Annotated in this window: 110 protein-coding genes, 2 tRNA genes, 1 pseudogene and 1 other annotated feature (2 of these 114 only partly in view); of the genes and pseudogenes, 93 read left to right on the top strand and 20 right to left on the bottom strand. The window is 47.5% G+C overall.

Going from position 1 to position 115343, the window contains the following annotated elements:
• Both EL173_RS09125 and EL173_RS09120 read right to left on the bottom strand, forming a co-directional pair.
• Positions 1–117, bottom strand: partial view of a hypothetical protein gene (locus tag EL173_RS09125; RefSeq protein ID WP_005689820.1) — the 5' portion only. Its footprint begins 66 nt before the window's first position; only the first 117 of its 183 coding nucleotides appear in the window; its start codon is at positions 115–117; its stop codon lies off the left edge, out of view.
• A 12-nt stretch (positions 118–129) separates the two neighbouring features.
• Positions 130–516 (bottom strand): hypothetical protein, encoded by a 387-nt coding sequence (locus EL173_RS09120; RefSeq protein ID WP_005689817.1) that lies wholly within the window; start codon positions 514–516, stop codon positions 130–132.
• 167 nt (positions 517–683) lie between these two features.
• Between EL173_RS09120 and EL173_RS09115 the strand changes: the two genes are divergently transcribed.
• The 3 genes from EL173_RS09115 (at position 684) to EL173_RS09105 (ending at position 3325) form a co-directional block, all read left to right on the top strand.
• A tRNA-Gly gene (locus EL173_RS09115) sits at positions 684–754 on the top strand.
• A 217-nt stretch (positions 755–971) separates the two neighbouring features.
• Entirely contained in the window at positions 972–2654 is a 1683-nt protein-coding gene (argS, locus tag EL173_RS09110; RefSeq protein ID WP_005689815.1) for an arginine--tRNA ligase, read from the top strand.
• Between the two features lie 215 nt (positions 2655–2869).
• Positions 2870–3325, top strand: coding sequence for an arginine repressor (locus EL173_RS09105; protein ID WP_005689813.1), 456 nt, complete (start codon positions 2870–2872; stop codon positions 3323–3325).
• 127 nt (positions 3326–3452) lie between these two features.
• On the opposite strand, the gene EL173_RS09100 is transcribed toward EL173_RS09105, so the two are convergent.
• Positions 3453–4289, bottom strand: a complete 837-nt coding sequence (locus EL173_RS09100) for an RluA family pseudouridine synthase (protein ID WP_014571397.1) — start codon at positions 4287–4289, stop codon at positions 3453–3455.
• Between the two features lie 111 nt (positions 4290–4400).
• On the opposite strand from EL173_RS09100, the gene EL173_RS09095 reads away from it, so the two are divergent.
• The 3 genes from EL173_RS09095 to EL173_RS09085 all read left to right on the top strand — a co-directional run bounded on the left by EL173_RS09095 (position 4401) and on the right by EL173_RS09085 (position 8094).
• Positions 4401–6443 carry a PBP1A family penicillin-binding protein gene (locus tag EL173_RS09095; protein WP_005685469.1) on the top strand — a complete coding sequence of 681 codons (2043 nt, stop codon included), beginning with the start codon at positions 4401–4403 and terminating at the stop codon, positions 6441–6443.
• Positions 6444–6464: 21 nt separating this feature from the next.
• A complete protein-coding gene (locus tag EL173_RS09090; RefSeq protein WP_005685470.1) occupies positions 6465–6812 on the top strand; it encodes a YlbF family regulator in 348 nt (115 codons plus the stop codon).
• Between the two features lie 313 nt (positions 6813–7125).
• Entirely contained in the window at positions 7126–8094 is a 969-nt protein-coding gene (locus tag EL173_RS09085; protein WP_014571396.1) for a 3'-5' exoribonuclease YhaM family protein, read from the top strand.
• 474 nt (positions 8095–8568) lie between these two features.
• Here EL173_RS09085 and EL173_RS09075 read toward each other — a convergent pair whose 3' ends face one another.
• The 3 genes from EL173_RS09075 to EL173_RS09065 form a co-directional block, all read right to left on the bottom strand.
• Positions 8569–9471 (bottom strand): peptidylprolyl isomerase, encoded by a 903-nt coding sequence (locus tag EL173_RS09075; RefSeq protein WP_005689802.1) that lies wholly within the window; start codon positions 9469–9471, stop codon positions 8569–8571.
• 147 nt (positions 9472–9618) lie between these two features.
• The gene (locus EL173_RS09070) at positions 9619–9978 is read right to left on the bottom strand and encodes a YtxH domain-containing protein (protein ID WP_005687820.1); all 360 of its coding nucleotides are present in this window, start codon (positions 9976–9978) and stop codon (positions 9619–9621) included.
• A gap of 2 nt (positions 9979–9980) precedes the next feature.
• Positions 9981–10409: an HIT family protein gene (locus tag EL173_RS09065; protein ID WP_005689800.1), complete on the bottom strand. Its 429-nt coding sequence runs from the start codon at positions 10407–10409 to the stop codon at positions 9981–9983.
• A 97-nt stretch (positions 10410–10506) separates the two neighbouring features.
• On the opposite strand from EL173_RS09065, the gene EL173_RS09060 reads away from it, so the two are divergent.
• The 4 genes from EL173_RS09060 (at position 10507) to trmB (ending at position 14487) form a co-directional block, all read left to right on the top strand.
• Entirely contained in the window at positions 10507–11238 is a 732-nt protein-coding gene (locus EL173_RS09060) for an ABC transporter ATP-binding protein (RefSeq protein WP_005689798.1), read from the top strand.
• Positions 11235–12449, top strand: a complete 1215-nt coding sequence (locus tag EL173_RS09055) for an ABC transporter permease (RefSeq protein WP_005689796.1) — start codon at positions 11235–11237, stop codon at positions 12447–12449. The genes EL173_RS09060 and EL173_RS09055 overlap by 4 nt, the downstream gene beginning before the upstream one ends.
• A 488-nt stretch (positions 12450–12937) precedes the next feature.
• A complete protein-coding gene (locus EL173_RS09040) occupies positions 12938–13711 on the top strand; it encodes a phosphotransferase family protein (protein ID WP_005687826.1) in 774 nt (257 codons plus the stop codon).
• 131 nt (positions 13712–13842) lie between these two features.
• On the top strand, positions 13843–14487 hold the full coding sequence (gene trmB, locus EL173_RS09035) for a tRNA (guanosine(46)-N7)-methyltransferase TrmB (RefSeq protein ID WP_005687828.1): 645 nt from the start codon (positions 13843–13845) through the stop codon (positions 14485–14487).
• Between the two features lie 69 nt (positions 14488–14556).
• On the opposite strand, the gene EL173_RS09030 is transcribed toward trmB, so the two are convergent.
• Positions 14557–14895: a hypothetical protein gene (locus EL173_RS09030; RefSeq protein ID WP_014571393.1), complete on the bottom strand. Its 339-nt coding sequence runs from the start codon at positions 14893–14895 to the stop codon at positions 14557–14559.
• 282 nt (positions 14896–15177) lie between these two features.
• On the opposite strand from EL173_RS09030, the gene EL173_RS09025 reads away from it, so the two are divergent.
• The 26 genes and pseudogenes from EL173_RS09025 (at position 15178) to rplT (ending at position 47697) form a co-directional block, all read left to right on the top strand.
• A complete protein-coding gene (locus EL173_RS09025; protein ID WP_005687831.1) occupies positions 15178–15495 on the top strand; it encodes a thioredoxin family protein in 318 nt (105 codons plus the stop codon).
• 14 nt (positions 15496–15509) lie between these two features.
• Complete coding sequence (gene ytpR, locus EL173_RS09020; protein WP_005689786.1) at positions 15510–16148, top strand: YtpR family tRNA-binding protein; 639 nt, start codon at positions 15510–15512, stop codon at positions 16146–16148.
• Between the two features lie 1363 nt (positions 16149–17511).
• A pseudogene (locus EL173_RS09010) lies at positions 17512–19232 on the top strand (DNA translocase FtsK); the annotation flags it as partial.
• Positions 19232–20542: a UDP-N-acetylmuramate--L-alanine ligase gene (gene murC, locus EL173_RS09005; protein ID WP_126298228.1), complete on the top strand. Its 1311-nt coding sequence runs from the start codon at positions 19232–19234 to the stop codon at positions 20540–20542. The pseudogene EL173_RS09010 and the gene murC, both read left to right, overlap by 1 nt.
• A gap of 340 nt (positions 20543–20882) precedes the next feature.
• Positions 20883–22388: an AcpB/EbpR/MafR family transcriptional regulator gene (locus EL173_RS09000; RefSeq protein WP_005689776.1), complete on the top strand. Its 1506-nt coding sequence runs from the start codon at positions 20883–20885 to the stop codon at positions 22386–22388.
• A 414-nt stretch (positions 22389–22802) separates the two neighbouring features.
• On the top strand, positions 22803–26333 hold the full coding sequence (locus tag EL173_RS08995) for a WxL domain-containing protein (protein WP_014571391.1): 3531 nt from the start codon (positions 22803–22805) through the stop codon (positions 26331–26333).
• A gap of 31 nt (positions 26334–26364) precedes the next feature.
• Positions 26365–27153 (top strand): WxL domain-containing protein, encoded by a 789-nt coding sequence (locus tag EL173_RS08990; protein ID WP_005689772.1) that lies wholly within the window; start codon positions 26365–26367, stop codon positions 27151–27153.
• Positions 27154–27159: 6 nt separating this feature from the next.
• Complete coding sequence (locus EL173_RS08985; RefSeq protein WP_005689770.1) at positions 27160–27525, top strand: hypothetical protein; 366 nt, start codon at positions 27160–27162, stop codon at positions 27523–27525.
• A gap of 14 nt (positions 27526–27539) precedes the next feature.
• The gene (locus tag EL173_RS08980) at positions 27540–28595 is read left to right on the top strand and encodes a WxLIP family cell surface protein (RefSeq protein WP_019728455.1); all 1056 of its coding nucleotides are present in this window, start codon (positions 27540–27542) and stop codon (positions 28593–28595) included.
• 841 nt (positions 28596–29436) lie between these two features.
• Positions 29437–30147, top strand: a complete 711-nt coding sequence (locus EL173_RS08970; RefSeq protein WP_005689767.1) for a Bax inhibitor-1/YccA family protein — start codon at positions 29437–29439, stop codon at positions 30145–30147.
• Positions 30148–30713: 566 nt separating this feature from the next.
• Positions 30714–33359, top strand: a complete 2646-nt coding sequence (gene polA, locus EL173_RS08960) for a DNA polymerase I (RefSeq protein ID WP_005689766.1) — start codon at positions 30714–30716, stop codon at positions 33357–33359.
• Positions 33360–33368: 9 nt separating this feature from the next.
• A complete protein-coding gene (mutM, locus tag EL173_RS08955; RefSeq protein ID WP_019728305.1) occupies positions 33369–34217 on the top strand; it encodes a DNA-formamidopyrimidine glycosylase in 849 nt (282 codons plus the stop codon).
• Positions 34214–34816: a dephospho-CoA kinase gene (gene coaE, locus EL173_RS08950; protein ID WP_005689764.1), complete on the top strand. Its 603-nt coding sequence runs from the start codon at positions 34214–34216 to the stop codon at positions 34814–34816. Before mutM ends, coaE begins: the two co-directional genes overlap by 4 nt.
• A gap of 54 nt (positions 34817–34870) precedes the next feature.
• Positions 34871–35338 (top strand): transcriptional regulator NrdR, encoded by a 468-nt coding sequence (nrdR, locus tag EL173_RS08945; protein ID WP_005687991.1) that lies wholly within the window; start codon positions 34871–34873, stop codon positions 35336–35338.
• 75 nt (positions 35339–35413) lie between these two features.
• Positions 35414–36760: a replication initiation and membrane attachment family protein gene (locus tag EL173_RS08940; protein ID WP_005689762.1), complete on the top strand. Its 1347-nt coding sequence runs from the start codon at positions 35414–35416 to the stop codon at positions 36758–36760.
• Positions 36760–37695 (top strand): primosomal protein DnaI, encoded by a 936-nt coding sequence (gene dnaI, locus EL173_RS08935; RefSeq protein ID WP_005689761.1) that lies wholly within the window; start codon positions 36760–36762, stop codon positions 37693–37695. The genes EL173_RS08940 and dnaI overlap by 1 nt, the downstream gene beginning before the upstream one ends.
• A 536-nt stretch (positions 37696–38231) precedes the next feature.
• Positions 38232–40205 carry a threonine--tRNA ligase gene (thrS, locus tag EL173_RS08925; protein ID WP_005689759.1) on the top strand — a complete coding sequence of 658 codons (1974 nt, stop codon included), beginning with the start codon at positions 38232–38234 and terminating at the stop codon, positions 40203–40205.
• 167 nt (positions 40206–40372) lie between these two features.
• The gene (locus EL173_RS08920) at positions 40373–40762 is read left to right on the top strand and encodes a hypothetical protein (protein ID WP_005689758.1); all 390 of its coding nucleotides are present in this window, start codon (positions 40373–40375) and stop codon (positions 40760–40762) included.
• Positions 40755–41450 carry an enhanced serine sensitivity protein SseB C-terminal domain-containing protein gene (locus EL173_RS08915; RefSeq protein ID WP_014571388.1) on the top strand — a complete coding sequence of 232 codons (696 nt, stop codon included), beginning with the start codon at positions 40755–40757 and terminating at the stop codon, positions 41448–41450. Before EL173_RS08920 ends, EL173_RS08915 begins: the two co-directional genes overlap by 8 nt.
• A gap of 194 nt (positions 41451–41644) precedes the next feature.
• On the top strand, positions 41645–41785 hold the full coding sequence (locus EL173_RS15125) for a hypothetical protein (RefSeq protein ID WP_014571387.1): 141 nt from the start codon (positions 41645–41647) through the stop codon (positions 41783–41785).
• A 68-nt stretch (positions 41786–41853) separates the two neighbouring features.
• Complete coding sequence (locus EL173_RS08910; RefSeq protein ID WP_005689752.1) at positions 41854–42591, top strand: helix-turn-helix transcriptional regulator; 738 nt, start codon at positions 41854–41856, stop codon at positions 42589–42591.
• 247 nt (positions 42592–42838) lie between these two features.
• On the top strand, positions 42839–43396 hold the full coding sequence (locus EL173_RS08905; RefSeq protein ID WP_005689750.1) for a hypothetical protein: 558 nt from the start codon (positions 42839–42841) through the stop codon (positions 43394–43396).
• 72 nt (positions 43397–43468) lie between these two features.
• The gene (locus tag EL173_RS08900) at positions 43469–46027 is read left to right on the top strand and encodes an AAA family ATPase (protein WP_014571386.1); all 2559 of its coding nucleotides are present in this window, start codon (positions 43469–43471) and stop codon (positions 46025–46027) included.
• Positions 46028–46523: 496 nt separating this feature from the next.
• On the top strand, positions 46524–47024 hold the full coding sequence (gene infC / locus EL173_RS08895) for a translation initiation factor IF-3 (protein WP_024305638.1): 501 nt from the start codon (positions 46524–46526) through the stop codon (positions 47022–47024).
• 81 nt (positions 47025–47105) lie between these two features.
• Positions 47106–47306: a 50S ribosomal protein L35 gene (gene rpmI / locus EL173_RS08890; RefSeq protein ID WP_003565872.1), complete on the top strand. Its 201-nt coding sequence runs from the start codon at positions 47106–47108 to the stop codon at positions 47304–47306.
• Positions 47307–47340: 34 nt separating this feature from the next.
• Entirely contained in the window at positions 47341–47697 is a 357-nt protein-coding gene (gene rplT, locus EL173_RS08885) for a 50S ribosomal protein L20 (protein ID WP_005684470.1), read from the top strand.
• Between the two features lie 87 nt (positions 47698–47784).
• Here the strand turns inward: rplT and EL173_RS08880 are convergent, their stop codons facing one another.
• The 5 genes from EL173_RS08880 to EL173_RS08860 all read right to left on the bottom strand — a co-directional run bounded on the left by EL173_RS08880 (position 47785) and on the right by EL173_RS08860 (position 51915).
• Positions 47785–48348, bottom strand: a complete 564-nt coding sequence (locus EL173_RS08880; protein ID WP_005689744.1) for an LOG family protein — start codon at positions 48346–48348, stop codon at positions 47785–47787.
• A gap of 75 nt (positions 48349–48423) precedes the next feature.
• Positions 48424–49392 carry an NADP-dependent oxidoreductase gene (locus tag EL173_RS08875; protein ID WP_014571385.1) on the bottom strand — a complete coding sequence of 323 codons (969 nt, stop codon included), beginning with the start codon at positions 49390–49392 and terminating at the stop codon, positions 48424–48426.
• A gap of 5 nt (positions 49393–49397) precedes the next feature.
• The gene (locus tag EL173_RS08870) at positions 49398–50039 is read right to left on the bottom strand and encodes an alpha/beta hydrolase (protein ID WP_005684467.1); all 642 of its coding nucleotides are present in this window, start codon (positions 50037–50039) and stop codon (positions 49398–49400) included.
• Positions 50040–50054: 15 nt separating this feature from the next.
• Positions 50055–51023 carry a ring-cleaving dioxygenase gene (locus EL173_RS08865; RefSeq protein ID WP_005689738.1) on the bottom strand — a complete coding sequence of 323 codons (969 nt, stop codon included), beginning with the start codon at positions 51021–51023 and terminating at the stop codon, positions 50055–50057.
• Positions 51016–51915, bottom strand: a complete 900-nt coding sequence (locus tag EL173_RS08860) for a VOC family protein (protein ID WP_005689736.1) — start codon at positions 51913–51915, stop codon at positions 51016–51018. Before EL173_RS08860 ends, EL173_RS08865 begins: the two co-directional genes overlap by 8 nt.
• Positions 51916–52424: 509 nt before the next feature.
• On the opposite strand from EL173_RS08860, the gene EL173_RS08855 reads away from it, so the two are divergent.
• The 12 genes from EL173_RS08855 (at position 52425) to EL173_RS08800 (ending at position 62875) form a co-directional block, all read left to right on the top strand.
• Positions 52425–52958, top strand: a complete 534-nt coding sequence (locus tag EL173_RS08855; RefSeq protein ID WP_005684464.1) for a YqeG family HAD IIIA-type phosphatase — start codon at positions 52425–52427, stop codon at positions 52956–52958.
• On the top strand, positions 52942–54066 hold the full coding sequence (gene yqeH, locus EL173_RS08850; RefSeq protein WP_005689734.1) for a ribosome biogenesis GTPase YqeH: 1125 nt from the start codon (positions 52942–52944) through the stop codon (positions 54064–54066). The genes EL173_RS08855 and yqeH overlap by 17 nt, the downstream gene beginning before the upstream one ends.
• Before the next feature lie 85 nt (positions 54067–54151).
• Complete coding sequence (locus EL173_RS08845) at positions 54152–54463, top strand: YhbY family RNA-binding protein (protein ID WP_014571384.1); 312 nt, start codon at positions 54152–54154, stop codon at positions 54461–54463.
• Between the two features lie 8 nt (positions 54464–54471).
• The gene (locus tag EL173_RS08840; protein ID WP_005684461.1) at positions 54472–55122 is read left to right on the top strand and encodes a nicotinate-nucleotide adenylyltransferase; all 651 of its coding nucleotides are present in this window, start codon (positions 54472–54474) and stop codon (positions 55120–55122) included.
• Entirely contained in the window at positions 55115–55714 is a 600-nt protein-coding gene (gene yqeK / locus EL173_RS08835) for a bis(5'-nucleosyl)-tetraphosphatase (symmetrical) YqeK (protein ID WP_005684460.1), read from the top strand. The genes EL173_RS08840 and yqeK overlap by 8 nt, the downstream gene beginning before the upstream one ends.
• 3 nt (positions 55715–55717) lie before the next feature.
• Positions 55718–56077, top strand: coding sequence for a ribosome silencing factor (rsfS, locus tag EL173_RS08830; RefSeq protein ID WP_005684459.1), 360 nt, complete (start codon positions 55718–55720; stop codon positions 56075–56077).
• Complete coding sequence (locus EL173_RS08825) at positions 56074–56811, top strand: class I SAM-dependent DNA methyltransferase (RefSeq protein WP_014571383.1); 738 nt, start codon at positions 56074–56076, stop codon at positions 56809–56811. Before rsfS ends, EL173_RS08825 begins: the two co-directional genes overlap by 4 nt.
• A gap of 44 nt (positions 56812–56855) precedes the next feature.
• Positions 56856–57992: a nucleotidyltransferase gene (locus EL173_RS08820; RefSeq protein WP_005689728.1), complete on the top strand. Its 1137-nt coding sequence runs from the start codon at positions 56856–56858 to the stop codon at positions 57990–57992.
• A gap of 58 nt (positions 57993–58050) precedes the next feature.
• Positions 58051–58599, top strand: a complete 549-nt coding sequence (locus EL173_RS08815) for a YceD family protein (RefSeq protein WP_005689726.1) — start codon at positions 58051–58053, stop codon at positions 58597–58599.
• A gap of 239 nt (positions 58600–58838) precedes the next feature.
• Positions 58839–60257, top strand: a complete 1419-nt coding sequence (gene gndA / locus EL173_RS08810) for an NADP-dependent phosphogluconate dehydrogenase (protein WP_005684446.1) — start codon at positions 58839–58841, stop codon at positions 60255–60257.
• Between the two features lie 348 nt (positions 60258–60605).
• Positions 60606–61292, top strand: coding sequence for a response regulator transcription factor (locus tag EL173_RS08805; RefSeq protein WP_003565833.1), 687 nt, complete (start codon positions 60606–60608; stop codon positions 61290–61292).
• Entirely contained in the window at positions 61289–62875 is a 1587-nt protein-coding gene (locus EL173_RS08800; protein ID WP_025014070.1) for a HAMP domain-containing sensor histidine kinase, read from the top strand. The genes EL173_RS08805 and EL173_RS08800 overlap by 4 nt, the downstream gene beginning before the upstream one ends.
• 217 nt (positions 62876–63092) lie before the next feature.
• Here the strand turns inward: EL173_RS08800 and yidC are convergent, their stop codons facing one another.
• Both yidC and EL173_RS08790 read right to left on the bottom strand, forming a co-directional pair.
• The gene (gene yidC, locus EL173_RS08795) at positions 63093–64085 is read right to left on the bottom strand and encodes a membrane protein insertase YidC (protein WP_005684441.1); all 993 of its coding nucleotides are present in this window, start codon (positions 64083–64085) and stop codon (positions 63093–63095) included.
• A gap of 58 nt (positions 64086–64143) precedes the next feature.
• Entirely contained in the window at positions 64144–64425 is a 282-nt protein-coding gene (locus tag EL173_RS08790; protein ID WP_005689719.1) for an acylphosphatase, read from the bottom strand.
• 318 nt (positions 64426–64743) lie between these two features.
• Here EL173_RS08790 and EL173_RS08780 point away from each other — a divergent pair, with 318 nt between their 5' ends.
• The 12 genes from EL173_RS08780 to EL173_RS08720 all read left to right on the top strand — a co-directional run bounded on the left by EL173_RS08780 (position 64744) and on the right by EL173_RS08720 (position 76432).
• Positions 64744–65505 (top strand): TrmH family RNA methyltransferase, encoded by a 762-nt coding sequence (locus tag EL173_RS08780; protein ID WP_005689715.1) that lies wholly within the window; start codon positions 64744–64746, stop codon positions 65503–65505.
• Positions 65506–65588: 83 nt separating this feature from the next.
• The gene (locus EL173_RS08775; RefSeq protein WP_005684434.1) at positions 65589–66092 is read left to right on the top strand and encodes an HD domain-containing protein; all 504 of its coding nucleotides are present in this window, start codon (positions 65589–65591) and stop codon (positions 66090–66092) included.
• Between the two features lie 299 nt (positions 66093–66391).
• Entirely contained in the window at positions 66392–66778 is a 387-nt protein-coding gene (locus tag EL173_RS08770; protein WP_019728312.1) for a winged helix-turn-helix transcriptional regulator, read from the top strand.
• Between the two features lie 440 nt (positions 66779–67218).
• Positions 67219–68265 carry a phenylalanine--tRNA ligase subunit alpha gene (gene pheS / locus EL173_RS08765; protein ID WP_005684432.1) on the top strand — a complete coding sequence of 349 codons (1047 nt, stop codon included), beginning with the start codon at positions 67219–67221 and terminating at the stop codon, positions 68263–68265.
• Position 68266: 1 nt separating this feature from the next.
• Positions 68267–70678, top strand: coding sequence for a phenylalanine--tRNA ligase subunit beta (gene pheT / locus EL173_RS08760; protein WP_005689712.1), 2412 nt, complete (start codon positions 68267–68269; stop codon positions 70676–70678).
• A 223-nt stretch (positions 70679–70901) separates the two neighbouring features.
• The gene (mltG, locus tag EL173_RS08750; RefSeq protein WP_005689711.1) at positions 70902–72053 is read left to right on the top strand and encodes an endolytic transglycosylase MltG; all 1152 of its coding nucleotides are present in this window, start codon (positions 70902–70904) and stop codon (positions 72051–72053) included.
• A gap of 223 nt (positions 72054–72276) precedes the next feature.
• Positions 72277–72915, top strand: a complete 639-nt coding sequence (udk, locus tag EL173_RS08745; RefSeq protein WP_005689710.1) for a uridine kinase — start codon at positions 72277–72279, stop codon at positions 72913–72915.
• A 66-nt stretch (positions 72916–72981) separates the two neighbouring features.
• Entirely contained in the window at positions 72982–73452 is a 471-nt protein-coding gene (greA, locus tag EL173_RS08740; protein ID WP_005684427.1) for a transcription elongation factor GreA, read from the top strand.
• A gap of 276 nt (positions 73453–73728) precedes the next feature.
• The gene (liaF, locus tag EL173_RS08735) at positions 73729–74433 is read left to right on the top strand and encodes a cell wall-active antibiotics response protein LiaF (protein WP_005689709.1); all 705 of its coding nucleotides are present in this window, start codon (positions 73729–73731) and stop codon (positions 74431–74433) included.
• The gene (locus tag EL173_RS08730) at positions 74430–75494 is read left to right on the top strand and encodes a sensor histidine kinase (RefSeq protein ID WP_005689708.1); all 1065 of its coding nucleotides are present in this window, start codon (positions 74430–74432) and stop codon (positions 75492–75494) included. Before liaF ends, EL173_RS08730 begins: the two co-directional genes overlap by 4 nt.
• Positions 75487–76152: a response regulator gene (locus EL173_RS08725; protein WP_005711596.1), complete on the top strand. Its 666-nt coding sequence runs from the start codon at positions 75487–75489 to the stop codon at positions 76150–76152. The genes EL173_RS08730 and EL173_RS08725 overlap by 8 nt, the downstream gene beginning before the upstream one ends.
• Positions 76133–76432, top strand: a complete 300-nt coding sequence (locus EL173_RS08720; RefSeq protein WP_014571380.1) for a HesB/YadR/YfhF family protein — start codon at positions 76133–76135, stop codon at positions 76430–76432. The genes EL173_RS08725 and EL173_RS08720 overlap by 20 nt, the downstream gene beginning before the upstream one ends.
• Positions 76433–76517: 85 nt before the next feature.
• On the opposite strand, the gene EL173_RS08715 is transcribed toward EL173_RS08720, so the two are convergent.
• Positions 76518–79142, bottom strand: a complete 2625-nt coding sequence (locus EL173_RS08715; RefSeq protein ID WP_005689704.1) for a YfhO family protein — start codon at positions 79140–79142, stop codon at positions 76518–76520.
• A gap of 146 nt (positions 79143–79288) precedes the next feature.
• Between EL173_RS08715 and EL173_RS08710 the strand changes: the two genes are divergently transcribed.
• From EL173_RS08710 to EL173_RS08690, 5 genes are all read left to right on the top strand, one after another.
• Complete coding sequence (locus tag EL173_RS08710; protein WP_005684420.1) at positions 79289–81415, top strand: peptidoglycan D,D-transpeptidase FtsI family protein; 2127 nt, start codon at positions 79289–79291, stop codon at positions 81413–81415.
• A gap of 183 nt (positions 81416–81598) precedes the next feature.
• Positions 81599–82288 (top strand): rhomboid family intramembrane serine protease, encoded by a 690-nt coding sequence (locus EL173_RS08705; protein WP_005689703.1) that lies wholly within the window; start codon positions 81599–81601, stop codon positions 82286–82288.
• On the top strand, positions 82285–82539 hold the full coding sequence (locus EL173_RS08700) for a YqgQ family protein (RefSeq protein ID WP_005684417.1): 255 nt from the start codon (positions 82285–82287) through the stop codon (positions 82537–82539). Before EL173_RS08705 ends, EL173_RS08700 begins: the two co-directional genes overlap by 4 nt.
• Positions 82532–83494 carry an ROK family glucokinase gene (locus EL173_RS08695; protein WP_005713983.1) on the top strand — a complete coding sequence of 321 codons (963 nt, stop codon included), beginning with the start codon at positions 82532–82534 and terminating at the stop codon, positions 83492–83494. Before EL173_RS08700 ends, EL173_RS08695 begins: the two co-directional genes overlap by 8 nt.
• 21 nt (positions 83495–83515) lie before the next feature.
• A complete protein-coding gene (locus tag EL173_RS08690; RefSeq protein WP_005684415.1) occupies positions 83516–83923 on the top strand; it encodes a rhodanese-like domain-containing protein in 408 nt (135 codons plus the stop codon).
• A 73-nt stretch (positions 83924–83996) separates the two neighbouring features.
• Here EL173_RS08690 and EL173_RS08685 read toward each other — a convergent pair whose 3' ends face one another.
• Positions 83997–84176, bottom strand: coding sequence for a DUF3042 family protein (locus tag EL173_RS08685; RefSeq protein WP_005689699.1), 180 nt, complete (start codon positions 84174–84176; stop codon positions 83997–83999).
• A gap of 68 nt (positions 84177–84244) precedes the next feature.
• Between EL173_RS08685 and miaA the strand changes: the two genes are divergently transcribed.
• Together miaA and EL173_RS08675 are read left to right on the top strand one after the other, a co-directional pair.
• Positions 84245–85204 carry a tRNA (adenosine(37)-N6)-dimethylallyltransferase MiaA gene (gene miaA / locus EL173_RS08680; protein WP_015764504.1) on the top strand — a complete coding sequence of 320 codons (960 nt, stop codon included), beginning with the start codon at positions 84245–84247 and terminating at the stop codon, positions 85202–85204.
• Complete coding sequence (locus EL173_RS08675; RefSeq protein WP_015764503.1) at positions 85188–86450, top strand: methionine gamma-lyase family protein; 1263 nt, start codon at positions 85188–85190, stop codon at positions 86448–86450. The genes miaA and EL173_RS08675 overlap by 17 nt, the downstream gene beginning before the upstream one ends.
• Before the next feature lie 113 nt (positions 86451–86563).
• Here the strand turns inward: EL173_RS08675 and EL173_RS08670 are convergent, their stop codons facing one another.
• Positions 86564–88657 carry an Orn/Lys/Arg family decarboxylase gene (locus EL173_RS08670; protein ID WP_005689694.1) on the bottom strand — a complete coding sequence of 698 codons (2094 nt, stop codon included), beginning with the start codon at positions 88655–88657 and terminating at the stop codon, positions 86564–86566.
• 309 nt (positions 88658–88966) lie between these two features.
• Here EL173_RS08670 and EL173_RS08665 point away from each other — a divergent pair, with 309 nt between their 5' ends.
• The 4 genes from EL173_RS08665 (at position 88967) to EL173_RS08650 (ending at position 95205) form a co-directional block, all read left to right on the top strand.
• Complete coding sequence (locus EL173_RS08665) at positions 88967–89329, top strand: MerR family transcriptional regulator (protein WP_005684410.1); 363 nt, start codon at positions 88967–88969, stop codon at positions 89327–89329.
• A gap of 18 nt (positions 89330–89347) precedes the next feature.
• On the top strand, positions 89348–90688 hold the full coding sequence (gene glnA, locus EL173_RS08660) for a type I glutamate--ammonia ligase (RefSeq protein WP_005684408.1): 1341 nt from the start codon (positions 89348–89350) through the stop codon (positions 90686–90688).
• Positions 90689–91113: 425 nt separating this feature from the next.
• A complete protein-coding gene (locus EL173_RS08655) occupies positions 91114–93507 on the top strand; it encodes a Xaa-Pro dipeptidyl-peptidase (protein WP_005689690.1) in 2394 nt (797 codons plus the stop codon).
• A 63-nt stretch (positions 93508–93570) separates the two neighbouring features.
• Complete coding sequence (locus EL173_RS08650; protein ID WP_005689687.1) at positions 93571–95205, top strand: ATP-binding cassette domain-containing protein; 1635 nt, start codon at positions 93571–93573, stop codon at positions 95203–95205.
• A 205-nt stretch (positions 95206–95410) separates the two neighbouring features.
• Here the strand turns inward: EL173_RS08650 and EL173_RS08645 are convergent.
• A tRNA-Arg gene (locus tag EL173_RS08645) sits at positions 95411–95484 on the bottom strand.
• Between the two features lie 85 nt (positions 95485–95569).
• Entirely contained in the window at positions 95570–96793 is a 1224-nt protein-coding gene (locus EL173_RS08640) for a hypothetical protein (RefSeq protein ID WP_024305630.1), read from the bottom strand.
• Between the two features lie 282 nt (positions 96794–97075).
• Between EL173_RS08640 and EL173_RS15350 the strand changes: the two genes are divergently transcribed.
• The 16 genes from EL173_RS15350 (at position 97076) to recN (ending at position 108344) form a co-directional block, all read left to right on the top strand.
• Complete coding sequence (locus EL173_RS15350) at positions 97076–97198, top strand: hypothetical protein (protein ID WP_005684404.1); 123 nt, start codon at positions 97076–97078, stop codon at positions 97196–97198.
• Between the two features lie 326 nt (positions 97199–97524).
• The gene (locus tag EL173_RS08630; protein WP_005684403.1) at positions 97525–97764 is read left to right on the top strand and encodes a hypothetical protein; all 240 of its coding nucleotides are present in this window, start codon (positions 97525–97527) and stop codon (positions 97762–97764) included.
• A 151-nt stretch (positions 97765–97915) separates the two neighbouring features.
• Positions 97916–97984 (top strand) — a sequence feature (ribosomal protein L21 leader region).
• 30 nt (positions 97985–98014) lie between these two features.
• Entirely contained in the window at positions 98015–98326 is a 312-nt protein-coding gene (gene rplU / locus EL173_RS08625) for a 50S ribosomal protein L21 (RefSeq protein ID WP_005684402.1), read from the top strand.
• An 11-nt stretch (positions 98327–98337) separates the two neighbouring features.
• Positions 98338–98688 carry a ribosomal-processing cysteine protease Prp gene (locus EL173_RS08620; protein WP_005689682.1) on the top strand — a complete coding sequence of 117 codons (351 nt, stop codon included), beginning with the start codon at positions 98338–98340 and terminating at the stop codon, positions 98686–98688.
• 18 nt (positions 98689–98706) lie between these two features.
• A complete protein-coding gene (rpmA, locus tag EL173_RS08615) occupies positions 98707–98997 on the top strand; it encodes a 50S ribosomal protein L27 (RefSeq protein WP_003564659.1) in 291 nt (96 codons plus the stop codon).
• A gap of 75 nt (positions 98998–99072) precedes the next feature.
• Complete coding sequence (locus EL173_RS08610; RefSeq protein ID WP_005689680.1) at positions 99073–100140, top strand: M24 family metallopeptidase; 1068 nt, start codon at positions 99073–99075, stop codon at positions 100138–100140.
• Between the two features lie 272 nt (positions 100141–100412).
• The gene (gene efp, locus EL173_RS08605; protein ID WP_005684398.1) at positions 100413–100976 is read left to right on the top strand and encodes an elongation factor P; all 564 of its coding nucleotides are present in this window, start codon (positions 100413–100415) and stop codon (positions 100974–100976) included.
• An 18-nt stretch (positions 100977–100994) separates the two neighbouring features.
• A complete protein-coding gene (locus EL173_RS08600; protein ID WP_005689677.1) occupies positions 100995–101459 on the top strand; it encodes an Asp23/Gls24 family envelope stress response protein in 465 nt (154 codons plus the stop codon).
• A gap of 1 nt (position 101460) precedes the next feature.
• Positions 101461–101868: a transcription antitermination factor NusB gene (nusB, locus tag EL173_RS08595; protein WP_005684396.1), complete on the top strand. Its 408-nt coding sequence runs from the start codon at positions 101461–101463 to the stop codon at positions 101866–101868.
• A gap of 123 nt (positions 101869–101991) precedes the next feature.
• A complete protein-coding gene (gene folD / locus EL173_RS08590) occupies positions 101992–102843 on the top strand; it encodes a bifunctional methylenetetrahydrofolate dehydrogenase/methenyltetrahydrofolate cyclohydrolase FolD (RefSeq protein WP_005684395.1) in 852 nt (283 codons plus the stop codon).
• A complete protein-coding gene (gene xseA / locus EL173_RS08585; protein WP_015764495.1) occupies positions 102836–104185 on the top strand; it encodes an exodeoxyribonuclease VII large subunit in 1350 nt (449 codons plus the stop codon). The genes folD and xseA overlap by 8 nt, the downstream gene beginning before the upstream one ends.
• Positions 104178–104405 carry an exodeoxyribonuclease VII small subunit gene (locus tag EL173_RS08580; RefSeq protein WP_005684391.1) on the top strand — a complete coding sequence of 76 codons (228 nt, stop codon included), beginning with the start codon at positions 104178–104180 and terminating at the stop codon, positions 104403–104405. Before xseA ends, EL173_RS08580 begins: the two co-directional genes overlap by 8 nt.
• Positions 104402–105253: a polyprenyl synthetase family protein gene (locus tag EL173_RS08575; protein WP_005689670.1), complete on the top strand. Its 852-nt coding sequence runs from the start codon at positions 104402–104404 to the stop codon at positions 105251–105253. Before EL173_RS08580 ends, EL173_RS08575 begins: the two co-directional genes overlap by 4 nt.
• Positions 105250–106080, top strand: a complete 831-nt coding sequence (locus tag EL173_RS08570) for a TlyA family RNA methyltransferase (protein WP_005689668.1) — start codon at positions 105250–105252, stop codon at positions 106078–106080. The genes EL173_RS08575 and EL173_RS08570 overlap by 4 nt, the downstream gene beginning before the upstream one ends.
• Before the next feature lie 103 nt (positions 106081–106183).
• Positions 106184–106636, top strand: a complete 453-nt coding sequence (locus EL173_RS08565) for an arginine repressor (protein ID WP_005684386.1) — start codon at positions 106184–106186, stop codon at positions 106634–106636.
• 4 nt (positions 106637–106640) lie between these two features.
• Positions 106641–108344 (top strand): DNA repair protein RecN, encoded by a 1704-nt coding sequence (recN, locus tag EL173_RS08560; RefSeq protein WP_005689667.1) that lies wholly within the window; start codon positions 106641–106643, stop codon positions 108342–108344.
• 144 nt (positions 108345–108488) lie between these two features.
• Here recN and EL173_RS08555 read toward each other — a convergent pair whose 3' ends face one another.
• Positions 108489–108791, bottom strand: a complete 303-nt coding sequence (locus EL173_RS08555; RefSeq protein ID WP_005684384.1) for a hypothetical protein — start codon at positions 108789–108791, stop codon at positions 108489–108491.
• Positions 108792–108918: 127 nt separating this feature from the next.
• Between EL173_RS08555 and EL173_RS08550 the strand changes: the two genes are divergently transcribed.
• The 6 genes from EL173_RS08550 to fmt form a co-directional block, all read left to right on the top strand.
• Positions 108919–109602, top strand: coding sequence for a patatin-like phospholipase family protein (locus tag EL173_RS08550; RefSeq protein ID WP_014571375.1), 684 nt, complete (start codon positions 108919–108921; stop codon positions 109600–109602).
• 66 nt (positions 109603–109668) lie between these two features.
• Positions 109669–110295 carry a guanylate kinase gene (gene gmk, locus EL173_RS08545; protein ID WP_005684381.1) on the top strand — a complete coding sequence of 209 codons (627 nt, stop codon included), beginning with the start codon at positions 109669–109671 and terminating at the stop codon, positions 110293–110295.
• 58 nt (positions 110296–110353) lie between these two features.
• A complete protein-coding gene (gene rpoZ / locus EL173_RS08540; RefSeq protein ID WP_005684379.1) occupies positions 110354–110596 on the top strand; it encodes a DNA-directed RNA polymerase subunit omega in 243 nt (80 codons plus the stop codon).
• 189 nt (positions 110597–110785) lie between these two features.
• Positions 110786–111985, top strand: a complete 1200-nt coding sequence (gene coaBC, locus EL173_RS08535; protein WP_014571374.1) for a bifunctional phosphopantothenoylcysteine decarboxylase/phosphopantothenate--cysteine ligase CoaBC — start codon at positions 110786–110788, stop codon at positions 111983–111985.
• Between the two features lie 4 nt (positions 111986–111989).
• Entirely contained in the window at positions 111990–114407 is a 2418-nt protein-coding gene (gene priA, locus EL173_RS08530; RefSeq protein ID WP_005689662.1) for a primosomal protein N', read from the top strand.
• A gap of 58 nt (positions 114408–114465) precedes the next feature.
• On the top strand, positions 114466–115343 hold the 5' portion of the coding sequence (fmt, locus tag EL173_RS08525; RefSeq protein ID WP_014571373.1) for a methionyl-tRNA formyltransferase. It continues 79 nt past the right edge of the window; 878 of the gene's 957 nt are visible here — the first part of the coding sequence; the start codon lies at positions 114466–114468; its stop codon lies beyond the right edge, outside the window.

Here is a 115343-nt window from a genome sequence, read left to right as displayed (position 1 = left end):
CATTTTTTCTGGATGATGATGACTGAGCATTAAAATGAGCCAGCCTAATAAACCAATCAGAGTCAGAACACTCGCACCAATGAAAATAATCAAAAGTCCAATTCGAATAACTTGCATGCTAATGTCTGCCTACAAAGCCAAATTGTCATTGGGGGTCACGAGACCGGCAAGTTTAGCCGCTTTTTGACGAATGTCGGCGGGTGGCGTTTGCGGAAGCGTAAAGTGCGTTTCCATTTTATGGGGATCGAAGTCTGGTGTCACGCTAACCAAAGAGTAGAAAACGTTGCTTGCCACGGTGTCGGGAATATCAGAGAGTGTGTAAGCGCGGATTTCAGCTTCTTGCTTTGGCAGATGGCTTAGGAAATCGGCCAGAACGCGATATGAATAATAAACAGTTTCCTCATACGTTGTCCCGACCGCCTCAGCATTAGGAATATTAGGAAAACTAATGTGATAACCAGTTTTGGTTTTCTCGTTGCGCGCCACAAAATAATAGTGGCATCCCGTCTTTGCCATCTCAACCACTCCTCTTCTTTCTTTTTATTATAACACGGTGAGAAAGATTAACAACAAAATTACCCGTACTCATTTTTAAGATGTTTTCTCATTAAAATCATAGAAAAAAGTACCGCTTGAGTCTTTGCAAACCTGCTTCGCCGTGATACACTTATATGCGTTGATTTGCGGTCGTAGTTTAGTGGTAAAACTCCAGCTTCCCAAGCTGGTGTCGCGAGTTCGATTCTCGTCGACCGCTGTATAGATCCGGTGAGAAAGAGGAATTCAGGTCATTTGACGTTTAAAAGTGAGATCGGCTAGTGCAAACGATCACGTCTAACCTGTTGGCGCGCTTTTGAGGATCAGTGTTTTGAGTGGACTCATGTCAAGCAGAGTGGTACCGCGGGTGTAGGCTCGTCTCTTCGTAAAGGGAGAGATGGGTCTTTTTTCGTGGCATCATGATTTAGGAGGAAATTATGGATTTCAAAGAACTTGTTGTTAAAGCGCTTGTTCCGGTTTTGGATGGTCAGCTGGATGAGGCGGGCATCACCGCGTTAGTTGAAACACCCAAGTCATCTGATTTAGGCGATTTTGCCTTTCCAACGTTTTCATTGGCAAAGATCTTGCATCAGGCGCCGAAGATGATTGCCAGTGATTTGGTTGCAAAGATTGACGCGTCCCCGTTTGAGCAGGTTAAAGCAGTGGGCGGGTATGTTAACTTTTATCTAGACAAGATCAGTTTTGCCCATGAAGTTTTAAAAGCAATTGCCCAATCCGGCGAGCATTTTGGCGATGCTAAGCTTGGTGAAGGCAATGTGCCGATTGATATGAGCAGCCCTAATATCGCTAAGCCAATGTCAATGGGGCATTTGCGGTCGACGGTTATTGGGAATGCACTTGCTAATATCTTGCAGAAGGTCGGTTACTCGCCGATTAAAATTAACCATTTAGGTGACTGGGGAACCCAATTTGGCAAGCTGATTGTTGCCTATAAAAAATGGGGATCGGAAGCCGATGTTAAGGCTGATCCGATTAAAAACCTGTTGCAGTATTACGTTAAGTTCCATGAAGTGGCTGAAACCGATCCCGAGTTGGAAGATGAAGCGCGGGCATGGTTTAAGCGATTGGAAGATGGCGACAAAGAGGCAATCACGCTATGGCGGTGGTTCCGGACGGTTTCACTGGCGGAGTTTAACCGAATCTATAAAATTCTTGGCGTTGATTTTGATTCATATAATGGCGAGGCGTTTTACAACGACAAGATGGATAGTGTGGTTAAAACCCTGGAAGATAAGCATTTGCTAAAAACCAGTCAAGGTGCCGAGATTGTAGACTTAAGTAAATACAACCTCAATCCGGCGCTGATCAAAAAATCAGACGGCGCCACCCTTTATATGACCCGTGATCTAGCAGCAGCCATTTTCCGGAAAGAACATTATCATTTTGTGCAGAGCCTCTATGTCGTTGGTAACGAGCAGCGCGAACATTTCCAACAGTTAAAAGCAGTCTTGCTGGAAATGGGTTACGAGTGGGCCAATGATATACACCACATTCCATTCGGCTTGATTACAGCCAATGGTAAAAAGTTGTCAACCCGCCGCGGTAACATCATTTTGCTTGAAAAAGTCTTAAAAGATGCAGTGGGACTTGCCCAGCAGCAAATTGATGAGAAACATCCGGACTTACCGAATGCAGAAAAAGTTGCCCATGAAGTTGGTGTCGGGGCGGTTATTTTCCATGATTTGAAGAATGAACGGCTGGATAACTTTGACTTTAACCTAGAGGAAGTCGTTCGTTTTGAAGGCGAAACTGGTCCGTACGTTCAATACACCAACGCCCGGGCACACAGCATCTTGCGCAAGGCCAACATTGCACCGGCGCCGGAAGTAGCCTTGAGTGATCCGGCTGCGTGGGATGTTTTACGGGCTTTGGGTGATTATCCAAGTATCGTGGTGCGGGCGGCTAAAGAGTATGAGCCTTCAGTGATTGCAAAATACGCATTAAGGCTGGCTAAGGCATTCAACAAATATTATGCCAACGTCAAGGTGTTGGTTGAAGACAGTGAACTGCCGGCTCGGTTGGCAATGGTCTCCGCGACGACTCAAGTCTTGGAGAATGCCCTGCACTTGCTAGGAGTGGCGGCACCTGAAGAAATGTAATCACTTGTGTGGATGAATTGAGTCTTGTTTCATGACGCGGTCGACCCGGCAGAGACTTCTAACCGCGCCGGGTCGCGCTCATATTAACGCGCTCCCCGGCGCAGAAGTCTGCGTGTAAGGACCACGAACGCAATGGCCAAGAGCGGGCCATCACGTTCGAGGCCGCTTACACTCCGACTTCTGAGCGCGCCGGGTCGCGCTTAGGAGGTTGTTGAATGAATAAGAGTGAACGCCAAGCTGCATTGGCATGGATTATTAATCAAAAACCGATCGCAACGCAAGAGGAGCTTTTGGCGGCATTGAAGGCGGCTGGTATTGATGCCACCCAGGCGACAATTTCGCGTGATATTCGGGAAATGCAAATTGTTAAAGCCCAAGATGCCAAAGGAACTCTGCGCTATACGATTTTTCGCGGGTCAGAGGAGTCACAGCTTGAACGGCTGGGGCGCTCGATTCGGGAAGTCGGCTTGACGATCACTCGGGTTCAATTCCTGAATGTCATCAAGACGCTGCCAAGTAATGGTAATTTGTTGGCGGCCATTATCGATGATATCGATTTTGATCAAGTTGTAGGGACCATCGCCGGCCATGATACGATTGTCGTTATTAGCCCTGATGAAAAACAGGCAAAATGGTTTGAAGAGGCTTATCGTCATGCTTTTGATCGGTGAGTTGAGGTAAGTTGTGGTTTAAAAGAGCTCCCATAATGGTTAGCTAAAAACGCTAGCGATTATGGGAGCTTTTCAGGTTCTAACTGACATGATGGGTTGAGGATTCAAAGAGCGCTGATCGTATAGCTTATTGACGAAACGGGCTTGGACTGGTGACCGTTAGAGGCTCAATCGTCAGCGGCCGGATCAGACGTACGCGAAACGCATGTAACTGCATCCGAGTGGCTGTTTCCGTGGCTGCATATAAAGGATCGCCAATGATGGGGAAGCCGATACTGGCTAGATGAACCCGAATCTGATGGGTGCGTCCGGTTTCTAGATTAAGTTCAATCGTGGCAGTATCCGCGGTTTCGGCAATTCGATGATAGTGCGTGACAGCAAAGGCACCATCAGCGCGAATCATCCGCTTACGTTTATCGTCAGGATCGTGACCAATAGGAGCTTGAATCGTTCCTTTTTCCGGAATCCCGCTCGGAACCACGGCGAGATAATCACGGTGCATGGTTTTCGTTGTTAGTTGCCGATTAATGATGGCTTGTGCTAACGGATTTTTGGCAATGACTAATAGGCCGCTGGTTGCCATATCAAGTCGGTGGGTGATAAGCGCTGGAAAAGGAGCCAAATAAGCAGCAGCCTGATTCATTAAGGTGCCGGTTTCGCCAGGTTGATTTGGGTGGGTTTTCATGCCGGCGGGTTTGTCCACGATCAATAAGTCGTCATCCTCATAACGGGTGTTAAGATGCGGCGTTTCCGGGACATAGGTTCGATGGACAAGCTCATCATAAGTCAGCGAGATAAGGTCACCATTTTTAACGGGCTCGTTAAAATGGCGGTAGTGGCCGTTGACCTGGATGGTTTGTGCCACGCGCATCTGATGTTGGCGTTTCCGGGGGATTAGCCAGTCTTGAAGTTGATCCCGGAGGCTGGCGTGATTCTGGGCAATGGCGGATGTTTGAAATAACAAGAGGACTCCTCGATTCGTTTGGTCATAAAGTTTGCTTAAAAACAGCCGGTCGAGACTTGGCTGACAACGGCCTATGCTACAATAAATAAGATTCATAATAGGAGGAAGGACATGCAGGTTCTATCACGTGTCTGGCAGAGCATTCGGTGGTTCTTCCGCCGATTTCAGGTCATTCGCTGGCTCATTTTACTTGGGTTGACGGTCATCCTGATCTTCTCTGCCTGGTTCACTTATAAAGCAAAAACCGCTGATGTTCAAAATATCAAGAGCACCTTACAGACCAAAACAGTTATTTACGATGCTAACAATGAAGAAGCGGGGACATTGTACGGTCAAAAAGGGACGTATGTTGAACTCAGTGCGATTAGTCCGCAAGTCCAAAATGCGGTTATTTCAACCGAAGACCGGACGTTTTACTCGAATGGCGGCTTTTCCATTAAAGGAATTTTGCGGTCGGCGTTGAACTATGTTATCCATCATGGTCAAATTATGGGTGGTGGGAGCACCATCACGCAACAATTAGCCAAAAATACGTTACTGACGCAAAAGCAGACCATGCTGCGTAAGGCACAAGAGCTATTCATGGCGATTCAACTGAATAAAGTTTACTCCAAGCAGGATATTCTCGCGATGTATCTCAACAATGCCTATTTTGGTAATGGGGTTTGGGGCGTTCAGGATGCTGCAAAACGTTATTTCGGCAAGAATGCGAGTCAACTGGATGCCAGTGAAGGTGCTATTTTAGCAGGGATGTTACGTAACCCGAGTTATTATAATCCGGCTGATCATAAAGACAACGCGATTTCGCGACGTAATGTGGTTTTGCAGCTAATGGTGGATAACCACAAATTGACTCAGGCGCAGGCAAATGCAGCTAAAGCGCAATCGGTTCAGGTGGTGGATGCTTTTTCAAACGCCAACGCACAGAAATATCCATCTTACTTTGATTCGGTCATCGAAGAAGCGCGCAGTGAGGGGATTAGCGTTGATGATATTCTGAATAAAGGCTATAAGATCTACACCAATCTGGATCAAACCTATCAGCAGAATCTGCAAACCAGTTTTGAACAGGACTGGGCTTTTCCGGCTAATGCAGCAGATGGTAAACAGGTTCAAGGCGCATCAATTATTCTGGATCCCAAGACTGGCGGCGTGCGCGCAGTTGTCGGCAACCGGGGCGAACATACCTTCCTAGGGTTTAATTACGCGACTCAGCTGCGTAATTCGCCGGGATCGACTATCAAGCCGCTGATGGTGTACACACCAGCGTTAGAAAACGGGTATCACTACGACTCGATTCTGAAAGACGAAAAGCTTAGCTACGGCAAAAATAATTATACCCCGACAAACGCGACCGGCACATACCTTGGCACCGTTCCGATGTATCAAGCACTGGCGGATTCGATCAATGCCCCTGCTGTTTGGTTACTCAACAAACTCGGGGTACAAAAAGGCGTTGCCAGCCTTGATCGTTTTGGCATTCAGCTCAAATCGAGTGATCAGAATCTAGCCGCAGCCCTTGGCGGTTTAAAAAACGGGGTTTCACCGTTGATGCTGGCGCGGGCATACGCGGCGTTTGCTAACGATGGCAAGCTGCCGACCACGCACTTTATTCGGAAAATCGTTGATGCGAGCGGCGAAACGGTGGTTGATAATTCCCATCCGGCAACGCGTCAGATCATGTCCAAAAAAGTCGCTCAGGAAATGACCAGTATGATGATCGGTACGTTTAACGAAGGCACCGGGAAAACGGCTAAACCGTCTGGCTATACAATTGCTGGTAAAACTGGCAGTACCGAGGTTCCTAGCAGTTGGGGTTATGGCACCAAGGATCAGTGGGTAGTTGGTTATACGCCGGATATTGTGAATGCAACTTGGATTGGTTATCCGACAACGGATAGCCAGCACTTTTTGCAAGGTACCAGCACATCCGGTGTGGCCCCGTTGTTCAAGCTTGAAATGTCGAAGCTGATGCCCAATACACCTCAAACTGCCTTTGACACCAAGGATGCCGCCCAAATGGCCAGCATCCAAACACCGGGAAAAAGTGATGACACTTGGCAAGGAATTCAAGATAGTATCGATAAAGGTATAGACAGTGCCAAGGAAACTGTGGGAAAATGGTATGATAATATTAAGAGCTGGTTCAAATAGGCTCAAAAAGTGAGGTAAAGCATGGCAAACGTTTACGACACCGCAAATCAAATGGCGGCAGATATCAAGACAACTCAGGAATTCCAAGATCTTAAGAAGGCATTTGATCTTTTGAAATTGGACACCGTTGCATATGGCTTGTTCCAGCAGTTCCAACAAAAGCAATATGAGATGCAACAAAAGTCAATGCAGGGACAGGATTTTACCGATGAAGAAGTGAAATCACTGCAGGCACTTGGCGACAAGATGCGTGATATTCAACCGATCCAGAACTTGATGGCTAAAGAACAAGGCCTTTCCCAGATGATGGACGAATTGAATAAGATCATCTCCCAACCAATTATTGACGTTTATCAAAGCAAGCCATAAGTTATTGGCTCACTTAAACAACATACCAACTTGGGTTAGCGAAGTGGCATGTCGATAAAGATCAAGTAAAATCGGTTCTGAGAAGACATAGCTCGTTTTATTTTAGACGGCTTGTCTTTTTGGAACCGATTTTTTATGCGATGGAATCCGATAAAAGCCACGTGCAAGCGGCTCGAAGTGGTGGAGGAATTGAAAACGAAGAATCGTGTCTGTGTTCATGCTGCCATGTGCCTGAACGATCCCTTCCTTGTACTTTCCAACTGACATCGGTATGATTTAATTAGCTTGAATAGTAAAGGAAAAGGTGACGACCGTGGCAAAACGGCTTTTTGATTACCATAATGAAGAAGATGTGCGACTTCCTGTATTAATTAAATCAGCGGAAGTCCGGGTAGCAAAAAATGGCAAGAAATTTATTGCCATGATTTTTCAAGACAATTCCGGCCATATTTCGGGTAAATTCTGGGATGCAACCGAAAATGATATTGCCCAGTTCAAAGCCGGTGAAGTGGTGCAGCTGTCAGGAAAGCGGGAATTGTATCAAGGCAACCCGCAGATCAAGATTTACTCAATGCGCTTGGCAACTCAAGAAGAAGGAAATGATCCGCGTACCTTCGTTGAACGCGCACCAGAAGCGCCCAATGCCATGGAAGAAGAGCTAAACAGTTTCATTTTTGAAATTACTAATGCCAATTGGAATCGAATCGTCCGAAAACTGATTCAAGATCATAAAAAAGCGTTCTTCAGTTATCCAGCTGCCAAGTCGAATCATCATGCCTTTGCCGGTGGGCTTGCTTTTCATACCCTGAGTATTCTGCGCTTGGCTAAAAATGTGGTTGCCCAGTATTCAAGTTTGAACAAGACCTTGCTTTATGCGGGTGCGATTTTACATGACTTGGGCAAGACGATTGAATTAAGTGGTCCGATTTCAACTGAATATACGGTACCCGGGAATCTGATTGGGCATATTGTCCTGATTGATGAACAAATTGTGTTGGCAGCCCATCAACTAAAGATCGATATTAATAGTGAGGATATGCTATTGCTGCGGCATGTTGTATTAGCGCACCATGGTTTATTGGAATATGGCTCGCCGGTGCGGCCGCAACTACTTGAGGCCCAGGTGTTGCACGATTTGGACGAAATGGATGCCTCAATCAACATGATGACGACTGCCTACCAACATGTCGATCCAGGCACCTTTACTGAACGACTCTTTGGCATGGACAATCGGCGTTTCTACCGGCCAACAAATGGTCAAACATATCCGGATCCGCATTAAGAGCTAAAGACAAACTGCTTGTGATTAGAAAGCCGTCGTCAAACTTAAATCATGGTTTTACCGGAACAAAAAAAGGAACTGGGACATAATTCTATCTCAGGATGTGATACTTACTAAAGTCCGAATACTTTAATAGAACGGGTCATTAAAACAGTTCCGGGCCGTGCCAAACTACGCAATCTCCGGCCAGATGGGGCTGGAACGCTGTGACGGCGCTTGGAGCCTGCAAGCCCGGCAGTCTCCAAGTCGCCTAACAACATCAGCGACAAAAACCGGTCGCTGTGTTGTTTCCACGGCTGAGCCCCATCTGGCCTACGATTGCTCCGCCTTGGCACTAAAGTCCTTAAAGTCTATTTACACTAATGTAAGGAATCTAAAAAGCGAACCATTTCTCGATTTTAGCGAGAAACGATTCGCTTTTATTTTGAAGCTGTGAATTATGGCTCAGCCTCTTTGCATGACTCAATTTCTTACTTATTTGCTAGTTGAAGAACTTGAGCTGGTGCTGAGGTAGCTTGAAAGCACATCTTTAAGATCATTGTCCTTGATCGAAACGTTGGCTTTTTTAAGTACCTTGGTAATAATACCGTTCATAACGGTTGAATCACTTTGCCATGAGGTGTAGATCTGCTTTTCAAGATCCTTCTTGTGTTCCTTCATCGTACCTTTTTTGGCAATGGAGATAACACGGATGACGTGGTAACCGTATTGCGTCTTAACCGGTGTTGTGGTAATGTCGCCAGCCTTCTTGAGTTTGAAAGCAGCTGATTTGAAAGTGGAATCCAAGCTGGTGTCCGTGTTGTCAAAGGCAGCTAACTTACCACCTTTATTCTTGGTTCCGGTATCAATTGAGTTCTTCTTAGCTAGAGATTCGAAGTTCTTTTCGGTTGGATCTTTTTGATAATCTGAAATGATCTGTTTAGCTTCATCTTCGGTCTTAACTAAAATATGCTGAACCTGAATCTTTGGCTGATACTTCTTCCACTGACTTTCAATTTGCTTGGTCGTCGGTTTTTTCATATCCTTGAGGGCAACTTCAGAGTAAAGTGTTGTCCGAATTTGATCCTTGAAGCTTGATTCGGTGTAGCCGTTTTGTTCCAAAGTTGAATCAAATGAAGAGCCGTATTGCTTCTTTAGCTTGTTGAACTGGCTGTTAACCTTTTTATCCGATACCTTATTCGGATATTGTTGTTCTAAAGCCTTTAAGACGATCATGTTACGCAATGTTGCCTGACCGGTTGTGGTCTTTTTCATGGCGTCATAGTACTCGTCTTTGGTGACCTTGGCGCCTTTCATATTTGCAACCGTGCTGCTGGAACAGCCTGCTAGGGTCACTGCTACGAACAAGCCAACGACACCGAGAATCCATTTTTTCATGTAATCACACATCCTAATCTAAAAAGTTTCGGTTAACACTGCCGTCTACTATACCATAACTTACGGCCGTACGCGGATCTTCACATAACTTTCAAGAATCCGTCACGGCTTGTATAAAGGCAACGGTAGTTATTTTCAATGTTTTGGTTAAGGTTTGGTCGGATGCGCAGATTGATTTTCTTCAAGTCCGGTGATCGCATCATTGATATTGTCCACATGTTCTTTGATGGCTTCCGTGCGCGGTGCGGTTTCAAATTCGAATGTCTCAACGCTGGCCGTAATATCTTTCATTGCCGGTTTAAGGGTTTGGTCGACTTCGGCAGATAGTTGCGTTAACGCCGCGCTGACTTGATTGATACTTTGGCGAACCTGACCGACACCGGTAGCGATGCCGTTAAAATAAGCAGCGATCGCTTGTTGCCGTTGTCGTCCGGTTTTTTTGGCGGTCAATAAGCCATAAATCGTACCCGTAAGAGCACCTAACAAGAGCCCATCCCGAAATTTCATACTTAAGCCTCCAGTTGGGTGCGGATTTTGGCGGCCACTTCTTCAAGCTTACTGGTGTCATATTGAGCACTGTGATCGCCAAAATGCATCCCGAAATCGTCTTGATTGCTGTAACGGGGGATTAAATGAATGTGTGAATGGAAGACGCTTTGATAAGCCACTTTGCCATTGTTGTTTAAAATGTTCATCCCTTTAATCGCCGGATTACTGGCTTTAATCGCACGCGCAATTTTTGGAACGCGTTCAAAAACCGCAGCTGCCAGCTCAGTGTCATAGGCAAAAATGTCCGGCACATGTTTTTTAGGAACAATCAGCGTATGGCCCGGGGTGACCTGAGTGATGTCCAGGAATGCCTTGACCACATCGTCTTCATAGACCGCAACGTTTGGAATCTCATTGCGAACAATTTTACAAAAAATGCAATCGTTCATGCTCTTACCTCATTTCTCCTTGTGCTTTTGTTAATAGGAACCTTGATTTCATGCTATCATATCCCTAACTGAAATTATACAGATTGGAACTGGTAAGATGACTTTAAAAATTGAAGGATTAACAGGCGGCTACGGGAATCTAACCGTTTTGCGCGACGTCAGTTTTACAGTACCATCCGGCAAAATTGTGGGCTTAATTGGCCTGAATGGCGCCGGAAAATCGACCACTATCAAACATATTATCGGACTGTTGACGCCACAGGCAGGCACGATTGACTTAGACGGGACAACATTGAAGCAAAATCCCACTGATTTTCGGGCCAACCTTGCCTATGTTCCGGAAACGCCGGTACTTTATCCGGAATTAACGTTACGGGAACATCTTGAAATGACCATCATGGCTTACGATCTTGATGCCAAAGCGGCTTGGGAGGCTGCGGATCGGATGCTTAAAAAATTTCGCTTAGATAACAAGCTAGATTGGTTTCCGGCTAAGTTTTCTAAGGGGATGCAGCAAAAAGTCATGATTGTAGCGGCGTTCATGACCCATGCCAAGTTATTTATTATTGATGAACCGTTTACCGGTCTTGATCCATTGGCAATTCACGACTTGTTAAATTTGGTTACCGAAAAAAAACAGGAGGGGGCGTCGATTCTTATGTCGACGCACATCTTGGCAACTGCCCAGCAATATGCTGACGAGTTTGTTTTGATCAAAGCAGGAAAAGTGCGTGCCACTGGTGATATGGCATCATTAAAGCAACAATTTGACTTAAAAGATGGCAGTCTGGATGACATTTATATGAAGATGACGGAGGAAGAAGCATGATTGACTTGTGGCGTGCGCGCCTCCGCCAACATGTGCAGGCACAACAAAAATATTTACGCCTTGTATTTAATGATCACTTTGTCTTGATTTTACTGATTTTATTCGGCGGTGCGCTTTATGTGTATAGCCAAATTGTCAAAACCTTACAGCCTTCCTGGTGGTTAGCTTTATGCTTGGCAATTATTTTCACTGGCTTACTTAGCTTCGGTCAGCTGGCGACCCTTGCAGAAGCACCGGATCAAATTTTTTTGTTGCCAAAAGCGGAGGCGTTTCGGCAATATTTATTAAAAAGCCGCCATTATAGCTTGCTGCTGCCAGGCGTTTTGCTGACCTTTGCCAGTCTTGCTATGTGGCCGTTGTTTGCGCAGCTGGGTAAAGACCCGGCCAGTGCGACGGTTACCTTACTAATGGCAGTTTGGCTGTTTAAGGATCTTGACTTGTGGTTACAGTTACTAAAACGCTATCAATTACCGACCCAGTGGCATCATCAACGGTTACTGTTGTTGGCAATTGCCGGGGCCGCGTTTTTTGCCGGGTTTTATTTGCATCCGGCAGTGACCCTTTTGGTTGCATTGATTCTGGATCTTGTTTTCAGATGGCAATTGCGAACCATTTTGGACCAAGGACGGTTGAATTTCATGGCCTTGATCAAACTAGAAGATGATCGAATGGGTCGGGTATATCGGTTCTATAACTTATTTACCGATGTACCAGGATTAGCCAATAGTGTGCATCGGCGCCGTTATTTGGATGGATTCTTAAAATTAGTCAAACCACGCCAAGCAACAACATGGCTCTCATTGTATCTACGCGGCTTTTTACGTGGCGGTGAGTATCTCGGCTTATATCTTCGCCTGCTGGTGATCGGTGCTGTCATTGTGGCGGTGCTGTCGCCATGGTGGCTGGCTTTGGGTTTTGCTATCTTGTTTCTTTACATGGTCGGCTTCCAGCTGTTACCTTTTTATTATCAGTATGATGAGATTGTCTTTACCCATCTGTATCCGGTCGCGCCTGACCAAAAACCGGCTGCATTTGAGCGGTTGTTGACGGTGTTGCTTTTAATCGAAGTGGCGACGTTCACCTTAGTGACACTGTTGCGGCTTCAATGGCTGGCAGCAGGGGCTATTTTCATTTGCGGCGTGGTTTTTGTCTGGGGCTTTACACGGTGGTATGCACGAATGCGACTTAAGCAGCATCATGTGGTGGTATAGGGGCGAGTGGTTTTTGGATGGCTCTCTTGTTTAAGTGCGCTGGCTCGCGCCTGTCATCACGCGCTCGCCAGCTCAGGAATCGGAGTGTAAGGGCGTTGGTCGCAAGTCCGCCTTTACGCCCATAACGCGTTCACCGGCGCAGAAGTCTGCGTGTAAGGACCTTGAACGCGATGGCCAAGCCCGGGCCCATCACGCCCAAGGCCACTTATGTTCCGGTTTCTAACCGGGCTGGCTCGCACTCTCTTTCTATAACGCGCTCCCCGGCGCAGGAATCTGCGTGTAAGGACCTTGAACGCAATGGCCAAAGCCCGGCCATCACGCTCAAGGCCACTTACATTCCGATTCCTAAGCGCGCCGGCTCGCGCTCACTTTGCCTCTTGACGTGAATTTCTCAAGTTAGTAATATTGAACGTGGACGCACGAGCGCCTGGGAGTGTCTTTTTGACGATTAGAACCATTCCTGCGGCCAGATATAAGGAGTAGTGCCTATGGAGTTTGAATTAGATGCCGGGTGGTCCCTGCAACCTGCAGGCGGTTCCACCGGTAGTGCGTTTCTTGGGGTTTATGCCAATCAAAAGTATTTCCTAAAACGTAACGCTTCGCCATTTCTTGCGGCACTTTCAGTCGAGCATATTACCCCACGCCTATTATGGACGCGTCGGGTTAGCACCGGTGATGTGTTAACGGCACAAGAATGGTTGGACGGTGAAACATTAACCCGCGAGCAAATGATGCAGCCGGTGGTAGCCAAAATGTTGGCGCAGGTACACCATTCAAGTTTATTAAAACGAATGCTTCGCCAAGTCGGTGGCCAAATTCTTGATCCAGCGCGGTTACGCCACGATTTATTGCAAGACTTCCCCCGTGACCTTACAAATCAGCCGCGGGTTAAGCGTGCTTTGAGCGACTTACAACAGTGGTTACCGCGGGTGACGGTTCAAAGTGTCTGTCACGGCGATCTCAATCATAAAAATTGGTTGCGTGCTGGTGGCCGACTTTATTTAGTTGACTGGGAGCAGGTGGCATTAGGTGATCCGGCTTATGATCTTGCTGATGTCATGGCGCATTATGGTCATCGCAATTCATGGCCAGCGTTTCTAAGAGCCTATGGTGCCAACAATGATGAATCTTTGGAAAATCGGCTTTATTGGTATGGCGACTTGCATTTATTGAACGACATGAAAGCAGCAGCACAGCACCAGCGAACAGATGAGGTCGCACAAGTTTTGCAACAATTTGAGACATTGCAGTCGACCCATTGAATGGAAGCTGTAAGCGCGTGGCAAAGGGCCTGTGGCAAAATCCGGTTTTGTCTCAGGCCTTTTGATTGTCGACACGGGACAAACGATCACCGCGAAGAATCATCACAATTATGAAATAAAGGAAGACATGCATGCGATTACGTAACAAAACTTGGGCGAAACCATTAATAGCCGAGCATCCTGAGCTAATTCTTGTTCGTCCGGAAAAGATGCCGGGGCAGTGGCAATCGCGATTTAAACAGAATCAACCGCTTTATCTTGAGGTTGGTTCTGGCAAAGGCCAATTCATTGTTGCGATGGCGCAGGCTCACCCGGACTGCAATTTTATTGCTTTGGAATTACAAGAGGCTGCTATTGCCATGATCCTGAAGAAACAGGCAGTCTTAAAACTTCCCAATCTTCAACTGGTTTTGGGGGATGGTGCCGACTTAACCGATTATTTTGCTGAAGCTGAAATTAGCGGTTTGTTCTTAAACTTTTCTGATCCTTGGCCAAAAACGCGGCATGAAAAGCGGCGGCTGACATATCGGCGTTTCTTGCAACAATATCAAACGATCATGAAACCAGATGCACGGCTGCAATTTAAGACTGACAATCAAGGCTTATTTGAATACTCGCTGGTTAGTATGAACAATTTCGGCATGACTTTTGAACTCGTCTCGCTTGATGTTCATCATGATCAACGCATTCCGGATAATGTGCCGACAGAGTACGAAGAAAAGTTCAGCGCTGATGGTGGCCGAATTTATGAACTGGTTGCGCGCTTTAAGGCCTGAGTGAGCGTGCATTTTTGACATTGATAATAGATTAAGTGGCAACTAAGGCGTGCAGCCTTTATCATGAATCTAGGCAGTGGTGATGGGTTGCTGTTTGATGCGCCATAGCGAACCATCAGCCAAGGCTAGAAAGGCTATTTGTCGGTGCAGTTTCGAATGACGAAGAATCATACCGCCGCGATACACTTGGATACGCTGATGATGGTCATTGATGGTGAGCGGTTGTAGCTCGATCCAACTTGTTTCAATGGTTCCTTCCTTCGCAAAATTACGTTTTACCTTGGTTAAAATGCGGTTGGAAATTCGTTGATTGCGGTGACACCAATACCCGGCAAGCGCCGTACCAGTGGCAATAAATGCTAATGACAGCCCAATACCGGAAAGTAATCGAGACCTTGAAATGGACATCGTGAAGTCCTCCTTTTGACGTGAGCTGGTGCGTTTAGCCATTGTAATTTCAGTGTGTTCACGTCTTGACTGCTGAAAATGGAACCTTTACATGCCTATCTTGGATAAGCGCAGGATGACGTTGCGCTGAAACACGCTCGCCAGCCTTGGCGAACGCTCTGTTGCTTATGGATTGCCACACCGCTGTTTTAAGTATAATGTAAAAGACGGTGAGCGGCATTGCGCTGCGAAAGTTTTCCTGCTATAGTCTACTTATAATTAGTAAGCGAAAGGATGTTGGCCATGAAGGAATTAGGTTCAAATGCAGCGATTTTGGATGAGGTAAAAAAGCCTGGTAAGAAAATGCTTTTCTTCTCTGCTAATTGGTGCTCGGATTGCCGTTTTATCAAACCAGCAATGCCAGAGATCGAAAAAGACTTTTCGGATTATGAGTTTGTTGCGGTTGATCGGGACAAGAATCTGGAAGTTGCCCAGGAGATGGGTGTTTTTGGTATTCCAAGTTTTATCGCGTTTAAAGACGGTAAAGAAATCGGCCGCTTTGTTAACAAAGATCGTAAAACAAAACAACAAGTCGAGGATTTCATCACCGGCTTGAATTAATTTTGGAGGTTCAAATGCTCATTACCAGTTATAATCAACCGGCTTTTGGTGATACGCTTATTGCCATCACGGGACCGGATACTGAGACCCAGACATCGCAACGCAGCGGGGATATTGTGGCAATTTTAGATGATCAGAATCATGTGATTGGCTACAACTTTTTTAATGTCAGTCAGTGGTTGGGAGCCGTGGATGGACACGGGCAGATTCAATTGACCGCTGAACAGGTGGCTCAATTAAATGTTGCCATCCAGCAAGCTGATTTACCGGGTCAGCTTGAAGTTGACGAAAAGCCCAAGTTTGTCATTGGTAAGATTGTTGATTTCAAAGATCATCCCGATTCTGATCACTTACATGTCACGCAGGTCGATATTGGTGATGAACAGGTTCAAATCGTTTGCGGCGCGCCGAATGCTGCGTTAGGCCAGACGGTGGTTGTTGCGTTGCCAGGCGCCATGATGCCAGATGGTAAGATTATTTGGCAGGGTTCTTTACGTGGGGTCGCGTCTTACGGCATGATTAGCAGTGCGCGTGAATTAGCGATTCCAGGGGCACCACAGCGGCGTGGTATTTTGGTGATGCCGGACAATCTGGCTGCCGGAAGTCCGTTCGATGCCAAGGAAGCGGCGGCAGTGGTTGCGGCTCAGGCGTAATTGCTACGGTGAAAATACAAAAAATTTTAAAGAGAGGCTCGTGGGCAGATAAGCTCACGAGCCATTTTTCGATTCTTAGACGGTTATAGTGACAATATTGGCATCAATACCTATAGTCCTGCGATCAGATTCAATGCGAAGATGACGGTCATAGCTAATCCTAGTAAGAACATGGCTTTTCGATAAGGAGACCTAACATTCATCTTTTTGCCAATCCAGCCCAAAACAGGGGCGAATACAAAAGTATTTAGTGCCCAGTCATTCAAGGCCTCCCTGAACTCTTCTTCAGAGAACCGATAACAGGATACCAATAGAACAATGCCGCATATGATCAGTAGAACATCAAGAATTAGGAAAAGCATGTTGTCAGCCTCCAATGAATGTTTGTAGCAACGACAACTTGTGTCACAACTAAAATCTGCTCCATTATAGATTAAGTGTCAATCATTTTTCCTGTTCCGTACAAGCCGACGTTTTTCCGGGAAAAGGCGCTACCGGTGTCGTTTTGATCCTTACCTTTATTAACGTTAAAAGGCAATGCCAGAATCAGGCTATTTTCAAACTAACGCTGATTTTGCCGAGTTATTTTTCAATCCAGGATTCGGCGAACTGATGCTTATGCTAAAATAGAGACACTGTCGAAACACGATAAAAAGGGGATTTGATCATGGCGCATTATGATGGGCCGGCATTTTTACATCAGAATAAATCGCCAGCATCGCAATCCGGGGAAACAACCGCGAACTGGCAGCAATCAGAAAATGACGCGTATCAATTGCCACCGCAGATTACGCATGAAGCCACGCATGAAGTGAATCCGCAAAAAGTCGCTGAGGCACAGGCGGATTTGCGCGCAATGACACATCCGCGAGCCGACCATCAGCGCAATGGGTTAGCGCGGCTGACAACACCCAACAGCACTGTCAGAAACGTGCAGCGGGATCAAACGGACTATCGCCAAATTGCGGCGGTATTGAAACCGGATGAACAAAGCCTTTATCTTTTTGCCGGACATGGGGTCAGTCCCAGTTCGCAGGCCGCCACTGACCCGGTTGCGATCGCCGTGGCTTCGTCAGTGGCGGCACCAGAAGCGACGCGTTCAAGTGAGTCGCTGGAGACAAGTGCAAGCAGCATGGCGTCAATAACTGAGAGCCCTGATGAGCATTCAGAAGCGACCGACTCGAAACAACAAACGGAAGCGGATGGCGCAACACAACAAGCCTCCAATGAAACAACATCGAGCTCCTCGGCATCCGATAACACCAGTGCCCCGCATCCGCCGATTCAATCGGTGGCCAGTGTGAGCGGCAGCGAAGCATCACGCCATACTGCGGAAATAGCTACTTCTTTGACATCGATGGGCAAATCTCATGGCCCTAATAGTCGAAAAGCAGCCCGCATTGAGGCATTAAGGCGTAAGCACGAAGCCAAAAAGTTGCGGAAAGCATTGGCCGCCCAAAAAGCTAGGGAATCCGCATCGGAACAGAAAGACAATTCCCAAAAGGCGTTTTCCAGGCCGCAAAGTACGGCTGGCACCACGGCATCAGTCACACAGCCAACGAAAAGCAGCTTGTCAGCAGAAACAACCGAGCAGCAGGCGGTTAGCTCACAGCTGCCTGCTTCGATGACGACGCCGGAAGCCACGCCCGTTTCAAGCGGTGATCAAGGTGAGAGTTCTGAAACAATCCCACCGGTTCGCTTATTATCACCACCAGTTGTTGCTGATCAAGCAGCCCAACAAGACTGGGTGCATCATCAGCGGCAGCGGTTGGATCAAACGTTGCAGGCATTTAATGTCGATGCGCATGTCGTTGCCGATACGATTGGGCCAACCGTAACGCAATTTCAGGTGAGTCTTGCTAGTGGGGTTAAAGTCAGCAAGATTACAAACCTCAATGATGATTTGAAGTTAGCCTTAGCTGCCAAGGATATTCGAATCGAGGCACCGATACCCGGTAAGAATACAGTTGGGATCGAAATTCCTAACTTGAAACCGCGTCCGGTCATGTTGCGGGAAGTTCTGGACACGCCGGCATTTCAGAAAGCTAAGTCGCCGTTAACCATTGCGCTTGGCGTGGATCTTTTTGGTCAGCCGGTTGTCACGAATCTTGCTAAAATGCCGCATGGACTGATTGCCGGAGCGACTGGATCCGGTAAGTCTGTCTTTATTAACAGCTTACTGGTGTCGCTGCTGTATAAAGCGACTCCGGAACAGGTGCGGCTGCTTTTGATTGATCCCAAAGCAGTTGAGTTAGCCGGTTATAACGGTTTGCCGCACCTGGTCTCGCCAGTGATTTCTGATCCAAAAGCGGCGAGCGCGGCATTGAAGTGGGTGGTTACGACGATGAATGACCGCTACAAAAAACTGGCTGCAGCAGGCGTACGTAATCTTGAACAGTTCAATGCAAAGGCTAAGCGGCATCATGAGTTTGCTCAAGTGATGCCATATCTGGTGATTATCATTGATGAGTTGGCAGATTTGATGCTGGCGGCTGGCACTGAGATCCAAGACGACATTGCTAGGATTACAGCCAAAGCGCGGGCAGCCGGCATTCACTTACTTGTTGCGACTCAACGGCCAAGTGTCGATGTGATCACCGGTACTATCAAGAACAATATCCCTACCCGCATTGCCTTTATGACGGCGAGTCAAATTGATTCCCGGACCATTATCGATACGGCTGGGGCTGAGCGGTTGTTGGGTCGTGGCGATATGCTTTACTTAGGCAATGGTGCCAGTCAGCCAATTCGGCTACAAGGCACCTTTGTCGATCGGGAAATCGATAGCATTGTTGCGTATGTCAAAAGTCACCGCGGTCCAAGGTATCTTTTTGATCCGGCAGGGTCAAGTCCGCTGAGGCTAGCAATACGCATGAAGATGAACTGATGCCTGAGGTGCTGGATTATCTTGCTGGTGAACGGCATATTTCGACATCAAAGTTACAGCGCGTCTTTTCTATTGGGTATAATCGCGCCGCCAACCTGATTGATACGTTGGAGGCCAAACATCTGGTCTCCGCAGCAAAAGGGGCAAAACCGCGCGAAGTTTACTACACACAAGCAAAGGAAGAGGAACATTCGTGATGACAGAGGCAACTTATTATTTTATTGGCATTAAGGGTTCAGGCATGAGCGCATTGGCATTGGTACTGCATGATTTGGGGCATCAAGTGTTGGGGAGTGATATTACCCAATATACGTTTACCCAGAAAGGCTTGGCGGCTGCCGGAATCACGATGCTTCCGTTTGATCCGGCTAATCTAAAGCCCGGTTACACTGTGATTGCCGGTAACAGCTTTACCGATGAGCATCCGGAAATCAAGCAAGCCAAAGCGATGGGGCTTAAGATTTATCGGTATCATGAATTTCTTGGTCAGCTGATTAAGGGGTATACCAGCATTGGCGTGGCGGGTGCGCATGGTAAAACGAGTACCACCGGTTTACTTGCCCACACGTTAAGCGGGGTTGCTAAAACCAGTTATCTGATTGGCGATGGGACTGGCAAAGGCGTTCGCGATTCGAAATTTTTTGTTTTTGAGGCAGACGAATATCGGCGCCATTTTCTGTCCTACCATCCCGATTACATGATCATGACGAACATTGATTTTGATCACCCCGATTATTATCACGGGTTTGAAGATGTTTACGATGCATTTGAAACCGAAGCAAATCAGGTCCAAAAGGCGATTGTCGCATGGGGCGATGATCCTTGGCTGCGCAAACTAAAAGCTAAAGTTCCTGTTTATTATTACGGCACCAGTGACCGTGATGATTTTCAGGCCCGCAATGTCAAGCGTGATACAAAAGGCAGCAGTTTTGACGCGTACTTCCATGATGAATTGATCGGCCACTTCTTTGTGCCACTGTTTGGCGAACATAGCGTCCTGAATGCCTTGGCAGTTGTGGCTGTCGCGCATATGGAGAAACTTGATGCAGGCTTGATCGCGCGCGAACTCGGTAACTTCAGTGGGGTTAAACGCCGCTTTGCCGAAAAAGATCTTAAAGACATGATCATTGTCGATGATTATGCGCACCATCCGAATGAGATAAAAGCAACATTGGATGCGGCCCGGCAGAAATATCCTGACAAAGCGATCATCGCTGTTTTCCAGCCCCATACTTATAGTCGGACGCAAGCATATGAACCGCAGTACGTTCAAGTCTTGAGCCAAGCCGATCAGACGTTCCTGACTCCGATTTTCAGCTCCGCGCGGGAAAAGAATGGTAAAATTCGCTCAGAAGACATTGTGGCGCAAATCAAGGGTGCCGCTGTCATTCAGCAAGCGGATATGCGACCGTTGCTGAAATTCCACCATGCTGTGGTTGTCTTTATGGGCGCAGGCGATATTCAGAAGTATGAAAAGGCTTATGAAGATCTACTGAGTCAGGAGTAACATAAATGGCTTTATTGCCAAGCTGGTGTGCTGCATGTGACATGATAGTGAGACAGTATGAGCGGCCATGACAATTGAATAAGCTGTGTTTGATTAACGGTTTTGGAGCAAGTGCTTGCTCTGGGACCGTTTTTTGAGTTGTGACGGTTTTATCCTGACAAAAGGGAGAATGCGCGCTGCTTGTTTTGTAATCAGAAGAGGACTAAATTTTAGCTGACTTGAATTCGCTTACATTTCTATTTGTTTCAACGAATTATTATGTTAAGATTCATCTAATATCAGTGTCGAACGAAGGAGTTATGAATTTTTCAGGGAATCTATTGATGAGGGGGAGTAGGCTATGAATCTTGATGATTTTCTGGAGAACGATGAACGTCGGGAGGTTCAGTTGTTGCAGTTATTGCTAAAGGCGGGGGCTGCCGGTTGCTTGTACACAACCGCCATCACAACGCTGGGGGTGTCAGCAAGCACAATGGGAACAACCGTCGCCGCACTTCAGCAGCGGATTAGAGGCTTCGATGCTGCCGCTGATATTAGCGTGACTGATTCAGGCGGTCAGCGTTGTATTTGTTTGCAAACACGCACACCCGTTAATTTTAGTGAGCTCTATCGGCAATTGTTAGTCCAATCGAAAAGTTATCGGATTTTACTAACCTTGCTGCAAAAAGGCAAAGTGAGTGCTGATGAACTGGCACAGTTGCTATACATCAGTAAACCAGCTGTTTTTCGTCGGATCAAACTCTTGAATCAGGTTTTGGCAGCATTTTCACTACAGATTAAGGGCGGTACCCTCATTGGGCCGGAGATTGCGTTGCGCTATTTGTATTATCGGCTGCTGCTAAATAGCCATGATTACGACACCTTAGCCTCGTTTACGGAAGCGTATTCGTTACGGCAGTTTATCGCAGCGTTTGAAGCTCGGGAACATTTGAAATTTTCGATGATCGGACGACTCAAATTAAGTATCTGGTTGGACATTGCACTCAAGCGGCATTTTGCAGCGGAGCAAAACCGCGTTAAGACCAGCAAAGAACCGCTGCTCAGCTTGGATCACAACCACCTTTACCGCGGGATTAGAAACTGGTTGTTTGATTTAGCCCGCCAATATGCACTTGTCATTGATGAATTTGAAGTTTCCAGCCTTTATATCTTTATGACGAGTATGGAGATTCTGGACCTGGATGATCGTGATTTATCACCGGTTGCTCAATATTTGGACGAGGTAACTCCTGAAATTAAAAAAATTCGTGCCCAGTTAATGGCTCGAATTGAATTAGCTTACCCAGCTTTTAAACGGCGATTTACGGGCGACACGCAACTGCGAATTCGGTACATTTTGAACCAAATTCAGATGCATGCCCGCTTTTTTTCGGGCCATTTTCATCTGTTTGATGGGGAACGCATTAACTATCAAGTTGATCCAGCGGTGTTACAACATTTAGAAAAGATGGCTGGTGAATTGGCGATGCTGACTTTTAACCATGCACAGCAGTCACCTAGCCCTGAGCAGCTGCTGTTTTTGAAGCGCCGGTATTTGAATGTGTTGTTGTTAATTCACGTACAAAGTGATGCGCCGTTGTATGTTGGCATCTGCATGCATGACGACTGGTCCATCACAGCAGGTATGGTGGCCCGGTTGCGCGTTGCATTAGCCGGTTATTATCACGTCATCATTGACAATGCCGTGACCGATCGCGTGTACGATTTATTGATTACAAACTCCGCAACGGCTGCTAGACAGATAAAGGCAAAAGAACGCTATTTATTGACAGGTATTGAAAATCGTTATGATCTGGAACAAATTATGGCTTTATTGGCAACGATTGATCAAAAGCGGAAACAATGAACGTGTGATAACCCTTCATATTTGGGTAAGTGTCCAGAATTTTACATTTGACAGCTAACTCTTTTCAGGCGAAGAGGCTTTTCGGATATGTTGCGAAGCCTTTTCGCCTTTTTGATATGGATTATTTGCAACGATGGCTCGGCTAAAAGATGAATTCGACCTTATGAAATAACGTTTGTAACAGAATGAAGTGACGGAAGAAGGCCATCCGTAAAAAGACCTGTCCGTACAGGATTAATCAATAAAATATAATGTAATAAATAAGATTAAAATAATACAAATGCGATTCTTAGCTCAAATCATTAAAGTTTTTCGCAAAAATGTGAGAATTATGAGAACAACTACTCCCCTAGAATGGAGTCCATGTCAATTTATATTTTTTAGATGGATTTTTAAAAAAGGGGGGTGTCCGAAGTGCCGTCAAGATTTAAAAAAATGTGGCAGGTAATCAAAAAAACTGCCGGTATTGGGTTGATTGGCGTCAGTATCTTACTAACGCTTACCGTTCTCGGCGGTACCCAGCCGGATATTAAACGTTTCTTTCATTTAACCAGCAACTCTGTGTATGCAGCCGATGATCAACCTGCAAACCCACAACGACCACGAGCTACTATTACCGGTCAAGATGCGGTGTATACGCTTGGTGAATTTTTTACGCCGGAGTCACATGCTAGGCTCTTTAAACAAGCCACTGAGCCTGGTGGTCTATCGATTCCATTTGCGGATAAAAGAATCTGGGCAGTTTTGCCTGAGAAGCTTAAGCAAGCGACGCGGTCGATGGGGTTACAGGAACGTTATGCCCGATTTGACACGATCCTTGCAAAAACGCCGGTTGATTTGACGTTTGATTCTAAGTTCGGGGTGGCGACGGGTAAAGGTACAGCGCAAACCCAGTATGGAGATGCGGTGATTGCCGGTGCATCTGATCCTAAGAATGGTCGCGATGCAATGGGCGCTTTGGTTTTCATTGATCGAGATGCAGATGGTATTTCTAAAGTGATCGCGACATCCGGTAAAGGTAATGACAATGAGCCAATCGCACCTCACTTTGGCAACCGATTCTATGGTAGTTATGAATATGTTCAGATGCGGGATCATCAAAGTATTAATCTGAGCTATTTCAATATCAATGACGCAGTTGCCAATGGGACTACTCGCAAACAAGACTTTTTGAATCAGTGGGGACTTAACCGGGTTCAGCAGGCAAGAATGGGGGATATCATCAAGGTCTGCAATGCTGAAGGAAAAATCAGCTTTGCACGTGACTCTAAGGTGTATCAACTGAAAAAAGAAAACTTTCCGAATATTGATCAGGCCATCTTTTTCCAAATGACGCCGGCTGGATTTGTACCGTTACATGTGAACCAGCTGAAAACCCGTCCAGTCGATGTGCCGCAGAACGCAACGGATGCAGAATTAGACGCTGCGTTTCCTAAAGCCTTGAACTTGCGGGATAACATCATTGCAGAATGTTTTGCTGGACGGCCGGATGTGAGCAAGCCAGGTAAAACGAAAGCCGTTGTACGGGCAATTGAAAAATTGTATGACGGCAAGTATGCCAAGTTTGATTATGAAGTGGAACTGAATGTGATTCCGGCAGGCGAGTTGACCGTCAAATCTGGGCAATATGTATTAGGCGAGCGCTGGGGGATGCAAAGTATTGAGCGTATGTTCACTCAGGCGCAACAGCGAGATGGTACACCGGTTTTGTGGGGGGATAAGCAGCTTTATCCATTGAAAGCCCCCGATGTTGAGAAACATTTACAACCGGGTACCCAGCGGATTGACGAGTTGTTTAAAGATGCAGCTGCCCCAATTCAGTTTGATTCCAAAACCGGACATCTAACTGCACGGCCAACCGCGACAGCAAATTATGGTGATGCGATCATTTTAAAAGGCTATGAATTGCATTCAGGACGCGATGCCGGGGGTGCATTTGCCTTGATTCATGATGACGGCCTGAAAGTAGTTGCCACTGCAGGCGGGTCAAAAGACAATCAACCTATTCATAACCGATTCCCGAGCGAGCCGTACTTGGGCATCACCCACGTTCCTATGAAAGATGAAAAAGTTAAAAACTTATCCGAGGTGGCGGTGAAATGGGCGTCTGGTGATTTAGGTAAGCAAGACTTCCTTAATTTATGGGGTAAAGATCGGGTTCAGCCTGTGCAAGCAGGCGATATTATCAAAGTCGTCAACGTTGAAAGAAAGATTAGGTATACCCATGATTCACAAGAGCAGCCCCTCAACGATTTGGCCAACAAGAATGAACTTTATTTTGAAATTACGGATCAAGGCTACCAATTGTTGCGGGTGAATCAATTAGTACCACAAAAAGCCAATATTCCAATTAATGCTTCAGCAGCGGAAATGGATTTGCGACTATCGCAGTTCTTTAAATTATCGGATAAATCAACCTATAAGATTAAAGGTTTTAAAAAACGACCAGATGTTTCAAAACTTGGGGATACCACGGCTACAGTGACGGTTTCCCAGAAGTATGGCAAAGATAAAACAATCGAAGCTGACTATGATGTTCCAGTGGCCGTGGTGAAACGCGCAACATTTTCGACCCAATCGCAAACTTTGAAGTTAGGTGAAGTCGTTACAACGGATACTTTAGGCAACATGCTAAAAGACGCGCTTGAGTACGATGATCGCCGCATTCAATGGGGGGATAAAGCGCTGAGTGTCACCATGCCTGACAAGTTGGCTAAGCTCTTACGCAAAGATACAAAGCGATTGACAAAGATCAGCAAACCAATTGACGTGACCATGAAGTTTGAGGCCAGCACTGGCACGGTGTTATCAACGAGTCCGGTGCTGACCGACTATGGCGATGCACTTGTTTTCAACGGTTACGAACTATTCACGCGTAATGCCGGTGGTGCCTTGGCGTTGGTGAAGGAAGGCAACGACTGGTTGATCGTGGCTACTGATGGCGCAGAAGATGACAATCGCAATGTCCACGATGTTTTTGCCGGTGAACCGTATTTAAGCGTGAGTCTGTACGAAGCAGCTGGTGATGTGCTTAACCTGCAGGATCCAAAGCAACAAGTCACGAGCATGGCAGCCCAGGGTGATACCCCTAAGCAGCAATTGCTTGATCAATGGGGAGACAAGCGCGTGGTCAAAGCCAAACTCGGGGATGTCGTGGTGGTGAATCATCGTGAAGATAAGGTAAGTGTGGCGCATGCAGGCAAACGCGAACCCTTGAAAAAGCGCGCCAACAAAAGAGAGTCCCTGTTTGAGGTGACGGCTTCGGGTTACAAGTTTTTGACACTGAATCAGGTCAGCTTCAAATCTTTAACCATCGAAAACAACAGTGACCCGCAGCCCATTCGTGAAGCGGTGACGAATACCGTCAAAAAGCAACAGCCACATTTGAAAGTGGAAAATATTAAGTTTCCCGATTTGAAAACCGTGGGGCATAAAACCGTTACGGCAACTGTTAGCCAACCAAGTTTGACAGAAGCTAATAAGCACATCAGTTATGACTACCAGATCCCTTTGGAAGTCACTGAAGGCACCTTGAGTTTTACCCAAGCACCGGCAGCGCTCAATTTTGGCACCGTTAAGATTGATGGCCAGACGCTAGAAGTTCCTCGAATTGGCGATACGCCGATGACGATTCGGATTAAGGACGGCCGCAGTCAAAAGAAGCCATGGCAACTTTTGATTCAACAAAGTCAGCCGTTTACCGATCGTCATCAGCATGAATTAAAACAAGAATTACTCTTTTTCAGACAAGACGGCCATGACTATCCGATCAAACTTAAGCAAGATCAGCAAGTTAAGGCGGTTGCGTCTCAAACGATCCAACACACGTTTACGTATGATACGCAAGCAGGGGTACTGCTCAAAATACCTGCTAATGACTTTGACTTTACGGCCGGTACGTACAATTTTGGTCTGCAGTGGACCCTAAGCGATGCACCACTTTAACTCAATTTAGAAATTATGGAGGAATCAACTAATGACTCGTTATGGATACCAGGCTTTACTCGCGACTGCTGCATTATCGGCAGGGCTACTGGCTTATGGCGCAACAACCGTCAGTGCTGACGATGCGCGTACTGTTACCACCCAAGGAAGGGTTAAAATCATGCAAACCGACACCAAACCGGATATTTTAAACCCGTTAGCGCCACAAAACAAAACGCCAGGAACCTTTGCCGGGGTGGATAACACGACTCATGCTGGCGGCGAAGGTTTAACACTGGACTATGTTTCTCGCTTCAATTTTGGACCGTTGAAACTGGATGCGGTTAATGATGCCGTGGCATACGCCGAAGCCGATCAATGGGTGACTAAAGACGGCAAGAAAACAGCGGCGCCTAATCACATTCAGGTCACTGACAAGCGACTTGGTAGTGATCGTTGGAAAGTCAGTTTAAAAGCGACCGATCTGAAGTCCGAAGAAAAAGATCAGGCCGGCAAAGTGACCAAAACCGTGGTCTTACCAGACGCCGCAATCTCCTTGCTTGAAAGCAGCGTTATCGATGGCCAAGCCAAAGATGCGAGTGCGCGTTTCGGACTCAACAAAGCGATTAAGGTCTACACTGGCGATGCGCAAGCGGTTGATATTTTGAGTGTTAGTGACGGTCAAACGGCTAAAGGAACCTTCATGGATCTGTTTAATCAGAAACAAGCAGATAAAGGGGTTGCCTTGACGGTGCCAGCCAAAAGTTATGCAACGGAAGGGCTCAAGTCGGGAGATTTTTCCACCACGCTGACTTGGACGCTGACCAGTGCGCCGCTGTAAAACCGAATGAGAGCAAATCAAAGGCTAGTGTGGGTGGCAGTCTTAATTGGCATTGTTGTTGCGGCACCGGCAACGATGACCCATGCTGACGAAAAGACTTCCGTGGCTCATGTTCGCATTCTGGTTGAGCCGATGAGCGATCCCAAAATTGTGAAGGTTGTAACGCCGGATTCGCCAAGCGATGATCGGCTGCCTACCTCTCGCCAGAAACCGGCAATGGCCGATACAAACAAGAAGAAAGCCACTAAGCATGCAAAACTGCCAGCGCTACAAGAATCATCATATCTGATAACTGTCTTAGCAGGCGTCTTTTTCTGGTTGGGTCTCCTACGGGCATATTATCTGTATCAATCTCGAAAACTAAAACACTAAGAAAGGAAGCGCCGTTGCACGTTTGCGTCGATGGTGCCACACAAAAGATGAAAAAAAGTATATGGATCGTTGGTCTCTTGGGGTGGGTCATGGTACTCTTTTCCGGCATGTGGCAGCAATCTGCACAAGCGGCAGGCGAAGGGTTTACGGTCAAAGCTGAGTTGCCGGAAAATCAGCGGGATACAAGTGCGAGCTACTTTGATTTACGGGTGAGTCCGAATCAAGCGCAGACGTTAAACGTTGTCATTCAAAATCGCCAAGCTGATCCCGTGACCGTGCTCATCAAGGTGAACCCCGCCTTCACAAACGATAATGGGGTGGTCGAATACGGCGAACAGGTGGGGCGAACGGATGCGTCATTAAAGGTTAATTTTAAAACGTTATTAAAGGCACCAACGGAAGTGACGATCCCGGCTTTAAGCCAACAAACAGTACCTTTGCAATTAAAGCTGCCCGCGCAGGCATTTGCCGGGACGGTTCTTGGTGGCCTGCAATTTATGGCTAAACCAGATGAAAAAGCGACAACGAGTGGCGCAGTTGCTAATCGTTATGTCTACGCACTCGGTGTGGTCTTAACCGAATCTGATCAAGTCGTGCCACCGAACTTGAGGTTGCGGGAAGTGAAGGCGGTCAGTGATCATGGTCACAACGCCATTCAAGCCAATATTCAGAACTTTGAACCGGCGATGCTCAAAGACCTGACTGTGGAAGGGAAGATCTTTGAGGCAGACGGAAGCAAAGCACTGTATCAAACGCACAAGCAGCAACTCAAGATGGCACCGAACTCAAACTTTAATTTTAAGGTTGATCTCAATGATGAACCGCTAAAACCGGGTAAATATCGTTTTGAGGGAGTCGCAAAGGCAGCCGGTAGAACATGGCACTTCAAGAAAACATTTGTGGTCGCGCAAAAAGAGGCCGCCGATCTGAATGCTGCCGCTGTTAAAAAAGTACCTGCCCAAGCGAATGCGATTGACTGGCGCTTATTGATTTTAGCAGGGTTAGTCGTACTCCTCACCATTAATGTGATTGCGTTTAAACGTTATGCCCGGCATCAACGCGGTGCTTAATTTGAAGTTTTTCAAGACATCTGTTCTACGTTGCTAAGTGTGATGGCAATGCAGCTATCTTTGAAAAGAAATCCGATCCTGGGTTAAACAAAAAAGCTAATCCATCGCGGGTTAGCTTTTTTCGCAGCTCGATTTTGCATGAAGAGAAAAACGACTCATTGTGGCATTCAAGGCGTACTTTATTAACCGAAATGCGTTCAACTTCTTTGTAGACCACGACTCCAGTCAACGGCAAGATACATGATGGCGACCATCGCGATTGTAAATAAAGTCAACAAGTCGCGGGTCACAAACAAATAAAAGAAAATGAAATTAACGATTAAAAAGCAAGTTCGACATAGCGCTCCCACTTTTGATGACGAGATGATAGTACTTGAGATTCGATTAATCGCTGGATTCTTTCTAAATAAGAGCATCGTAATTAGTATGATAGCTAGGGTGCCATAAAAAAACATGAGTATTATTTATTCACATCCTTTGTTTTAAGAGAGAGGCTTTCGATGATTAAAAATTAACAGATAAACGTATGCCGGTCAATGATTTTACGAGCGGATGTGAACTTTAGTAAATTAATAGTAATTAATTATAAATAAATCTTATATTTTCCCTTGCTTGTCCTCCGAAAGATCGCATTCACACATATGCAATAAAGCAATGACGATCTATACAAGCCAGTGGACAAGCGCATGTCGGGCTGTTAATGTTAGCACTAGCATGATAAAGTCAGTATCAGGGCTTGACGGTTTGACTCACCAAGATGCAAATCGGTCTTTGGCCTGACTGACAAAATGTTTTGATCTGGTTATAATAGTTATAGATAGTTGAAAGGAATGAACGCAATATGCAAGAACGCCGTGTTGTAAACGAGGCCGGCTTGACGCAGTTCTTCTCCCGCATCTACACCTTGATGGGGAGCGGGCTGGTTGTGACGGCGCTCGTAAGTTATTTACTAGGAGTTACCCTTAAGAATGATTACATCAATTTTGTGGGTGCTCATCCAATTATCTTTTGGATTATGACAGCATTGCCGCTGATCCTGTCCTTCTTTGTGACTGGACGGCGGGCCCAAGCAAGTCCGGGTTATGCAACTTTAATGTTTTATCTGATGTCTGCAAGTTTTGGTTTCACTTTTGCTTCCGTTGCGATGGTTGCAAAGACATCTAACCTTGCAGTTGCATTGGCAACAACGGCGGTAGTCTTTCTCGTCATGTCCATGGTTGGCCATTTTGGCAAGCGTGACCTGAGTAAGGCGGGAAATATCGCGATGTCAGCATTGTTTGGCGTCATCATCATGATGTTCGTTAACATGTTTATGGGTTCAAGCGGCATGCAGATGTTGATTTCTTATGCGATCTTGATCATCTTCATCGTGTTGACCGCTTGGGACACTCAGCGCCTGAAGAACTTATACTTGACGGCTGGCAGCGATGGACAAGCAACTATTTCCACCAGTTCATTAGCCGTTGTCGGGGCGCTTATGCTTTATCTTGATTTCTTAAACCTATTCACCGCCATCTTGCAGATTCTAGGCGTTGGCGACAACAACAATTAATAAAAGCAAAAGCCGGTCAGAAACTGGCTTTTTTTTATGTGAGCGCGAGCCGGCGCGGTTAGAAGTCGGAGTGTAAGCGGCCTTAAGCGTGATGGCCCGGTCTTGGCCATTGCGCTTAAGGTTCTTACACGCAGACTTCTGCGCCGGGGAGCGCGTTATGGAAAGTAGGCGCGAGCCGGCGCGATTAGGGACCGGAGTGTAAGCGGCCTTGGGCGTGATGGCCGGGTTTTGGCCATTGCGACCAAGGTCCTTACACGCAGGCCCCTGCGCCGGGGAGCGCGTTATAGAAAGTGAGTGTCAAGGACTCAGAGTGTAAGCGGCCTTAAGCATGATGGTCCGGTCTTTGCCATTGCGTTCAATGTCCTTACACGTAAGCTTTTGCACGAAGAAACGTGTATCAATGGACGGCCACCGCCCACTGCAACCTATCAAACCGCAACGGCTGAGAGATGATCCCCCTTAACTAGGAACGTGCCGTCACAAGGGCAAAGAATTTGGTACAATAATGATGACAATTAACTCATGTCATCGATAGCGGTGGTTTGAGAAGAAAAGGAAGCTCATATATGACGAGTCAAACTAAATTATTGTTGATTGACGGCAACTCGATTGCATTTCGTGCTTTTTTTGCCTTGTACAATCAACTCGATCGTTTCACCAATCAAGATGGGCTGCACACCAATGCCATCTACGCATTTAACAATATGCTCGAGATTGTTTTAAAGTCGGTTAAACCGGACGCTGCTTTGGTGGCGTTTGATGCCGGAAAAACAACTTTTCGAACGGCAAAATACGCGGATTATAAAAGCGGTCGGGCGAAGACGCCAAGCGAGTTGTTAGAGCAGCTGCCGTATATCAAGGAACTACTCGATGATATGGGCATTCAGCATTATGAACTCAAGGATTATGAAGCTGATGACATTATCGGAACGATGGCTAAGCGTGCTGATGATGCAGGGTGGCAGACAACGATTGTGACTGGCGATCGTGATTTAACCCAATTAACGACGGATCAAACAACGGTGCAGGTCACGGTCAAAGGCGTTAATGAACTTGAGGCGTACACGCCGGAACACGTTAAAGAAAAGCTTGGCATTACCCCCACTCAGATTATTGATCTAAAGGGGTTAATGGGTGATACGTCAGACAATTATCCAGGGGTCACCAAGGTTGGCGAAAAAACGGCCTTAAAACTGCTAAAGCAATACGGCAGTATCGAAAACCTTTACGCTAACATTGATGCGATGAAGACTTCCAAAATGAAGGAAAATCTCATCAATGACAAAGACAAAGCGTACCTGAGCAAGCAGTTAGCCACAATTGACCGCGATGCACCTGTGACCATCGATCTTGCAGACGTAAAGTATAACGGTCCCGATTTGGCGAAGTTACGCGATTTCTATACTAAGATGAATATGAATTCCTTGTTGAAGAAAATTGGCGGGGATGTCGCAAAACCGTCACAACCGGTACATTATTCCGTTTTGGATGACCAATCAATTTTGGCGCTCACGAAAACAACCGAACCGTTAACCTTTGAGATTGAAATGTTAGCGGATAATTATCATACCGCTGAACAAGTGGGCTTTTTCATCGGAACCAAAGAAGAAACCTATGTTAGTACAGATGTGTCATTGTTGACGATTCCGGAAGTTGCTAAGTGGCTTGGTGATTCAAACCGCGACTTAACGGTGTTTGATGGTAAACGCAATATTGTCGCCGCTCATCGTCTTGGCTTGCATCTGCCTGACATTGCCTTCGATGTTTTGTTGGCCTCGTATCTGATTAATCCAGATGAAAATAGCAATGATCTGGGTAAAATTGCAGAAGACCATGATTATCATGACTTGCCTCGCGATGAAGATGTATATGGTAAAGGTGCTAAGCGTCAAGTGCCTGAAGATAAACTGCTGTTTGAACAATTCGCTCGTAAGTCTCAGGCCTTATTCGCCTTGCGTCCTGATTTAACCGAAGATTTGGCTAAGCAGGAACAGACGGATCTTTTCACGGACATGGAAATGCCACTGGCGCGGGTTTTGGCGGAAATGGAAATTCAAGGTATCACGTTGAATGCCCAAACCTTAAAGGATATGGGAACCGAATTTTCGCAAAGCATTAAGGTGTTGGAAGAAAAAATTTATGGTGAAGCCGGCGTTAAATTTAATCTGAATTCGCCGAAGCAATTAGGCGAAGTGTTATTCGAAAAGCTGAATTTACCAGTGATTAAAAAGACCAAAACCGGTTATTCCACCAGTGTCGATGTTTTAAACGAATTGAAATCGGCTAGTCCAATTGTTCAGGATATTCTGGATTATCGCGGCTGGGCCAAACTAAACTCGACTTATGTGGTGGGCTTGTTGAAAGCACAAATGCCGGATCATAAAATTCACACCCGTTATTTACAGACACTGACGCAAACCGGGCGTCTGAGTTCCGTTGACCCGAATATGCAAAATATTCCAGCACGGGATGAAGGGAAGATTATCCGGAAAGCCTTTGTCCCTTCTCATCCGGATTGGCAGATTTTTAGCTCGGATTATTCGCAAATCGAATTACGCGTGTTATCGCATATCTCGGGTGATGAGAATATGCAACAAGCCTTTAAACACGGCGTTGATATTCACGCGAATACCGCCATGAAAATTTTTGGCCTCGATTCTCCTGATGAAGTCACGCCGGATATGCGCCGCCAAGCCAAGGCCACGAACTTTGGGATTGTTTACGGCATCAGCGATTATGGGTTGGCGCAAAATATCGGGATTTCCAGGAAGCAGGCTAAGGCGTTTATTGACGGTTATTTTGAACAGTACCCGAAAGTCCACGATTACATGGAAAATATGGTCAAGAAAGCGCGTGAAGATGGCTATGTTGAAACGCTCTTCCACCGCCGTCGTTATCTGCCCCAGATTCACTCCCGCAATTTCAACTTGCGCAAGTTTGCGGAACGAACGGCGATGAATACGCCGATCCAAGGGAGTGCCGCAGATATCATTAAAGTCGCGATGATTCGCATGCAAAAGGCGTTGGATGAGGCCCATCTGCAGGCGAAAATGTTGCTGCAGGTACACGATGAACTGATTTTTGAAGCTCCGACTGCTGAAATGGCGCAACTTGGACAATTAGTGCCTAAGATTATGGACTCGGCTGTTTCGCTGGCGGTACCTTTGAAAGTCGAAAGTCATTATGGACCGACCTGGTTTGATGCGAAATAAGGAGATCTTATGCCTGAATTACCTGAAGTTGAAACGGTTCGCCGTTCCTTGTTACCGTTAGTCAAAGATAAAAAAATCACCGCGATTAGCACAAACTGGGAGAAAATCCTCATCAATGGTTTGACAGCTTTTCAAAAACAGGTCGTGGGCGCTGCCGTCACCACGATTGATCGCCGCGGTAAGTATTTACTGATTCGGCTTAACAACGGCATGGCGATTGTCAGTCATTTGCGCATGGAAGGCCGCTATTACGTTGTTTCGGATGCCAAAACGCCGCTGGATAAGCATGATCATGTGACGTTTACCTTTCAGGATGGCAGCCAGTTGCGTTACCGCGATCTGCGCAAGTTTGGCCGGATGCGGCTGATTCACACGGGTCAGGAGCAATTGGTGCCAGCGCTGGCCAAGCTAGGACCGGAGCCGACTGCTGCTACTTTTAGCGAAAATGACTTTTCCCAGAAACTAAAACGGCATCATAAAGCCATTAAATCGGTTTTGCTGGATCAAACTGTTGTGGCCGGAATCGGCAATATTTATGCTGATGAGGTCTTATGGCTCAGCAAGCTCAATCCCCTGCAGCCAGCTAATACCTTAACCAAGGCGGAGGTTCACACGTTACATGATGCGATTATCAAGGAATTGGACGACGCCATTGCCGCTGGCGGGACCAGTGCCCATACTTACGTTGATGCTGAAGGCAATCGCGGTTCGTTTCAGGATGCTTTGCATGTCTATGATCGTGAAGGGACGCCTTGTGATCGTTGCGGCACCACGATTGTCAAAATCAAAGTCGGTCAACGCGGCACGTATTATTGCCCGCATTGCCAGCCGCTACATCGAAGGGGGCAACTGGCATGACCTTTTTGTTAGGGCTGACAGGCGGCATCGCGTCAGGCAAATCAACGGTAAGCCGGACATTTAAAGCGGCTGGGTTTCCGGTGGTGGATGCCGATGTGATTGCCCGGCGCATTGTTGAACCGGGTCAACCGGTGCTTGCGCGAATTGTCCAAGCGTTTGGGCCGGGGGTCTTACGCAAAGACGGGACGCTTGACCGGGCCAAACTGGGCGACATTGTGTTTTCGCAGCCGGGACGTATGGAAGCATTGAACCAAATTAATCGCCCGTATTTGCGTGCAGCGATTAATCAAGCGCTTGCTCAAGCCAAAGCAGGCGGTGCTGCCATCGTTGTTGGGGATATCCCGCTTTTGTATGAAGCTGACTATGCCGATGCGTTTGATGGCGTTGCGGTGGTAACGGTTGATCCTGAAGTGCAATTGGCGCGGTTGATGACGCGCGATGGCTTAACCAAAGAAGCTGCCCAAGAACGCATCGCTTCTCAAATACCGTTATCCAAAAAAGCGGCAATGGCTGATTTTGTGATCGATAACAACGGGACACAAGCAGCGACGATTGACCAGGCAAAAGCCTTGATTCACCGGCTTGAGCAACTATCATAAGCGGCTTGCACGTGCTATAATAAGCTATCAAACTTTGATTAAGAAGGTGGAGTCGTGCAATGTCCCCATTGCCATCATAATAGTTCGCGGGTTGTCGATTCGCGTCCCACAGACGGCGGTCGGGCAATCCGGCGTCGGCGTGAGTGCGAGAACTGCGGGTTTCGTTTTACAACTTTTGAACGCGTTGAACAGACCCCGTTATTGGTCATCAAAAAGAATGGCACGCGGGAAGAATTTAACCGCGAGAAGATTCTCAAAGGACTCATCCGGGCTGCTGAAAAACGGCCGGTGACCATGGAACAAATGCAAGGGATCGTGGATTCGGTTGAAAATCAACTGCGCGCGATCGGTGAAAATGAAGTTTCCAGTCAAGCAATTGGCGAATATGTCATGTCGAAATTAGCGGATGTCGATGATGTCGCTTATATTCGCTTTGCCAGTGTTTACCGCCAATTTAAGGATATGTCCGTCTTCATGCAAGAGCTTCAGGATATGATGAAGAAGGAAAAGACTAAGAAGTAAACGTAATTGAAGCAATCAACAAAACGGACCTGAGGCGATTGTCTCAGGTCCGTTGTCTGAAAAGAGGTGAAAGTCATGCAGCGCCCTGATACGTTTATTCCGCAAGCCGGGTTTGTGTTGACCAAAGCAGGTTATTTTAGTGACTTTGACGAAAAAGTGGCAGTTTCGCTTTATCAACCCTTAGTTGGCCCGGTTCCGATGGCGCTTTACCTGAGCTTATGGCAAGAAGTCAAAGACCGCGCCTTGGTCACGGATCGGCGGCCGCAACTTTGGTTGCTGGATCTTTTGGATATTGACATTGAGCAGCTGTTTGTTGCGCGCGTGAAATTGGAAGCAGTGGGGTTATTACGCACTTATTCGCAAGTTGACTCATTGGGCCGTTATTATGCGTATGAACTTTACCCACCGGTGAGTCCCGATGCCTTTTTCAAAGATGACCTGTTAGGACTCCTGCTGTATGACAAAGTGGGCGAGAATCGCTACGATGAATTGGTAGCCAAGTTTAGCTTGAAACCGGTGCGGCGTCCGGAATGGCAAGAGATTACCGCCAGCTTCTTGGATGTGTTTCGCTTTGACCATGATCTCAGCCAGGAACCACCGGCTGTTGTGGCCGCTAAAGAAGCCGTGACCCAAAAGCCGGCAAGTCGTCCACGGTTGGGAAGCGGGGATGGCTACGATTGGGACTTATTAAAATCGTTGTTGGCCAATAGCAATCTGCAAACCGGACAACTGACTAAACATCAAGCGGCACTATATCAGGTAGCGGCATTTTACGGCTTGCAACCGCCTGATTTTGCCCGCCTGATCAGTCGCGCAACCGATGTTATGACGGGAAAAATCGATTTGAATCAACTGCGCCGGCTAGCCGAACAAAGCTATACGCGCCAGCAGCCACATGCCAAACCGCAAACTCCAACCCAGACGCCAAAAGTAGCAAGTGCTGATGAGGCATTGCTTAAGCGGGCCAAAAGTATGCCACCGCGGCAGTTTTTAACTGCGGCGAAACAGGCTAAAAACGCGCGCATGTATCCGGCTAACAACGAACTGCGCGCCATTCAGCAATTGAGTGAGCGCAATGTTTTTGACGCACCGACGATTAATATTCTGATTGATTATATTCTCAGAACCAACGACAGTATTAATCAGGCGTTGTTGGATGCGATTGCCAACAGCTGGTTAAAAGCCAATGTAACCAGCCCGGAAGCTGCCTTAAACCAGATCCATGCGTTTGAGCAGCAAAAGGCGACTGACCAAAAACGTCGTCAAACTCAAACAAAAGGCACGCGGCAAGAAAAGCTACCGGATTGGGCTAAGGAAGGTTATCAGCCAAAGAAAAAGAAGGTCAGTGAAGCTGATCGGCAAACCTTGGCTGCCCAATTGGAGAAACTTCGGCAGCTTGGTGATAAAGGAGGTAAGAACTAATGGAAGATATGCGTAAGCGTCTGGCCATGTTGATGGATTCCCGACAGTGGCGGGAGCGGTATTTTAAGATGGTCAAAGAAGCATTGCAGGATCCGGAAGTCCAGACTTTCCTGAAGCAGCATGAAGCGGATTTAGCCAATGATGCCATTGACCGCGGAACTGCCAAGATTTATGAATTTGTCAGTGAGCGTAACAAGATTGCCCGAGGCGAATTACCATTGGCGCCTGGCTATCAACCCAAACTTGTCGTGGCAAATGGTTTGATTGATGTGGCGTATGAACCGACTGATGCGAAAGTAGCGGCAGACGAAGAGGCCAAGCAAGCCTCATTGGTGACCTCTGTGAACATGCCTAAAGATATTCGCGATGCAAGCTTGGACAGTTATGATCCAACCGATGACCGACTTGATGCACTTTTGGCCGCAAACCGGTTTGTTTTAGCGGTTGTTGCCGATCCTAAGGCGTTTCATCAGGGATTATATTTAAGTGGGCCGTTTGGGGTTGGCAAGACATACTTGTTAGGTGCGATTGCCAACGATTTAGCAAGCAAAGGCGGCATTGCAACCACATTAATTCATGTACCGACATTTGTCGTTGAAATGAAGAATGCAATCGGCAATAACAGCGTGTTGAAAAAGATTGATAGCGTGAAGCGGGCACCGATTTTAATGCTTGATGATATTGGCGCCGAAAGCATCAGTCCATGGGTTCGGGATGACGTACTGGGCATTATTCTGCAATATCGCATGCAGGAGAAAATGCCGACGCTGTTCAGTTCAAACAAGAGTATGGCCGAATTAACCGAGTCATTGGCAGGGACGGACCGGGGCAACTCGGAAATGTTAAAAGCCAAACGCATTATGGAGCGGGTACGGTTCTTGGCAAAAGAAATTACCGTTGACGGTGAAAATCGCCGGAACCCTTTGGCAGATTGATCAAGATCATGACAAGCCGGTATGAAACGATCGAGCCGGCAAAACTATTTTCTGAAACTTGCTTGCACCAAAGCGGACATTGTGGTTCAATGTAGCTATCGAAGACGGAAGCAATAAAGGATCATCTACTAGAGAGTAAGGCCGTGGCTGAAAGCCTTGCAAGATCTGATCCGAACCACTTCTCGAGATTGCCCTAATGGCCCTGTTGCGCAGGTTACGCGCTAATGAAGTGGCCCGCAGCAAGACTGTCGGCAATCTGGGTGGAACCGCGATCACAAATCGTCCCTGATGTCTCTTAGGAGATATCAGGGATTTTTTGTGAGCGCGATCCGGCGCGCTTAGGAATCGGAGTGTAAGTGGCCTTGAGCGTGTTGGCCGGGCTTTGGCCATTGCGTTCAAGGTCCTTACACGCAGATTCCTGCGCCGGGGAGCGCGTTATAGAAAGTAAGCGCGAGCCAGCGCGATTTTCCTCCCCAAGTCAGAAGTGGCACTCGGTAAAATGGTTTCTTCGAAAAAACGACAAAGGAGTCTTACTTATGGCATTAGATATTACGTTTCCAGATGGCAGTGTCAAACAATTTCCTGATGGTACAACGGTAAAAGCCATCACGGAAGGCATTAGCAATAGTCTGGCAAAAAAGGCTGTTGCTGGTAAATTAGACGATGAATTGATTGCATACAATGAACCGATTGCCCATTCCGGCAAACTGCAGATTATGACCAAAGATGATGCAGAAGGGCTCACGGTTTTGCGGCAGACGGCGGCATTTGTTTTAGCAGCAGCACTCAAAGCATTGTACCCTGATATCCATTTTGGCAAGGGCCAGGCCATAGAAGACGGTTTTTACTATGATACCGATCGTGCGGATGGACAAGTCAGTGTTGATGATTTACCGACAGTCCAAAAGAAAATGGAAGAAATCATTAAGGCTAACGCTGCCTTGGAGCCAGTGGAGCTCAGTCGGGCAGAGGCTTTTGACCGTTTTAAGGACGATCCGTTCAAAAAGCAACTGGTCGAAGCTGCCGGCGATCCGATTAAGGGTTATAAGCTAGGCGATTTTGTTGATTTTGAAGAAAAAGTCTTGCTTCCTAGTCTTAAGGATTTGAAGCATTTCAAGCTGCTGTCGGTTGCCGGCGCCTATTGGCAAGGTAAGAGCAGCAACCCGATGCTACAGCGGATTTACGGGACCGCTTATTGGAGCGAAAAAGGCCTTGAAGATGATGCTAAGCGGCGTAAGGAAGCGGCTGAACGTGATCACCGGGTTATCGGCCGCGACTTGGATCTTTTCTTCGTTGATCCTAAAGTCGGCGCTGGGTTGCCGTACTGGATGCCAAATGGCGCAACGATTCGGCGGGTCATTGAACGCTACATCATTGACAAAGAAATTGCCGATGGTTACGAACATGTTTACACCCCCGTGCTTGCCAACCTTGACTTGTACAAGACGTCCGGCCACTGGGATCATTATCGTGAAGACATGTTCCCGCCGATGGACATGGGCGATGGCGAAATGCTCGAATTACGTCCGATGAACTGCCCAAGCCATATTCAGATTTATAACCATCACATCCGGTCTTATCGAGAATTACCACTGCGGATTGCTGAACTAGGGATGATGCATCGGTATGAAAAATCAGGTGCTTTGTCTGGTTTGCAACGTGTTCGCGAAATGACTTTAAACGATGGCCACACATTCGTTGCGTTGGATCAAGTCCAAGAAGAATTCAAAAAGATTCTGCGCCTGATCATGGATGTTTATGAAGACTTCAACATTACCGATTACAGCTTCCGGCTTTCTTATCGTGATCCTAAGAATACCGAAAAGTATTTTGATGATGACGAAATGTGGACCCGTAGCCAGAGCATGTTGAAAGGCGCTATGGATGACTTGCACCTAGACTATTACGAAGCCGAGGGTGAAGCAGCCTTTTATGGTCCAAAGCTGGATATCCAGACTAAGACCGCGCTTGGCAACGATGAAACCATGTCAACGATTCAGTTAGACTTCATGTTGCCGGAACGCTTCAACTTGACTTATGTCGGCAAGGATGGCGAGGAACATCGGCCAGTCATGATTCACCGTGGGATTGTCGGCACGATGGAACGATTCATCGCATACTTGACCGAAATTTATAAGGGTGCTTTCCCAACCTGGCTGGCACCAACACAGGCCGTTTTGATTCCGGTTAACAATGATCTGCACTTAGACTATGTCAACCGCATCAAACGCCAGATGCAGGCAGCCGGGTTGCGCGTCAAAGTCGATGACCGCAATGAAAAGATGGGTTATAAGATTCGCGAAGCCCAAACCAAGAAGATTCCGTACACGGTCGTTGTCGGGGACAAAGAACTCAACGATGCGGCGGTATCCGTACGGCGGTATGGCGATGAACATACTGAAGAAGAAGCAGGTAATATGTTCATTGATGCGATGGTAGCTGAGGTTAAGAACTACAGTCGCGACGGCAAAACCAAGCCGGGCGAAGCTAATAAGGTTTTAGGTGACTAATTCATTTAGCTCCAACGAAAAGATCTGGGCAATTTAGCTCAGATCTTTTTAATTGCCGTTGAAGGATTAGCGCAATCTTAGGATAAAGATCTCGCGGTTTCACGACATTTTGTGATGTATGATACACTAAACTCATTTAAAACCCACATCAAAGAAAGGGTGACTAGGTGTTTATTGCGTTATGGGCTTCTTGGCTTGTCTTGTTCTTCGTTACCAAAATATTAGCAGCGGTCTTGTACTTCGCTGTCTTGCTGATCTATATGAAACTGCCGTGGCGCACCCCTAATCAACGCGGCTACTGGCTAATCGCTCATCGTGGCCGCGGATTATTGATGATCATGGGATTCGTGATGTTGTTAACCGCGGTTGTCGCATATGGGATTGCAAATTGGTGGTTCGGCAAGATCGAATTCCAGCCCCAAGGCGTTGCGGTTTTCGGTAGTGTCGGGATCGTCTTATTGTCCTGGCTACTTGGATTGCCTAAGAAATTACGCGCTTTTCGAGAAAAAATTAACGCGGATCAACAGCAGGATAAAGGAGATGACCATGATGAGTGATGAACCACAAGTTAAAAATCCCCAATTGATTCACCTGATGCATTTATTACGTGCAGATCAAAATGATGAACCCCGCGCAGCTTTTTACGCGGGGTTAAAAACAGCTAAATTTATGTTACCGGTTGGCACGGCGCGGACAGGGGATCCGACTGTGGTGTTGTTGACGGATGATAGCGGTCGTGATTTTCTGCCTATTTTTACCGACCAGGCCAGTTTTGCCCAGAGCCCTGATCATGACCATTTTGCGGTTGCAACCATTGACGATTGTGCAAATTTTCTCTATGAAGACCACGATATTCACGGCGTTGTAATCAATCCGTATGGCGAAAACATGGTCTTAACCCGCGCCAACCTGTTTTATGTTGCTAAACCGGATCAAGCCGAACATGGCGAGGCTGTTCGTCTTTCTGAACCGCCTAAAGAAGCGGCTGATCTTGTTTCACGTCTGCAAACGTACTTGCCGAAAATGGCAACGATTCATGCTGCATATTTAGCAACCATGATTCGAGCCAACGATGCCAAGAGTTTATTGTTGGTAGTGGATACTGACGAAAACGCCGACTTGCATGCGCTTGTTGCTTTTGCAGAAGCCTATTTACCAGAGACGCTGCAATTTCATGTCAGTCCGGCTGATAATGAGCTTGGCCGGTATGTGAGTGGTGAATTTGAACCGTTTTATCAACGTTAAGATGCCAAAATCAGCGTTAATGTGGGCATTTTAGCCGACAGGGCCGCTATTGCTTTTTTAACCTTGAAACTTATCATAAATTGACTCTATAATAAAGCCCGACAAAATTGGCGCCTGTCAGTCATTGAGCTGATCGATAACAATCGTGAGTGACTTGTGACCCTTGGCCAGTCGAATGAATGGAGGTGGAACTAGTGCAGAGTAATCAACGGATAGCAGCGCTAATGGCACAACTGATGGGTGGCATGACCATCCGCTCAGTTGATATTCAAAAAAATATGCGATCAGCCGCCGGACTTGTCAACGCGACCTTGCACATATCAGAGCGGCGTTAGAAGATTCTTCTGCCGGTCAACTCGTCGAACATCAAGGCACTTACCGACTAGAACCGCCAACCACCCCTTTGAACGGTCAAATCGTATTAGCCATCAGTAATATCCTGCTGGGCAGTCGCGCATTATTACCGAGTGAGTTGGATGCTGCGCTCAATTACTTGTTTTCGGGACTGTCTCCCGTTAAGCAAGTAGAAGTGCGTCAACAGCTCCGCATTGCTCGCGGCAGCTACACACCGTTATCTCAGCCCAAACTTTTATTGAGTCGCTTAGCTGAAGTCGCAGCTTATATCGCCAATCATCGGCGCTTGACGTTCACTTATCTCAGCAGCCAGGCAACAGAACCAACACCGCTGATTCATCATGCCCAGCCAGTGGCGTTGTTTTTTGAAGTGCATTATTTTTATGTTGCCATGTTGAGTCAGACTCGTGGTGGTTACTGGCTATACCGACTGGACCGGATCGGTGAGATCAAGGCTGTGAGCGAAGGAGACAAGCTGGATTACGCCACCAGATTCTCATTACAAGACCACCGGCGTCAGACCTATTTATTGGATTCTGGTGATTTAATGCAAATTCAGTTTGTTTATCGCTACTATCCGCAGACTGCTTTGGATCAATTTCCCGGCTCGCGGGTGATTCGTCACAACGCAGATGGGAGCGTGGTCATTGAAGCCTTCGCCAGATTAGACGGCGCCTTACTTTGGTTATTAAGCCAAGGCGCTGCACTAAAAGTAATTTCGCCACCGTCTTTGATCAAACGCATGCGTGAAGAATTAATGGCTGCACTTAATCAATACAAGCAATGAATCGCAATTGCAGGAGCATCAAAATTCGATGTGTCCTGTTTTTTTTTGGCAATTTTCGGCTGCCAAGTGAGTTAATGTCATATTGTGTCGCTATCATTCGTTAAACTAAGTTGTTGTTAGCTGATGACAAAGTAACCGGCACCTGAGCAACAGTGGTGCCAGCTATTTGGGCAGAAACATGAACGAATGAGGTATTCATTTTTTTGCCATTTTTTCAGCCAAATTTAGCGAATGGAGGAACTAACAAATGGACAATAAGCCAAAATTTGGACTAGGTGCACAACCAGGCCAGAAGCCAAAATTAGCCGAATCTGCGGCTTCAAAAGACCAACCCAAACAGGCCTTTGGGATTAACGCCAAACCGAACACTGCGACTCCCCAAGGTCCAAAGTTTGGTACCGAAGCCGCCCCAAAAAACACGTTGTCAAAGGGCGACCAGTTCAAGCGTATTTTTACCATGCAACCGATAAAGTTTTGGATCATCCAATACGCATTCGGCGTGGCCGGCTTGCTACTAGGGATGGCCATGGGGTTGCCGTTGATGCTGTCGGTGATCAACTTGATCTTGTATCCGTTCACCGTCACCATTCTGCAATCGATCGGCCAAAGGCGGGACAAGCGAAGCACGTTAGGTGACTTTTTCTTCGGCTTCTCAGTCGCGATGATCGGCGAGTCACTGTGGTGGATCCTCATCTATGGGGCGTTTCGGTTCATCATTTTCATGCTAAAGTTCACGTTCAGTTTCCTGTTGGGGACAATCGGCTTGGTTTACATATGGGCACAAGCCAAAAAAATCAACGGGTAATCGTAACAACAGGTCAGACCTATGGGGTCAGGCCTGTTGTTGCTTGCATCAAAAAGCAAAGGAGTGATGCGTATGCGTCATGCAATCAGTGTTGGCATGGGGTTCGGCAAGACAAGTTTCGATGATGCCGTGATAAAGGCGGAAGAAGGCGATGTCGTGGTCATTGACCCTGGGGAGTATAAGTCAGTCGATGGCGTTCAATGTGGCACGCTTGAAATTCATGGAGCCGGTCAGTCGCCGACAGACGTCGTGATCTACACAGAATTTGACGTTAAAGAAGGGGGCATGTTGAAGCTTCAAAATGTCACCCTGATTAACACAAAACCTAAAAGCAACGTGGTTTATGTGGATAAAGGCGGTCAGATGATTGCCACAAGCGTTGCCTTTTACAATCGTGTCGCAGCCGACTATCCTGTCGTCTACGTCAGTGGAACGGTCAGCCTGACCGCGTGCGAGCTGGCGCATGAAACACGCTATGCCAACGACGGTTTAGCGGGTACCGGTTTATACTTGGTTGACGGTGCTTACGGTCTGATCTCACAGTGTGATATTGTGGACATTGATGTCAATGGTTCAAAGCTGGACGCACAGCGTAATCAGATCCACGAAAATATTCATTTGGAAGACAACAGCGAATTCAATGCGGATACGTTGTACCTGACGGATCGGCGCAGGAATTATTTCATGATTAGTGCCAGTAATGGATCGGTCCTGCAGGTGGATGAGCTGGTGGTGCCGGAAGGCCAAAGCGATGCCAATGTTGACCATAGTCGCATGCGGGTGACCCGGTCGAACATCGACCCGTTACACACATTGAATATCTTGGTTGAAGACGATGCAGACGTTGATGTGCCTGGGGCAGCGATCAGCCAGCCTCAAGTTGCCACCAGTAATGGAACCCCTGAGGAACAACCGGCCCAAGCCGAGCCGCCTGCAGATGATAAACCGGTTGAAACGCCGGCCGCACCGCCCGCGAAGGCCCCGAGTGCACCTGCGCAACCACCCGCCGAAAAACCGGCGATTGACCAGTTACACGAGATGATCGGTTTGACCAAGCTGAAGAAACAAGTTGATACGTTCATCAAGGTCGCCAGCTTCAATCAAAAACGCGCGGCTCAAGGCAGCAAAGCCACGGCCCAGTCGCTGCACTCGCTGTTTCTTGGCAATCCCGGCACCGGTAAGACGACGGTGGCCCGACTGGTCGGCAAAATCATGTATGAAAACGGAGTGTTGCCATCGAATAACTATGTCGAAGTCTCACGCGAAGACCTCGTGTCACAGAATGTTGGCGGCACTGCGGTGCAAACGAAAAAAGTCCTAGAATCAGCAACCGGTGGCGTGCTCTTCATTGACGAGGCCTATACCCTGTATCAAGAAGGCGGCTCTGTCAACTGGGGGCAAGAGGCAATCGACACCATTCTCAAGTATATGGAAGACCATCGCGATGACCTGATGATTATTTTTGCCGGCTACACCAAGCAAATGCAGGATTTCATGAACATGAACCCTGGTCTGACCTCCCGGGCGCCGAATGTCTTTGAGTTTGAGGATTACACCCCTGCCGAAATCGCGCAAATTGGCCTGATGGACCTGCACCGCCAAGACTACAAAGTCGATAAGGATCATTACACCCAAGCCGTCACCAAGGCCTTCATCGGCAACGTCGACCACAGCAACGGCCGCTGGGTCCGCAATTACAACGAAAAATTAATTCAGACCTTCGTCGTTAGTCTCCCTGAAGATTCCCAAAACTTGTTCACGATTCCTAATTCGATCATCGACCAGCTGGCCGGTGGTGACCGTCAAGAAAAGGCAGCCGCAGTTGATGCGTTGCTTGGCCAACTCAATGGGATGGTCGGACTGAATTCCGTCAAAGCGTTTGTTAACGATTTGGTTAAGCAGGTTAAGGTTGATCAGGCACTGCAAGACAAGCTGCCTGATGCCACGAAGCCGACCTATCACATGGTGTTCGCTGGCCCGCCCGGAACCGGTAAGACCACAGTTGCGCGGCTGATTGCCCAACTATTTTACAATCTTGGCATTCTGCCGAAGGATACCGTCAGCGAGGTTGCTCGTCCGGACCTCGTTGGCCAGTACATCGGCCAAACCGCTCAGAAAACCGGTAAGGCAATTCGTGACGCGATGGGCGGTGTACTATTTGTCGATGAGGCTTACCAGCTCAGTCAGGGATCGGAAAACGATTTTGGCAAAGAGGCCATCGAAACGTTCATCACCGAACTTGAGAATAACCGTGACAAGTTTATTGCCATTTTTGCTGGTTACACCAATGACATGAACGATTTCCTCGAAGCAAACCCGGGCCTGCGTTCACGCGTCCCGCTGACGTTGGAGTTTGAGGCCTACACTCCTGACGAAATTGCCCAAATCGTCGAAAATATCGTCACCAAGCACTGGACCATCAACACCGAGCTCCTGCACACAGTTGTCGTCAAAAACTACAAACAGCTGCCTGCCAACAAACAAAGCAACGGTCGCTGGGCCCGCAACTTCGCCGATAAACTGATTTCCCAACACAAGTTGTGGCTGGCTGACCATCTCGACAAAGAACCAAATCTCGATGTTCATCATATTTCAGACGCTCTTTTGGTTGACAGTTCCTCGTGGTCGTAATTGTCGCAAAGGACCCCTGATGATGAAAAAATTAGGGTCTACACTTTCTAGTGTTGGAGGATATCCAACATTGAAACTGTAGGCCTTTTTAGATCAACCCATGCCGCTTCGCCGAGGGAATCGCCTCAGTCAAAAATCAATTTGCCCACCCACCTTGGCCCAAACTCACCTTGACGGCATAGCACAACCCATCTTTCTCACCATGATAAGATTGGCTCTGCTATGCCGCTGTCGGCAATCACCGCGGTGCCACATACGCAATTGGGCAAAGACATAATGTGGGCATTTTAACCGACAGGAGCTTGACGCCGTGTTGTTACTCCTGTATAGTTGTCTACGTTGAGAAAAAGCAGAAGTTCCCGCTTCTCGCCCAAGTCTTTAGACCTCTAGGCTTATTAGTTCGGTATTTAATGAACAGCGGGGCCTTTGTGGCTACGCTGTTTTTGTTTTTTCTCTGAAATTCACACGGAGGTGAACAACCATAGCAAGAGATCTGATAGTCAATGACAGTATTCGCGCACGTGAAGTTCGATTGATCTCCCAGACCGGTGAACAGCTCGGCGTTAAGAGTACGCGTGACGCCTTGGCCATTGCCGAGGATGCAAACTTAGATGTTGTCCTAGTATCGCCTAATGCCAAGCCACCGGTAGCCCGCATCATGGACTACGGGAAGTTCCGGTTCGAGCTGCAGAAGAAAGAGCGCGATGCTCGGAAGAAACAAAAGACTGTCACCATCAAGGAAATCCGCCTGAGCCCAACTATTGGTGAAGCAGATTTCAATACCCGTTTGAAGAACGCGACTAAGTTCCTGAATAAAGGCGACAAAGTCAAAGTCAGCGTTCGGTTCCGTGGACGGGCAATCACGCATAAGGATCTTGGTCGCAAGGTTCTTGAGCAGATGGCGGATGCCGTTAAGGATATCGCTGCTGTTGAAACCCATCCGAAAATGGACGGACGCAGCATGTTCTTGATGCTTGCACCGCGAGCCGAAAAGTAATTACTGATCGGTTAATGATACAAAGGCGTGCACAGCCCTAACCGGCTGTGCGCGCGTTGATGTTTAGAGGAGGAAAAAGACATGCCAAAATTCAAGACCCACCGCGCTTCTGCAAAGCGTTTTAAGAAAACCGCATCAGGTGCCCTTAAGCGCGGTCACGCGTATACGTCACACCGTTTCCACGGCAAGACGAAGAAACAGCGTCGTCAATTGCGCAAGTCAGCATTGGTATCCCACTCAGATATGAAGCGGATCCGCCAGATGCTCAGCCAGATGAAATAATCAGCAATCGGATTTGATTTGAGGAGGAATTCTAATGCCACGTGTTAAAGGTGGAACAGTTACTCGTAAGCGTCGTAAGAAGGTACTGAAGCTCGCTAAGGGTTATCGTGGTGCCAAGCATTTGCTGTTTAAGGCAGCTAATGCCCAAGTTATGGTTTCATACCGTTATGCTTTCCGCGATCGTCGCGCTCGCAAGCGTGACTTCCGGCGTCTATGGATTGCCCGGATTAACGCAGCAGCACGGATGAACGATATTTCCTACAGCAAGCTGATGCACGGCTTGAAAGTGGCTAATGTCGACATGAACCGTAAGATGCTTGCCGATCTTGCAGTCAGCGATCCAGATGGTTTCAAAGCATTAGCAGACACTGCTAAGAAGGCTTTGGCCTAAGTATTTAAAAAGCACGTCGTTTCATTCTTTGTGAATGGAACGGCGTGCTTTTTGTATCAAGTTGAAATGGCATTCAAGAACCAGCTGCTAATGGTATTGACGAACGCCCAGTGGCTGATAGTTGGCAATGAAGCTGCTGATTGTCGGCAAATCCGACGAGAACAATACATTATCAAAGGCGTCCTGATCAAAGAAGCCCTGAGTTACCGCAGTTTGATACATTTGCTGTAACGGACGGTAATAATCATTTTGGTTAAATAGGATCGTCGGGCTAGCGTTTAATCCGATCCGTGAAAACGAGATCGCTTCGGTAATTTCCTCAAGCGTACCGGGACCGCCGGGAAGGGCAATGTCAGCATCCGCTAACGCAATCATGCGTGCTTTGCGCGTGCCCATATCTTCGACGACTTCTAATTGGGTCAGATTCGGTAGAGCCAGACCGCGATCTGCCAGCACTTGAGGGATGATGCCAATCACTTTGCCACCATGTTTCAAGGCGCTTTGAGCAACTGCGCCCATTAACCCGAGTTTGCCACCGCCATAAATCAGGGTATCACCACGTTGGGCAATCCATGCACCTACACGTGTTGCGGCTTGTACGAATGCGCCATCGACACCACGATTAGCACCACAATATACTGCAATTTTCATATCGTCCCGCCTTTCCAGTCACGCGCTTATCATACGGCGCAGATTGGCGAGTCGCAAGCAGTTTTTAAGTGCTAGTTAAAGGTGATTGATTTCTTTTCGAACCGGGTGCGTCACATGCCGCTCTTGCATGACGACTAGCTTGCCCGGCGCATGATGGGTCTCTAACATTTCATGGCCGGCAATGACCCCGGCGACAGTGAAGGGGAAGGTCTGGGCAACGCGAACTTGCAGCCCCCATTTTTGCGCGACGTCAACGAGATAAGCAAAGCCATCGTGGACTGAGTAGGTCTTGGATGGATTTAACTGCAGATGTTCAACGGTTGGTTTGGTGCTGAGATCAACGTCGGCATAGGCAGTCGTCACATACTGCCCGTCAGCCTTGACCAGCTTCAATGCGGCACCGTGATCTGCTGCGCCAAAAACCGCATTGACCACAGCATCGGCCGTATTCTCAGGCAGTTCATCGGTATAACTGAAAATTTGATCGGCGCCTAATTGACGTAGATACTCGCGATGCTGCTCACCCGCTACGGCAATCACCTTGAGTTTCTCGAATTTGGCGAGTTGTACCAAAATCGCTCCGACACCGCCGCTGGCACCGACAATCCCCAACGTTTGCCCAGGCTTAAGCGCCAACATGTAATGCAAAATATTAAATGCGGCTAACCCGACTTGGGGAAGCGCTGCTGCATCAAGGAAACTCAAGGCAGTGGGCTTTTTATAGATCTTAGAAGTTGATGCCGTGACAAATTCACTGTAACCGCCAATGGGTCGATAATTCATAACTAAATCGCCAACTGCAAACTCACTAACGCCTTCGCCAAGCTTAGTGATGCGGCCAAGCACATCCGTACCCGGAACGACCGGAAACTTAACCTTGCGAAAAGCCGCCTGTTCACCACGGCGCAACGAAGCGTCATAAGGGTTAAGGCCAAAGCCCAACACTTGCAACTGCACCTGACCGGCTTTTGGCTCCGGGACAGGCGCCTCAATGCTTTCAAAGACACTTGGGTTACCATATTGTTCAAACCCAAAACGTTCCATCTGGCTCACCTCCGTTGCCAATCCTGCAATCGGCCGCTATTAGCCAACCAGGACTTGGCATTTGCTAACTCTGCTTCATTCAAATTATGGCTCTGATCATGGCGGAAAATGGTGACCTCGGCGCCTTGTTCTTCAAGATAAGTATCTAACACCTTGAAGTTTTGCGCCGGCACAATCGGATCTTGATCGCCATGGGACATCCAAACCTTGACATCACTTAAATCCTGTTTGGAATCAACGGTTGAAAGCGCCATGGGATGGAAAAAGATTCCGGTGTGAAAAGTGTCACTGCGAGTTAAAAGGGCTCGGGCTGCTACATTCGCGCCGTTTGAATAGCCCACCACAATAAACCGCTCATAATCGATATTGAATTTCTGGCAAAGCTCATTTAATACCTTAAACAGCCAAGTGGTTTCCTGTTCAAGATTATTCAGATCGAAGCCGCCGTTTTCGGAATGCTTGAAATACCGGTTCATCCCTTGTTCCTGAACGCGCCCACGAATGGAAAGCATCGGACTATTGGGTGAGAGATACTTACCAATCGGCAGCAGATCATTTTCATCGCCACCTTGACCATGCAGTAACAATAATGGTGACACACTGGGATCGCCTTTGACAAATGTATAATTTACGTTTTCTTCTGCCATCATAACCTCCGTTGCTTAGCGGCCGCGCCAATCGGTTTTAACCGGGGTCAGACCGCGTTCGATTTCCGCACGTTTGCTTTCCAAAAATGGCGGCAATTCAAGATGAATACCGGCTTCATCGTAAGTTTCATCCTGTAAGAAGCCGGGACCGGTTGTTGCCAGTTCAAACAGGACTTGCGGCGCGGCCCGAAAGTATTCGGACTTAAAGTAGAAGCGATCGACATAACCTGATTGTGGCAGACGATATTGCTTAATCCGATCAATCCAGGTGCCCAAAGTCTCACGATTATCAGTAGAAAAAGCGGCGTGATGAATGTTGCCAAACCCTTCAACAGAAATTGGCAGATCCTCGCGATGCTCTAGAATCACTTGCGCACCATGACCACCATCACCAACTTCATAGAGCGACCAGTTACCATCTTCGGCAATCTGTTTGTAGCCCATGATTTCGGTCAGCACATACTGCATATGGCCGAGGTTAAAAATCGTGACGGTGACTGGGCCGAGACCGGTGATTGCGAATTCTTCAGGAACATCATTATGCTTCCATGGCGTTCCACCAGCCACCCCATGGTTGTGTTCGTCCGAAATTAATTGATATTGTTGATCATCCTGGTCGTGGAAATTGATGATTTTCGCGTCAAATTGGGTGTTAATCCCGTCATTTGCTACCCCTTTGTCAGCAAACCGTTTCAACCAGTAGTCCAAAGCGGCGTCACTGGGAACCCGGAAGCTGGCGCGCGAGATCATGTTGGTGCCTTTTTTGCCTTTTTCCTGATTAGGGAAGGTGAAGAAGGTCATGTCGGTGCCGGCCGTGCCTTGGTCATCGGTGAAATAAAAATGATAGGTGTCCAAGGCGTCTTGGTTGACCGTTTTCTTAATTAAATGCAGGCCTAACGTTTTACTCATAAAATCAAAAATCGCTTGTGGGTCACTTGCCATAGCAGTTACGTGGTTCATACCTAATAATGGATGTTCAATCATGGAAATCCACTCCTTTAGTTTTGAAATAAGTTTCGATTTCGGCGCGCCGGTCTTCAAATTTCGGTGGTAAACCAAGGCGCTCACCCAAATGTTCCAGCGGCTCATCTAAAGTGAAGCCCGGCGCTTGAGTTGCAAATTCGATTCGGTTATCGGCCGGATCACGCACGTACAGGCTCTTAAACCAGCCGCGGTCGGCGAATTCCTCGATTTCGTAACCATGTTGAGCGGCAATGGTGCCCAATCGCGGTAATGCTTCTTCATGGTCAACCGTCAGCGCAAAATGATCCATGCTCCCGCGGCCAAAACGCTTAGTCCCAGCCGTCAAACTTGGGCGGATGGTCAGGGTGTTGCCAGCGGCCAGCTTAAATTGATGCTGCTCCGGCGCCTGTCCCAACATCGTTTCAAAAAAGGCTTCTTCGGCATCACGATCTGCAACAGGGATATCAACGTTAATTAAGCCAGTGATCTGCTGGCTTCCCGGAACATCATTGGGAACCGTTAGCGCATCCGGCAAAGTCCGTTGGTAGGGGATGAGTCGAACCGGGGTATCCGCGGGGTCAACCAACGCAAGCCAATTAGCGATTTTCGTCACCACACAACCCGCTTGTTGCAACCGCTCATGCCAAAATGCTAACGACTCAGTAGGAATCGACAAATCAATCCCGCCTAATTGATTTGGCCCATCATAACGATGCCCCAGTCGATCAATGGCAAAGAAGGTCACGACACTGCCGGGTGTTCCCTGATAATCACCGAAAAATAAGTGCCGTACATGAATATTTTCCTGATTGACGGTATTTTTGACCAATCGCAATCCCAAAACATCGGTATAGAATCGGATCGTTGCGGCAGCATCGCCAGTCAGCAACGATACATGGTGCAAACGAGTCATGATGAGCCTCCTTCTTTATAACACTTACTAAAAATAAGTATAACAGGCTTAATATCGGAATGCGAGCGTTTGCTATCAAATTCATCCTACCCTGTTTATTCTGATAACGCGATTATTTCGCCTTTTAAAGATAACGTTTACATTTTTGGCACTGCCAATGCGAAGGCTGTTACTTAGCTGCAACTTGGTGGCCGATTTTGGGGCTTGAGATTTGGGTGGGCCGCGGTTGCCATAAGCATATTTACCGGCGTAGGAGTCTGCGTGTAAGGGCATTGAGCGTAATGGCCAAGACCGAGCCGTTATGTCTAAGGGCACTAGTTCGCTTTTACTCCCATAACGCGCTCCCCAGCGCAGGAGTCTGCGTGTAAGGACCTTAAACGCAATGGCCAAGACCGGGCCATCACGTTTAAGGCCGCTTACACTCCGACTCCTAACCGCGCTGGCTCGCGCTCACCAGTTTTTTCCGTTATAATATAAGGATATGAACAACCGGAGAGGGGACAGGATTTGTGGCAGTTTTTGAGCCGACTTGGCTGGTAACGAATATTTTTAGCCTGACGCCTGCTAGTCTAAAGCAGCAAGGTATTAAAGCGGTGTTGACCGATTTAGACAACACGCTGATGGCATGGGATCACCCAGAAGGTACGGCTAAGCTGACCCAGTGGCTTTCTGATTTACGTAACGGCGGCATCCAGGTGGTTGTTGTGTCAAATAACAACGCCAATCGTATCCATAAAGCGATGGCAAAGCTGCAAGTGGCTTATGTTGCCCGGGCATTAAAACCTTTGCCAGTCGGGATTACCAAAGCGCGCAAAGAATTAGGGCTGACGCGTTCTGAAGTTGTCATGGTAGGGGATCAGCTGCTGACAGATATCTGGGCCGGTAATCTTGCCGGCGTGCGGACCATCTTAACTCAGCCGTTGGTGCAAAGTGACGCCTGGAACACGCGGATAAATCGCTTTTTTGAGGGCTTTGTTTTTAAAGCCTTAGCCAAGAAAAGGCAACTGAATTATCAGGAGGATATTCATGGACATCATCAATGATGAAACAGAGCGCCGCTGCATAGGCTGTGGCGCTATTTTGCAGACAACCGATCCTAAAAAGCCAGGCTATCTGCCAGCCGCGACATTAGCAAAAGCCGAGGCTGACGATGACATTTATTGCCAACGCTGCTTTCGACTGCGGCATTACAATGAAATTGCACCCGTCACGTTAACTGACGATGATTTTTTACGCCTCCTGAATGCGATCGGTGAAAGTAACGCATTGATTGTGAATGTCATTGATATTTTTGATTTTAATGGCAGTGTGATTCCCGGATTGCATCGTTTTGTCGGGGATAATCCCGTCATTTTGGTCGGGAATAAGGCAGATGTCTTGCCTAAATCGTTGAATCCCAATAAATTAAAAAACTGGCTGCAGCAGCAAGCTAAAGCGCAGGGATTACGGCCGGTAACAACCTTGCTGGCCAGTGCCAAAAAAGGATTTGGGGTTGACGAGTTACTCACCGCTATCGAGAAGTATCGCGAACATCGCGATGTGTACGTTGTCGGGGTGACCAATACTGGCAAGTCAACGTTAATCAACCGCATTATTAAGCAATTAACCGGTGTCGAGGATCTCATTACAACATCGCGCTTCCCGGGAACCACGCTTGATCGCATTATGATTCCGTTAGATGATGGGCAGTCGCTAATTGACACGCCAGGCATCATTCATCGCCACCAGATGGCACATTTTGTCGGCTCCAAGGATTTGAAACTGGTATCCCCGACTTCGGTGATTAAACCGGCGACTTATCAGTTGAATGAAGGCCAGACCATCTTTCTCGGCGGACTGGCACGGTTCGATTATCTTCGCGGCGGCCGCCAAAGCTTTGTCATTTACGCCGATACGCAATTGCCGCTGCACCGGACAAAATTGATCAACGCTGATGAGTTTTATCAGAAGCATGTCGGGGGTCTTCTAGCGCCGCCACAAGCTGATGAAGTCAGAGATTTTCCGCCGCTGGTTCGCTTTGAATTCACGCCGAAAGAAAAATCGGATCTGGTTTTTGCCGGTCTCGGCTGGATTACGGTACCGGCTGGCGTCACCATTGCAGGTTATGCCCCTAAAGGCGTGGATGTTTTATTACGTAAAGCATTTATTTAAACGAGCCGCAGCCAACCCGCAGCGACCCAAAAGCTGCACGGGTGGTGGAAAGGCGGCACAACTGAATCAGAGGAGCGTTAAAAACATGTTAACTGGTAAACAAAAACGTTATTTACGCAGTTTGGCAATGACGACCAAACCGTTAATTCAAGTTGGCAAAAATGGGCTAGGCGATGCTTTTGTCGCTGGCGTAAAGGATGCCATCGAAACCCGTGAATTAGTCAAGATCAGCCTGTTACCGACTGCTGACGATACACCGCAAGAAGTTGCGGATACGTTACAGGCAGCGATTGCCGGTTTGGAAGTGGCGCAGATTATTGGGCGCACCGTGATCGTTTATAAGCAGGCTGAAAAGTCGGAACATCGTCGCATCAGTCTTGAAGTCAATGCGCGGTAGGAGTTGTGATGAAAAAGATGCAGAATGTCACGTTGACGCAACCGGTTATTTCTGTTGCGATGCGCGAACAGATTCTGGGAACGCATCGTCGCAAGCAGGTTGGTTTGTTCGGTGGGACCTTCAATCCGATTCATAACGGTCATCTGATTATGGCAGAAGCGGCAGGCACTGAATTAGGCTTGGAGAAAGTTTATTTCATGCCCGATAATATGCCACCGCATGTTGATACAAAAACGGCCATTTCTGCTCGGCACCGGGTGAATATGGTACAATTAGCGATTGCCGATAATCCACTTTTTGGGTTGGAAGGCATTGAAATTCGGCGTGGGGGCATTAGTTACACGTATCAAACCATGCAGGAGTTGCACCGACTTCATCCGGATACGGATTACTACTTTATCATCGGTGCCGACATGGTTGACTACTTACCAAAATGGGCGCACATTGATGAACTGGTAAAATTAGTAACCTTCGTCGGCGTTAAGCGGCGCGGGTATACACCGGCTAGCCGCTATCCGATTTTATGGGTTGACGCGCCGCTGATCGATATCAGTTCGACAGCGGTGCGGGATCGCGTTCAAGCGGGGCGCAGCTTGAAGTATTTGGTGCCTGACCCAGTGATTGACTATATTCAAAAAGAGGGATTATATCGTGAATGAACATCAATATCCAGCAAGTTTAACGCATGGCTTGAGTCGAAAAGAAATTCTGAATCGCCTACGTAATCGCCTTGATCAGCCTCGCTATGAACATTGTTTGCGGGTTGAAGCAACGGCTATCGAATTGGCAAAGCGTTTTGACCAAGATGTGGATCGAGCAGGTTTGGCGGGCTTACTGCATGATTATGGTAAAGAAATCTCGGTTGAAACATATAAACGCGTGATTATCGAAGACGGCTTTGACCCCAAGTTACTGCAGTATGGCCGTGGTGTGTGGCATGGCGTTGTCGGGATTCATTTTATTCAAACCGAAGTCGGCATTACCGATAAACAAGTGCTGACGGCTATTGCGCGGCATACAACCGGTGATCCGGAAATGACCAAGCTGGATGAATGTGTGTTTGTCGGTGACTTTATTGAACCCCAACGGTCATTGCCGGTTGAGGCCAAAGCACGCAAGGCAGCCGAAACTAACTTGGAAGAAGCCAGCCGCATTGAGCTTGAAAACACCCTGACCTATCTAATCGGGGCGCGTCAATTGGTTTATCCGAAAACACTGTTAACCTACAATGCATTTTTATCAAAGGAGTAATTTATGATCGACGCAAAAACCATGTTGGAAATTGCTGTTAAAGCCGGTGATTCGAAGCGAGCCGAAGACATTGTTGCATTGGACATGCGCGGTGTGAGTCTGTTGGCCGATTATTTTGTTATCATGAGCGGCACTTCGGATCGTCAGGTTCAGGCAATTGTTGATGAAATCGAAGAAAAAGAAGAAGCGGCCGGCGTTGAGATTCGCCGGATTGAGGGACAAAAAGGGTCCAAGTGGATGCTGATTGACTTAAACGATGTGGTGGTTCATGTCTTTATGCCAGAAGAGCGACAATTCTACAACCTGGAAAAGTTATGGCAAGATGCACCGCTGGTTAAAGTGGATCAGTGGGTTGAGGCATGATCTACACGACCTTTGCCGAAGTTTACGACCAATTGATGGATCAGTCATTGTATCAACGGTGGCGTGATTATGTGGTCAAGCGAGTGAAGCCGAGTCATCAGCCATTGCTTGAGTTGGCTGGCGGTTCCGGCTTTTTGGCCGTGCTATTGGCTCAGTCAGGTTATCAAGTCACGGATTTTGATTTATCTGAAGAAATGTTGACCTTGGCAGAGGAAAAAGCTGATGCTGCAGGGGTGGCATTAACCCTGCTTCAAGGCGATATGCGTGATCTGGAAACGCTACCGGAATTTCCAATTGTTACTTGTTTTGACGATTCGATTTGCTATATGCAGAATCTGGATGAGGTGCAACAGGTCTTTACGCAGGTAGCGTCAAAGTTGCCGACTGGTGGCGACTTTCTTTTTGATGCTCACTCGCTTTATCAAATGGATCAGGTCTTTCCGGGTTATATGTACAACTATCAAACGGATGACTTTGCGTTCTTATGGAATAGTTTTATTGGTGAGCATCCACATAGCATTGAACATGACCTCACCTTTTTTATGTACGACGAAGCCTTGGATGCCTATAAGCCTTTGACAGAAACACACAAGGAACGCACTTATCCGTTGGCTGATTATTTGCGGGCCTTACAGAATGCCGGGTTCGAAAAAATTGAGGTTACCGACGATTTTGGCAACGAGCCGGTGGGACCTGAAAGTACGCGCTGGTTTTTCCACGCGCGCAAAAAATAGTCGTGATGAGCCAAATGAATAAGCAAATTTATTAGGAGGCGTCTATGCAAGCGGTCGGTATGATTGCAGAGTTTAATCCATTTCATGCTGGTCACGCATATGCACTGGCACAAGCCCGAAAATTAACGCAAGCTGATGTTGTCGTTGTGGTGATGTCGGGAAACTATGTCCAGCGTGGCGAACCCGCGATTTTTGATAAGTGGGTGCGGGCGCGGGCGGCGTTGGATCATGGCGCCGATATTGTCATTGAGCTGCCGGTAACCGGAGCGGTGCAAGCGGCGGATCAATTTGCGGAAGCCGGGGTTGCGACGTTAGCGGCGTTACGCGTGACCGCACTGGCATTTGGAACCGAACACCCCGAACTTGCCTATCTGGACCTTGCCCGACAATTAGAAAAAGCCCCTTTGACGGATCCGGGATTTTCGGATTATACCCAGACTTATGCGACCCAGCTTAATGCCGCTTATGCAAAAGCAGCCGGCATCACGCAAACAGACCCGAATTTCATGTTGGGGTTGAGCTATGCAAAAGCGGTTTTGGCGTTGCAAGTGCCGATGCAGCTTTATCCGTTCGGTCGACAAGGCGTGGCCCATGACGCGCTCCAGTTGACAGCTAATCTGGCCAGTGCGTCAGCGATTCGTCAGCGATTGCGCAGAGGTGAATCGCTCGCGAAGATTGTTCCTGCAGATCTGATTCCGGTTTATTCTAAGCAGCAACAATATGGGTGGTCGCAATATTTTCCATGGTTGAAATATCGTCTACAGACAGCAGATTTGGCGCAGTTGCGGCAGGTTGCCACGATGGCGGAAGGGCTGGAATATCGTTTCACCCAGCAGATTGATGACGCTATTGATATGACGAGCTTTTTAAAGCGGGTTAAGTCCAAGCGGTATACCTACGCCAGACTGCGGCGATTAGCTTTAGCAATCACGCTGAATATGACAATAGCGGCGGTGGAAAAGGCTCGGCACTTGCCGCAGCTGCATGTGCTCGGGTTTACGCCAGCCGGTCAGCAATACTTGCGCCAGGTTAAACACCAAGTTGGCTGGCCCTTGCTCACTCGCGTTAGTGCTGATATGCTTGCACCGAATGGGATCCTTGCGATGACCCATCGTGCGGATCGATTAATCACCACGATTAGCGGTGTTGAACAAAATTATGGCCGCCGACCGTTGATGTGAAACGCGCTCATAACTCCATCTTAAGGTTAGTGTGCGCGTCTAAAGGAGGCAAAATAACATGTTGAAATGGACGATTCAGGAATTAATGAAACACGATCAGGAACCGTTGCATTTTAGTACCACGTTGGATGTCAAGGCAGATTTGCAGGATCGTGATCCAGAGGTTCTTGATGTCAGTCCCATCCAGGTAAACGGCGATATTGTTTATGATCGCGGCGATTTTCTGGTTAGTGTCAACTTAAAGGGTACTTTGGTAGTTCCCTCGACGCGCAGTTTGACCCCAGTCACGCTGCCACAGGATTTCACGTTTAGCGAGATCTATCTGACCGATGACGGCCATGCCGATCAATATGAAGACGGCGAAATTCTGATGCCGCTTGAGGATCCGGAGCTGGATTTGTTGCCGGCAGTGGAGGATCATTTGTTGTTAAGCATCCCCATGCAAGTGCTAACGCCAGAAGAAGCCGCCAGTGGCGAGATGCCTTCAGGCGAGGACTGGGAAGTCATGGCTGAAGAAGATTTTGATAAAGCCGTTAAAAAAGAGAAGCAGGCAGATAACCCTTTTACGAAATTAAAAGGGATGTTCCCGGATGATGATCAGTCGTGATGATATAGCGAGTTGATTTATTGGAAAACGGCACCTTCGCGATGGCATTTAGAAGGGGCTGTTTTTTTCTGTTAACAAAAAATGGTTTATCCGCCAAGCTTGTTTCGCCACTAGAAAGATGACTTCAAAAAATTAGATCAAATTGAGCTGTGATAACCCGTCTGCCGACTGTTAAAGCGCGGCGGTTTCTGCTAACATAAAAGTCGTAAATGATGAAATGAATGAGGAGGTCCATGTTAATGGATAAACCACAAATTGGTGTTGTCGGCATGGCGGTTATGGGCAAGAATCTTGCCTTGAATATCGAAAGCCGCGGCAATACCGTTGCAATCTACAATCGTACCGGAAGTAAAACCAAGGCGGTTGTAGAAGAACATCCGGACAAGAAATTGGTCCCGAGCTATAAAATCGAGGACTTTGTTGCTTCATTAGAGAAGCCTCGCCGGATTATCATGATGGTTAAAGCCGGTGCCGGTACCGATGCCGTGATTAAAGAATTATTGCCGCTGTTAGATAAAGGTGACGTTTTGATTGATGGCGGGAACACCTTCTTTGAAGACACTATGCGGCGCAGTGCCGAACTGGATAAATCCGGGATCAATTTCATTGGTATGGGCGTTTCCGGTGGCGAACTTGGCGCACTACACGGACCATCCTTAATGCCAGGCGGCCAAAAAGAGGCTTATGACTTGGTAGCACCGATTCTGGAGGCTATTTCGGCAAAAGCGGATGACGGTGCACCTTGTGTGACTTACATTGGGCCAAACGGTGCCGGCCATTATGTCAAAATGGTTCATAACGGCATCGAATACGGCGATATGGAATTAATTGCTGAAAGTTACAACTTGATGCGTCATTTGCTTGGTTTGGACGTAGAAGAAATCGCCGGTATTTTTAGTGACTGGAATAAAGGCGAACTGGACTCCTACCTCATCGACATCACGGCAGACATTCTGACCCGTAAAGACGATCTTGGCAGCGACAAGCCGATCGTTGATGTGATTTTGGATCGCGCTGGCAACAAAGGGACCGGCAAATGGTCTTCACAATCTGCTCTTGAGCTAGGTGTTCCGCAAAGTGTGATTACCGAATCCGTCTATGCGCGTTACATTAGTGCGATGAAGCAGGAGCGGGTTGCGGCAAGTAAAGTTCTGCCAAAGCCGGTTGGCAATGTGACGATTGACAAAAAAGAAGCTATCGAGATGATCCGTAAGGCGTTATACTTCAGCAAGTTGATGTCTTATGCTCAAGGCTTTGAACAAATGCGCGTTGCATCGGACAACTACGACTGGAACCTGCAATACGGTGAATTGGCCAAGATTTGGCGTGCAGGTTGCATCATTCGCGCACGCTTCTTGCAAAATATCACCGATGCCTATGATAAGAAGCCGGATTTACAGAACTTGTTGTTAGACGATTACTTCCTGAATATTGCTAAGAACTATCAGGAAAGTGTCCGTGACTTGGTCGGCTTGGCTGTTAAAGCCGGCGTTCCGGTGCCGGGCTTCTCAGCGGCGATCAGTTACTACGACTCTTATCGTGCCCCTGTTCTGCCGGCCAACCTGACTCAGGCTCAGCGTGACTACTTTGGTGCCCACACATATGAACGTACTGATCGTGATGGCATTTTCCATTACACGTGGTACGACGAAGCTTAATTCATTGAAGTTTAAGTCTAAACCAATTCACCTGCGATTAAGTGTCGCATGTGAATTGGTTTTTTTAATCTATCCTTGTCACAAAGGCTTTGACAATCAGACTTAAAAAATGGTATATGTTTCGTAAAGACAGATTAGAAAGTATCGCGGGTTATTATGAGAATTAGCCGAATTGAAAAATGAGAGCCTTGATTAATAGGCATTTCCATTAGCATTGATGCCTATTAACGCGGGGCTGATAGTCAAAATGAGAAAACTGTGCTAAACTATCCTAGCGTATGTTTTTATGAGAAACTAAAAATAGATTCAGATTGTGTGTTCATGCACCGAAAGTATAAGGAGACGCTAATGAGTAAAATATTAATTATTGAAGACGAAAAAAATCTTGCCCGCTTTGTTGAACTTGAACTAAAGCATGAAGGTTACGAAACCGAAGTTCACTTTAATGGCCGTACCGGTTTGGAAGCAGCCCTAGCAGAAGATTGGGATGCTATCTTGCTGGACCTCATGTTGCCGGAACTGAACGGATTGGAAGTCTGCCGGCGTGTTCGTCAGGTGAAGAATACGCCGATTATCATGATGACGGCGCGTGATTCGGTGATTGATCGGGTCAGCGGCTTGGATCATGGGGCAGATGACTATATTGTTAAGCCGTTTGCCATTGAGGAGCTGCTGGCACGGTTACGCGCCTTACTACGTCGAATTAGTATTGAGGGCGAAAACAACACTGCCAAGCAAACGACCATCAAGTATCGCGATCTTGTCATCGAAAAGGAAAATCGCGTTGTGCGGCGTGGCGATGACATCATCGAATTGACCAAGCGTGAATACGAATTGCTTTTAACTTTAATGGAAAATGTCAACGTTGTTCTAGCACGTGATGTTTTGCTGTCTAAAGTCTGGGGTTATAATTCCGATGTTGAAACGAATGTCGTTGATGTTTATGTCCGCTACATTCGAAATAAAATTGATCGGCCCGGTGAACCTAGTTATATTCAGACGGTTCGGGGAACCGGCTATGTTATGCGGTCATAATGCATATCAAGCAAACCAGTACTAAGCAAAAGAAGAATCCCCGCATCTCGTTGAAGGTCAAATGGGCCGTCACAGTTGGTGTCGGGATTTTTGTCACTTTTGTCACTTTTTCAATGATCCTTTATGGTGCGATGCGGCAGATTCTGATTAATCAGGAGCGTCGAACCGTCACCGATACCCTTAACACAGTCGTCCAACGGCTTTCCCCAGTCAGTGGCGATTTGACCATGGCCCAGGTGGTTCCGCGATTGGAAGGGACAACGCCGTCCGATCAGTCGTCACTACCTACTCCCAGCGAGTCACACACGCGGATTTTTTCTGATTCCGTTATTCAGAAATTGGCTCAGGCAGACGTTAGCGTGTCGGTGTTTTCGCGTGATCGGACGACAATTTTTCAGTCGCGCGACACCCCGATCACGTTGGGTAAGGTTCATGGATTTGAAGTTCAGGAAAGTCATATCGGTGATTTTAACGGACTGGTCGGAACTGCACCTATTTATTCGGCTGAGAGTTCAAATTTGATTGGTTACGTTCAGGTGACGAACAAACTGACAGCGTTTCATGCGACCATGCATGAAATTACCTTGTTAATTATTGGTTTAAGTTTTGCTGCCATTCTCATTTCAATTCTAATTGGCTATGTGCTGGCAACCCGATTCTTAAGTCCGATTAAGCTGATTACTAATGCCATTGATGTTGTCAATGAGGAGCCGCAAAGCACGGTTCGGATTCCGGCATTGAAGCGCAATGACGAGCTTGGCGATTTGGTGCTGGAATTTAACGGTATGCTGGATCGGATTCAACGTTACATTGACCAGCAAGGTGAATTTGTACAGGATGTTTCGCATGAGCTACGAACCCCAGTAGCTATTTTGGAAGGGCATTTACAACTGCTCAATCGCTGGGGTAAGGATGATCCGGAAGTGCTTGACGAATCGCTGGCTGCTTCACTTCAAGAAATCACCCGTATGAAGAGCCTGATTCAGGAAATGCTGGATCTGACGCGCGCGGATCAGGTGGATGTTCAGTTTCCCAATGCGGTTGTGGATGTCCACAAAGTCATCCAGCAGGTCGTTGCCGATTTTCGCATGATTCATCCGGAGTTTACGTTCACGCTAGACGATGACTTGGAGCAGACAACTTTTGTCCGCATGTACCGCAATCATCTGGAGCAAGTGATGATTATCCTCCTCGATAACGCCGTCAAGTATTCGACTGATCGCAAGGAAATTCATGTCTCAATGGCCCAAAACAGTGGTAATGGCGTTGCAGTTGCCGTTCAGGACTTTGGTGAAGGTATTGCCGAAAAGGATCGGCGTCGCGTGTTCAATCGCTTTTATCGCGTTGATAAGGCTCGCAGTCGCGAAAAAGGCGGCAATGGGCTGGGGCTATCTATCGCTCAGCAACTGATCGAAAGCTATCATGGTCAAATTGAAGTAGACTCCGCTTTAGGTCATGGGTCGATCTTCCGGATTGATTTGCCAACGATTTCGGCGGACAAAGCCAAAGCACTTCAACGCCAAGAAGCAGCAAAGCAGGCTGCTGCGCCGAAAAGTGATACGTCAATTAAAAGCAATTTGTAGTCGGAACACAATCAATAAATGAACCGGTTTCGGAGTGTGAGCATTCTTGTTAACTCTGAAACCGGTTTTTGGCGTGTGGCCATATTTTTGCGCTGCCAGTAGGAGACTTTGCCAATTGTAAGCAGAGGCGTGTACACCACTTTTGTGTTTATAGAGAATTCAAATTTCGACAAACAAAAAAGCCGCCTAATAAAGACGACTTCAATGTGTTGGTAATTTACTTACGTGGCCGTTGTTGTTTGCCGGCGTTTCGTTTGCGTAATTGTTGATGATCAATGGCATCTGGATCTACTGGTTGCTGGCGGCTTTGAGTTCCAGTCGATCCGGCAGTGGCCGTGACGGCACCCCAGTCATCAAAGGTATGTTCATTAACGACTTCAACAGGCGGATTTTCTTCCATTTCGGCATCAAGCCGTTTCCGGATGTTAGGCGTCACAATATAAGTCACGATGGCTTGCTGGATGATGAGAATAATCCCACCGGCACCAAAATACAGACCCAATCCGGCGTTGTACATCATACAGAACACAAATGTCATGATCGGGCTCAGGAAAGCCGTTGCCTGCATAGCTTTTCGCTGCTCTGGCGGGACGCCTTGAAGCATGATCAGGCTGACAATAATGTATGGCAACGTGGCTAAAATGGTGACAATAAAACTGGAATGCCCCAGCTGAATGCCAAAGAAAGTTGCGTGTGAAATTTCAGGTGAATAAGCAATAGCTTGATACAAACCTGAGAAAATTGGAAATTGAATGAGCATTGGCAAGCAACCCATTGACGGGATCATGCTGGTGCCATTAGCAGAATAAATTTTCCGCATGTAATTATTCGCAGCCATTTGTTGTTCTGGCGTTTTTGCGCGCTTAACGGCATCCTGAACAATTTTTAATTGCGGTTGGAGAATCTTCTGCTTTTCCTGATAAGCCGTCATGGTTCGTTGTTGGCGCAGCATGAGTGGCAACACGATTAGGCGAACCAACAAGGTAATGACGATAATGGCAATGCCGTAACTGCTGGTCGACCCAACGAATCCGGCAATCCATTCCATCAAATGCTGCAACGGCAACCCGATTATCTTATAGAAAGTACCGAAAAATGGATCTGTCGGCGGCTTGAGTGTGACGCCTTGTTTCGTTGGCGAACACGCTGATAATAATAGCGGCAGAATGCCTACCGCTCCTAGTGCAAATATTTTTTTCGACTTGTGCATGAATAATTTCCCTTCAAAATGTCATCGGGTTTAACTATACTGTATGGACCAAGCGGATTCAACCGGTTACACGAAAACCGTTGAAGTCCGGCACGTTTTCAAGCGGCTTTTCTTCAAAAGTCGACACGTTAGCGTAAGGATTCGGACCGGCTTTGACCTGTGCAATGAATTTGGCTAGATTGAGCGGTTCACCGGCTGCTTGAATGAAAACCGAGCCGTCAGCGCGATTTTCGATGGTGCCACTAATATTGAGATTATCCGCAATCATCTTCGTGGCCCAGCGAAAACCAACGCCTTGAACCCGTCCCCGAACGACGATTTGTTTAGCGAGTTTGACCAAAAAGACACTTCCTTTCGTGCAGAAGATTTGGGTCGAAAGGTGATGAAAACATCTTCATCTTTGCTTTCTCCACAGTCCATACTAGTGTAGCATAAGGTATATAGAAAACGCGACAAGAGGCTAAAGTCGGATTTTTGTTTGTGAACTGGCGATTGGTTAATGCTGGCTCATGCTCATCATAACGCGTTCACCAGCCCAGAAACCTGCACATAAGGACCTTGGTCGCAATGACCAAACCCGGGTCATCACGCCCAAGGCCACTTATGCTCCGGTTTCTAACCGGGCTGGCTCGCGCTCACTTTTTAAAAGGAGATTTTTATGGAATATATTTCATCACCCAAAAATGACCGCATTAAAACGGCCAAGAAATTAACGGTTAAGAAACATCAAAAGGATGCTGGGCGCTACTTGCTAGAAGGGCGGCACTTGGTTCAAGAGGCGCTGGCGAGTGGGCAGACGCCTTATGATATTTATGCTACCGAAAAGTATGTTGATGATCGTGCGCTTAAGCCGTTTTATGACAAAATGACGCAGATTTCGGAGTCGGTTTCCGAGCATCTTAGTGACACCGAAACGCCACAGGGAATTTTTGCGGTTATGCCACGTCAGGCCGGGCAATTGCCAGATCCTTTAAGTGGGCAGTTTTTAATGTTGGATGCGATTCAGGATCCCGGTAATGTTGGAACCTTGGTGCGGACGGCGGATGCTGCGGGCATTAAAACCGTCATTTTTGGTAATGGAACAGCCGACGCTTTTGGTCCGAAAGTTTTGCGGGCGATGCAAGGCAGCCAATTTCACGTGCGCATCGTATCGGCAAAATTGATGCCTGTTATTAAAGCCTTGCAACGGGCAGGGATTCCCGTTTATGGCTCGGAGCTTAATGATAAAGCTAAAAGTTATCGCAGTATTCAACCGAGCGCACAGTTCGGACTCGTTGTCGGCAATGAAGGCAATGGCATGGATCCTGTTCTTTTAAAGCAAACCGATACGAACCTGTATATTCCGATTCGGGGACAAGCAGAATCTTTGAATGTCGCTGTCGCAGCGGCTATCATGATGTTTCACTTAGTCGGTGATTAAGAATGTGTTACGAACGTGCTTTTTAGGGTGGGAAGCTGTTATACTATGGGTGTGTTCATCAAACCACAAAAGGAGCAGATGTCTTGAGCAAAAAACGCGATTGGCAATCGGATGCTGAGTACGTTGGGTATGTGGCTGATTTATTGGCTAAGCCTGAGGTCCAGCGACTGGCAGAACACCCACAACACCATTATTCGAACCGATTGGAACATTCAATTAGTGTTTCCTATCAGAGTTATTTGATTGGGAAGCGCCTGCATTTGAATGTTCGTGCGATCGCCCGAGCCGGCTTATTGCACGATCTGTTTTACTATGATTGGCGCAAAACCAAGTTTGACTTGGGAACGCATGCCTTTATCCATCCCCGGATTGCTTTACGGAATGCTGAGAAGTTAACCGAATTGTCACCGATGGAAAAAGACATTATCATCAAGCACATGTGGGGGGCAACAGTTGGCTTGCCGAAGTATAAGGAAAGTTTTGTTGTTTCTCTAGTTGATGATTATGCTGCGATGGATGAGGTCGTTGTACCCTGGATGCACAAGCTCCGGCATCCGATTCACACTCACTTAAAAGCTTTAAATTAGGATCGTGATTGACGGCAGCTCATTGTTATTGTCGTCATATTAGAGTCGTGGGCGGTGTCCCGCGGCTCTTTTTTGACGGGTATATTTTCCCCCACGAGCCGACATTAATTGTGAGAGCAAAATTCAACTTTGGATGCAGTGCCACGCTTTGAAAACGGATTGTGAGTTTTTTTCGTTTATTTTAGACGCATCAATTAGCTTTTGAGTTGCTGATGATAAGCATGACTTGTAATATTTTGGGAGTGTGTTATGCTAACACTATCTAAATGTAAGTAAGCGGGTATGATGAGGTGAGTAGAGTGGATGCAACAGTAACCAGTAAAACCGAATGTCAAAGTCAACAAGTCGCTCTTTGTCCTAAGTTTCAGCACACATTTGAAATTTTGGGTAAGAAGTGGAACGGTTTGATTCTGGAAGTTTTGTTAAACAATGGCAATTCTCGGTTTAAAGATATTGCGCAACTGATTCCCCGGTGTTCGGATCGGGTTTTGGTCGAACGCTTGAAGGAACTTGAAGGCGAGGGTTTGATTGATCGTCTGACGCACAAGGACTCGGATTTAATTGAATACGCCCTGACAGATAAGGGCCGGGCTTTGAATTCAGTCATGGCCGCTGCACACGCCTGGGGTGATGCATGGGTTACCGATGAAGAGTGCCATGCCAATGAAAAACAAAAAAACGCGTAAGAGACGCGTTTTTTTCTTATGCCATTGTTGATCATTAGCCGGAACACATCTGAGAGGCCCTAAGTAAAAAGAGCCTAACTACCTAACTATTAGCCATCAGCTCTTGACGTCTGCGCTGAATTTGCTAAGCTTGTCTTATCAAAAAAATGTAAAAACAATGACGAAAGCCCAAACAGGCTGGTAAATCAGGGAATGACGTTCACGAGACTGCAAGACGTCTGTTACCAAAATGTTTGTCTTCACTTTCTGAGTTGACTTTTGAGGTGGCAACACTTAGAAAGCTCCGGCCTGGCCGTTACCTTGTTGAGTGCATGAGGTTTTTTAATCATGAACAAGGGTGGTACCGCGATGCTTCGTCCCTTTTTTGAGAAGGGACTTTTTTTATGCCTTCAAACGTATCAACGGCGGACTTCTCAGGTTAGCAGTCAAGGAGGAAGAACATGGATCTTCAAACGAAACTTGAACAACTTTTTCAGCAAAATAATGAGGTGATAAAAAAGATCACCTCGTTGGACGAATTAAATCAGATTCGCGTTCAGTTGTTAGGGAAAAAAGGCCCCATCACCAGCGTTTTGCGCGGCATGAAGGATTTATCAGCAGATGAACGGCCAAAAGTCGGTGCCTTTGCCAATAAAGTCCGGGATGAACTGAGTACGGTGATTGAGACGCGTAAATCTCAACTGGAGCAGGCAGTCATCAACGAAAAATTGAAGTCTGAAACCGTGGACGTCACATTACCAGGCGATCCGGTAACGGCGGGCACACCGCATATTATTATTCAGATTATGGATGACCTTGAAAGCTTCTTTATGGGCATGGGCTATCAAGTGCTAACCGGTCCGGAAGTGGAAGAGGATCATTACAACTTTGAAATGATGAACATCCCCAAGGACCATCCGGCGCGGGATATGCAGGAAACTTTTTATATTACCAATGAGTTGCTGATGCGTTCCCAAACCAGCCCGATGCAGGCACGGACGATGGAGAAACATGATTTTACTAAGGGCCCGCTGAAAATGATCAGTCCGGGCGTGGTTTATCGGCGTGATGATGATGATGCCACACATAGCCACCAGTTCCATCAGATGGAAGGTCTGGTGATCGACAAGCATATTACAATGGCTGATCTTAAGGGGACGTTACTCGCCATGTGTCAGCATGTGTTTGGCGCTGATCGGACGATTCGCCTGCGCCCGAGCTATTTTCCGTTTACAGAACCGTCTGTAGAAGTGGACGTTTCCTGCTTCCGCTGCGGTGGCAAGGGTTGCCCTGTTTGCAAGTATACCGGCTGGATTGAAGTTCTCGGTGCCGGCATGGTGCATCCGAATGTTTTGCGTGCGGCTAATATTGACGCCGATGTATATGGCGGCTTTGCGTTTGGTCTTGGCCCGGATCGGTTTGCCATGCTGAAATACGGCATTGACGATATTCGCAGTTTTTACACAGACGACTTGCGCTTCCTTACGCAGTTCAGTCAGGAGGGTTAAGATGGACGTTTCATATGATTGGTTAAAAGAGCTTGTCAACATCCCGGTATCACCGGAAGAATTGGCCGATAAAGTGTCACGAACCGGAATTGAAGTGGACGATGTTAAACATCCCGATGCCGGATTGAAAAAGATTGTCGTTGGTAAGGTATTGGCGATCAAACCTCATCCAAACTCTGATCACCTCAACCTTTGTCAGGTAGATGTGGGTGAAGATGAACCGCGCCAGATTGTTTGCGGTGCTCCCAATGTTGCGGCTGGCCAAACGGTGATCGTTGCGCTTCCGGGAGCACGGATTGCCGATAACGTCAAAATCAAAAAAGGCAAAATGCGTGGCGAAGAAAGCCTTGGGATGATTTGTGCTTTGCAAGAAATCGGCTTTAATGAAAATGTCGTTCCCAAAGCTTATTTAAACGGTATTTACGTTTTTAATGAACCGCTAGAACCAGGCAGTGATGCGTTGGCCGCGCTCGGGATGCATGATGCCGTGTTGGATTTTGAGATTACGCCAAATCGCGCTGATGCTTTAGGCATGCGCGGAGTTGCTTGGGAAGTGGGCGCGACTTATGATGAAAAGCCGCACTTTGAAGAAAAGCTGCTGACAGAAGGTGATCGTCCAGTGGCGGATTATCTCAGTGTCGAAGTTAAAGACGCTCAGGATGCCCCGAGTTATCAGTTACGGGTGATTGACCACGTCACCGTTAAAGAGAGCCCGCTTTGGTTGCAACGGCGGTTATGGAATGCTGGCGTGCGTCCGATTAACAACATCGTGGATATCACTAATTTCATCATGTTGGCATATGGTCAGCCTTTGCATGCGTTTGACTATGCTAAACTCGGTAGTCAGCACATTGAGGTTCGGCGGGCGCGCAATGGGGAACCGTTGACCACACTGGATGGTGGCGAACACGAACTAGATGACAGCGATATCGTGATTACAAATGGTCAGGTGCCAGTTGCGTTAGCCGGCGTGATGGGCGGCTTGGATTCAGAGATCTCGGAAACCACGACCACGGTTGTCGTTGAGGCTGCCAGTTTTAATCCGGTTAACGTTCGTAAAACAGCGCTGAAGTACAATTTGCGCTCAGAGGCATCATCGCGGTTTGAAAAAGGGATTAACTTAGCTGATATTAATCGCGCTTTAGATGCAGCAGTTGCCTGGATGAGCGACTTGGGTGGCGGACAGGCTGCCAAGGGAACCGTAAGTCCGACTGCGGTTGACGCAAAAGATGTCGTGGTTGATATTTCGCTGGATCATATTAATCACGTGTTAGGCACGACATTAAGCCAAGACCAGGTGACACGAATTTTCCAACAACTAGGTTTTGGCGTTGAAGTTGCTGATGGTTTATTTGCGGTTGCGATTCCACCTCGGCGTTGGGATATTCATATCAAAGCGGATTTGGTTGAAGAAGTCGCCCGTATTTATGGCTTTGACAATTTACCAAGTACACTTCCGACTACTACGATGACGATTGGCGAGTATACACCAGCGCAAAAGCGAATTCGCCGTACCCGCCATCTCCTGGAAGGGTTGGGTCTTAATCAAGCGATTACTTATGGCCTGACGACTGAGCAAGCGGCAACCAGATTTAAGTTGCAACCCGGCGAGCCAACGCAGGTTGATTCACCGATGACCAAAGACCATGCCGTACTACGAATGAATATGGTGACAGGTTTATTAGATGTCATTAAATATAATCAGGCGCGTAAAGAAACAGATGTTGCCATTTACGAACAGGGACGGATCTTTACCAAAACCGGTGATCAGGTACGGCCAACTGAAATCGAGTATTTAGGCGGTGCTATCACTGGCCACGTAGCCGCCAAAAATTGGCATCAAGCCGCACGCAGCGTTGATTTCTTCTATGTCAAAGGCATTGTGATGCACTTGCTGGAGGATTATTCATTGGCTGAACCGGTGCACTTTGCAGTGACTCAGGCGGTGAGTGAACTTCATCCGGGTCAGGCAGCTGATATTTTGGTCGGGACACAACGAGTCGGCTTCTTGGGCCGTTTGCACCCGGCGTTTGAACATGAACAGCATCTACCTGCAACCTTTGTCTTTGAGCTTGACCTTGATGCCTTATTTGCGGCGCCGCGTCAGGAGAAGATTGCCCAGCCTGCACCGAAGTTCCCGGCTGTGACGCGCGATATTGCACTGCAAGTTGCCGATACCGTTACTAATGCCGAAGTGATGCAGATCTTCCAGCAACACGGCGGCGCATATCTCAAAGACGTTACCTTGTTTGATGTTTATGCAGGTTCGCATATGGCGCCGGGCCAAAAGAGTCTGGCTTATACGCTCACTTATCGGCGCGATGACCAAACATTAACCGAAGAAGAAGTTACGCAGGCTTTTGATCGAGTCAAAGCAGCACTTGAATCTGATTTAGGGGCAACCATTCGTTAATCGTTGGTCGCATTTTAGCCGGTGGTTCGGTATGATAGTCACTGGCAACGGTCAGTGGACTCAGTAACATTCAGACTGTATCGCGTCACCGTCAAGCATGATCTGACGGTGACGTTGCTACATAATGGCGTTGTCATAGCTTTGTCTGTTATGCCGGGCGGTTATTTGTGTACAAGCATAACGGATGAGGTTAACGTTGGCATGAGAAAAAGGAGGCATCTTTTTGGACAAGCGATCCCCGGACGTGGCGGGTAAACGACGCCAGCGGCAACATGAGAAAAAAGCATCGCAAAAAATCGTCGGTTGGGTTCTCGGTATTTTATTTGCTGTGCTTGTGATTGTTGGACTGATGGGCTACCGGTATGTCAATTCCGCCTTACAGCCAGTCGACCCTAATGGCAAAACAAGCATTAATGTGACAGTCCCGGCTGGCTCTAGCACGAAACAAATTGCGAGCAGATTAGAAGCCAAGCATGTGATTAAAAGTGCCATGGTCTTCAACTATTACGTGAAGTTTCACAATATTGCCGATTTTCAGGCAGGACGCTATCAACTAACGCAACGTGACAATATGGATCAGGTGATTCAAAAGTTGCGTGTAGGCGGTACTTCAGCAGCCGCGGCGGGACAGTTGCTGGTAAAAGAAGGCGCAACGGTTGAGCAAATTGCGACTTCCGTTAATAAATTGGCTAAATCCAATCAAAATCTGACGAGCAAAAAATTCCTGGCCTTGATGAAAGACCAAACCTTTTTCAACCAGCTGGCTAAGAAATATCCTAAGTTACTTAGCGCTGCAGCCTCGGCTAAAGGGGTACGGTATCGTCTGGAAGGGTATCTTTTCCCAGCCACTTATAGCATGAGCGCCGGTGAAACCACCAAGGATCTGGTTGAGGCAATGGTGGCAAAAACTGATAGCGTGATGCAAAGTTATTACAAGAGCGTTAAGAAACAAGGTTATTCTGTTCAGGAAGTGATGACCTTGGCTTCGTTGGTTGAGCGTGAAGGGGTAACCCAAGAAGATCGTCGTACCATTGCGGGCGTCTTCTTGAACCGGATTGATGCCGGTATGCCACTGCAGTCCGACATCTCTGTTATGTATGCCTTGAATACGCATAAGACGCATTTAACCAACAAAGACACTAGCGTTGATTCACCGTACAACCTTTATGTGCACACCGGTTACGGCCCCGGACCATTTGATTCACCGAGCGAACAAAGCATTGCTGCTGTTCTCAGTCCGAATGCCCGCAGCAAGGATTATCTGTACTTTGTTGCAAATCTGAAGACGGGTGAAGTGCTGTATGCAACGACTCGCGAGCAACATGATGCTAATACAGCTAAGTTTGCAAGCGATAATGCCGCTGCCGATAAATAAGCGCAACCGTTGATGAAGGCATCGCGATCATCAAACCAATCCAATCAACAACGTGACGTTCTGACAGCGCAGCAGGCAGCCAACTTTGGATATGATAAAATCATGTCCGGAAGCTAAATCAAATTTCAGGTTAAGCGGCCTTGGAAGCAGTGTCCAACCAGCGGACGTTATTTCCAAGGCTGTGTTATGCGCAGATCTTATATACTGAGTGAGGAAGGCTAAAATGCAACAGAAGAAAGCTATTGTGATTGGTGTGACAGGTGGCTCAGCCAGTGGCAAAACCAGTGTCAGTCGGGCTATTTTTAATCATTTTTCCGGTCATTCCTTGCTCTTGCTGGCACAGGATGCGTATTATAAGAAAAGTGACAAACCGTTTTCAGAGCGGAAGAAGATCAATTACGACCACCCGTTAGCATTTGACACGCCGCTACTCAAACATCATCTGGAGCAACTCATTCATCGACATGCCGTTGATCAGCCGGTGTATGATTACAAGATTCATAATCGCTCGGATAAAACGGTTCACCTTGAGCCAAAAGACGTGATCATTCTCGAAGGTATCTTGATTCTTGATGACGAAGCGCTGCGCAACATGATGGACATTAAAGTGTTTGTGGATACGGATGACGATATTCGGGTGATTCGTCGTATTCGCCGGGATATGGTGTCACGTGGTCGCACGCTGGAATCCATTATTAATCAATATTTAAAAACCGTGAAGCCAATGTATCATCAGTTTGTTGAACCAACGAAACGCTATGCAGATCTGATTGTCCCAGAAGGCGGTCAGAATCAGGTCGCCATCGATTTGCTGGTCACAAAGATCAAAAGTATTTTGGCAGAGCGCGGTTTAGAAGAGTAGCCATTGACAAATGGTTGCTGGCTTAATAAAGTGACTAAAGAAAATAAGAAGTGAGGTAAGTATTTTATGGCAGACAAAAGCTATCCGATGACAGCAGAAGGTAAAAAGAAACTTGAAAACGAATTAGAGGAATTAAAAACCAAGAAGCGGCCAGAAGTGATCGAACGCATCAAAGTCGCGCGTGGTTTTGGCGATTTATCCGAAAACTCCGAATATGAAGCAGCTAAGGATGAGCAATCAACCCTTGAGAATCGGATTGTTACGATTCAAACGATGTTGCGCTATGCCGAAATCATTGATGCTAAGGCAGTCGCAAAAAATGAAGTGTCAATCGGTAAAAAAGTCACCTTTGAAGAAGACGGCGATGAGGAAACTTATGAAATTGTCGGTGCGGCAGAAGCAGACGCCTTCAACGGCAAAATCAGCAACGAAAGCCCGATCGCTCAAGGACTGATCGGACGTAAAGTTGGCGATCAAGTCACCATTAACACGCCCGGTGGTGAAATGACCGTTAAGATTACCAAGGTTGAAGGATAAGCGAGTTTTTGACGATTTGTATGCTTCAGTTTTGTAAGTAAGGCAAAAGCGGCAATCACGCTCAAATGCAAGAGCAGTGATTGCCGTTTTTTTGTGCTTGGCCGCGCACAATGACGTCCACCTGTATCAGTTTTCGTGCCAGTTTCCAATGAATATCAGCCTTACGCCCTAAGCGAGTTGTGTTCCGATTCGTTATAATAATTCGTGAATAGTAGCAGGCTTTTTCGGATAGTGTGCTCTAAGTTCACAACGATTTTTAGATAAGGAGGGATCGCAATGCGCCGCTGGCAACTGTTTTTAGGAATTGAATTTGCGTTGATCCTCTGGCTGGGGTTTCAGATCATCACCAATCCAATGGCGTTGACAACGATCCTATTTGGCGTTCTTTTTCTCTTTTTAGGCGCGCGTTGGCATCGAATGCGTGCGTTCAATGTGACATTTGGTGGTATCCTGTTGGTACTGGGAATCTTTATTAATCCGGCAGTCTGGTTGATTCTCATGGTAGCAGGCGTGTTCCTAATCATGGTGTTAACCAAGCCGGGGATGGGTTTTTCAATGTGGGACCGCAAACAATACGTTGCACCGGTCACGCAGGAGCCTGGGAAAAAAGCGGGTCGCCGCACAGTTCATTCATGGGGCAACCGGCAAACCATTGCACCGAGTTACGACTGGGACGACATCAATATGGTCGTTCCTGCTGGCGATACCATTATTGACTTAGGGGATACTTTCCTGCCTAAAGGCGACAGTGTTATTATGATTCGCAAAGGCTTTGGTAAAACCAGAATTCTGGTTCCCATTGGCGTTGGCGTTGCGGTTGAACATGCGACATTTTACGGGCGGCTCCATTTTGAAAATGCGGACTCGATGCTGCATAGTCAAAGCGTAACGATGTATTCGCAGAATTATGACGATGCACCACGGCGTATCCATATCATTACGAATGTAGTGGTAGGTGACTTGGAGGTGCTGGCGGTATGAGGCGACGAATGTTAGTCGGTTTTTTTATGATCTTGCTGGTCTGGACACTTCTAGTCGAGGCCTGTTTGGTTTTTATGCTGGCAAAAGTTACTCAGCACGATTTTCTACGCCTTTTATTAGCCAATGTATTGTCGGCGCCACTGCTGGTTTATTTGCTCATTGGCGCGTTATTGATTAGTTCTGGTGTCACGGTGATTGTGCTTTGGCGCCAGCGGGTCGTGCGTAGTCAGTTGGATAGTCGTTTAGCCCAATTAAACGCTGGACAGTATCAGGCACCGATATTTAATCGATCGCAACAAGCTGAAGCGGCATTGGGAAAACAACCGGCTGCCTTGCTTGAAGCATTACGGCAAAAAATGATACGCTTGCAACGTGAAATCGAACGTTATAGTAACACACCGGTGCGATTTTCCGGCGAGACGCGGGAAGCCATTTTAACCGGCGAACGCCACCGATTAGCGCGTGAATTACACGATTCTGTTTCCCAGCAACTCTTTGCTGCCATGATGATGCTGTCGGCGTTACGCAGTGTGGCAGCCCGCGATCCGAAACAAGAAGCTTTGAATAAGCAACTGGATACGATTCAAAAAGTGATTAATGAGGCCCAGGCAGAGATGCGCGCCTTATTGCTGCATTTGCGTCCGACGAATCTTGAAGGAAAGTCACTTAAGCAAGGCATTATCCAGTTGCTGAAGGAATTACAAACTAAGATCACCATCAAAATCACTTGGCAACTGGACGATATTCAGTTGAATGCAGCAGCGGAGGACAATCTTTTCCGAATTGTTCAGGAACTCTTAAGCAACACGTTGCGGCATGCAAAAGCTGATAGTCTTGAAGTCTATCTGAAGCGGTTGCAAGATATGGTCATTTTGCGTATGGTTGATGATGGTGTCGGGTTTGATCCAAAAGAAACCAGTAGTAATGGCAATTATGGACTGGCTAATATTAAAGAACGCGCGGCAGCCATGGGTGGTACGGCAAAGGTCGTTAGCGTGGTCGGTCAAGGAACCAGTGTTGAAGTCAGAGTACCGTTATCAAAGGATGTTGCGCATGATTAAAGTATTGATCGTTGATGATCACGAAATGGTTCGACTGGGGCTGTCCACCTATATTGGCGTCCAACCCGATTTAGAGGTCGTTGATCAAGCCGAGAATGGTCAAGAAGGGGTCGAAATGGCCCTGAAAGATCGCCCGGATATTATTTTGATGGATTTGGTGATGCCGGTTAAAGATGGCATTGAGGCGACAAAAGAAATTCTAAAAGCATGGCCGCAAGCTCGGATCATCATTTTGACAAGTTTTATCGATGATGCCAAAGTCTATCCTGCCATGGAAGCCGGCGCGGCCAGTTATATTTTGAAAACCGCAACGGCCGAAGAAATTGCCAAGGCTATCCGTCAGACTGCCAGCGGGGAACGGGTACTTGAGCCGCAAGTCACCACGAAGATGATGAATCGGATGAATCATCCGCAGCCACAGTATGACGAGCTGACGAACCGCGAACGCGAGGTATTACAGCTTATTGCTCAAGGCAAGTCGAATCAGGAAATTGCGACCGAGCTCTTTATTACATTGAAAACCGTTAAAACGCATGTCTCAAACATATTGGCCAAATTGGATGTCGAAGATCGGACGCAAGCAGCGATTTACGCGCTTAAGCATGGTCTGGTAAAAAATGATCAAGGAGATGATGGGGTTGCAACTCGCGATCACTGATAAAGCTAGTCAATGGTTTCACCGCGAATTAGATTTGCCTGCTGAAGGTGCCGGCATTCGATTCTTTGGCAAGGCTTACGGTAAAACCCAGGTGCATGATGGTTTTAGCGTGGGCATGACGCGCGATGACCACCCTGACCAGCCAATTATGGCGGTTAAAAAAGATGGCGTGACTTATTTCGTTAACCCGACAGATGCGTGGTTTTTTGAGAATCTGATCATGACGGTTGACTATGATGCACATCTTGACGAGCCTAAGTACGAATTTAAAGAAGAATAATAAAGTCCGCTGCCAGCGAATTGTCGTTGTTTCACTGGTGGCGGACTTTTAATTATAAGTTGGTACCTACCAACTCGCGGACACTTTATTTTCCAATTATGGTACGGCGTTTTGCTTCAATAATTCCCGTTCTTTTTTTGCGAGATGTCACGAGCCACCAGCAAAACGTCAGCAGTACACCGGCGATGGTGATCAAGCTGCCCCAGCCTAACAAGGGTGGTCGATAGCGCATGGTAATATGGTAATGGCCGGGTTTTAACGGAAGCGCCATGAAAATACCTAAACTGGTTTTGGGTTTCACCGGTTGTCCGTTGACCTTGACTTGCCAGCCAGGTGCAGTGGGAATAGTGGTTTGCAACATCTGGTTTTGCTTGTGAATGGTGATATTGGCGGCAAGTGTGGTGGCAGTCACACGGGTTACGTGCCAGCCGCCTGTTTGCAGCTGCTTAAGGTCCTGGATCAGCTGCTCCGTATCCGCTTGATACAGACCGATATTTTCAAACCAGGCTTCTTTTTTGTTGAGTCGAAAAGTTAACGTTTGGACTTCTGCCGCGTTTGCGGGGGTGACGTTAACGGTGATGGTATCATTAAAACTTTCTGGTAACGTGACCGTTTTCCCATTTTGTTTCAAGGTGACCAAATGATTGGCAAAATGACTTCCGAGGGTGAGTACATAATTTTTGCCAGTTTGCGGTTGAAATTGATATGTCACCGTGTGCGGACCGGAACCGCTTTTGGCAAAAGTTGGGTTTGTACCCGTGGTGACGCGACGGACGCCAGTTAAAGTCGGTGAAGGAAGTGGCAAAGCAGCAAAATAAGGCGTTGTGTTCTTACCCAGTGCGGCTTGCAAAATGAAGGACTGGTTTGCAAGCGGGGTGTCGCTGTAAAGCTGCTGATTTAATAACGCTTTGTCCGCCGCAAAACCCAGTTGTTGGGCAAACGGGGATTTTAGCACCTGCCACGGACCGACTTTTCGCAGCTGTTGATACCACTTTAAATCAGGTCGTTGTCCGGCATCAGGTAAGGCAGCGGAAGTATGAGTCGGCGTTAAAAAATATTTAATGCCGAGCAAGTTGTCGGTAATCAATGTCCCGTTAGTGTATGCGACCGAGCCATCGTCTTCCGGTTGCCCGATTTGGCCGAAGAATTGAGGTGTGGCCGGCTCAAGTAGCGAGTTGAATTGATCGGCGCCGCGGTAATTGCCTGTCATTGGATCGTTACGGGTGCGAATCGTTGTTTTGCCAATACGAAAAAAGCCGTTATCTGTTTGATTGATGGTGCGTGCGCCTTGGATAAGGGCCGCGGCGTAATCATGGTAAGCATGATGATCAAGATACGCCAATTGATTTAGCGTTAAAATTAAACTGCCGCTCATATCGACCAACACAATGGCAAAACCGAACCAAAACGGACGGCGGTGATCAAGGCTTAGCCAGACCAAGACGAGCAACAAGGTGCCAATGCCAAAGATCAGGTGGCCGATGGTTAGAAAGTTGTAATGGTTAAGGTGAAGCGCAACATCCCCATCTATGAGCCCGAATACGATTAATAAAATAACTAGCGTCCGAAATGAAAGCGCCGATTGATGCTTCTGCAGGGTGCTGATGCCGAGACTGAGTAACCAAAAGCATAAGATAAACGTAAAGCGATACGGGTACCAAACCGGGAATTGAAAGCCATGCCACATTAAGTCAAGCGGCTCAAACATGCACGAAAGCACTAGGAATGCGGTCACCAAAGCAGCAGCCATTTTTTGGCGCCATGTCTGGTGTCGTGATATAAAGAAAAGAATGGCTAAAACAAAGCCTAAAGCACCGATATAAAAATTAGGGTATCCTGAAGGCATCTGATCAAAATTGAAGCTTCCGGGCAGCATTTTGCTAAGCAGTTGATCCGGCGCGTATTCGAACCGCCATTGGATGGTTTTGACGGTATAGGTGCCTTTGGATTGGGCGAGTTGAAACCAGGTCGGCAGCAACACGACTGCGCTGTTCATACCGGCCAAGATGCTAGCCCAGGCAAAGCGCAGACCTGCATGTGCTGTCTGCCGCCAAGAAACGGCATGGCTGCCCAGCCAGTAACCGGTATAAAGCACCAAGAAAATAGCGATCATATACCCCGTGTAGAAGTTGACAATGAAAGCTGCGGTTAACCAACCGATATAAGCAAAAACGCGCCCGCCGTTGAGCAGCGTCTCCAGACTTTGGATGATTAACGGCAACAAAATGGCCGCATCAAGCCACATCAAATTAAAACTATTGGCCAACATCCAGCCGCTTAAGGCATAAGCCAGCCCAAATGTAGGGATCATTAAACCCGTAATCGCATGACATTTGGCATACCACCCCATCGTCAAGCCCGCCGTACTGATTTTCAAGATCATGATGACAAAAACGGCGACATCCAGCAGATCGGCAGGGAACAGCACAACTAACAGGTTGAAGGGACTCAATAAGTAATAGGCAAAAACCCCGAACATATCACCGCCTAGGCCTTTATTGAAGGCATAAAAAAGTTGTCCGGGATTGCCTAGTAAGGTTTGGCGCAAGTAGGCAAAGAAATCAATGTATTGCTGGCCGAGATCAACGGTTAAGACGCTACTGGACCCAAATGGAAAAGCACCACGAATGGCAAAGTAAAAAGCCACCAATAGTCCCGGTAATAGAAAACTCAGTATTAACGGATACTTTTTCGACCAGACTTGTCGCACATGCCCTCACCAACTTCTAAATTAAAATTAATTCCAGCTTATTTTTAAGCTGTTACTGTGAATCAAGCATATCATAAGACACATAGCGTTTTGGCGGGTTCTTTGCTACACTTTAAAAGATAGAAATTTCGAAGGAGCAATTTTAGGTGAAGTACATTCGTACACCGCAGCCGAAGCGGAATAAGAGTCGCATTCCGTTTCGCTTAAACTTATTATTTTTCATTGCGTTTCTTTTGCTAGCGGCCTTAGTTGCCCAACTGGCTTATTTGCAGATTTTAAATGGCCCGCGATTAGCTGCCGAAGTCGATCGAACGAATAAAACCGTGGTGACCGGGAATGTGCCGCGGGGCTTGATTTTTGATAGTAAAGGCCGCGCATTGGTGACCAATAAAGCCAATAATGCGATTACTTATACCAAAAGTGTGGGTACCAAATCGCAGCAGATGTACGAGATCGCCAATCAACTGGCCAAGTTAATCGACAAGCCGGCCGAGAATCTGACTAAGCGTGATTACATTGATTACTATTTGGCGCGAACCAAGATTGCCAAGCAGGTGACGAAGCAGTTACCTAAAAAAATTCAGGATCTACCTTCATCAAAGTCCGATGAATTGTATAAATATCAAGTCGCCTATGTCCGCAAACATATGCCAACATTGACCCCAATTGAAAAAGAGGCAGCCGGTCTTTACAAGATTATGAACGGTGCCACCCAACTATCGACTGTCTATCTTAAAAACCAGAATGTAACGGCACATGAAGTTGCAGTTGTGGGTGAACGTCTGACGCAAATGCCAGGGGTTAATTTAGGCACCGATTGGGAACGCGCTTATCCCAACGGTACGTCAATGACCTCTATCATTGGCCGGGTATCCAATGAAAAAAGCGGGTTGCCGGCTGACGAGTTGCAGGCTTATCTGGCTAACGGATACGCACGTAATGATCGCGTTGGAACCAGTTATCTGGAAAAGGCCTACGAGAATGTTTTAAAGGGGTCAAAGAGTCAGACCCAAGTTGAAATTGGCAATGACAATCAGATTGTTCAATCAGTGTCGAAATTCAAGGGGCAACAAGGCGCTAACCTGAATCTGACAATTGATTCCGAATATCAAAAGAAGGTCGAAAAAGCGCTTGAAGACACCTTCAGTTCGATTCGTTCGGCTGGCGCAGGCGGATTATCCGATGGGGCTTATGCGGTAGCGATGGATCCTAACACCGGTCGGATTCTAGCGATGGCCGGGCAACATCAGGATGTTAAGACCAAAAAAGTTGAAGACGATGCACTGGGGGTTATTAACCGCGCTTTTGTTGTCGGGTCAGCGGTCAAAGGGGCAACTGTGCTAGGGGCACTTCAAGATGGCGTTATTAGCGTAGAGCATAATACCCAGGAAGATACCCCGATTTATCTGCCTGCAACCCCAGTGAAGAAGTCAGTTTATCCAGTTGGCACTTTCAGCTCACTGGATGCTGCCTCGGCCTTGGAAGTTTCCAGTAACATTTATATGATGTGGCTGGCTATGAAAGAAGGTCACTATGCCTATTCGCCGAACAATTATCTGAAAATGGACGACAACATTTTCACCAAAATGCGCGGTTATTTCAGTCAGTTTGGCTTAGGTATCAAGACCGGAATTGATCTTCCCGGTGAAATTGCCGGGTTGGAAGGGAAAACCCATGATTCTTCGGGTAATTTGCTGGTCGGGTCGGCTTTGGACTTGTCATACGGAAACTACGATAACTATACATTGATTCAAATGCTGCAATATATCAGCGCAATCGCCAATAACGGTTATCGGATGCGGCCTTATTTGGTTAACAGTATCAGCCAAACGTTAAGCGATGGCAGCAAAGGGCCGGTGCTGAGTTCCACACAGCCATCGGTGACCTCGAAAATCGAAAATACGCAGGCCCAAATTGACTTGGTCAAGCAAGGTATGTGGCAGGTTGTCCATGGTACGAACGGTTGGACCACCGCGACTTCCTTAAATACGCTTAATCCAGGCGTTGCCGGTAAGACCGGTACTGCGCAAGGCTTTGCGCGCGAATCAGACGACTCGGCATTAACCGAAACCATTACTGAAAGTTTTGTTGGTTATGCCCCGGCCAAGAACCCTAAAATCGCGATTGCTGTCATTATTCCAAACCTAAAGGCGGAAACAACCACGCCGTACCAGTTACAAATTGCTAAGGAAATGTTTAGCGACTTCTACAAGATGAATGACATTAAAGAAGATAAGGGCTACTCGATTCACCAAAAGACAGTCAACGGTTAACGCTGTTGGCAGCGTGTGCAAAAAATGCTAAACTACTACAAGACATGACCAAAGAAGATTGATGGTCAGCGGTGGCGGGGAAAAACAACAGGTTCACCTGTTGTTTTTTTAGCGATATAAGCCAACTATTCGGCAGTCAGAAACGCACTTGCTGCTATTGCAGTGAAGTTAGAAAGGAATTTAATGAATTACGCAAACTGGCGCTCTCGCTTTCAAAATTCAGCCTATGTGACGAACGGCATTTTGGCGGTTACCATTTTGGTCTTCATTCTAGAGACACTTTCGGGTGGCAGCACTAACAATGCTGTTTTGGTGGCATATGGGGCGCGGGCCAATCCGCTGATTTTGTACGGCCAATGGTGGCGCTTGATCACGCCGGTATTTGTGCATATCGGCTTGACGCACATTTTAATGAATGGATTCTCGTTATACTTCCTAGGCCAAATGACAGAAAGGTTATTTGGTCACTGGCGCTTTTTCTTGCTGTATTTCATTGCCGGATTTGCCGGTAATGTTGCGAGCTTTGCGTTCAGTCCCAATACGTTGGCAGCTGGCGCCAGTACAGCAATTTTCGGCTTGTTAGGTGCGTGCTTGATGTTAGGGGATACTTACCGGGAGAATCCGGTTATTCGTCAGCTGGCACGGCAGTTTTTGCTGCTCGTGGTTTTGAACCTGGCGTTTAATTTGTTTTCAAGCGGCGTCGATATTTATGGGCACATCGGCGGCTTGCTTGGCGGGTTCTTGGCTGCCGGGATGTTAGGCGCGCCAGCATTGGGTCGCATGGGCACCGGCCGGCGACTGGCCTCTACGATAACCTTGATCTTTGGATTGGTTGCTTTGCTTTTATTTGGAATTCAGCGCGGAATCGTATGAAAACTTACTATGATGTCTTGCAATTATTAAAAGGTTTTGGCACGTATATCCATGTTGGTAAACGTGTTTGGGATATTGAACTTGCGGCACTTGAATTAGACCGCTTGCATCAGGCAAAATTGATTGATGATAAGGTGTATCTGAATGCAAAAATTGTGCTGCGTCATGCACATGAACAGGAAGAACGGGATCCTTTAAATCATGAATTGCCGTTGCATTCGGATCAACGGAGGAATGATCAACATGAATGACCAAAAATTGATTGGCGTCGACTTAGGCGGGACGACCGTAAAATTTGCCATTTTAACGCAGGGTGGCGAGATTCAACAAAGGTGGAGTATTGACACCAACATTTTGGATGAAGGCAGCCATATTTTACCGGACATTGTTACATCTATTAACGAACATCTGGATTTATACAAGATGACCCCGGCTGATTTTGTCGGCATTGGCATGGGTTCGCCTGGATCGGTGGACAGTGAGGCGGGCACAATCATCGGTGCTTACAACCTAAATTGGAAAACCTTGCAGCAAGCCAGAAAAGTAATCGAATCAGGGACCGGCATTCCGTTTAGCGTGGATAATGACGCCAATGTTGCGGCGTTAGGTGAGCGCTGGAAAGGCGCCGGTGAAAACGATCCTGATGTCACGTTTGTCACGCTGGGTACCGGTGTTGGCGGCGGGATTATTGCCAATGGCGAGCTTTTGCACGGTGTTGCCGGTTCCGGTGGTGAGCTAGGCCATGTCACCGTTGATCCGGTTAATGGCTATCTTTGCACCTGTGGTAAACGCGGTTGCCTTGAAACAGTTGCCAGTGCGACCGGCGTAGTTCGGGTTGCACGTGACATGGCAGAAGAATTTGCCGGTGACTCTAAGTTAAAAGAAACCTTGGACGATGGCGATGAGATTTCGAGCAAAATTGTTTTCGACTTGGCCAAGGAAGGCGATCGTCTGGCGTTGATGATTGTGGATCGGGTTTCTTTTTACCTCGGTTTGGCTTTGGCCAATGTCGGCAATCTTTTGAATCCGAAATTCATCGTTATCGGCGGCGGTGTCTCCGCGGCGGGTGAATTCTTGCTGACGCGAGTCGACAAGTATTTCAAAGAAAACACCTTCCCGAATGTTCGTGAAACCACCAGTTTGCGGTTGGCGACACTTGGGAATACAGCTGGCGTTATCGGTGCCGCAAGCTTGGCATTGAAGTAAGCGGAAGAAGGAGTCAGAGACGTGTTAACTTATTTACTGATCATTGTTGGATTATTCTTAATTTACTGGGGCTTTAGCTGGCTGTGGAGTTACTACCAAAAGTCGAAGTTTAAAGCAATCGGCGGCGAAATTAGTCCGGAAACCTTCGAACACACCATGCGTAAGGCTCAGATTATTGATTTGCGCGAACGTAACGAATTCAAAGCCGGCCATATTCTGGGGGCACGCGATTTGCCATACACCCAACTGCGGGAACGGCTAGGTGAAATGCGCAAAGATCTGCCGGTTTATCTATACGACAAGACGGGTGTACTGTCGTTGCGAGCAGCACGCCGATTACGTAAAAACGGCTTTGAAAAAATCAGCTGGTTAAAAGGCGGCTATGATAATTGGTCAGGCAAAATCAAAAAAAGTCCGACTAATTATTAGTCCGTACATAGACAGCAAAAAAAGCAATCGCTCAAGTCGATTGCTTTTTTGGTAAAAATGATCAATCAATGGTTTAGCCTTGGTGGGCCGAAAAACGTTTACGATTGGCTTTGCGCCGATTTTCGTTGATTTCGTCAACCTTGGTTTCAACAGGTTCGATATAATTTTTCTTGAAGGCGAAAACACTGCCGGCAACAGCGCCAATAGTCATGAGCGTGCCGACGAAAAAGCCACGTGCAAATTTATGTTTCATGAAAATCCCCCCTGATTGGTGATCTGTGATACTACTGTAATTATACTATACTCATGGAGCTTAATGAAATGGATAAACCGGCTAACCGCATTGTGATGATTGTTGGACCGACCGCAGTAGGTAAAAGCGATCTTGGCATCTACTTGGCCCAACAACTGCAAGGCGAAGTCATTAATGGTGATGCGTATCAAATTTATCGGCATATGAATATCGGCACTGCCAAGATCATGCCTGATGAAATGGACGGTATTCCGCACCATCTTCTTGATATTGTGGATCCGCAGATGGCCTATTCAGTTGCCAAATTTAAAGCCGCAGCTGAGGCAGCCATCACGGACGTCAGCAGTCGGCGCCACCTGCCGATTTTAGTTGGGGGCACCGGCTTTTATCTTAACAGTTTGCGCCTGAATTTACCGCTGGGTGGCAAGGCACCGCCGACTGCAGTCCGTCAGCGTTGGCAGGCAGCATTGGCAGAAAATGGCGAACACTGGTTGTGGGAGCAGTTGCAGCAGCAAGATCCGGTGGCAGCTAACCAAATTGAATCGGCAAATACGCGCCGGGTGATTCGGGCCTTAGAAGTCATCGAATTGACAGGTACGCGCTTTTCCGAGCAGCCGCAGCCGCAACCACGCTATGAGACGTTGGTGATCGGTTTGACGACAGCACGCCCTGTTTTGTACGACCGGATTAATACGCGCGTGGATACTATGATGGCAGCAGGCCTAGAAAATGAAGTCGCCAACCTGCTAAAAACAGTTCCCCCGGATGCGCAGGCGCTGCAGGCAATTGGCTACAAAGAATTGATCCCGTACTTTCGCGGGCAAGCTGATTTAGCAACCTGTGTGGCCTTGATTAAACAGCATTCACGTCATTTTGCCAAGCGCCAACTGACCTATTTTCGCAACCAGATGCCAACACATTGGTTTGACTTGGTTGCCCATCCAGAAGAAAAGACTGCTGTCGTTGCTTTGGTTCGTGATTGGCTAAAGCAACCGGCTAAAGGAGAAAAACATGAGTTGGACAGATAAATTTGATCCTGCATTATTAAAAATGGTTAAAGAAGTCGATACGCAAATTGCACCGCAACTGGCCGCAATTGATGCCCGTATTTTAGAAAATCAGGACAAGGTTCTTACCAGTTTCCAAAAACACCATGTTGCTGAGAGCTATCTAACCGGTTCGACCGGCTATGGGCACAACGATGAGGGCCGTGATGTGCTTGAAGAGATTTACGCGGATGTATTAGGTGGTGAAGATGCTTTAGTCCGTCCCCAGTTGGTTTCTGGCACTCATGCCATTGGGGTAGCTTTGCTGGGGTTGGTGCGTCCCGGTGACGAGATTCTCTATATTACCGGCAAACCTTATGATACGTTGCAAGAAGTACTTGGGCTGGCAGGCAATGGCATCGGGAGTCCTAAAGAATACGGGATTGGCGTTGATTATGTCGATCTTTTGCCAGATGGTGCGGTTGATAACGAGGCGGTTAAATCCCGGCTTAATGCGAAAACCAAGGTAGTGGCGATTCAGCGTTCACGCGGCTATGCAACTCGGGATTCGTTTACGGTTGACCAAATCGCAGCGATGATCAAGGTGGTTCGCAGTGTGTTGCCAAATGTCTGGATTTTTGTCGACAATGCGTATGGTGAGTTCTCGGAAACCAAGGAACCGCTTGAGGTCGGCGCCGACGTTATGGCGGGATCGCTATTCAAGAATGCTGGCGGGGGCATGGCCAAAACCGGTGGCTATATTGTCGGCAAGCAAGATTTGATTGAGCGCATCAGCTACCGGTTCACGGTGCCAGGCCTCGGCGGTGCAGAAGGTGCAACGGTTGGCGCGCTGGCTGACATGTATCAAGGCTTTTTCATTTCGCCGCAAACCACCGGCAATGCCATTAAAGGCGCTATTTTTGAAGCAGCTTTGTTTGCCAAGCTTGGCCTAGACGTCTCACCAAAATGGGATGCTCCGCGGACGGATTTAATTCAAACCGTTAATTTCGGCAATCGTGACGACATGATCAAGTTTGCCAAGGCGGTTCAGGCCAATTCGCCGGTAGACAGTTTCGTCACCCCGATTCCTGAGAAAATGGCTGGTTATGAAGATGAAGTCATCATGGCTGGCGGTACATTTGTTGCGGGCTCGACAATCGAATTTTCCGGTGATGGCCCACTGCGACCACCATACACGCTTTATCTGCAAGGCGGGTTAACCTACGCCCACATTAAACTTGCAACGATGGGCGCGGCTCAATCGACCTTCTTTGACAAAGCTGACTAATGTAAAACACAGGACACTAAAAAACGATTCCAGCCTTGCAATAAATTGCGTAGGCTGGAATCGTTTTTTTTTGACTAGATGCTGCTATTGCGACTCGTGCGATTGACAAGCGGTTATTCTTTGTCCGCAACGACCTGCACATAGGGTTCGCCGTTTTTGCCTGTGACAACCCCTTGAATTTCAGGCGTAAATCCTGGGAAGCGTTTGATCCCGGCAAATAAGGTTTCGAAATACTGGATTGCTTCTGGTCGCCAACGTTCACCAGGGACGACGACAAAAATTCCCGGAGGATAAGGTAAGGCCCCGGCAACTGCGATCCGTCCAGCCGCAGCTTGCAACGGAATGGTCTCAAACTGGCCGCGAACGAAGCAGCGATCAGCAGCCTGCGCCGTCATGGCCGTTGGAATGTTGTTGGTCGCACTGAAAAGGAGTTGCTGCTGCTTGGCTAACCCCGCTTGGCGGAAAAAGTCAGACATTTTCTGACCGAGTGTTCGCAAAGTCAGGTTTGTGTAGGCTTGACCAGTTTCCGCCACCAGTTTTGGCAATGTCTCGGCAACCGTTTTGTTTGCAAAATAATCTGCTTCAAACTGACGTAATACTTGGCGCAACCGTTGCCAATCAGCCTTGGCAGAACCGGGCGTCACCAGAAACAACAAACTGTTCAGATCTGCTTTTTCGGGAACAATGCCATGATCAAGCAGATAGCGATCAACTAGCCAGCCACTCACGCCTAATTCCGCTGATTCTGGGAGCAAGACCGTTACTTTGCCGGGATCAAGAAACGCTTGATCGGGTTGTAAGCGTGGAAGCTGATGCCAGGAAGCGCCAGGGGTCATGGCCCACGCGTCACTGGTGGTTAGTGCAGCGGTTGGCGGTGTTTTTGCTAACTGCGGATTCTCATAGGCTGAAAATAATCGGGAGTCAGTTAGGGAGCGCCGAAATTCGAGCGAGGCCGTGATCGCATCGGCCCAAATTTTTTTGCCACGCGGGCCTTGATTGATCGCGGTATTGGTCACCAGTGACGCATAGAGCGGATAGGAATAACTGGTGGTGACGTGTTTGAGGTAGGCGTGATTGAACTGCTCATGACTGACGTAGCGGGCTTGACCTTTGATGTGGGCGTCTTTTTTATGGATTTGGGAAGCCTGACCAAAGCCGGATTGCTGTTTATGCACACTTTGCGTCACGATGATACCGGGATCTGCTGGGCCAAGTTGCAACTGTAGCGGGTCCATTGCTTTCATAGCCGGGATAAACGGTTCATACCCGCCCCAAGCAGCGTCAAATGCAATGTAATCAACTAGCGGGCCAATTAGATCAAGCAGTTGCCGCACGTTTGGCACAATACCATCGAAGGTCTCCAACTCGAGAATCGCCAGGCGAAATGGTCGAGGTTCGCTTGCTTTTTTGGGGTCAACGGTTGCCGCGAGTTGCCGTAGTCGCTCGCCGGTAATGCCGGTTAGATCGACCGGACCAATCAAGCCACGTTGCGTCCGCAGTGTGTCCAAATAAACCGGACGGGCGTCATTTTGGACTAAAGCCGCGTTGTAAAAGGACTTATGATTATTGCGATCGAATAAGACCAGATCACCGGGTGTCAACAACGCGCTGGCCACAATGTTGTTCGATCCGGTGGTGCCATTGGTCACAAAGTAGGTTTCATCAGCATGGTATAGGCACGCGGTGGCCTGCTCTGCTGCTAACGGGGTCCCCCCATGTGTTAGCATATCGCCAAGTGCGGTGACCACATCACTGGTGTCACTGGCAAAGAAGGTTTCGCCATACGCTTGGTGCAATAGATAACCGGCTGGCGCAAGTTCGTCATAATGACCGCTATGATGGCCCGGCGTTGCAAAACTTGTGGGGTCAGCCGCAGCATAGGCGAGTAAGTCGCGTAAAAATCCGGGAACCATGGCAGACTCATACTCGGTTGCAGCGGTCTGAATCTGAGCCAGACTCGCAGTATCTAACCGCTCGATTTGGGTGATTTTTAATTGACTTTCAGGAGTGTACTCGAGATGACCGATCACAAAAACAGGCAAAGGGAGCGCGCTGGCATTTAACTGTGCTAGCGCCTGATGATCGGTAGCCCGTAAAACGACAGCAGCAAATGCCGCAAGTGGGTGCGAGGCAAATGGAAGCCAATCAGCCGGTATGTCCGGGGATGATAAGCTGGCGGTATAACCAACGTGAAGATGTAACGTCATGGAAGTAACTTCCTTTCAAGAATGATCAGACTATAGTTATCATACTTTCCGAGACCAAAAATACCTAGAGGCTGGCCCAAAAAAATTTAACTAAGGTACTGATAGCGAACTTACCTCGCACGTGCTTAAATATTTTAGCGGAAAAAGGGAAGTTTTATCGCGTTGACATTTCGCTATTGGTCTATAACTGATTAAAAAGAAAAATAAAAATATACCGAATTTAACCATAAATGTAAGAAAACCTTACATGTGGCGTTGACAGGTGTTAAGTGGTTTGATAAGCTGACATCGTTGTAAAGGAGGATGCCTATGGCTGAGATCGCTGATCTGAGAACGCGATCGGTCTTGCCGATTGGTACAGTTATGTTGTTGACTGATTTGACCGCCCGTCAGATTCGTTATTATGAAACTCAAGGGTTGGTCAAACCACAACGCAACGCCGGTAATCACCGAACATACTCGCTAAATGATGTTGACGAATTACTTGAGATTCGCAGTCAAATGGCTGACGGTTTTACGTTGGCTGATGTCAAGCGGCTAAAACATCCGCGTCACCGTGAAGATAGTGATGCAGAAGTTCGGAAAGTGTTGCGGGACGAACTGCTGAATCAAAGCCGACTGAATCAAAGCCCGGATCCAGGACCCGTCATTGGCTTCCGACAATCACACTAAAGATAGGAGTTCACGTATATGGCAAGAAAAGCAATTACCGCTGATGAGATCCGCCAGACAGTTAAGGACGAAAATGTTTTGTTCTTACGCCTGATGTTTACCGACATTAACGGGATCATTAAGAACGTCGAGGTGCCGATTTCACAATTGGAAAAGGTGCTCAATAACAAGATCACCTTTGATGGTTCCTCGATCGACGGTTTTGTTCGAATCGAAGAAAGCGATATGCTGCTTTACCCGGATCTTAACACCTGGCTGTTGTTCCCTTGGGAGAATGATCACGGTAAGATTGCTCGCCTGATCTGCTCTGTACACCGTCCGGATGGCACACCTTTTGGCGGCGATCCGCGGAATAACTTGATTCGGGTCGTTAATGAAATGAAAGATGCCGGGTTCACAGCCTTTAATATTGGCCCTGAACCAGAATTCTTCTTGTTTAAATTAGATGAAGACGGCAATCCGACAACGCACTTGAATGATCGTGGTTCATACTTTGATTTTGCCCCGTTAGATATGGGTGAAAATTGCCGGCGTGATATTGTCCTTGAATTGGAAAAGATGGGCTTTGAAGTCGAAGCATCTCATCACGAAGTTGCGCCTGGTCAGCATGAAATTGATTTCAAGTATGCCGATGCACTTGAAGCAGCTGATAATATTCAGACCTTCAAACTGGTCGTTAAAACGATTGCCCGCAAACACGGTTTGTATGCAACCTTCATGCCAAAACCGCTTCATGGTATCAACGGTAGCGGGATGCATATCAACATGAGTCTTTTCCACGACAAAGGCAATGCATTCTTTGACCCGGATACAGGCGATCAATTGAGTGAGACGGCGATGCATTTTCTTGCCGGTGTGTTGCGGCATGCCTATGCGTTAACTGCTATCAATAATCCAACGGTTAACTCCTACAAGCGGTTAGTCCCTGGGTTTGAAGCACCGGTTTATGTTGCCTGGTCTGGCAAGAACCGGTCACCTCTCATTCGGGTACCGCAATCACGTGGCTTATCAACCCGGTTGGAATTGCGCTCGGTTGATCCGACTGCCAATCCATACTTAGCGATCGCTGCCATTCTTCAAGCTGGTCTTGACGGGGTTAAGAACCAGTTGAAGCCGGAAGAAGCGGTAGACCGTAACATTTATCGGATGCAAGATGACGAACGTAAAGCGAACCATATTCAAGACCTGCCATCAACGCTGCACAATGCCTTGAAAGCATTGGCGGCCGATGACGTGGTCAAGGCTGCCCTGGGTAAACATTTGTATCAAAGCTTTATGGATTCAAAGAACCTCGAATGGTCTGCTTATCGTCAGCAGGTTTCTGAATGGGAACGGCAACAATACCTGGAATTATATTAATTTCAGCCACCCAAAAGCTGTTGTTGACACCCGAACTGCTGGCTAGCTAAAACAGTCAAGCATTTAACAATATTGAGAAGGCTTCAGACAGAAAAACACGTCTGAAGCCTTCTTTTGCATTTAATTTAAAATATTTTTAGAGTTGAAAACACTAAATGAGATGGCTACACTGTGTTTATCACATTTCTCTCATCTTACGCTGTTATAACTTGGTGCTTTGTCAAGTTCATACACGTGCTGAGTCGCGCTCACCATAACGCGCTCCCCAGCGCAGGAGCCTGGGTGTAAGGACCTTGGTCGCACACTGGCCAAAGCCCGGCCATCACGCCCAAGGCAACTTACACTCCGGCCCCTGAACGCGCTGGCTCGCGCTCACTCTCATAAAGAACTTGTCAGTAATTTAAATATACGAGGAAGGTTTTCACATGAAATTAAACCAGTTTGCTCGGTTAACGCCTGATATTGATCAACAATTAAAGGAACTCGCACGCATTGGGTTACCCGCCGATCCGCAAGCACCCTTTGCGGATACTGCAGCTGCGATGTACGCAGCCTTTTTCCCTGAGGCATATCAACCCGCGGCGCAACAGGATAAGTTTGCTCAAGTTGCGGTTAATTCACACCAAAATCTTGCTGAGTGGTTGGCGACAAAGCCCACTCACATGAAGCGGGCAGACTTTTACAATGTTGCGCTACAGCTCTTGGGCTTTGAGGCGTTTTCGGACTTTGATTTAAGCGATCCGATTTCATTTATGACTGTAACAAAACTACCGAGTGTTGCGCATGATTTGCTACATACTGCTGATTTGCTTCAGGCCAGCTACCTGTTACTGACCACGCGCACCAAGCACTTGGTTAGCTTTCTGGATGATTTAGCCAATCGCGGTTTTTTTAAGGATTTTCAGGCTCAAAGTTCGCAACCGGCTCATTTGCTCTTTAATGGCAAGGTGCAACAGGTGTTTGATGCGCGTCAAGCTGTTCGGGAGGTTGTCTGGATCGAATCAGATGTAGATTCTGACCACGACGGCCAACGTGATCTGCTTGAGGCAACGATTTATCGCCCCAAAGCCACCGATCGCGGGCTGAAAGTTCCGGTGCTTTTTACCGCTAACCCTTACTTTCATGGAACCAACGATGTCACCGCGGCGACGCATGTTCCGGAAACGGTCTTGGCGGTTAAACCACATGGCGCTTCGAAAGCGGAAGTCACCGCAGCGCCGGCTTCCAAACCAAAACTGCCAGCGCGACCGGTGACAGGTGAGACGAAACAGGCAGCGGCATACGCTGAGGAAAATAGTCCATATGCCTTCAATGATTATTTTCTGGCGCGAGGATTTGCGGTTGTTTATTCAGCTGGTGTCGGGACGCGTTATTCGGATGGCTTTCGCACAATTGGCGGACCGGAAGAAACAGATGGGGCAGTTGCCGTGATTGAATGGCTGACGGGTAAACGCCGGGCTTTTACCAATCGCACGGATGGCGTTGCAATTAAGGCGTGGTGGTCGAGTGGCAAAGTGGCTATGACCGGTAAGTCTTATCTGGCGACACTGGCCATTGCAGCGGCAACCACCGGCGTTGAAGGTTTGAAAACAATTGTTGCTGATGCCGGGATTTCGAGTTGGTATGATTACTATCGCGAAAATGGTCTCGTTGTGGCACCGGGTGGCTATCAAGGTGAAGATGCCGACGTATTGGCGGTTGATACTTTTTCACGGCAAAAATCCGGTGGCGATATGATTCGCCTTAAAAAGGCCTGGGAGCAGCATCTGGCGCAAATGACTCGGGATCAGGATCGGACAACGGGCGCTTATACTGCTTGGTGGGACGCGCGGAATTACCGAAAAAACGCGGCTAATGTCAAGGCGGATGTGGTCCTGATTCACGGGCTAAATGATTGGAATGTTAAACCAAAGAACGCCATTCGGTTCTGGCAGGCAATTGCGGATTTACCGATTCAAAAGAAGTTGATCCTGCATCAAGGTCAGCATGTCTACGTGCACAATGTTCGTTCCTTGGACTTTCTGGACATGATGAATCTTTGGCTGACTCACGAATTGTTAGGAGTTGCCAATCAGGCAGAGCAGGTTTTGCCGAATGTGTTGGTTCAGGATAACGTGACACCGCAGACATGGTCAGCTTATTCGGACTTTGCGAACCCAGCTGCAGAGCATGTGACAACCACGGCTAATTTGAAAACTGATTTTGAAAGCGCAACCGATCAATTTTCGGATCATGCGACAGCAACATTCACGGCCCAACACGATACGAGTGCAAGTTTTGAAAAAGCAATTATTACGCCTAATAGCGCCTATGTTAACAGTCGTCTGTGGTTGACTCAGCCGGTCCTAGAGCATGATCGGGTCTTAGAAGGCATTCCGCATCTTGAGTTAACGCTAGCCGTTGATGCGCCAACCGGCATTCTCAGTGTGCGGCTGGTTGATTTAGGCAAGGCCAAGCGTTTTGAGGAAAATGCCGCAACGGTGGGGGCAAGTGGCTTGCAGCTGGGATTTGATTTTAAGACCACGGATATTGTTGAATTTAAACCGGCCAATAAGGAAACGCCAAGCAAATTGATCACGCTGGGTCATATTAATTTGCAAAACCCAAAGAATGCGTATGAAGTTCAAACCATCACCCCCGGACAGTTTTTCCATGTGAGTCTCGATTTGCAGCCAACGCATTATCACTTACCGGCTGGGCGGCAACTGGCACTGATTATTCATGGTGCTGATATGGCGCAAACGATTCGGCCAACAAAAGTCACCCATTATCAGCTGGATTTGGCCAAAAGTACCTTGACCCTGCCGTTTCGCATTTAAGCAACACGATTAAAAGTTGCGAGTTGCCGATTGAAGTTACTAAAGGACAAGGATGTGAACTGAATGGCGGATCATCACGCACAACGGATTGGTGTGCGTTGGGTTATCAAACAATTACCGTTTCCATTGATGGTAGTGCTGGTGATCGTTGGCATTGTGAGTACGTTTGAGCCAATATTAAACGGCTGGGTGTTCGGCCAGTTGGTTAAAATCGATTTCCATAATATGGGGACTGTTGGCCGTTACGTGTTAATGGCAACAGGGGCCTATTTTGTGACTTATGTTTCGCTGTATCTTTATTTGCGTATCAAACAACGCGTTGTTAGGATATTGAATCAGGCACTGAAAACCGTCTACTTTACCACGTCAATGGCTGAAGCTGGCACCAAGGTAACCGAGGTTTCAGACACAATCAATCAAGTCACCAACGTCGGCAAGCAAATTGAGCAAAATTATTTTGTTGCGCTTATGGATATGGTTCAAGAAATTATTGGTGTGATTGTAGTGGTTATCTTTATTGTGAAGATCAATGCGATTTTAAGCTTGATTTATGTGCTTATTTCGGCGTTGTCGCTGCTACCGAGTCACTTTGGTCGCAACCGGTTAGCTAAAAATTCAGAAAAGTGGTCGGCTGCAAATGCGGCGTTGGTCCTGAATATGAAAGATCTATTTCAAGGACGAACGGATATTTTGAACTTTAAAGCATGGCCAGCGTTTTTCGCTCGTTTTCGTCAGCATCTGACCAAAGAAGAACAAGATTACGAGCGGTTGAATGACTTTCAATATTCAATGCAGTTTATTTCCTGGATGTTTGCGATTGCATCATTTTTATTTCCGATGTTCATTGGACTTTGGTTTATGGCGCAGGGATGGTTTGGTGTCACCACGAGTGTCATTGTAACGCTGACAATGACAGCTGACTCAGTGATAGGGGGCGTTCGTCGGCTGAGCGGGTATCAAAGCCAGATTGTCGGGACGAGCCAACTACGCGAGTTGCCGGTCGTTAAAGCATTTGCCGCACCGATTGCAGATGAAAAACCAGTAACGCTAGCTGAACCTGAAAGCGTTAAAGGCCATTTAACAATCAAAAATCTCACCGTTGTCCGTGATCAGCACTTAATTTTGGACGCGGTCAATTTGAACCTTAAACCGGATGCTAAGATTCTGGTAACCGGGCCTTCTGGAGTGGGGAAATCAACGCTTTTAAAAGCCATCACTGGTCAGCTCACTGCGCAGGGAACGGTTTTATTTAACAATAAGCCGCTGCATGCCGGTGACTTTGTGTTGGTTTCACAGAGCGTTTGGCTGTTTAGTGGTACGTTGCGGGATAATGTCACCTTGTATCAGGATTACAGCGATGAAGCCGTTTTACGGGTCTTGCAGGTGGTGAGCCTGGATAAGGAACTGGGTACTGGCATTCTTGACTTTGAAATTGTTGATAACGGCAGCAATTTATCCGGCGGCCAGGCACAACGAATCGGGATTGCCCGCGGCCTCTTGCGACAAAGTCCGGTCTTTTTACTAGACGAAATTTCTGCCAGCCTTGATCAGGCAAATGCCGACAAGATTCATAAGCTTATTTATGCCTTGCCGGTGACGGTGATCGAGGTTGCTCATCATTATAATGCGGAACTGGCGCAGGCGTTTGGAGTTGAAACTTACGAGTTGGTTGATCATACGTTGCAGTTGAAAAAATGACAAAAAAGCACCGGTTGTATACCTTATGTCGCAGGGTGTACAGCGATCTTGTGACAGTCTTGTGACAGAATGGCCGATTTTAGCCGACTTTTTAAGCCTCGCTGTCACGACACTGTCACAAAATTTTTTTCTGCTTTCTCCGACGTAAAAAAAGCCTGATTCTTCAGGCTTTTTTGTCTTAGCTTTTCCCGTTTTACCTTAATAATGTACCAGCCGGGATTCGAACCCGGGACAAACGGTTTAGAAGACCGTTGCTCTATCCAACTGAGCTACTGGTACAAAGCACTATTAAGTATACGAGAACCGGGATAGACCGTCAACGGGTCCTTGCATTTTGCCATGAAGCGATAAGCCGATAATCAGGTCATTTCTTTGTATTTGATTGGACGCTGATGGGCAATAGCATGATACGATCCATGTAGTGCGGGCGTTTCCAGAACGAGCCTTCTTCGCGATAGGCTTTGGCACCACTTTCAAAAATAAGGGCCAGCTGGCTGTCATCCGCGTTTAGACTAATTTCTTCCACCGAATTAGGAACGTTAATAATTTTGTCTCCGGATTTCGGCGTGGCAAAGGTCAGCTTAGACCAACTTTTATCAAGGGGAATACGAATCCAGATTTTGCCGGGCTTGGCACCATTTGATTGACTGACAAAGGTGAGGCCGGTCTTGGCAATGGCAATACCTTGAATGCGATCCCAGCCTGCATTGACGGAATTGATGATCTTGTCATCCATGAGCTTCTTAGAAATGATTTGGAAACTTTGGGTATCGTTTTTACCTTCAAGTTGCGGGATAAGGTCACGAATCAAGCGGTTAAATTGTGCTTCGGTAATGGCAGCAGGGAGGTTGTCATCGTTCACTGGTAAAGCAATGAGCGACCGATTAATGGCGTTCTTGCCATACTTGACGAAAACAAGTTGGTGATCATAAAGCGTGATGGCCGATGTCCGGTTAGCCAAGTGCAGTGGGATGCGTGTGGAATCAAGAGGCGCTTTTTCAACCTGAGCTTGATACGCATCAAGTGCTCGTTGAGAGGCATAACTAATCCCGGCGCCACCGAGTTTGGAGTTGTCGTCTGACCATAACAGCCGCTTTTTTTCGCGATCATAGGTGATGCCGCCGACGTGTGCTTTGGACTTTAAAATAAACGACTTACGGTAACGACCGGTTTTTTTGTTGATTTCCAAGATCAGCGAATTTAACTTGTGATCGCCATCGTATAGACTGACGAACAGGCTGTCTTTTGACTGGGTAACGCCTTGAGGGACCCAGTTTGTGCCAAAGCCGGCGCGTTTGGTTTTGGCGTTAATTGACCAGGCGCCACGCAGACCGGGAATGACAACCAACTTTGTCCCCTTGGCGATCCGATTGCCTAACTGTGCCGACTGGGGGATTTCTTTGATTCGCTTAACGGCGGTTTGTTCAGATTGCAGTGGGCGTGGGTCGGCTTCCCATTTTTTAACGTCAGCAGGCTGATCAACTAGTTGCTGATAATGAAAATGGTCATAAAGCCACCATCCACCGATGCCCACAACAATTAAAACGATTAGCCCGCCGATTGAACCCCAGATCCATTTTTTCAAAATTTCCACGCCCCTAAAAATAAAAATATTGATAATCCGCTATCACTGACTAAACTATAAAAAGCTTTAATCCATTAATGCCATAGCCAGAAGGTCAAGTCAATGAAACCGCCCGGCCGGTTGGACTTTTAGGTTAAATTCAAACCCGGATGTCATCATAACGAGACCCTGATTGCTAATGGGTTGTTTTGAAGTTGGATGGCTTGACTTACTGATTAAAAGTGAGTAGCATGACGGTATTCGCTACCAAAGGCCATTCACATCTTTAAGAATGGAGGGATTCAGATGGCATATCGAATCCAACTTAATATGAAAACGCAAGAGTTTATCGCCATTGATCCGAAAAATGCCAAACATGTTGGCAAAGGCGATACGATTGAAAAAGCATTACAACAGTTGAAACGTTGACTCATCACCGCTGATTTTTTAATGATCAGCGGCTTTTCTTTATCTACTTTCAGGGGATAAGGGGCAGGCATGTGAAGCTTGGCGCTGATGTTTCACTTCCTTGAGGCATGTTTAAGGTCACTAAGATATTGTTTTTTAGCCCCTGCCTTTTTAAATATTTGCTGGTTACATTGGCGCCTTTTATGCTATATTAGGTATCTTGGCAGGGGCAGGCTCAGATTCGTTCTGGGCCTTTTTCTATGCAACAAAACGCCTGAGGTCAGATTTCAAGGTTTTCTTGTTGAAACCGGCACGCTTGGCTATAATGCTTGCAGGAGGTGGCGCGTATGATTATTTTGCTCGATATTCTCATTTTATTAGTCACCGGGGCGTTGCTAATCACGGTGACCACGCAACTGATAGAACCGGTTAACTGGATTATCGACGGAATTTTATATGTTGGGTTACTGTTAGGTAACGCAGCTTTCGGTGGGTGGCTCACGTTATTTACTATTATTTATGCACTCTATATGCCAGCCCTCATTTGCGGAATCTGGGTTTATCGTAAACGGCATTTGGCATCGTAAAGCATTTCTGTTTAGGCAGATGGCATTGGGAGTCCTGATATTTGGATTGGATCGCGAAGCCATTAGATAAAATGAACTTGTTTACTTACTTACATAGACGCTTGCAACTTACCCCAGTCTCTGGTAGTATTAATCCGTTGTATTTGGCACCCCTCCTATGCAACCGCACATCGTTAGGTTTTAAGCGCAAGCACCTAACTTGGCGAGTCTTCAGGGGAAAAGCCGAGAGGCAAAACAGGAGGTGCACACAGTGTACGCAATTATTAAAACTGGCGGCAAGCAATATAAAGCAGAAGTCGGCGAAGCTATTTATGTCGAAAAACTTGATGCCGAAGAAGGCAAACAGGTGACTTTTGACGAAGTGATTATGGTTGCTGGCGAAGGCGATGCCAAGATTGGCACACCAACCGTTGCCGGCGCAACCGTAACCGGTAAAGTCGAAAAACAAGGGCGCGAGAAAAAGGTTGTTACTTACAAGTACAAGCCTAAGAAGCACTCTCATCAGAAGAAAGGCCACCGTCAGCCTTACACAAAAGTCGTTATTGACGCGATTAACGCATAAGAGGTTAGGCTATGATCAAGGCAATTTTTCATCGCGACGAGCATGGCGATATTGTCAGTTTTGAGCTGACTGGTCATGCCGATGCCGGTAAAACCGGTCAGGATATCGTCTGCGCTGCTGTTTCAGCTGTTAGTATCGGTGCGGTTAACGGTGTTGAAGCCTTAGCGGGATTCAAGCCGGATGTCATTGCAGATGAGGTCCATGGTGGCCACTTGCAAATGAAGCTCAAATCCGTTATTACCGGTGAACAGTTGCATATTAGTCAAATTTTGTTGGAAAATTTATTGCTTGAACTTCAAAGCATCCAAGATCAATACCCTGATCGCTTAATGATTACGACAAAACAATTAGAGCAAAATTAATTCTCGGAGGTGTACGTTATGTTAAAGATGAATCTGCAATTCTTCTCTCACCATAAAGGTGGCGGTTCAACATCCAACGGCCGTAACTCAGCTGGTCGGCGCTTAGGCAGCAAACGTGCCGATGGCCAATTCGTCAAGGCAGGCAACATCTTGTATCGTCAACGCGGTACCAAGATCCACCCTGGTGAAAACGTTGGTCGCGGCGGCGATGATACCTTATTTGCAACCGCTGATGGCGTTGTTAAGTTCGAACGCTTCGGCCGTGATAAGAAGAAGGTTTCAGTTTATCCGGCAGCAGCTGCTGAATAAAGATTGATGACGTCCCGGTAAAACGGGGCGTCTTTTTTTCAAAGTTTGGACAAACGTCAAAAAGGAGCGATTTGGATGGATCGAATGACAGCATTGCAGGCACGGATTCTGGATAAGAAACTGGATGGCTTTTTTGTTACCGATGCCGCCAACGTCACTTATTTGACCGGCTTTACCGGCGATGAAAGTGCTTTGCTGGTGACACCGGAAAAAGCTTATTTTATTACTGATTCGCGGTTTACCGAACAATTTAAACAGCAGGTGCAACACGCCGAATTGGTTTTGCATCAAGATGGGTTGTTTAAGGCAGCGGGAAAATTGGCCAATCGGTTGCAATTAACGCACATTGGTTTTGAAGCCGTTCATCTCAACTATGCAGATTATGAAGCGTTTGACTTGTTGACCCAAGGGACCTTGGTGCCAACTCGCGATTTCGTTGAGAGCCAGCGTGAAGTTAAAGACGATGATGAATTGGCTCTCATTAAACAGGCTGTTGCCATTGCGGAAAAAGGCTATCAACATGTGCTGGCGACCATTAAACCCGGTATGCGGGAGATTGATATTGCCAATGATTTGGACTTTTATATGCGCAAACTCGGTGCCAGCAATGTCTCGTTCGAAACGATTGTGGCCTCAGGTGCCCGCTCGGCGATGCCTCATGGTGCGGCAACCGAAAAGAAAATTGCTAAGGGTGATGTGGTCACGCTCGATTGGGGCTGCATTTATCATGGCTATATGTCTGATCTTACCCGCACTTTTGCAGTCGGCCAGCCAGATCCTAAGCTGAAGACGATTTACAAGATTGTTTACGAAACTAACCAAAAAGTGCAACAAGCGCTGAAACCGGGTGTGCTCGGACGGACGATTAACGATTTGGCGCATCACACCATTGATGATGCAGGTTACGGTCAGTACTTTGGCCACGGAACGGGTCACGGAATCGGTTTATCGATTCATGAAGGTCCGGGTGCTTGGGGGCCATATCTTGATGTGCCAGCCGCAAAAGGTAATGTTGTCACAGACGAACCAGGCATCTATATTCCAGAGCTTGGTGGTGTCCGCATTGAAGATGATCTGGTGGTAACGGCTGACGGTAATCAATCACTCAGCCAGCCAGCACCGGCTGATTTGTTGGTACTTTAACATTTGAAAGTGTCGCCGGTTGCTACTGAGATAGTCAAAGGCATAACTGATAAGAATATTGAATAGCGTTGCGGTCGCAGTTTATTCGACCGCTTTTTCGAACCTATCTCTGGTATGGGTGGTTATATCAAGGCAAAATTCGTATCGAGACGGTTGCTTTGTGTGGTGATGCATTGCAGATCATTGGGGTTAGTTCGCCGGTGGCTGTTGCAAGCGTCTCCGCTGCTTGCTAGAATAGGTTTAGTTTATGACTGAATGTATGGAGGAAGTTCATGATATCTGTTAATGATTTTAAAAATGGTTTGACGATCGAGGTCGATGGTGACCTTTGGCGGATCGTTGAATTTCAGCATGTTAAGCCGGGTAAGGGATCGGCATTTGTCCGTTCGACTTTGAAGAACCTGCGAACCGGTGCCGTTCAGGAAAAAACCTTCCGTTCGACTGAAAAAGTTGAAAAAGCCCAGATTGATAGCAAAAACATGCAATATCTTTATGCCGATGGCGACAACTATGTATTCATGGACACCGATACTTATGATCAGCTGACACTCCCAGGTGACGAAATTCGGGATCAGTTGAATTATTTAAAAGAAAACATGAATGTTAAAATTATCATGCACGGTAATGAAACGCTAGGTATTGAGCTGCCAAAAACAGTTGATCTGGCAGTTAAAGAAACCGAACCGGGTATTCGTGGCAATACCAGTAGCGGCGGTTCAAAACCGGCAACCATGGAAACCGGTTTGGTTGTTCAAGTGCCATTTTTCATTAATAACGGTGATGTGTTGACGATCAACACCGATGATGGCACTTATATCTCACGTGCTAACAACTAAGGCTAGGAGGATCTCATAATGGCTGAAGAAACCAATATCATATTAGCAAATCGGACTGATGCACAAGGGACGATTGAAATTGTTCCTGAAGTTTTGGAGGTCATTTTGGGCATCGCTGCCAGTCAAGTGGACGGGGTCTACCAAATGCGTGGCACATTAGGATCTTCCATTAATGCCTGGTTTGGCCGGGCTAATCACGGTAAAGGTGTGAGTGTGACAGTTGCCGATGATAAGATTACGGCTGATGTGTACGTCTATTTGGATTATGGTGTTTCGGTACCCAAGGTTGCATTGGCGATGCAAGAGCAGTTACGCGAGCAATTGCTGTTCATGACCGATCTTACTTTGGATGAAGTAAATGTTCATGTCGTTGGTGTGATTCCCGAAAAGACCGAGCCAGTCAATCCGGAAGACCTGTTCAAGGATGACGACACAGATGACACGGATGATGCAGCGACAACAAGCGGACAGGATGACGAATAAGATGGAATCACGACATGCAATCCGTGAAGCTGCCTTTCGGGCGCTCTTTGCCTTGGCAACGAATCCGGAAGCTGATAAAAATGCGGTGTACGCCGAAGTTTTACCTAAAGATACAGAAGTACCGTCATATTTAACGGCATTAGTTGAAGGCGTTTTGGCAAATCAAGCAGCCTTAGACGCAGCTTTGACGCCGCAACTAAAAAAAGGCTGGACGCTGAGTCGGTTAACGAAACCAGATTTAATCATTTTACGTCTGGGCTTATATGAAATTCGTTATGAAGAAGCAATGCCGGAAGCTGCAGCGATTAATGAGGCCATTAATCTGGCTAAACGTTACAGCGACGAGCAGTCGGCGAAGTTTGTCAATGGCATTTTGGCAAACTTCATCGAAGCGGCGCCAAAAGCGTAAGTTAACCGGTCAAAGGCAATTACTTTGACCGGTTTTAATTTATCCGCGAATCGTTAACGATCAAGGTAACAAACAACATTGGGCGCCTGCTGCGAGCAGCGTCAAAAATGAGGAGTGGTTTTTGTGGCAACGCGATTAGATGGCCGGGTAGTGTCAAAGAAAATACTTGGTGAACTTAAACAGACGGTAGCAAAATTGGCACAACAAGACGTCACGCCTACGTTGGCCGTTGTTTTAGTTGGTTCGGATCCTGCTAGCGAAGTCTATGTTCGTAACAAACAGCGGCGGGCTGAAGAAATTGGCGTTCGCTCGTTGATGTATCGATTGCCAGAAGACACTTCTCAGATGACATTGTTAGCTAAGGTGGCCGAGTTGAATCAGGATCCTGATGTGGATGCTATTTTGGTACAGCTTCCGTTACCTGCTGGCTTAGACGAACGCGCGGTTATTGATGCGATTGATCCTAATAAAGATGTTGATGGCTTTAGTCCGGTTAGTGTCGGACGGTTGTGGACGAATGAGCCAACCGTTGTGGCCTCAACTCCTTATGGCATTATGGCGCTGTTGGATGCTTATGATATTGATGTTGCCGGGCAGCGGGTTGTCATTGTCGGGCGCTCGAATATTGTGGGACGGCCACTGGCTGGATTAATGGTTAATCATGATGCGACGGTTACCATCGCTCACAGCAAAACCCGAAACCTCAAACAGTTGACGCGGGAAGCGGATATTTTAGTGGTTGCTGTCGGACGGCCACATTTTATCGGCGCTGATGCCGTCAAACCCGGCGCAACGGTGATTGACGTGGGAATTTCGCGCGGTGCCGATGGAAAACTGCATGGGGATGTTGACGATGATACGGTCGCACCGATTGCAGGCGCCTTGACCCCAGTACCCGGTGGCGTGGGGCCGATGACGATTGCATCGCTCATGGCCCAAACGGTGGCTTTGGCGAAGAGGCGGTTACATGGTTGAGACAAGTCAATATTTAACCGTTACCGCACTGACGCAGTATTTAAAAAGAAAATTCGATGCCGATCCGTATTTAGCCAAAGTTTATCTGACCGGTGAAATTTCCAACTACCGCAAACGCGTGGGCAATCAATATTTTTCACTCAAAGATGATCATGCCAAAATCGGGGCTCTCATGTTTCGTAACGCATTCAGCAAACTTCAATTTAACCTTGAAGAAGGCATGAAGGTGTTGGTGGTTGGCCGTGTTAGCCTGTATGAACCCAGTGGCGAGTATCGACTGATTGTGGAGCGATTAGAGCCGGATGGCGTTGGTGCCTTGTACCAGGCGTTTGAACAATTAAAGAAAAAACTGGCTGCGGAAGGGTTATTTGAACGCCATCAGCGGCCACTGCCACTTTTCCCTCAACGCGTGGCGGTGGTGACCAGCCCAAGTGGCGCGGTTATTCAAGATATTATCACCACTGTGGCCCGGCGATACCCGATATTGCAGTTGATCTTATTTCCGGCTATCGTGCAAGGGGATCAGGCGGCCGATTCGATTGTGAAACAGTTGAACCGGATTAAGACAATGTCCGGATTTGATGCGGTGATCATTGGTCGTGGCGGCGGGTCAATTGAAGATTTATGGCCGTTCAATGAAGAAAAGGTAGCGCGGGCACTAGCTGAGATGCCAATGCCGATTGTGAGCTCGGTTGGTCACGAAACCGACACAACGATTGCGGACTTTGTGGCTGATCGCCGCGCTGCTACCCCGACCGCAGCTGCAGAAATTGTTACGCCAGTCACGTTGGTGGATGCCTTGAATCGCATCTCAGAAGATCAGGTGCGACTGGTAAACGCCATGCATAACCGCTTGAAAAATGCAGCAACACGCTTACAACGATCCGCTCAAAGCGTTGTCTTAACCCAACCGGATCGGCTTTACGATCAATATGTTCAGCGTGTCGATCAACTACGGCAACGGCTCCAGCAGAGTATCAACAATCAGTTACGCGAAAATGAGCATCGGTTAGCAATGGCGACTGCCCAACTGGATGGTCGGCAGTTGCTGGTAAAAGTCGCCAACCTGCAGCGACAGCAGGTGGATGATCGGCGTCGGCTGGATCGGGCAATGATCGCACTTGTGACCGCTAAGCATCAAGCGGTGGCCAATGCGGCACTTGGTTTGGATCATTTAAGTCCGTTGAAAATATTGGGCCGCGGCTTTGCGTTTGTCACCGATGATGCAGGGAAAATGTTGAAAACGACCGCGGATTATCAAGTGGATGCCGCGATTCATATTCACGTTGCGGATGGGCAAATTGGCGCTCGCGTGACGACAAAGGAGAATAAACATGGCTGAACCAACGTTTGAAGAAAAACTCGCACAACTTGAAGGCATTGTGAATCAATTAGAACAAGGCGATGTACCGCTTGAAAAAGCCCTAGATCAATTTAAAGTCGGGGTCAAATTGAGTCAGGAACTCGAAAAAACGCTGAAATCAGCAGAAAAGACGGTGACGGAAATGGTGAGCGATGATGGTACCACCCAACCATTTCAGCCCAAAGAAGGCCAACAATGAGTCCAACGCTAACCGACTGGCAAACAGCAATTAATCATGCTTTAGACGAACAACTGGCAACTGTGGCCAATCCTCATTTGCGTGCGGCGATGGCTTATTCGGTTGATGCAGGCGGCAAGCGGTTGCGGCCGTTGCTGTTATTGAGCATCGTTGCTATGTATGATGGCGTGGTTGCCGAAGCATTACCCGCTGCAACCGCACTTGAATTTGTGCACACCTATTCATTGATTCACGATGATTTACCGGCCATGGATAATGATGATCTTCGCCGCGGTCAGCCCACGAATCACAAGCAATTTGGCGAAGCGCTCGCGATTTTGGCTGGGGATGCGTTGTTAACTGACGCATTTGCTATCTTAAGCCAGCACTATCCGGAAAAAGGCGCTGCACTTGTTCAAATCCTGGCAGAAGCGGCCGGCAGTTCAGGAATGGTTGCAGGCCAGGTACTTGATATGGATGGCGAGCAAACGCAATATGACCTAGCAACTCTCAAACAGATGCATCAGGCTAAAACCGGCGCGCTGATCCAGGCCGGTGTGGCAATGGGTAGTTTGTTTGTCGCGATTCCCGAAGCCGATCAAGTTGCCTTAGCCGATTTTGCGGCTGCTTTTGGTCTGGGTTTTCAAATCAAAGATGATATCAATGATGTGACTAAAACCACCGCGGAATTAGGTAAAACCGCCGATAAGGATGTGGCCGAACACAAAAATACATTTCCCGAACTGCTGGGATTAGCCGGTGCCAAACAAGCATTGGCGACCCAGTTTCAGCAAGCCACTGCTGCGTTAAACAGCCTGACCGTTGATGCAGCCGACTTAAAATCGATTTTGGCGGTGTTACAAGCATGACAAAAGTAAAAAAAGAACGGGTCGATGTACTGCTTGTGGAGCAAGGCTTATTTGAGTCACGCGAACAGGCCAAGCGTTCGGTGATGGCTGGCGAAGTCTATGATCAGAACAATCAACGTTTGGATAAGCCGGGGGTCAAAATCCCCGGCGATGCCATTTTGCATGTGAAAGGCAAAAAAATGCCGTATGTAAGTCGTGGTGGGCTTAAACTGGCTAAAGCACTGAAAGTATTTGCGCTTGATTTGACGGGTAAAACCGTACTTGACATTGGCGCATCAACTGGCGGCTTTACCGATGTTGCTTTACAAAATGGTGCCAAGATGAGCTATGCCTTGGATGTCGGCTATAATCAACTGGCTTGGAAGCTTCGTGAGGATCCGCGCGTGAAAGTGATGGAACGGGTGAATTTTCGTTATAGCAAGCCTGAAGATTTTACCGATGGCCCCGTGGAATTTGCCATGACCGATGTTAGTTTTATTTCGTTGAAACTCATTTTGCCGCCGCTAAAAGCCATCTTAATGCCGCACGGTCACGCGGTGGCACTCATTAAGCCGCAATTTGAAGCCGGGCCTGCGCATGTTGGGAAGCATGGCATTGTCCGCGATCCTCAGGTTCATCGGGATGTGTTGAAGATGATCGTCAACTTTGCCAGTGCCACCGGCTATAACGTTTTAGGGTTGGCGTACAGTCCAATCAAAGGCGGCGAAGGCAATATTGAATTTTTAATTCATTTGCAAAATGCTGACCAAACCCCTGGAGAAATCGCACCAACTGTTGATATCGAGCGAACCCTTAGTGATGCTTATGCTGCATTAAAACGCCCTTAATTGAATATTTATGCAAAAATTTGGTAAGCCTAGTGCGTCTGCGCTATGCTATGGGTAAAGCATTTTTTCACGTTAAAAATGCATTCATGACAGAGGTGAGCACATGCGAAAGCGCGAACGACAAGCGACAATTCAACGCTTAATTCAAAGTGAGCCGATAGAACGGCAGGAAGATTTGGTGGCCCGTTTGACCGAGATGAAAATTCCGGTCACTCAGGCGACGATTTCCCGGGATATTAAAGAAATGCAATTGGTTAAGATTCCGGCAGGTGAAGGACATTATCGCTACAGTATGCCCGCGGAAAAGCAGCTGCCCGCTACGGATAAACTGCGGCGGACATTGGTTACCGCGATGAAGTGGGGCGAAGCAATGGATAATTTTGTCCATTTGGCGCTTTTGCCAGGGACGGCAGCCGCGGTTGAGACGCTGATCGAACAATTGGACGACCGGCGAATTTTTGCGACGATTAGCGGGGATGCATCCATTCTCATTATTTGTCGCTCGGCACAGTATGCAACCGATGTATTGGCGGAACTTGAGGCCATGGTGGGGTGAAAAGATGTTACAGGAGTTAGCAATTCATGATTTTGCCATCATTGATAACTTGGCGTTGAGCTTTCAGTCAGGGATGACGGCGCTCACTGGTGAGACCGGGGCCGGCAAGTCAATTATTATTGATGCGGTGGGTTTGTTGGCTGGTGGGCGCGGATCGGTTGATTTCATCCGAACCGGGGCATCCAAGGCAAGCTTGGAAGGTTTGTTTGACGCGCAGGCAAATCCATTGACGGAAGCCAAACTCCAGGCTTTCGGGGTGATGGATCCGGACCAAAACGACACCGTCTTGTTACAGCGCGAATTATTCCGCAGCGGCCGGAACGTTTGTCGCGTTAACGGTCATCTGGTCAACACCGCCACCTTGAAAGCGATTGGCGAAACGTTGGTGGATATTCACGGCCAGAATGAACATCAGCAGCTGATGCATTCGGAAACGCATCTAGGTTTATTGGATGCCTTTGCCGGTGATGATCTGCTGAAAATTCGCCACCAATATGCAGAAGTTTATCAAAATTATCAGCGTACCTTACAAGCAGTGAAGCAAAAACAGGCAAATGAACAGGAATGGGCGCAACGACTGGATATGTTGAAATTCCAGGTGAGCGAAATTCAAAGCGCCGATCTGCAACCGCATGAAGATACTGATTTAAGTACCGAACGCGATCGGTTGGCAAACTTTCAAAGAATCAATGCTGCTTTGCAAGAAAGCTATGCCTTGTTGAGTGATGAGGAAGTCAATGCACTTGATCAAATTGGTCAAGCAATGTCGAGTATGCAAAGCATTGCCGATTTGGATCCGGATTTTGCGGCAATTGCCGACAACTTGCAGAGTGCGTATTATAGTTTGCAAGATGTCCAAAATGATTTATCGAAAGAACTCGATGATCAGGAATTTGACGAAGGCCGCCTAGATGAAGTCGAAAAACGGCTCGACTTATTTAATCAGCTCAAACGCAAATACGGCGAAACCCTTGATGAAGTGATCGCTTATGGCAAACGGGCAGCGGCGGAATTGAATCAGATGGAACAAGCCGAAACATCGGTTGAAGATCTAGACAGCAACCTAAAAGAATCTCAAGCCCAGCTTCAGAAACTCGGTGCGGCACTTTCAAAACGCCGGCACGCTGCTGCCAAACAACTGACCAAAGCGATCCACGAGCAGCTGGCGTCACTGTACATGGATAAAACGGTTTTTTCGGTTCATTTTACTAAGGCCAAAGATTTTCGGGCAGACGGGTTAGACGAAGCGGTCTTTTATATTCAGACTAATCCGGGTGAAGAAGCCAAGCCGTTAGCCAAAATTGCGTCAGGTGGGGAATTATCGCGGCTGATGCTTGCGATGAAAACCATTTTTGCGCGCTCGGAAGGGGTCACGGCGATCATTTTCGATGAGGTTGATACCGGCGTTTCCGGACGGGTTGCGCAAGCGATTGCCAATAAAATTAGCTTAATCGCCAAAAGGTCGCAGGTGTTGTGTATTACGCACCTGCCGCAAGTGGCTGCCATGGCCGATCATGAGTATGTCATCAGCAAGGCGGTTCATGACGGTCGGACAACGACCCAAGTCAATAAACTAACCCATAAAGCGCGGGTAGAGGAAATTGCGCGGATGCTGGCCGGCGAAAAAATCACTAAGCTGACGATTGAACATGCCGAAGAACTATTAAGAATGGCCGATGAGTTTAAACATGGCAAAGTGTCATCGTAGTCAGGTGAACTGGTGACGGTATTGAATGCGCCAAAAATTCAATGTTCGTAGATTTTTTCCGGCATAACAAAAAGCGATTCAAGGAGACATCGGTCTTACTTGAATCGCTTTTTGCTTGGTCACAGGAGCCGTATTCAGAAAAAGCTATTTGAATCGTTTAATATAATTGACACTGGTGCTGGTCATGATGCGGAAAATGTTGCTGTGGTATCCTTTAACCAGGAAGCGTTTTTCACCAAGTGGTCGGACAATGTGGCCCACAAATGGCGCGGTTTCATGGTTAAAATACAGTGCAATTTGGTAATGTCGTTGCATCGCCTGATCAATGAAAAGATCCACTTGATGGGCGGGCATTTGCATCGTGGGTGCTGCCAGATCGAATAATTCCCGGTATGAAGCTACAAGGTGATGGGTCACATTTTGCAGTGCTGACGATTTATTTTCCATGATCGCGCCTCCGAACGTTTGTTTGTAACTTCATTATACGAACATGTGTTCAAACTTGCAACTACTTTTTGAAATTTATTCGACCTGTAACAACGGCAAGCTCGTGACAGAATTGGAGGTGGCAAAGTTGGTATTGGCAGTTGTTTTTGGTGGCGGGGCGGCGCATGGTGCTTATCAAGCCGGTGTCTGGAGCGTGCTGGGTCCGCGACTGGTGCCTGCGTTTGTCATCGGTTCTTCAATCGGTGCCATTAACGCTGCTGCTACGGTTCACATGGCGCCGCAACAACTGGCGCATTGGTGGCAGTCTTTGACCAGCTTAAAGACGCGGGGACCGATCTTTGCCAGACGTAACTTTGTCCCATTACTTGAGCAGATGTTGCGGTCGCCAAAACGCGATCAACGGGCGGTTTTAGCCGTCACCACGCGCTTACCCGACTTACGTGCCCATGTGACGCGCATAGATGGACTTTCGGTTGCTGATGCCAGAGAGTGGTTGTTAGCCTCCAGCGCAATGCCGGGGATTTTTACACCGATTGACCGGCATGGCACCAGTTTTGTTGATGGTGGCGTGGTTAATGATCTGCCCGTTGACATTGCAAGAGATATTGGCGCTGATTTTGTTGTGGCCATCAGTGGCACGGGGATTGGCCGGATCGGGTCTGATCACGGCGATGTTTATCTGAAACCTAGTCAGCCACTGCCTCGTCTCTTCAACTTTCGTCCCGCAGCGATTGCCGAAATGATGGCCTTGGGGAAAAAAGATGCCGAGATGACCTTACGCCATATGACGTTTTCATTACCGCGGTCTTGAAGCAGTTGAAATCGGCGGTGAAAAAGTGCAAAATGTTTAGTAATACTTAACGAAAGAGGTTCACACATGCACGAACGGGGAATGCTGATTGTTTTGTCTGGTCCCAGCGGCGTAGGCAAAGGAACGGTCCGACAAGCCATGCTTGAAGGCAACTACCGGGATTTTCAATATTCTATTTCAATGACGACGCGCCAAATGCGTCCTGGCGAGGTTGATGGCGTTGATTATTACTTCAGAACCAAAGCACAGTTTGAGCACGAAATCGCGACAGGTGGTATGCTTGAGTATGCGAAGTATGTCGACAACTACTACGGTACGCCACTGAAATACGTTAATGAAACGCTTGAGTCCGGGCGTGATGTGTTACTTGAGATCGAAGTCAATGGTGCAATGCAGGTGCGCAAGAAGTGTCCCAATGGGGTGTTTATCTTCCTGACGCCACCGGATTTAAGTGAATTACGCCATCGATTGAAAGGTCGCGGTACGGATGACGACGAGACCATCGATAAGCGCATTCGCAAGGCGGCTTCCGAAATTACCATGATGGAAAATTATGATTATGCCGTGGTTAACGACAAAGTGGATTTGGCCGTCAAGCGGATTGAGCGCATCATCGAAAGTGAACATTTACGTGTTCCGCGTGTCATTGACCGCTACAAAGGTATGTTGGCGAGTGCCGATTTAGCTAGATAATAGAGCGCCAACTTGCGACTTGGCAAATTGGCGATTATGAAAAAAGGAGTCTCATCACATGATTATTTATCCTTCAATTGACAAGTTATTGGAAAAGGTGCCCTCACGTTATTCACTTGCTGTTTTGGCAGCCAAGCGTGCACATGAACTTGAAGCGGGCGATTTGAAAATGTTATCCGATTATAAATCAGATAAGAGTGTCGGCAAAGCGCTTGAAGAAATTGCTGCTGGCGACGTGATTATTGATCCAAAATCAAAGATGCTTGAACGGGATGCCGAAAAACTCGATCACAAAGATTAAGGATTAAAAGACAAACCATTGAAGTAAGGGGCAACGGTAAGCAGAACAACCGGTTGCTCTTTTTTTATGGCAATATTTTTGGGACCATTAATGGATATGCGTTTGCCGAGTTGGTTTAATCGCCATGACCGGAAACTTGGCTCACGTTTGCTATAATAAAGCTACTACGAAATGTAAGAGGGGTGCCTCATGAAAAAGCAACATATTGCCTTGTTTGTTACTGGCGGGATTGCGGCATATAAAATACCACTGTTGGTGCGCGCGTTAGTCAAAGCCGGGTATGACGTCCGAGTTGCGATGACGGCCAGTGCGCAGAAGTTCGTGACTCCTGAAACGTTGGCCATTGTTAGTAAACATGCTGTGTTGACGGACGGACATGAGTTTGATCATCCGGAACACGTGGCGCATGTTGCTTTAGCACACTGGGCGGATTTGGGGGTCGTTGTGCCGGCAACCGCCAATACCTTGGCAAAGCTAGCGGCCGGTTTAGCTGACAACGTTGTTACCACGACGCTGCTAGCAATGACTGCCCCTAAATTAATGGTCCCGGCTATGAACGATCAAATGTGGCAAAATCCACAAACGCAGCGTAATATTGCGCGGCTGATTAGCAGACAAGGCTATCGTCTGCTGCCACCTGCTACCGGACAATTGGCTGAGGGTTATACCGGAGTCGGACGGATGCCTGAACCGGATCAGATTGCGCTGTTTCTTGAAAACCTTGCCGAGCCGCGGTTAAAAGGCCGGCGTATCATTGTCTCGGCCGGTGGGACAAAAGAACGACTAGATCCGGTGCGCTATTTAACGAATGACTCATCAGGTAAAATGGGCACCGCCATTGCCAACGCCGCGGCTGGTGCTGGTGCAGCGGTGACTTTAGTGACCACTAGAGAGCTGCCTGTTGTCCCTGGGGTGACCGTGAAGCCGGTGACCAGTGCCCAATCAATGGCCGATGCAATTTTGGCGGATTTTCCGGATGCCGATGCAGTTATTATGGCGGCGGCGGTTGCAGATTATCGCGCGCCGACGATTAGCGACCACAAAATAAAAAAAGTCGATGCTAACAGCGGCTTGACGTTGACCTTGGTCCAGAATCCGGATATTCTGGCGACATTGGGGCAAAAGAAAACCCATCAGGTAGTCATCGGTTTTGCCGCAGAAACCAATGATTTGTTAGCCAATGCCCAAACCAAACTGACGAAAAAAAAGGCCGACATGATCGTTGCCAATCCAGTCGATGCGACCCATGGGTTTAATGCCGATACGGATACGGTCACTTTTTTGCGGCCTGATCAGCCACCGGTGACGCTGCCGGAAATGACGAAGCAAAAAGTCGCCGTGGCTTTAATTGAGCAATTAACAAGGATGTTACCGAAACAAAAGGGGTGAGCGCTTGGCAACCATTGCCAAAGTGATTGTGGATGTTCCGACCATGCAAACAGACCGGCCATTTGATTATCTTGTGCCACCACGACTCGATGGCGCGCTTCAACCCGGGATGCGTGTTTGGGTTCAGTTTGGAAAAGGAGCGCGGAAAGTCAGCGGGATGGTTGTCGCACTTTCCGATCAAAGCGAGTATGCCGGTGAACTCAAGCCGCTGCTGGATGTTTTAGATCCCGCGCCGGTCTTGAATCAGGAAATGCTGGCGCTATCGAAATGGCTGGCAGAAACCACTTATTCTTTTTGGATTGCCTGCATGCAAACCATGTTACCAACCATGTTAAAAATTGATGCGGTTAAAATTGCCGAACCGATTGCATTGTCGGCTGAGGAGCAAGCCCGCTATTTTGGTCAGGCGGATAGCGTCGCCTTCAACACGCTTTCTGATGAGGATCAGGTTGCTTTGATGAAACTGGCACAGGCTGAAAAAGTGGCCATTTCTTACGTTAAAAAAGATCGCGCCCGGGTTAAACAGGTTTTCTACCTCATTCCCCAATTGTCAGCTGAGCAAGTTGCCGCAGAAAAGCAACAAACACGCAAAAATGCCGTGAAACAATTGCAATTGCTTGACCTGATCGGAACCTGGGCGGCCAAACATGAACGACCATTGCTGACGGATGTGGAACATCACACTAAGTTAACAAAAGCAACGATTAATCAGGCCGCGGCGAAAGGCTGGTTGAAATTAGAAGCCCATGAAACCTACCGCGATCCTTATCCGCAACTTCGGCATCAACCGTTAACGCAACCCTTACCATTAACGGCCGATCAAAAAAAGATTGTGGACACGATCAATCAAGCCGTGAAAGCAAAAGAGCCGAAAACTTTCTTACTTGAAGGGGTGACGGGATCAGGTAAAACCGAAGTCTATCTACAGGTGATTGCGCAGGTGCTGGCGGCGGGGCAAACCGCGCTCATGCTGGTGCCCGAAATTGCTTTGACGCCCCAGATGGTTGATCGGGTTAAGGGACGCTTCGGGATGCATGTTGCCGTCATGCATTCCGGCCTGTCTGATGGCGAAAAATATGATGAATGGCGACGCATTGCCCGTGGCGAGGCGCAAGTGGTTGTCGGTGCGCGTTCAGCTGCGTTTGCACCGCTCAGGCATATCGGCGTGTTCATCATGGACGAGGAACACGAAACCAGCTATAAGCAGGATTCGGTACCGCGTTACCATGCTCGCGATGTCTTACTGAAGCGCGCACAGATTCATCACGCGCCGGTTGTATTAGGATCGGCCACGCCATCGTTGGAATCCCGTGCGCGGGCGGAAAAAGGCGTATACACGCTTTTACGTTTGCCGCAGCGGATTAACGATCAGCCATTGCCACCGGTGCACATTGTCGATATGCGTGAAGCGTTTGCGCAGGGGGCTCAAGAAGACTTTTCGGCGCCGTTGTTAGATGCGTTGAAGGTGCGTCTGGAGCGGCATGAACAAAGCGTCTTGCTGCTAAATCGGCGCGGATACTCCAGTTTTGTAATGTGTCGCGATTGCGGTTACGTTGCAAAGTGTCCTAACTGTGACATCAGTCTAACGTTGCACATGGATACGCACACGCTAAAATGTCACTACTGCGGCCATGAAGAAGCAATTCCGCATCGCTGTCCGCAGTGTGGATCGGACAAGATTCGCTATTATGGCACCGGCACCCAAAAAGTCGAGGCCCAATTGCAGACGTTACTCCCAAACGCACGCATTTTACGTATGGATGTTGATACCACGCGGCGAAAAGGGGGACATGCCCGAATTTTGAATGCATTTGGCGCTCATCAAGCCGATATTTTACTCGGCACTCAGATGATTGCTAAAGGGTTGGACTTTCCTGATGTCACTTTGGTTGGCGTCATTAATGCCGATACGTCACTGGGATTACCGGACTTCCGAGCCAGTGAAAAGACGTTCCAATTGCTGACTCAGGTAAGTGGCCGAGCTGGGCGGGCCGATAAACCCGGCGAAGTGTTTGTGCAGACGTTTAATCCGGATCATTACGCCATTCAGTACGCCAAACGTCAGGATTACGAAGGCTTCTTTCGCCAGGAGATGGCGGTGCGCCACCAAGGCAACTATCCACCATATTTCTTTTCAACTAAGATTGGAGTTAGTCATCCAGATGAAACGCAGGCAGCGAAGGCAATTTTTTCCTTGGCCAAAGAACTGCGCGCACAGTTGTCTGATCAGGTAATCATGCTTGGACCAACGCCCGGACCGATTGCACGCTTGAAGAATCGCTATATTTATCAGATCGTTTTAAAATATAAACATGAACCGGCCTTAGCCAAAACCTTGCAACATATTCTTGAAGAAACGCAACAAAGCAGCCGGCAAGGATTTCAGGTAACCATTGATCCCGAACCGCTATCATTTGTTTGAAGTTGTTGTCAACGAAGGGTATCACGCATCATATCGAATCGATCGTTTGGAGGAAAACATGACTTCAGTAATTTTTCTAGGAACACCTGATTTTGCCGTCCCGATCCTTGAAGGCCTCATTGCCCAGCATTATGACGTGGTGGCAGTGATGACGCAGCCGGATCGTAAAGTCGGCCGTAAGCAGAAACTGGCCGCAAGCCCGGTCAAGCAAGCAGCTGTCGCTCATAACATTCCGGTTTTACAGCCAGAAAAGCTTAGCGGCAGTCCTGAGCTGGCGCAGGCGATTGCCTTAGCGCCGGATCTTATTGTGACGGCGGCGTACGGGCAATTTTTGCCGACCAAATTTTTACAAGCAGCCAAAATTGCTGCTGTGAATGTCCATGGTTCGTTGCTGCCGAAGTATCGCGGTGGGGCACCGATTCAGTACAGCATTATCAACGGGGATGCTGAAACCGGCGTCACCATTATCGAAATGGTTAAGAAGATGGATGCTGGCGATATGTTTGCGCAGGCGAAGTTGCCGTTAACCCGCCAAGACGATACTGGCACTGTGTTTGCAAAGTTATCTTTATTGGGCCGTGATTTGTTATTGGCAACCTTGCCGAAGATTATTGACCAAACCGCCATCCGTACACCACAGGATCCCGAGAAAGTCACGTTTGCCCCGACCATCACCAAAGAGCAGGAGCACCTTGATATTCACTTGTCGGCGCGAGCATTGGATCAATGGGTACGTGGTTTGCGGCCAGAAGTCGGCGGGTATGTTTATATGAACGGCCAACGAACCAAGCTTTGGGCCATCACACCATTAACTGCGACCACAAACTTGCCTGCTGGCAGCGTGGTCGCACGCAGCAAGCATCAACTCGTCATCGCGGCGGGCAAACAGAGTACCTTTCAAATTGATGAGCTCCAGCCAGCCGGGAAAAGCAAACA

This window comes from Lacticaseibacillus rhamnosus (assembly GCF_900636965.1).
Taxonomy (GTDB): Bacteria; Bacillota; Bacilli; order Lactobacillales; family Lactobacillaceae; genus Lacticaseibacillus; species Lacticaseibacillus rhamnosus.
Note: the sequence above shows the minus strand (reverse complement) of the source record. Positions and strands in the feature narration are given on the sequence as shown.

Bases quoted from the DNA above. Each gene is read 5' to 3' on its own strand.
- EL173_RS09030 (WP_014571393.1), bottom strand. From the start codon at position 14,895: ATGTCCATTTCAAGGTCTCGATTACTTTCCGGTATTGGGCTGTCATTA.
- EL173_RS08840 (WP_005684461.1), top strand. From the start codon at position 54,472: ATGAAAAAGATGCAGAATGTCACGTTGACGCAACCGGTTATTTCTGTT.
- glnA (WP_005684408.1), top strand. From the start codon at position 89,348: ATGGCAAGAAAAGCAATTACCGCTGATGAGATCCGCCAGACAGTTAAG.
- EL173_RS09095 (WP_005685469.1), top strand. From the start codon at position 4,401: ATGCAGGTTCTATCACGTGTCTGGCAGAGCATTCGGTGGTTCTTCCGC.
- thrS (WP_005689759.1), top strand. From the start codon at position 38,232: ATGGCATTAGATATTACGTTTCCAGATGGCAGTGTCAAACAATTTCCT.
- EL173_RS08655 (WP_005689690.1), top strand. From the start codon at position 91,114: ATGAAATTAAACCAGTTTGCTCGGTTAACGCCTGATATTGATCAACAA.
- gmk (WP_005684381.1), top strand. From the start codon at position 109,669: ATGCACGAACGGGGAATGCTGATTGTTTTGTCTGGTCCCAGCGGCGTA.
- murC (WP_126298228.1), top strand. From the start codon at position 19,232: ATGACAGAGGCAACTTATTATTTTATTGGCATTAAGGGTTCAGGCATG.
- EL173_RS09065 (WP_005689800.1), bottom strand. From the start codon at position 10,409: ATGAACGATTGCATTTTTTGTAAAATTGTTCGCAATGAGATTCCAAAC.
- polA (WP_005689766.1), top strand. From the start codon at position 30,714: ATGACGAGTCAAACTAAATTATTGTTGATTGACGGCAACTCGATTGCA.
- EL173_RS15350 (WP_005684404.1), top strand. From the start codon at position 97,076: ATGGCATATCGAATCCAACTTAATATGAAAACGCAAGAGTTTATCGCC.
- EL173_RS08820 (WP_005689728.1), top strand. From the start codon at position 56,856: ATGCAAGCGGTCGGTATGATTGCAGAGTTTAATCCATTTCATGCTGGT.
- EL173_RS09120 (WP_005689817.1), bottom strand. From the start codon at position 516: ATGGCAAAGACGGGATGCCACTATTATTTTGTGGCGCGCAACGAGAAA.
- EL173_RS09055 (WP_005689796.1), top strand. From the start codon at position 11,235: ATGATTGACTTGTGGCGTGCGCGCCTCCGCCAACATGTGCAGGCACAA.
- EL173_RS08665 (WP_005684410.1), top strand. From the start codon at position 88,967: ATGGCTGAGATCGCTGATCTGAGAACGCGATCGGTCTTGCCGATTGGT.
- trmB (WP_005687828.1), top strand. From the start codon at position 13,843: ATGCGATTACGTAACAAAACTTGGGCGAAACCATTAATAGCCGAGCAT.
- EL173_RS08575 (WP_005689670.1), top strand. From the start codon at position 104,402: ATGAGTCCAACGCTAACCGACTGGCAAACAGCAATTAATCATGCTTTA.
- EL173_RS08970 (WP_005689767.1), top strand. From the start codon at position 29,437: ATGCAAGAACGCCGTGTTGTAAACGAGGCCGGCTTGACGCAGTTCTTC.
- EL173_RS09025 (WP_005687831.1), top strand. From the start codon at position 15,178: ATGAAGGAATTAGGTTCAAATGCAGCGATTTTGGATGAGGTAAAAAAG.
- EL173_RS08630 (WP_005684403.1), top strand. From the start codon at position 97,525: ATGATTATTTTGCTCGATATTCTCATTTTATTAGTCACCGGGGCGTTG.
- EL173_RS08725 (WP_005711596.1), top strand. From the start codon at position 75,487: ATGATTAAAGTATTGATCGTTGATGATCACGAAATGGTTCGACTGGGG.
- rsfS (WP_005684459.1), top strand. From the start codon at position 55,718: ATGATCGACGCAAAAACCATGTTGGAAATTGCTGTTAAAGCCGGTGAT.
- EL173_RS08875 (WP_014571385.1), bottom strand. From the start codon at position 49,392: ATGGAACGTTTTGGGTTTGAACAATATGGTAACCCAAGTGTCTTTGAA.
- EL173_RS08990 (WP_005689772.1), top strand. From the start codon at position 26,365: ATGACTCGTTATGGATACCAGGCTTTACTCGCGACTGCTGCATTATCG.
- EL173_RS08555 (WP_005684384.1), bottom strand. From the start codon at position 108,791: ATGGAAAATAAATCGTCAGCACTGCAAAATGTGACCCATCACCTTGTA.
- EL173_RS09040 (WP_005687826.1), top strand. From the start codon at position 12,938: ATGGAGTTTGAATTAGATGCCGGGTGGTCCCTGCAACCTGCAGGCGGT.
- rplT (WP_005684470.1), top strand. From the start codon at position 47,341: ATGCCACGTGTTAAAGGTGGAACAGTTACTCGTAAGCGTCGTAAGAAG.
- EL173_RS08815 (WP_005689726.1), top strand. From the start codon at position 58,051: ATGTTGAAATGGACGATTCAGGAATTAATGAAACACGATCAGGAACCG.
- nusB (WP_005684396.1), top strand. From the start codon at position 101,461: ATGGAATCACGACATGCAATCCGTGAAGCTGCCTTTCGGGCGCTCTTT.
- EL173_RS08570 (WP_005689668.1), top strand. From the start codon at position 105,250: ATGACAAAAGTAAAAAAAGAACGGGTCGATGTACTGCTTGTGGAGCAA.
- EL173_RS08985 (WP_005689770.1), top strand. From the start codon at position 27,160: ATGAGAGCAAATCAAAGGCTAGTGTGGGTGGCAGTCTTAATTGGCATT.
- argS (WP_005689815.1), top strand. From the start codon at position 972: ATGGATTTCAAAGAACTTGTTGTTAAAGCGCTTGTTCCGGTTTTGGAT.
- rpmA (WP_003564659.1), top strand. From the start codon at position 98,707: ATGTTAAAGATGAATCTGCAATTCTTCTCTCACCATAAAGGTGGCGGT.
- EL173_RS08865 (WP_005689738.1), bottom strand. From the start codon at position 51,023: ATGATTGAACATCCATTATTAGGTATGAACCACGTAACTGCTATGGCA.
- EL173_RS08565 (WP_005684386.1), top strand. From the start codon at position 106,184: ATGCGAAAGCGCGAACGACAAGCGACAATTCAACGCTTAATTCAAAGT.
- pheT (WP_005689712.1), top strand. From the start codon at position 68,267: ATGGACGTTTCATATGATTGGTTAAAAGAGCTTGTCAACATCCCGGTA.
- liaF (WP_005689709.1), top strand. From the start codon at position 73,729: ATGCGCCGCTGGCAACTGTTTTTAGGAATTGAATTTGCGTTGATCCTC.
- EL173_RS08705 (WP_005689703.1), top strand. From the start codon at position 81,599: ATGAATTACGCAAACTGGCGCTCTCGCTTTCAAAATTCAGCCTATGTG.
- gndA (WP_005684446.1), top strand. From the start codon at position 58,839: ATGGATAAACCACAAATTGGTGTTGTCGGCATGGCGGTTATGGGCAAG.
- greA (WP_005684427.1), top strand. From the start codon at position 72,982: ATGGCAGACAAAAGCTATCCGATGACAGCAGAAGGTAAAAAGAAACTT.
- efp (WP_005684398.1), top strand. From the start codon at position 100,413: ATGATATCTGTTAATGATTTTAAAAATGGTTTGACGATCGAGGTCGAT.
- EL173_RS08730 (WP_005689708.1), top strand. From the start codon at position 74,430: ATGAGGCGACGAATGTTAGTCGGTTTTTTTATGATCTTGCTGGTCTGG.
- coaBC (WP_014571374.1), top strand. From the start codon at position 110,786: ATGAAAAAGCAACATATTGCCTTGTTTGTTACTGGCGGGATTGCGGCA.
- coaE (WP_005689764.1), top strand. From the start codon at position 34,214: ATGACCTTTTTGTTAGGGCTGACAGGCGGCATCGCGTCAGGCAAATCA.
- udk (WP_005689710.1), top strand. From the start codon at position 72,277: ATGCAACAGAAGAAAGCTATTGTGATTGGTGTGACAGGTGGCTCAGCC.
- miaA (WP_015764504.1), top strand. From the start codon at position 84,245: ATGGATAAACCGGCTAACCGCATTGTGATGATTGTTGGACCGACCGCA.
- EL173_RS08845 (WP_014571384.1), top strand. From the start codon at position 54,152: ATGTTAACTGGTAAACAAAAACGTTATTTACGCAGTTTGGCAATGACG.
- dnaI (WP_005689761.1), top strand. From the start codon at position 36,760: ATGGAAGATATGCGTAAGCGTCTGGCCATGTTGATGGATTCCCGACAG.
- EL173_RS08580 (WP_005684391.1), top strand. From the start codon at position 104,178: ATGGCTGAACCAACGTTTGAAGAAAAACTCGCACAACTTGAAGGCATT.
- EL173_RS09075 (WP_005689802.1), bottom strand. From the start codon at position 9,471: ATGAAAAAATGGATTCTCGGTGTCGTTGGCTTGTTCGTAGCAGTGACC.
- EL173_RS09000 (WP_005689776.1), top strand. From the start codon at position 20,883: ATGAATCTTGATGATTTTCTGGAGAACGATGAACGTCGGGAGGTTCAG.
- EL173_RS08695 (WP_005713983.1), top strand. From the start codon at position 82,532: ATGAATGACCAAAAATTGATTGGCGTCGACTTAGGCGGGACGACCGTA.
- EL173_RS08805 (WP_003565833.1), top strand. From the start codon at position 60,606: ATGAGTAAAATATTAATTATTGAAGACGAAAAAAATCTTGCCCGCTTT.
- rpoZ (WP_005684379.1), top strand. From the start codon at position 110,354: ATGATTATTTATCCTTCAATTGACAAGTTATTGGAAAAGGTGCCCTCA.
- EL173_RS08915 (WP_014571388.1), top strand. From the start codon at position 40,755: ATGAGTGATGAACCACAAGTTAAAAATCCCCAATTGATTCACCTGATG.
- EL173_RS08900 (WP_014571386.1), top strand. From the start codon at position 43,469: ATGCGTCATGCAATCAGTGTTGGCATGGGGTTCGGCAAGACAAGTTTC.
- EL173_RS08940 (WP_005689762.1), top strand. From the start codon at position 35,414: ATGCAGCGCCCTGATACGTTTATTCCGCAAGCCGGGTTTGTGTTGACC.
- EL173_RS08685 (WP_005689699.1), bottom strand. From the start codon at position 84,176: ATGAAACATAAATTTGCACGTGGCTTTTTCGTCGGCACGCTCATGACT.
- EL173_RS08905 (WP_005689750.1), top strand. From the start codon at position 42,839: ATGGACAATAAGCCAAAATTTGGACTAGGTGCACAACCAGGCCAGAAG.
- EL173_RS08610 (WP_005689680.1), top strand. From the start codon at position 99,073: ATGGATCGAATGACAGCATTGCAGGCACGGATTCTGGATAAGAAACTG.
- yqeH (WP_005689734.1), top strand. From the start codon at position 52,942: ATGGACATCATCAATGATGAAACAGAGCGCCGCTGCATAGGCTGTGGC.
- EL173_RS08675 (WP_015764503.1), top strand. From the start codon at position 85,188: ATGAGTTGGACAGATAAATTTGATCCTGCATTATTAAAAATGGTTAAA.
- yidC (WP_005684441.1), bottom strand. From the start codon at position 64,085: ATGCACAAGTCGAAAAAAATATTTGCACTAGGAGCGGTAGGCATTCTG.
- EL173_RS09105 (WP_005689813.1), top strand. From the start codon at position 2,870: ATGAATAAGAGTGAACGCCAAGCTGCATTGGCATGGATTATTAATCAA.
- EL173_RS09090 (WP_005685470.1), top strand. From the start codon at position 6,465: ATGGCAAACGTTTACGACACCGCAAATCAAATGGCGGCAGATATCAAG.
- EL173_RS08600 (WP_005689677.1), top strand. From the start codon at position 100,995: ATGGCTGAAGAAACCAATATCATATTAGCAAATCGGACTGATGCACAA.
- EL173_RS08700 (WP_005684417.1), top strand. From the start codon at position 82,285: ATGAAAACTTACTATGATGTCTTGCAATTATTAAAAGGTTTTGGCACG.
- EL173_RS08870 (WP_005684467.1), bottom strand. From the start codon at position 50,039: ATGGCAGAAGAAAACGTAAATTATACATTTGTCAAAGGCGATCCCAGT.
- EL173_RS08860 (WP_005689736.1), bottom strand. From the start codon at position 51,915: ATGACTCGTTTGCACCATGTATCGTTGCTGACTGGCGATGCTGCCGCA.
- EL173_RS08825 (WP_014571383.1), top strand. From the start codon at position 56,074: ATGATCTACACGACCTTTGCCGAAGTTTACGACCAATTGATGGATCAG.
- rpmI (WP_003565872.1), top strand. From the start codon at position 47,106: ATGCCAAAATTCAAGACCCACCGCGCTTCTGCAAAGCGTTTTAAGAAA.
- pheS (WP_005684432.1), top strand. From the start codon at position 67,219: ATGGATCTTCAAACGAAACTTGAACAACTTTTTCAGCAAAATAATGAG.
- EL173_RS08620 (WP_005689682.1), top strand. From the start codon at position 98,338: ATGATCAAGGCAATTTTTCATCGCGACGAGCATGGCGATATTGTCAGT.
- EL173_RS08780 (WP_005689715.1), top strand. From the start codon at position 64,744: ATGGAATATATTTCATCACCCAAAAATGACCGCATTAAAACGGCCAAG.
- mutM (WP_019728305.1), top strand. From the start codon at position 33,369: ATGCCTGAATTACCTGAAGTTGAAACGGTTCGCCGTTCCTTGTTACCG.
- xseA (WP_015764495.1), top strand. From the start codon at position 102,836: ATGGTTGAGACAAGTCAATATTTAACCGTTACCGCACTGACGCAGTAT.
- EL173_RS08670 (WP_005689694.1), bottom strand. From the start codon at position 88,657: ATGACGTTACATCTTCACGTTGGTTATACCGCCAGCTTATCATCCCCG.
- recN (WP_005689667.1), top strand. From the start codon at position 106,641: ATGTTACAGGAGTTAGCAATTCATGATTTTGCCATCATTGATAACTTG.
- EL173_RS09060 (WP_005689798.1), top strand. From the start codon at position 10,507: ATGACTTTAAAAATTGAAGGATTAACAGGCGGCTACGGGAATCTAACC.
- EL173_RS08880 (WP_005689744.1), bottom strand. From the start codon at position 48,348: ATGAAAATTGCAGTATATTGTGGTGCTAATCGTGGTGTCGATGGCGCA.
- ytpR (WP_005689786.1), top strand. From the start codon at position 15,510: ATGCTCATTACCAGTTATAATCAACCGGCTTTTGGTGATACGCTTATT.
- EL173_RS08650 (WP_005689687.1), top strand. From the start codon at position 93,571: ATGGCGGATCATCACGCACAACGGATTGGTGTGCGTTGGGTTATCAAA.
- EL173_RS09070 (WP_005687820.1), bottom strand. From the start codon at position 9,978: ATGAAATTTCGGGATGGGCTCTTGTTAGGTGCTCTTACGGGTACGATT.